This window comes from Flavobacterium sp. LM4 (assembly GCF_002017935.1).
Taxonomy (GTDB): domain Bacteria; phylum Bacteroidota; class Bacteroidia; order Flavobacteriales; family Flavobacteriaceae; genus Flavobacterium; species Flavobacterium chungangense.
Window position 1 is genome coordinate 115,344 of the sequence record NZ_MUFW01000003.1, and the last position, 115,343, is coordinate 230,686.

A 115,343-nucleotide genomic window follows, 5' to 3' on the forward strand; every position below is an offset into this window, starting at 1 on the left:
TCATAAATTTGTCTATCCGGGAAAATATCAAATAAGTTATTGGTCCCTAATGCAAACTGAATTTTTCGTGTTATTTTATATGCTGCAGTTAAATCAGTTACGACTTTTCCGTCATGTTTCTGAATTCCCCCAAACGGAAAACCATCTCTGGTTACTTCTCCAAAATAAGTATTTCTCAATAAAAAGTTCCATTTGTCTAAACCATAATTAATGGCAAAAGTACCTTTATGTTTTGGAGTATTGGTCTCAATCAAACTTCTTTCCTGCGGACCGTAGTAAACATCTTCCTGACCAACAAATAGGGATGGGATATTGTTTAACTGATCATCAACTTTGTTGTCATTGTAATTGTACAATAACGAAAGATTTAATTTTCCTTTTCCAAGGTTTAAATCATAATCAATAACAACGTCAAGACCATTTGTAGTGGTGTTAATTGCGTTGGTGAAAAAACGTCCGGTTTCAGCTCCATATTGGGCAAACAGTTTGCGAAGTTCCTCAACGGGTTCTCCATAAGCATCGTTTCCTAAATTTCCGGTTAAAATGATTCTGTTGTCGATTTTGATGTGGTAATAATCAGCCGTGATATGTAATTGTTTTGTTGGAGAATAAACAATTCCAAAACTATAATTTTTAGAGGTCTCTTCTTTTAATTTCGGAATTCCGAGTTGTTTTGCAACGTCGCTGTCATTTCTGAAAATACCAGAATTTAGAACTTCTCCATCCACCACATCTGTTGCTATATTGTTAAAATATTGTTGATGTAATGAAGGTGCTCTGAATCCTGAACCAATAGCACCGCGAACTGAAAGGTTGTCCAGAATTTTATATCGGGCAGATAATTTTCCGTTAATTGTATTTCCAAAATCGGTATACTCTTCAAAACGACCGGCAACTCCAACCAATAATTTCTCAGTAACATCAGCTTCAATGTCAGCATAAATTCCAACACTGTTTCTATTCTCGTCTACTGCATTCAAAGGAGAAAAGCCCGGAAATGATTGTGCTCCGCCATCAATGTAAGAAGCTTCTTCACCAGGAACAATTTTATATTTTTCAAAACGATATTCGGCACCAAAAGCAACATTCAATCCATTAAAAATTTCTTTATATAATCTTGATATATCTGCATTTACAGTATTTTGAAGAAAAGAATGATTTCCGGCCTCAAATTTTGTTGGACTTGCATCTCCTAAAGAAACGTTATTCGTATTCGATACTTCGTAAACAAATTTATTTTGTCCGATGGTATTGCTTAAATCCAGCTTCCACTCTCCAAATTTAAATTTGAATCCAAAAGAAGAAGAAAGATCCGTTACAACTGAGTTTAGTTCGGGCTGAAATCCAAATGGAAAAATAGAAGCGACAACATTTTCAGTTTCACTTGGTAAACGTCTGAATCCGTAACCGGTTCCTTTTCTGTGACTGACGCCCCCTGATGTATAAAATTCTATTTGTTCGTTTAATGGAATAGAAGCATTAAAGAAACCCTGAATATTTTGAATTTTAGCGTCTCCAATCTGAAAATTAAAATCATTGCGTTTCAATCCGTTTTGTGCTAATAAATCATCATCTATCTGGCGGGACTGAGCTGGATCATCTGCAAAATCATAAGCAAAAAAGTTTCCCTGAGCCGATTGATCAAAAATAATCAGGTTATGGTTTTGAGAACGGTTTGTCTTTTCACGGTTATTGAACTCTCCCGAAAGATTGATAAAACCTCCTTTGCTTCCAATTTTTGTTCCGTAATTTAGATTTAAATTTGTCGTTTGTCCGTCATTTCTTGAAGTTGAACCATAAGTTGCATTAGCTTCTAAGCCTGTATTATCCTTTAAAACTAAATTGATTACACCAGCGATGGCATCAGAACCATATTGCGCAGCTGCGCCATCACGTAAAACCTCAATTCGCTTAATTGCCGATGCCGGAATTGCGCTTAAATCTGTTCCAACAGAGCCATTTCCAACCGTGTTTTGATAATTTACAAGCGAAGTAGTATGTCTTCTTTTTCCGTTAATTAAAACTAAAACCTGATCAGGCCCTAAACCTCTTAACGAAGCCGGATCGATATGTTCTGTTCCGTCTGCCGAAGATTGTCTGTTGGAATTGAAAGAGGGGATCAAATAAGTCAATATATCGTTTGTAGTGGTTTGCGGGGTTATATTTCTAATTTTAGCTAAATTCACAACATCTACAGGTACTGCAGTTTCAAGTTTACTTTTCTTTGGATTCCGGCTTCCCACAACCACAATTTCATCCAGATTATTGCTTTCAAAGAAGAGCTGAACTTCAACAAAATGATCTCTTGCTACCACTTCTTTTGGTATATATCCAAGTAAGGAAACAATTAAGCTTGGAGAATTTGTTGAGGAAGTAATTTTAAATTTTCCAGATGTATCGGTTGTAACGCTGGTTTGAGAACCTTTAATAAGAACTGTTGCAAATTCTAAGGGATCTCCGTTTTCGTTTGTGACTGTTCCGTTGATTTCGTGATTTTGGGCGAAAAACAAACTGCACGATAAGGTGAAAATCAGTGTAATTATAAGTTTTAGTTTTTTTCTCATAAATTCGTTTGGTTTAAGTATTGTTTTGCAAAGAATAGTTATTCCCTATTAATTACATGGGATAATTAATAAAATACAAATGTAACTGTAAAACATTAAAATTGATTTATAAAATGATGCTTTTTATAAGTTTTATATGTTATTTTTTGATATTTATAAAATACCTTTGCGTAAATTCTAAAAATAAAAAAAATGAAATTACGGTTATTACTTTTTTTGTTTGTCGTTACATTTAATGGCTTTTCACAAAATAACGTATTGGTTTTTCAATCAGATTTTGGTTTGAAAGATGGAGCAGTTTCTGCTATGAAAGGAGTTGCAATGGGAGTTTCAACCGATTTGAAAATATTTGACATAACACACGAAATTCCTGCTTTTAATATTTGGGAAGCAGCATACCGCTTATCGCAAACGGCTCAGTATTATCCTGCGGGAACCGTATTTGTTTCGGTTTGTGATCCTGGTGTGGGTACAGCAAGACATTCTGTAGTATTATTGACAAAATCCGGTCATTATTTTGTAACTCCGGATAATGGAACTTTAACCTTAATCGCTGAGCAATTAGGAATTCAGGAAGTCCGTGAAATTGATGAAGTAAAAAACCGCCGTCAGAATTCAAATGAATCTTATACCTTTCACGGGCGTGATGTATATGCTTTTACCGGAGCCCGTTTAGCTTCTAAAACGATTACTTTTGAAAAAGTCGGTCCTAAACTAGCCAGCGAAGTGGTAAAAATTGATTACCAAAGGCCTGTTTTCGAAAAAGGAATTATAAAAGGAGGAATTCCGATTTTGGATATTCAATACGGAAATGTCTGGACAAATATTGATAAAAAAACATTTGCTAATCTTGGTTTAAAAGCAGGAGATTTGGTTAAAATTCAAATTTTCAACGGAACTAAAAAAGCATACGAAGGAAAATTAAAGTTTGTAAATACTTTTGGAGAAGTTTCAGTAGGAACAGATGTTTGCTATTTTAACAGTCTTTTGAATTTTTCACTAGCTGTAAATCAAGGTAGTTTTTCAGCAAAACATAAAATTTACAGTGGAGCAGACTGGAGTATCCTGCTTAGTAAATAGTCCTTACCATGAAGAAATAAAAAAAACCGCTCAATTTTTATGAGCGGTTTTTTTGTGCATAAACTTATTTGAATGGTATCAAGTGTTATAGATTTTCGAAGAAATCATTCCCTTTATCATCCGTAATGATAAATGCAGGGAAATCCTTTACAGTGATTTTTCGAACAGCTTCCATTCCTAATTCTTCAAAATCTACCACTTCTACTTTTAAGATATTGTCCTGAGCCAAAATAGCGGCCGGACCTCCGATAGAACCCAAATAGAATCCGCCGTATTTGTTGCAGGCATCCGTAACTTGTTTGGTACGGTTTCCTTTGGCCAGCATCACCATACTTCCGCCATGTTTTTGAAATTCATCCACATACACATCCATACGACCGGCTGTTGTTGGTCCAAAACTTCCTGAAGCCATTCCTTCAGGAGTTTTTGCAGGTCCTGCATAATACACAGGATGATTTTTAAAGTATTCCGGCATCGGTTTTCCGGCATCTAATAATTCCTTAATTTTTGCGTGTGCGATATCACGGGCCACAATAACAGTTCCGTTTAGTTTTAAACGGGTTTTGATAGGATATTGTGACAATTTTGCTAAAATATCCGCCATTGGCTGATCTAAGTCAATTTCAACCGGAGCTTCCAGATGAGGTGCTGTTTCCGGTAAAAATTGTTTTGGATTTACTTCTAACTGCTCAAGGAAGATTCCGTCTTTTGTAATTTTTCCTTTGATATTTCGGTCTGCAGAACAGGAAACTCCCAATCCAACCGGACAGGAAGCTGCGTGACGAGGCAAACGGATTACACGTACATCATGCGTAAAATATTTTCCTCCAAACTGAGCTCCGATTTCACTTTCCTGACAGATTTTCTGAACACGCTCTTCCCATTCCAAATCACGAAACGCCTGACCGGCCATGTTTCCTGAAGTAGGCAGATTGTCAAAATATCCTGCGGATGCTTTTTTTACAGTTGCTAAATTTGCTTCAGCAGAAGTTCCGCCAATCACTAAAGCCAAATGATAAGGTGGACAGGCAGAAGTTCCTAAATCCTTGATTTTAGCACGAATGAAAGCATCAAGGGATTTATCGTTTAGTAACGATTTTGTTTGCTGGTATAAATACGTTTTATTTGCAGATCCTCCTCCTTTTGCCATGAATAGAAATTCGTAAGAAGTTCCTTTTTTGGCGTAAATATCAATCTGTGCCGGAAGATTCGAACCTGAGTTTTTCTCTTCAAACATCGAAATTGGAACGATCTGTGAATAACGTAAATTTCGTTTTTGATAGGTATTGAAAATTCCTTTGCTCAGCCATTCAGCATCATCAGCACCGGTGAAAATGCTTTCTCCTTTTTTTGCCATAACGATTGCTGTTCCCGTATCTTGGCAGCTTGGCAATTGCCCTTCGGCAGCCACCGAAGCATTTTGAAGTAAATTGTAAGCCACAAAACGATCATTGTCTGTTGCTTCCGGATCGTCGAGAATATTTCTTAGCTTTTGTAAATGTGTTGTTCTCAACATGAAAGAAACATCTGTTAAAGCTTCTTCAGCTAATAATTCCAATCCTTTTGGATCAACGAGAAGAATTTCTTTGTCTCCAAATTTTTCAAGTTGTACAAAATCTGAAGTAATTTTTCTGTATTGTGTTTCGTCTTTTAAAATAGGATAGGGATCCTGGTATATAAAATCAATCATTTCTTTGTTTTTGGCAAAGTTAAAAATTATTTACCTAAGAAAGAATTTGAATTATAAGTGTTTCGGAGTTTATTGTTGGTTATGAAACTCATTAAAGCTCATCTTTTTTTCAAAATAAGGTTTATCTTTTGCTGAAAGAAGTTTCTTTTTCCAATGAGTTCCCTTTAGTAAAAATGAAATAGAATCAGAATAGGTTACAATTCCCGAATCTTCATTGCTATCATCTCCGGGTTCAAATGAAACTGTCTTGCAATAAAAACTTTCAGGATCTTTTCCTGATGTATTGCTTACAAATTCAGTCCACGTTCCCCAACCGCTGTCTGACATCGATTGCCATTGATGAACAAGCTGTAAATTATGGTTTTTCAGATAGTACAGATAATTTTCATGCGTATAACCGCAGGCAGGATATCCAAAACCAATTTGTATAAAAGAAGAATTTTTGCCTGATGCATTAGTCAAACCTGAGGATCCTCCCCATTCGGCACCTTTCTCGTAATTGTTAATAGTGATTCTTGAAGACGTGATTTTGGTTTTATTCTGATAAAAATCAAGTCTGAATTTCGATGTTAGGATACTGTCCTTATCAGCTTTCAGTTCTGTCAAATTTGCCATAATATGAGTGAACTCGGCATTTTTTTCATTTGAAAGGAAAATGGTATCTGTTTCTAATATATTTTCTTCTGTTTCTGCTTTATCAGTAACAGTGGGAAGTTCTTTTGCTTCAGCAGAATTTACATCTGCAATCAGACTTTTTTTCTGTTCTTTATGACAGCTTGCTAGAATCAATAAGATAAAAAGATGTTTAATTTTCATATTTAAAATCTCCAAATTTTAAAAAAACCAGGTGGCCACAAAAATAGCCGTAATCACACAAATTAAATCAACCAAAAGCATGGTGCCCAAAGCGTAACGAGTATTTTTAATATTTACCGAACCAAAGTAAACCGCAATTACATAAAACGTACTTTCGGCGCTGCACTGAAAAATACTGCTCAGTCTTGCTGTAAGGGAATCTGCTCCAAAAGTATTCATCGAATCAATCAAAAATCCTCTTGATCCCGCAGAACTAAAAGGGCGAAGCATTGCAACTGGCAGTGCATTAGTAATTTCTTTGCTCACTCCCATATTAGAAAAGATAAATCCAATAGCATCACTGATGATTTCGAATAAACCACTGTTTCTAAATAATGAAATAGCAACCAGCATTCCCAAAACATAAGGAAAAATCGTAACTCCAGTCTTAACTCCGTTATTTGCTCCCACTACAAATGTGTCAAAAACTGTCGTTTCATCTTCCTTAAATTTTTTCTCATGTATGAAAGAAAAGATTAGGGTAAAAGCAATTATCGCTACTAATATTAATCCCGAAAGGTTAGAAGTGAAATAGTTTTTCCCGATTAAATCCAAATGGTTTACATACATCAGAAGACCAACAATTGCTGCAATTAAGGTCATTAAACCAATAAGAAGTGAAGCACTTTTAAAATTGATTTTTTGTTTCACTCCCACAATCAGGAAAGCAGCAATAGTTCCGATGAAAGAAGTAATGATACAAGGCAGCATTACATCTGCCGGATTACTGGCATTGGCAGCAGCACGATAACCGATAATTGAAGTTGCAATTAAAGTTAAACCCGAAGCGTGAAGACACATAAACATAATCTGTGCATCACTGGCTTTGTCTTTTTCGGGATTTATTTCCTGTAAACTTTCCATGGCTTTTAGTCCGAACGGAGTTGCGGCGGAATCTAATCCTAAGAAATTCGCGGCAAAATTTAAGGTCATGTAGGATATCGAAGGGTGGTTTTTAGGAATACTCGGAAATACTTTTACAAAAACGGGACTCAGCACTTTGGCTAAATTTCCGGAAGCTCCTGAAATAATCAGAAGTTCCATTAATCCGCAGAAAAATGCTAAATAAGCCATAAGCGGCAGAATTAAATCAAGTAAGGTACTTTTACAAGTTGGCAGTAAACCATCTGATTTTTGAAGACCGCTGTAGATTTTTACGGTTTTGTTTTTATAAACATAGGTTGTATCGGAATTTAGCGTGTCACGATTTACAATCATGGTCTGTTCCGGCGCATTTTTAATGCTGTCTTTGATGAAAGCGGGAAGTTGTTCAACGTATTTTTCAGAAACCAAAATCGGATCATCTTTTTTTCCATTCAAAATAGAATCAATAGTATACGTGTTGGCAGTAAATAAACTCACCACAATAAACACAATCGAAGAAATAAAAATCGTTAACCAAAATCTGCTTAATACCATAATTGTAATTTTTTGTAAATGTAATAAATCAATTGCAATGACAATTACAAAAGTCAATTTCGTGGTTTAAGGCAAATTGATTTAGGTGAGTTTTTGAATTTTCATTCAATCACAATTTTAGTTTCCAGATAATTTCCGAAAGATTTGATTCCTTCAAAAAGTAACTTTTTTTTGCTCATTTCGGTTTTAACGAAAAACTCTGTTTCAATTTTGGCATGATCTTTTTTGATGGTTCTTTTCCAGGTTCCAATGACTTTTCCGTTTTCTACAATTGTGGGTTTAAAAATGCCGTTTTTGGTAAAAGCTTTTGGCTGATGTTCTAATAAAATAGAAGATTCGCGGTTTTTATACGAAATTAAATACTCGTCAAAAGCGGCAAGAAAATGTACGCTTTCGCGGAAATTATGAGGATTAGGACATGCATTACTTAACCAATATTGCTGATTATCAATAGTTATACTATTTAATTGCAATTTAATTGCATTAATTGCAGATTTGCAAATTGTTGTAGAAAAACCGGACCAGTGTGAAAAATCTGCAACTGTTGCCGGACCACGGCTTTCAAAATAACGTTGGGCAAGTTTGGCCAAAGCTTCTTCTTTGGTTAATTTGGTTTTTGGTTTAGGGACCCTTTCTTCAAGTAAGGTATATGTCATTTTTTTGCCTTTCATTTTTCCGTTGCAGACTAAACCATCTAATTCTGCATACATCATGATTAAAACAGGACTTAATTTATAATCGCCGGAAATTTTTTTGACATTAAGTTCCTGTATGATTTCTTCCCGGGTTAAATGATTGTTTCCGGCCAGTATCTTTTCTATAGCTGAGTTGATCTTGTCAAATTCCTTTTCGTCACAGCCATATTTTTTAGTTTCGGCAATAATAATACGTTTCACCTGAGGGCCGGAAACATCGAGCATCCAGTAAATATCTTCTGCTGAAACCAAATGCCAGGTTGGACGTAAAATATGGATTCGGATTATTTTTCCTGAACTAATGGCTTCTTCGATTTCCTTTTCAGTAGCATCACAACGGGAGCCAATTGCCCATTTTGCCATTTCGTAATCCTGAGCCTGCATGGCGCCAAGATGTTGTACAATTTTTTCAGGTGAATTATGACTTGTTTTATCCAGTTTTTGCGAAATGAGACGATGATTTGAAATTTCGTGATGTGTCATACTTGCTTTTTTTTAACCATATAAGTTATATAAGTCATTTAAGACTTTCCATTTCAAAATCTTAGTATGTTAGAACCTTAGCAACTAAAAATCTATACATGAATAATTTCCTCCTCAATCAATAAATCCTCACGTCTTAAACGAAGGAAAATCTGTGCTACGGCAATGGTGTCTTTTTCACAATAGGTAATAATTCTGTCAATGTCTTTCTCCACATAAAAAACATATGCTACCTGGCTTCCGTCGATATCACCTTTTGGAGAAGGGACTCCAAGAATTTTCGTCAGTAATTTTAAAGAAGTAAAATGTTTGTAATCGCCAAACTTCCATAATTCTAAAGTATCCAAATGCGGAATTTCCCATGGCTTTTTGCCGAATAAATTCAGTTTATCCGGAATCGCAATTTGGTTGATAATCATTCGGCGTGCGAGAAACGGAATATCAAATTCCTTGGCATTATGCCCGCACAAAAGATGCTGTGGCTGATTGAAATGATTGTTCAGCAGATTATTAAAGTCTTTCAGGATCTTTTTTTCTTCTCCAAAAAAAGAAGTTACCCTGAAATTTCGAATATCTCCTTTGATCGTAAAGTAACCAACCGAAATACAAATTATCTTTCCGAACTCTGCCCAGATTCCGGCACGATCGTAAAATTCTTCTGGGGTAAAATCTTCTTTTCGCTGATATTGTGTTTTCAAATCCCAAAGGGATTGCATTTCCGAATCAAGTGAATTAAAGTTTTCTTCTTCAGGAACGGTTTCTATATCAAGAAATAAAATGTTGTTGAGGTTTATTTTTTCAATCATTTTTGGAGACTTCTTAGATATTTGATGGTTAGACTTGCTTAGATTTTTTTACAAATATCTGTAAAATTCTTACTATTTTTAAATTTATTTTATGAATTTACAATTAATGCCAAGTTTGTCTGCTTCTTTCAAAAAATATTTGGCTAAGTTTTCATTATCTATTTCCAGAATTATTTGAATATCTTCCAAAAGGTTGTCGAAATTAGTTTTACCCTCTTTGAGATCTATTCCTAATATTTCTTTTTGCAGCTTTACAAACGAAACTCCCTTTATACCTTCTCTCCAGCTTTCTAAAACTATTTTAGCCATAATTTTATATATGAATGATTAATATAAGTTATGACTAAAATAAACTTTGCTGTGCAGAAGGACTTTCGTGCTCCAAAAGCCATTTTTTGCGCCATATTTCTCCTGCATAACCCGTAAGAGATCCGTTTGTACCAATAACCCGATGACACGGAACCACAATCCAAAGCGGATTTTTACCATTTGCCGATGCTACAGCCCGAATCGCTTTTACATCTCCAAGCTTTTTAGTCTGATCCATATAACTTACTGTTTTCCCATACGGAATTTCCAGTAAGGCTTTCCAGACTTTCTGCTGAAATTCTGTTCCTTGTGGATTTAGTTTTAAGTCGAAATCGGTTCTTTTACCTTCGAAATAGTCATTGAGCTGCAAAACTGCCTCCTGTAAAACTTCGGGAATAGTTTCTGAAACTTCATTTGTTCCAACATCAGAAACGGAGATTACAGCGATACCATTCTCATCTCCAACGATTTTGGTGATTCCAAGAGGGGAATTGATATAAACTGTTTCCATGATTTTTGGTTTTAACCGCAAAGACCCAAAGTTCGCAAATATTTTTGAACGATATAAAATTTAAGTTTAAGTGTTTTGCTTTACTTATATAAAATTAATGACTGGCTGAGCGGAGTCGAAGCCTTTTGTTTTCATAAGCCTTCGACTCCGCTCAGGATGACAATAGTGTTAGGAGGTAATAAAACTTAAATAATTTATATAGTTTAATAATCTTCCAGTCTAAATTTATAGTTTAAAACGGTTTCAATTTTCGCGCTTGAAATAACCTTTTTACTATTAGATTTCCCAGCACTAAACTTCGGTAAAATCAGGTTTTGTTCTTTTGCTTTTTGTGTATAATACTCCTCTCTTGTTGGATGAAATGGCGCAACAGCATTAAAAACGTCGTTCCATTTAGATTGGTTTATGATTTCTTCAATGATGCTGATGCAATCGTTTTGATGAATCAGATTTACGGGAGCATCTGCATTTGCTAAGTTTTCTTTTCCTGACAAGGAAGTCACAGGATGACGATCTTCTCCAATTAATCCGCCGAAACGCAGAATAGTAGTTTCGAAGTTTTGATTTCTCTGTAAAATTGCTTCTGATAAAAGCAATTGCTTGCCACTTTCGGTTTCGGGATTTGGATTTGTTTCTTCCGTAATCAAATTATTTTCATCGCCATAAACTGAAGTTGAACTTACAAAAAGCACTTTTTTAACGGAAGATTTTTCTATAAACGGAATCAGGTTTTTGATTTTTTCGACAAAAACTTTCTTTTCTGAATCTGGATTGGCAGCTCTCAGTTTTGGCGGAATATCAATAATCAGGATTTCGCTTTCTGCTAAAAAATCAATGATGCTTTCAGAAACGCTTTCGCTTTCAAGTGCAACTAAAAATGGATTTACCCCGGCGTCTTTTAAAATCGGAAGTTTATTTTCTGAAGTTGTGGATCCATTTACTGAATTTCCTTTTTCGATTAGTCTTTTTGCCAGTGGAAGCCCTAACCAACCGCATCCCAGTACACTTATTTTTGTCATTTTTTAAGATTCAAAATAGAAAAGCTTTTTTCTTTCTCGCAGATTTGCTTCGCCAGTTCGCTATCGCTCGAGTGGCAGATTTAGCAGATTGATTTTAAAATAATCTGCGAAAATTAGCTTAAATTTTTTTAAATCTGCGTTAAAAAAAAATACAAGATTAATATTTTACAAAGTTAAAGTAAATCGGACTTTTTCTTTTCCTTTTGCACCAATTCTGTTGTAAAATTTAATGGCCCTTGTGTTGAATTCCGGTGTTTGCCACTGCATATTGATGCAGTTATTTTTGATTCCGATTTCTTTTAGTTTTTCGATTAAAACTTCGCCAATTCCAAAACTTCTTACTTCTTCTTCCAGAAATAAACAATCCATATACAAAAAACAAGAAGCATCCCAGGTTGAAAAATCAAAAGTAAAGGATGTGTAACCCACAATTGTTTCTTTCGTGGCAACAACTAAACAAAACAATTTTGGATTTTCATTAAAAAGAGCGTTTTTCAAACCTTGTTCTTTTCCTTTCGGAGAAAATTCGGCTTTTTCAAATTCAGCATGTTTTTGGCATAAAATGACCAGTTTGGGTAAATCGGCTATTTCGCAGTTTCTTATTGAATATTCCATTGAAGATTGATTTCTGTTTGCAGAAAGCTGATAAAATGATTAAAATAATCCGGATAATTCTCATTGGCTCTTGTGGCAATAAAGTGTTTTCTCTTCAAACCATTTTTCCCAACTTTAATCGCTTTGATCTGACTGGATTTTAAATGCGGCTGAACTGCCCATTTTGCCATTGACATTACACCCATATCGGCTTTGACCATTTCCAGGGACGCTTCTGTCAAAGGCATTGGCGTTATTTTTTTCGGACTCACTTTGGCTGGAGCCAAAAGAAACTGATGAATGGTAACAGTTTCCATTGGGAGCGAATGGATAATGAGATGTTCATTGATGAAATCTTCTGCAACAACATATTTTTTATCGGCCCAGGGATGATTCTCAGAAACGACCATCATAACCTCGTCCTGAAACAGTTCTGTGTATTTGATAGTATTGTCTTTAATCGGATCGCTTATAATAGCAATATCAATGGTGTTGTCTAAAAGTTTCTGCAATGGTATATGAGTGGCTTCGATCACAATTTTAAGTTCCACATTAGGATATAAAAGATGAAACTGTTTCAAAACTGACGGAAGCCAGTGATAACTCGAAAAACATTCAGTACTGATTCTAATTTCGCCATATTCTCCAAAAACCATTTGTTTGATTTGGCTTTCGGTTTCTGACAGTTTGTTCAGGATTTCATTGGCGAGATCGTAGATTTTTTCGCCGGCTTTGGTCAAAACCAGTTTTTTATTGGTTCGTAAAAAAATGGCTGTTCCCAATTGATATTCTGCTTCTTTGAGCTGATGACTCAAAGCCGATTGTGTCAGGTGAAGTTTGTCAATCGCTTTGGTAATGCTTCCTTCTTCGACAATTGCTTTTATCAATTTTAAGTGACGTATTTCCATTTTCAGTGATTAATACACAAAGAAACAAAAAATTAGATTGGCTTTTGTATGAAAAAAAATAATGTTCTGCATGAATTCTTTTCGTTTTTATGAGAGGTAAAACCATCCTAATTTTGAAAAAATAAACTTTAAAACATTAAATATGGAAGCACAGATTAAACATTACGAAAATAAGCTGGCCTTTGAAATGGATCCGTCAGATTTATTTGAAGCGCTGAACGATGGAGAAAACATAATTGTAATAGATGCCCGAAGAGCTTTTGGCTACGACGAGGAACATATTCCAAACGCGCTTAATATTCCACACCGCGAAATGAATTTAGAAACCACACAGCATTTAGATAAAGATGTTTTGTATGTTACCTATTGTGCCGGAATTGGGTGTAATGCCTCAACAAAAGGAGCTCTAAATATGACCAGACTAGGATTTAAGGTAAAAGAATTAATTGGCGGACTGGAATGGTGGAAAATCGATGGTTATGCAACCGAAGGCGAAAAGGGAGTCAAGGAAGGATTGAAGGTTGAATGTGCTTGTTAAATATAAAAGGCAGACTTTTTCATTAAGTCTGCCTTTTGAAATTGTTCTGAACGATTTAAGAGAAATATTTATTCTATTTTAATATCGTTTTGCTCAGCAACTTTTTTGAATAGATCTTCTTTGTTTTCGCTTTTCATTTTCTGATAAATACCGCCTATAATTTGCTCTGTGTCTTTTACGTAGTCAGATTTGCCAATAGTATAAATACGATGTGCTTTAAAAATATTGTCTAAAGCTTTTTCAGAATCATTGAGGGCAAGATAATTTTTTCCTGCTCCAAAAAAGCCTTCTGCATTATTAGGGTCAGACTTTATCAGTTTTTCATAATAAGTAATAGCTGTTTTATAATCTGTTTTTAAACTGTACACAACGCCAATATTTACTAAAGCAAAATCACCTTCAGGGTAAATTTCGAGTGATTTTTTATAATATTTGATTGCATTGTCATAATCTTTTAATTGTCTGTAACACATCGCAATGTCGTCCAAAGCCAAAACAAATTTTGAATCTTTTTTTAGAGCTATTTGGAAAGATTCAATCGCCAGTTCATATTTTTGGTCACGCATAAAGTCTTTAGCAATAATATAAGAGTTTTGTGCCTGTTCGTTTTTTGAATGAGTATAAAAGGGGCTTGGATTGCTTATTACTGGTTTAGTCGTAATTTTACCGCAGGTTTTACTTAAAATCTCAGCTGTTTTTTTTAAAAGGCTCTGAATTCCTTCAACTGTATTTATGGATTCTCTAACCTTTGTGTCTTTGTCATCCATAACAACCTGAGTCATGGATTCACTTATACAGCTTGTGTAAATTTCGTCAGTTATTTCAGCTTTTTTGCTTAGACAGTCGCATGTCAGTTTCGCTATTTTTTCTTCAATCGTTTGAGAAAATCCGTTATGGGAACTTACAGAAATTACAAAAATCCAAAATAGTTTTTTCATAAATACGGTTTGAATGATTATTGATTTATGACTTCTTTTTTAACTTCCATTACTGGCGCCAGACTATCTGTTTTGACTGTAGTACTATCAATTACCGGAGCAGTTTCTATTGGTTTTACCGGCGCTGGATGTCTTTTAATTTTTTGCTGAATCAAAACAGCATCATTTAAAACAAAAGCTTTAGGCATCATCCAGTTGCTTCTTGGTTTGATATTAAACAGCGGATTGGTCATTAAATCGAAAGAGCTTTCGATCAAATCCATATCAAAAACAGAAGATTTATTAATAACGAATTCCATCACAAGAGGTTCATTAGATACAACATAGTAGCATAAAATTTTGCTGTCCTCTCTCTTTAAAAGATTTCCTTTTTGTCCGGACGTTGAAACGCCATTGGCTTTAAAGTTATAAAACGTCATTTTTGGATTTGCATAAATATCGTAGCGATTGACTTTACGGTTTGGCGTAATTTTTATTTTCAGATATCTTTTACTTCCTATAACGCTGTCTCTTACAAAGGAAATAGTTGGTTTTAGTACTTCTATATTAGGAGCAATGGCGCTATACGTAAAAGCAGAATTGTACTTGCTTGCAATTGGAAGACGGTTTAGACCTATTGCTTTTTGATTCATATTTCCCAGATATGTTTTAGTCCATTCATCCAGATTGATATCATAAGTTGTCCAGACGGCAGAATCAGTATCAGCGTTATAAACGTATAATAAACTATTTGATTTTGCCTTTCCGGGTTCATAATCTGAGTGATATCCGGCATAAACAAAAAAGCTGATCGATATGATAAGGAAAAGTATAGTCCAGGCACCTTTTCTATAAAATGATCCAAATAGCGGGAGTAATAATCCGAAAAGCAATACCGTAAGAACTGAACTTCCGTAAAGGATTTTTAAACCTAAACCAATTGGAAACGTGATGATAAACGGTGCTAGAATTGCTAATGCAGGAATGCTGAATAACAAGTTTAGACCTATGCTGTAATGTTGGGTAAGGACAAAAAATCCAAATAAAAAAATTCCAAAGTAAACAGGAATAATCAGGAATCCTGCTCCCGTTAATTGATTGGCTAAAACGATATTGATGATAATCCATAGCAATAACGGCGCTACGAAATGATTCATCGTAATTTTTGCTTCAGAAAAATGATGGTAAAAAGCAAAACAAATGGCAATACTAAGTGTTACAAAGGCGCCAATGTAGGCATGACCATTATAAGTAAAACCATTTAGCAGATCAGTGTATTGCGGATAAATTTGCAGGACGATTTTCCAGCCTAAAAAAGTGACCAAACCAGCAATAATCATGGAACCTAGCAAAGGAACAAATCCTTTAAAAATTTCCCTGAAAGAAATGAGGTGTTTTACTTTTCCAACGAAAATAAAGAAGAAAAGTAGTCCTAAAGCAATAATGCTCATTGGGAAAACCCATGAAAAAGGATAATTTATGAAGAATCCGAACGGAACACTAAAATAAACATTGTCCTGTGTAGTGTGAGTAGAGTTTAAATCAATATTAGAGAAGTATTTTAATAGCGGCATCAAATATGATCCCTGATGTGTTAATGTAGTTTTGTTTAAATGCTGAATATCATCTTGCTGGGTGTGATAATTATAATGACCATCAATAAAAGCAAAGTTGAAACCCTGAATGTTTCCCTGTTCTCTAAAAACAGTTAAATCGGTGTCATTTGGAAGCATTTTGTAAATACTGTACATTAGCGAGTTTGAAACCGGATATTTTGCTTTGGCATTCGAAAATTCTTTTACAAGAGCCTGGTTTCCTTTATTGGTTTCCATCAGCATATAGCTTGGTCCGGACGAACCTCTTGCTTCAAAATTTAAAACCAGGCCAACCTCTTTTGCCCACGGATGCTGATTCACAAACAGGGCAGCGCCGTTTAAACCCAGTTCTTCAGCATCAGAAAAAAGGATAATAATATCGTTTTTATGCTTTTCATTAGCGTATAAAAAAGCCCGTACGCCTTCAAGGATTGTGGCAACTCCTGAAGCATCATCACTTGCTCCTTTAGAAAAAGAATGCGGTGCGCTGTCATAATGTGAGAGTAATAATAGCGCTTTTGAATTATCAGTTCCTTTTATACGGGCCAGAATGTTTTTGGATTTTACCAAAAGACCTTTGTCATTCAGTGTAAAACCTTCCTGAATCGAGGTTTCGAGACCAATTCTGTTTAATTCAAGTTTAAGGTAATTAGCAACTAACTCATGATTGGTAGAACCAACAAAATGGGGCTTTTGGGCTATAATCTGAACCTGATTTAGTGCTCGTTCTGTTGAGAATTCGGCAAGAGCTTCTTCATCTTTAGAAATATACTGGGGCATCATAGAGGCAAATATGATGGACAGAATTGCTAAGACTCCTAAGAAAGCCAGAATTGAAGTAGGATTTTTTTTCATATTGTGGTATTAAATTTCTTTTTTTACGAGCATAAAATAATCATTGTCCAAAGACCGATATCCCTGATCGTACAGAAAATAGTAGGTATTCCCTGTTTTGGTCTGCAAGATATTGGTAAAGAAATCAAAATCAAAACCTTTATTGAGCATTTTATCACGTGTTGCTTTTGATTTTCCTTCCGAATTTAATTCAGACAAAATACGGTAATTTTTACGCAGTTTGTTGTTTACATTGCGCATAAAATTCGTGCTGTCTTTATTTATTTTATTGTTGTAGGCATTGCGGCAACTGTCTGAGCAAAATTTTTTATCTTCCCGGCCTACAATTTTTTCGGAGCATTCGAGGCATGTTTTCATGAATCAATTTTCTTTATTTCATATAAGTCTGTTCTTCTATCTTTCAGCGTATGTACACTTCCATGTTCATGCAGTTCTTTTAGTAAATTCAAATCAACATCAACAATAAGTGTCATTTCGGTGTTTGGAGTGGCTTCGGCTTTGATACCGTTGCTCGGAAAAGCAAAATCCGAAGGCGTAAAAACGGCTGCCTGCGCATATTGAATATCCATATTATTTACTTTCGGAAGATTCCCCACGCAACCAGCAATCGCCACATAACATTCATTTTCGATGGCACGTGCCTGCGAACAATGTTTTACACGGGTATATCCATTTTGAGTATCGGTCAAAAAGGGTACAAAAAGAATGTTCATTCCTTCATCTGCAAGTAATCGTGGGAGTTCCGGAAATTCGACATCATAACAAATCAGGATTCCTATTTTACCGCAATCGGTATCAAAAGTTTTAAATTGGGATCCGCCTTTCATTCCCCAGTGTACCACTTCGTTTGGTGTGATATGAATTTTGGTATACATTTCGGAAGTTCCGTCTCTTTTGCATAAAAAACCAACATTATACAAATTACCGTTTTCCAAATAAGGCATACTTCCGGTAATAATATTGATGTTGTAAGAAATAGCAAACTCCTGAAAACGTTTCCTGATAGGATCAGAATGTCGGGCAAGCTCCCGAATTGCATTGGCTTCAGATAAATGATTGTAATCGGCCATTAAAGGCGCAATGAAAAGTTCCGGGAAAAGGGCAAAATCACTTCCGTACCCAGAAACCACATCAATAAAAAACTCTGATTGCTCAAAAAATTCTTCCAGGTTATTCAATTGACGCATTTGCCATTGTACAAGTCCAAGGCGAATAACACTTTTTTCGAGATTAATCAGTTTGGGACTTTCATCATAATAAACATTGTTCCATTCCAGAAGAACGGCAAATTCCTTAGACTCTTCGTCACCTTCCAGATAGTTTTTGATAATCCGCAAAACGTGAAAGTCGTTACTTAGCTGAAATGAAAGTACAGGATCATGTAATTCCTTGTGCTTTACTTTGTCGATGTAGTTTTTTGGCGTCATCTTTTTAGAATGCTGCGCATAATGTGGAATTCTGCCTGCAAAAACAATTGCTTTAAGGTTCAATTGTTCGCATAATTCTTTTCGGGCATCGTACAAACGTCTTCCTAAACGAAGCCCGCGATAATTTGGATGGATAAAAACATCTATTCCGTATAAGATTTCTCCGTTTGGATTGTGAGTCGAGAAAGAGTAATCACCAATAATTTGTTTGTAGTTGTGTTTTTTGTCTACTAATTTTTCATCAAGAATTAATGATAATGCAGATCCCACTACTTTTCCATCAACTAAGATAACCAGCTGACCTTCGGGAAATATAGAAAGCAATTTTTCGATTTCATCAGCTTCCCAATATGAATTGGCCATTTCAGGATAGGATTCCACCATTGAATTCTTTAACTGTTTATAGTCATCAAATTCTAAATTTCTTAATTCTACCTTATTTATTTGAGTCTGCATGTGGTGTATTTCTCTCAAATATAGTAAAATATTTCCATTTACAAACGGTTACAAACAGTTACAACCGAAAGTAAATAGTTTGCTACCGACTAATCTTTGAAACCCGTCACATCTTTGCACTGTTGAATTTGACGAACGAATTCGATTTTATATAACCCTTAAAAATAGTATACGCCATGAAAAACAAAGTACAATTAATCGGTAATGTAGGTAATGATCCAGAAATCAAAACATTAGACAGCGGAAGAAAATTAGCGCATTTAAGTATTGCTACTAATGATAAATACACCAATGATAAAGGTGAAAAAGTAGAGCAAACCGAATGGCATCGTGTTACTGCATGGGGCAAAACTGCCGAAATTATCGAAAAATATGTTGTAAAAGGAAAAGAAATCGCCGTTGAAGGAAAACTAACCCACAGAAGCTACGATGATAAAAACGGAGAGAAACGCTACGTTACAGAAGTTGTTGTAAACGAAATTTTATTGCTTAGCAAGTAATGTTTTTATTTGTTGGTTAAACCTGACAGGCTTTAAAACCTGTCGGGTTTTTTATTATCATTAAACATAATCCTTAGAGAAGGGGCTTCGACTCCGCTCAGCCTGACAACTTTTAATTCTAATCATAAAAGATATAATTATAAAATCGAAGCGCCGTTTATGTCAGTAGTGAGTATTTCGCTCATATAATCAAAAAAGGGTCTCATATTCTGCATGGTTTCCAAAGCCTGTCCTAAAAACTGCGGACTCAAAACCTCATCATCTGTAAAACGTTTAATAATCAAAAACTGTTTAAAGCGAAGTAAATCAATAGCTTTATGATTGATGTCAAAACCTTTTGGTGCTGTTTTGAGCTGTTCTCCCTGTAAAGCTCTAAAAGTATTTCTAAAAACTTTTGAATTTAGTATTTTTTTAAATGATTCAGAATCATGGTCAAATTCGGTTCGAATGCGTTTTAAATCTGCTGCATTGGGTCCCCAAAAGCCGCCGGCAAAAAAACTGTTTCCTTTTTCAAGATGAAAATAATAACCACCACGTCTTGCCGCTGTTGCGCGTGTATAACTGCCTCCCCAAAAAGTTTTAAACGGAGTTTTGTCTTTAGAAAAACGAATATCACGATAAATTCGGTACACACTTTTTTTGCCTGAACGGGTTTCCAGAACATCTGTTTTAGAAAGTTCGTGAAGTAAAGCCTCTGCAAAAGTTTCAATATGGTTTAACTCGATTAGATATTCTTGTTTATGCGCTTCGAACCAGGATTTGTTGTTGTTTTCTTTAAGCTGCTGCAAAAAATCAAGAGCAGATTGTGGAATTATGATTTGGTTTTCCATATAAATTTTAGTCTTTAAAAATAAGAAGTTGACCGCAATTCAAAACTAAAAAACCCACCGAAAAATTGGGTGGGTTTTGTCTATATCGTTAAGCAGTCTTTTTGAATAAATCAAACATAGGACAGCGTGAGCAGCGTTTCTTTTCACTTTTTTTGTATTTCTCACAGCAAGAAGATTTACAGTTTTCAATCTTCTTAATTTTATCAAGGATATCTTTGTTTTTCTTTTTCTTCTTATCCTTTTTCTTGTCCTTGTCTTTTTCTTTCTTGCTCAATTTTCCTCTGTATTAAAAACAGTGACAAATATAAAAAGAAAATATTATTTTTATATATTCTAAATAAATTTTAACTTTTTTATTTTGGGTTAATAGCAATTGAGCTCGTAACGGTTAACTGCTGAATATCACGATCGAACAGGTAAAGTCCGCCTTTGTCTTCACCAATTAAGTTGATTTTGTCCAGAATAGATTTAGCTGTAGCTTCTTCCTCGATTTGTTCAGAAACATACCATTGTAAGAAATTATGTGTAGCATAATCTTTTTCTTCAAAAGTGATGTGTACCAATTCGTTGATAGATTGCGAAACAAAAAGTTCGTGATTATAAAGCTCCTCAAACATTTCTTTAAAAGTAGAATACGATATTCTAGGTGCTTTTAAATCTGTAATCTGAGCATGTCCGCCACGTTCGTTTACATATTTTACCAATTTAAGCATATGTGCACGCTCTTCGTCTGACTGGGTGTACATAAACTGAGCGATTCCTTCTAATCCATGTACTTCAGCCCAACAAGCCATTGAAAGGTACGTTTGAGAAGATTCTGCCTCTATACGGATTTGTTTGTTTAAAGCCGTTTCAATATTTTTTGATAACATAATAGATGTCTTTTTTGTAAAGTTAAAAAAAATAATTCAAACCATTTTTTGGATATCTGAAAAACATAAGAACATTTCGATTAATTCTTAGTCGATTTAAGGTTATCAAAAGAAATAGGCTGTGAGAAAATGGCTTTATTAATGATTGAATTTTTTTCTTCATAATAAAACCCGTCTGTAAATTTCCGCATTATGTATTGCTTTGAAGCTATATCATAATAGCTCAAAATGTAATAATCTTTTAGTTTAAGAATATTTTGCAGCGAAATATTTTTATTGATACTTAAATAATAAAAAACATTATCAATAGCCAAAGGTTCTGATTGTTTGTTTTTTACAAATTCTAAATCCGAATTAAGCATAGCATCAAAATAAGCCATTTTACTTGAATATTCAGAGTAGCCTCCAAAGTCATTATCAAAAAAATCTGCCAGTAAATTGCTCTGTATGTTATCAAAACCTGAAATCTGATATTCTACAAATCCGCCAAAAGATATTGATGTATTTTTCTTGTTTTTAAAAACTGTTATTCCTGCATTTAATGTTGAAAGCTGTTTTAAAAACTTCTCAGTAGTTTTTACCTCCTGAGGATTTTTATCGTTTATCTGTAAAAAGAAGGGTGAATTTTTAAAATTAACGGAGTCTTTTTTTGAGACAGAGAGGCTTTTAAGTGTTTTGCCTGAATCAAAATCTTTGATGTCAAACAATAGTTCTTCTTTGCCTGCCTTGATTTGCATTAATTTGTTTTCGTAAAAAAAAGAGTTGGAAGTTTTTGATGGTGTTTTAGAGACAGGCTGATTGAAATTTTTCTCGGTAACATCTACAGTGATAGTATTTAGATCTAAAACGTGGGTCTTTTTTAAACTGTAATCGAATGTCAAAAAAATATGATCGCCTGATACATACATTTTGGTTTTTTTAATCGTTTTATCTAAGGTATTAAAACTATCAGGATCTATTTTTTCAATTGGGTAATATCGGATAACGGTATTGAAAGCCAAATTCTGCTCTTTATCATTCTGAAACAGGATTCCGGATAAATCAAACATTTTTACTTCGGCCTTTCCATTATTAAATTCATAGAGTATCAGATGCTGCCTATTTGTTTCCTTACAAAGCATATAAAAATTATTGTTTTTTTGGTAAGTCGTTATTACATTTTCGTTGTTTGGTGACAAATCAAAATTTAAAGCTTTTGAAGTTTTTGTTTCCAGATAATATTTAATAATTCGGATGTTTCTTAAATTATTTGTGGCCCAATAAAGCAGAGGATTTCCGTCATCCCCAATACTATGACCAATTAAAGACCTGTCTTTTTCCATTTTTATAGAATCGGTAAATTGATTTTTGAGGAAAAGAGATTTATTGTATTTTAAGATATTAATGTATTTATCATCTGCTGCAAAAACATAAATGTCATTAGTTTTTACATCTTCAATATTGAGTATCTGACCATTTTCTAAAGGCCTGTTTAGGTTTAATGAAAAAGAATTTAATACTGTCTGGCTGAATGAGACAGCATTATAAAAGACGTATAAAATAAGGAATAGTTTTTTCATATCGTTTTACGCTCAAATATTGTTCCGTTTTTTATCTTCTTATTGATTCATAAGCTCTTGAAAAAAATCTACAAACCGACCTACATGCAATCCATCCATCAATCCGTGATGAACATGTACAGACACAGGCATCGATTTTTTCCCGTTTTCTAAGGTAATCATTTTTCCAAAAGAAATTTTAGGGCAGCTATCCGGATAAGTGTAACTGCGTGCGTGAGAAAGTGAAGTGAAATTTATCCACGGAATCGCCGAAAAGTGAATCAGATTATCATCATCAAACGATCTTGTAAAAAGTCCGGGAGTGTTTTGGATACGCTCAATTTCTGTATAAGCATTCTTTTCAAAAATTCTGAAAGCCGGATTGTATTCTATTAATGAAAAGCCGAAAGTATCGTCTTTGCGGCCAATTGTTGCAGAAACATCTACACGATCATTAATGTAGATTTGATTTTCAGAAATGCGATATTTAAAATTTTCAATCGAGTTTACCGCAACCAAAGTTTTATGCAGATAAAAGATAAAAAAAGAAGTCTTTAGTTTTTTAGCGGTTTGATAGGCTTTGGTACAATCAATTTCTACGGTAGCGCCAAAAAAAGGCTCTTCCATCTTACTGAAATGTTCAAAATGCTCTTTTCTGTTCCAGTTTTCTAAATCTAAAAGTGTTTTCATTACAGTAAATTATGAACAACTTCGGTAATTTTTTCGAATGAACTAAAATGTTCGTGTTCCACTTTATGATTGATTTTTTCATGTTCCCAGGTGGTATGAAACGGAATGTGAACGGCATATCCGCCAATTCCTAAAACCGGAAGCACATCTGATTTTAACGAGTTCCCGATCATCAGAAATTCATGCGCCTGAATATCCAGACGGCCTAACAATTTTTGATAATCAATTTCCTGTTTGTCTGACATGACTTCAATATGGTGAAAATAATGCCCCAAACCGGAGCGATGCAATTTGCTGTGCTGATCTTTTAAGTCGCCTTTTGTAGCTACGACCAGTTTGTATTTCCCGTGTAATGACTGAAGGGTTTCTTCGATTCCGTCAAGCAATTCTATTGGTTTTTCCAGTAATTCTTTTCCGTATTGAATGATTTTTTCAATGACTTCAACCGGAATGGTATTATTCGAAATATTCATTGCCGCTTCGATCATCGATAAAATATATCCTTTAATTCCGTAACCGTATAAAGGAAGATTCTCAATTTCGATTTTAAATAGTTCCTGAGAAATTCCCTGATGCGAAAGATAATCTTCCATTAAGGCACAAAATTTATTTTCGGTTTCCTGAAAGTAAGGTTCGTTTACAAATAAAGTATCATCGGCATCAAATGCGATTACTTTTAAGTTGGGTATTTTGTTTTTATGTAACATGGTATATTTTGTTTCAAGTTTGAAGTTTTCTTTGTTTCAGGTTTTTTTGCTGCGAATTACACGAATGTCCTCTAATTTGCAGAACAAATTAAAATAATTTTAAAAAATCTGTTCAATGTGTCGAATCTGCGTGAAACCTTTAATCAGTCTTAGAAGAAAGCTTTTTTAACGAAATAGTCTTATCGTAAAAAGTAATCCGGATTCCGAAAAGCAAAATGATTCCGCCAATAACCATTTGTAAAGTTATTTTTTCTTCTAAAAACAACCAAGCTAATATTGAAGTAATTACAGCCTGACTTAATAAACTTAGCGAAACTCTCGTAGCACGCATGTGCTGGGTTGCATAACTTACCGAAAGCCACGCACACAATTGACAAATTACCGCCTGCAATATCAATACAAACCAGCCTTTATCTGAAAATCCGGTAAAAGGTTCGTTTAGTAAATAACAAAGTATCCCTAAATAAATACTGGAAGCGAATAAACTAATAGTCATAAACGATAAAACATCCACCTTTGAAAGAACATTTTTGCTGATCAAAAGATAAATTGAATATAAAATACCGGATAAAACAGCAAACAGAAATGCCTGATTGAAATTCAATTCCACAAAAAAGGCAAAGCCAACCAAAGTCACCATTCCAAATAAGGATACCAATGTTCCAATCCAAAAGTTAGTAGCAGGTTTTGATTTCAGGAATAAAAAAGAACCAATTCCTACCCAAACCGGAGACAGATTGGTCAGTAACGAAGCCTGAGTAGCACTCGAGTCCTGAATGGCGATATTCCAAACGGCAACATCTGAAGCAAACAGAATACCGCAAAGTGCAGCTAAGAGAGTAAATTTTAATGTTGGCAGTTTAAAGTTTTTGCTCAAAAGCACATAAGGCAAAAGTAATGTCACCGCAAAAAACATTCTGTAAAATGCCGAAATTAATCCTGGCGTTAATTTGAGTTTTACCAAGATAGGAAAGATGGAAATACAAAGTATGCCGCAGATTAAGGCTAATCTTGGTTTGGTGAGTTTCATTTTTGGTTTTATTAAGCGAAAATGCAAAATTAGCATTTTGAAAGCGTTCTTTCAGAAAAAAACTCCCGATTCATAAAATCAGGAGTTTTGTATTAATCTTCAAATTTTCTAAAGATATATTCTTTTGTTTTATTATCGTAATATCCCAGATAGTAAGCATCTAATTTGAATAATGTTTGTGCTGAAATAGTATTATTTTTATCAAAAAAAGTACTGATTTTATCAGATGCCAATGGCACTAATTTTCCTTTAATACGATTTCCTGCAGTATCAAACAATCCTTCTGTTTTAACTACTCTTCTGTTAGAACTGGAATCGAAATCTTCCATTGATGTACTAAATACAATATCTTCAGTAAGCCCAAATTGATTTATTGTAGTTTGATCGGCTGATTGTTTTAACTCTGATACACCTCCGAAAGTAATGAATGTGTTTAGACCCGTCTGATAACAGGAAAGTCCAAGAAATAAATTGTTTGATTTAAGAATAAACAGCGGACTGCTTGCTAAAGTTCTTTTAGCTCTTAAACTGCCACCCTGTTCATGAAATTCTGAATTTTTAAAGGCAATTGGTTTCGTTGAATTGGCAAAATATTCTTTTAGTACGTTATCCTCTAAATCTTTTATAGTGAAATAAATGATGCCTGATGAGGTTTTTAGCTGATATAGTTTATTGTCAAAATAAAAGGAATTTGAATTTAAAAATTTTCGATCGCCAACCAAATATTGTTTTTTTATCATCTTTTCGGTAGCAGTAAAACTTTGTAAATCAATTAAAATCATCTGAGTAAAATCGATGTTGGTATCAAGGGTGATTACAAGTTGTTTATTGTTAAAATAGCATTTTCTTTTTTTGGCAGCGTCTATTAATGATGTTTGATTTTCAACAGTGATGTTTTGTAAAGAGAAAGGTGCTTCAAAAGGCAATAAACTTTCGGAAAAGGCGGTATATAGATCTGATTTTTTATAGTCTGATGTGAAAAAGTGAAATCCTTCTGTGGTAATCATTTTTTCTGTATAATTGCCTTCGCTGTCAAAAATATACAGTTTGAAGATATCACTGTTTTTTAAAACTGTCAGGATGTAAAAGTTTTCGTCCTGACTGAATTTTTGTATAACTTTTTCGTTTTTTAAAACCAGTTTGTATTCCTTGGTTATGGTTTCACGACTATTAGTATTAAACAATTGGGCAAAAATGGCTTCATAATTAGTAGACGACCAAAATAATCTTGTGTTGCCATTACTTTTATTATAACCAATTATATTAGTGTACGTTTTAAGATTTGGCCTTTTAGCAGAGATACTGTCCGCAATTTGCATCTTTTCATTCAGATTAATTGCTTTTATTTTTAGTGAGTCTCTTACAAACAATGTAACTGTTTTTTTTTCAGGGTTAGCAATTTGAAAAACAGCACTACTTTTTTTTGGTTCCAGAGGTATTGAATTTACAATTTCCTGTGCGAAAGCGGTTAGATTGCTTAGGAATAAAAAGATTAAAAAAGTTCTTTTTTTATAGATTGGAGTGTGGTGCTGTATCAATTTGCGAATATTTTATTTTTTGCAAAGATAGTTTACAAAGCAAATACTATGAAAGTAAAAAGCGTAAATCAATTAAAAATGTTAATTGGTTTACGCTTTTTGTTGTTTTTAATATCTTGCCAATTCGCTGTAGGCCTTTTGAATTTGTTTATCTGAAAATGGTTTCTGTGTTTTGGCTAACATTTTACTGGTTCTGATACAGCTCATCATTATTAAATTCTTAATGGCTTTAACGTTTAACTTATAGTTTCCATTTCTGCAAATTGGTATCAGGATTTTTAATAACTATCGATTATTTTACTTTTCTGCTCTTAATATCCTGACGGTTATCCCAAAACGATACTATTTGGATTTGATTTTCGTTTATTTCATAGAATATTAGATAAACTTTCATAGAAATAACACGGGTAATTTTGTTTGAAGTAAGTCTTCCAATCAGTTCTGAATTTGAAAGTGTGTCTAATAAATCTTCGACTTCATTTAGCAGTTTTAAGCTGTAAGTTGGACTTTCATTTCTAATTAAATAATATTCAATAACATTTTGTAGCTGAAGTTTAGCAAAAGAAGACCAAACTATTTCTTTTTTAGCCATTCTCGCATTTCTGAGATTACTTCTTTATTTTTATGAAAATTTCCATTTTCGATCTCCGAACGACTACTCTCAATTGCCTTTTTTTGATCATTTGACAATTCATAAAGCTCTTGTTCAGATGAATCAAAAATAGTTTGAAGTGCATTTAGAAAATTCAAATCTTTAGAATCTTTGATTCTCGATATTAAATTCTTTTTTATTTGTGCAGTCAAGTCCATAATGTTTTCTTTATATACTCAAAATTAGAGATTTATTCTTAGAAAGTATAATCTATTGCGATTATTTGTACAAATGTGTCTAAATAAAGAAAATTATCTGCCAGATGTTTAGGCAGATAACTTCCCTTGTAAGTTTTATCGAAATAAAATTAATTTTTTAATTTACCGTCTCCCCATTTGGAGCATCAGCATCTGGATTTATAAAAACCAGTTTACCTTCGGCATTTGTTGTCATCAGGATCATTCCCTGGCTTTCAACACCACGTAATGCTCTTGGTGCCAGATTAGCTAATACAGAAACACGTTTCCCGATTATTTCTTCAGGTGAAAAACTCTCTGCAATTCCTGAAACAATCGTACGAACATCGATTCCTGTATCTACTTTAAGCACTAAAAGTTTGTTTGCTTTTGGCATTTTTTCGGCTTCCAGAATAGTTCCTACACGAATATCCATTTTAGCGAAATCTTCAAACTGAATCAAATCTTTTTGAGGTTCCGGCTGTTTGCTTTCAGCAAGATTAGCTGTTTTTGTAGCTTCCAATTTATCTATTTGTTTTTGTATTTCTTCATCTTCAATTTTTGCGAATAATAATTCTGCCTCGCCAATTTGGTGTCCGTCCGGAATCAATTCTGAATTTTCAGTAACATCATTCCATTTCAGTTTTCCTTGGTTTTTTAGAATATTTGACAATTTATAAGCAGTAAAGGGTAAAAACGGTTCAGCCAAAACGCTCAAAGCAGCCGCAATTTGAAGTGCTACATACATTTGGGTTTTTACACGCTCCGGATTGTCTTTCATTACTTTCCAAGGCTCTTCATCGGCAAGATATTTATTTCCTAAACGGGCAACATTCATCAATTCGCCTAAAGCTTCACGGAATCTGTAACGCTCTACCGAACTTGAAATCACAGCCGGATATGCTTTTAATTCGGCTAAAGTATTCTCGTCAACTTCAGATAATTCATTTGGAGTTGGAACAAATCCGTCGTAATATTTGTTGGTTAAAACCACAACACGATTAATAAAGTTCCCGAAAATAGCAACCAGTTCATTGTTATTTCTCGCCTGAAAATCTTTCCATGTAAAATCATTATCTTTAGTTTCAGGAGCATTTGAGGTTAAGGCATAGCGCAAAACATCCTGTTTTTCCGGAAATTCTTCTAAATATTCGTGCAACCAAACTGCCCAGTTTTTTGAAGTCGAAAGTTTGTTTCCTTCTAAATTCAAAAACTCATTTGCAGGAACATTGTCTGGTAAAATATAGCTTCCTTCGGCTTTTAGCATTGCCGGGAAAATGATACAGTGAAAAACAATATTGTCTTTCCCGATAAAGTGAACCAGTTTCGTGTCTTCATCTTTCCAGTACGGTTCCCAGTCTTTTCCTTCACGGGCTGCCCATTCTTTTGTTGATGAAATATAGCCAATTGGCGCATCAAACCAAACGTAAAGTTTTTTTCCTTCAGCACCTTCAACCGGAACATCAATTCCCCAGTCAAGATCACGTGTTACCGCACGAGGTTCTAATCCTCCATCGATCCATGATTTTACCTGTCCGTAAACATTCGATTTCCAGTCATTTTTGTGACCTTTTATAATCCACTCGTTTAGGAAATCAGTATATCGGTCCAAAGGTAAAAACCAGTGTTTGGTCGATTTCAAAATTGGAGTTTCACCTGTAATTGTTGATTTTGGGTTGATCAAATCGGTAGCATTCAAAGTCGATCCGCATTTTTCGCACTGATCTCCGTAAGCTTCCGGATTGTCACATTTTGGACAGGTTCCTACAACAAAACGATCTGCCAAAAACTGATCTGCTTTTGCATCGTACAACTGCTCCGTCACTTCTTCAATAAAATCGCCTTTATCATACAATGTTCTAAAGAATTCCTGAGCGGTATCATGGTGAATTTTAGCCGAAGTTCTGGAGTAATTATCAAACGAAATTCCAAAATCAGCAAACGATTTTCTAATAATTCCGTCATATTTATCAATAACTTCCTGTGGCGTAACTCCTTCTTTTTTTGCTTTCATCGAAATGGCAACACCGTGTTCATCGCTTCCGCAAATAAATGCAACGTCTTTTCCCTGCAAACGCAGGTATCTCGAATAGATATCTGCAGGCACGTAAACCCCCGCCAAATGCCCAATGTGGATTGGTCCATTGGTATAAGGCAATGCTGCTGTAATCGTATATCTTTTAGGATTCTGTATCATATGTTGATATTATTGTTTTTTATTTGTCGTCTGTAATTCGCTCATTAAATTTTGGTGTGTAAGGCCAATTTTGGTTTTGCTCATTTCATCTTTCAAATTTATTGAGTGCAAAAATAAGCAATAGAATTGAGATTTTGTTATTTCACAGAGATTCACAAAGAAAAAGCGCAGAGATTCGCTAAGGTTTTTTATTTTTTTCAATCTCGCAAAGTCGCAAAGCCTCAAAGTTTTGTTGCACACAGATTGAGCAGATTTAAGTAAAAATCATTTAAATCTTTTTTATAATCTATGGTTAAAATAAAACTTTGCATATCGGCGAGACTATTTTAGTACAACAATTAAATCCCTTTGTGAACCTCCGTGAAAACTTTGTGTATCTCTGTGGTAAAAACACTCATAAAATAGAACCAGTTTAAACTAACACGACAAGTAAAATCTTCAAAATATATTTCGCAATCTTTGCGGTCGAAAAAACAAATTTTATGAGCAAGACAAAACTAATTATCAATAAAAACGGATCAATCAAAATTGAAGGAGATTTTGAAATCATGGATCCGGAAGGAACAGTTTACGGATTACAAGGAAGAGCAGCATTAGGGCTTTGCCGTTGCGGATTATCTGCAAACAAACCTTTTTGCGATGGCGGTCACAGAAACAACTTCGAACATGATTCTGTTGCATTTGATTTACCGCCTATGAAAACGAATTAAGAAATTGTATTTTTGAACGATAAAAAAAGCTGCACTTTAATGCAGCTTTTTTTATGATTCGTGTTCTTTGACTATAAATTCAAGTACGTCTTTAAAGTATTCATTCAAATTTCCGAAAGGATGTTCACCTGGATACCAATTAGCAAATTTCCAGTATTTCCATTCTTCGTTTTCTGGTTCGGGAGGGATGAGTAAAAAATATTGTTCTTCTTCTATTCCTGCAATAAGAATGGCATTTTTTAATTCTGGTAAATAAGAATAAGCTTCAATTGTAAAGGGTTCAATATTTTTTAAGAAATCAATATTTGAGATATTTTCAAAACTTGGTTCTATATCATTTGGTGCAGAAAAACCATTAGTTATTTTTATAAACTCAATGTAATCCTTAGGTAATTTTACACCGAGTCTATTTTCAGTATTGCTTATTTGTTTTTCAGTTGCAGGAATAGTTCCTAGCCAATTATTTTCAATTTGTTCTGATGTGAAATTGAAATCTTCATTTTTAATTGCTTTTTCAGAAATAGTAGTTAATAATTTTTTCATCATTATTTTTATATATAAAGCTCACCCTTCATCGTAATAATCGAAGAACCTCCAACCAAAATATCATTTTCTCTTATCATGACTTCAATAATAGAAGGCTGATTTAGTTTTACACCCTGCAAAATTTTATATTCAGTATTCAGTTTTGCCTGTTTTTTTGAAGTTAAAAAACCAATTAATGGACCGGCAGCTGTTCCCGTAGCAGGATCTTCATAAATTCCGATTACGGGATTGAAAAATCTGGCTTCGGCAATGTTGTCTTCCTTTTGATTTGAAATGGTAAAACAATAAAATCCTTCTGATTGGTATTCTTTTGAAATTTCAATTAGAAGCTTGTGATCAGGAACGATGCTGTTTAAAATTTGACTGTTTTTGATGGGCACCATAGTATGAGCGACTTCGGTTTTTACAATTGTTGGGACAAAATCATTACTATCTAAATCTTCAATTTTTAAACCAAGCGCCACAGCAAGTTTATAAGTAGGTATTTCCTTTTTGATAACAGCCAATTTTTGATGCATTTGTACAACAGGATATTGTGTAACCGAGTCAAAACTTACCGTTAATGAAATCGAAGATTTTTTCATGATTACAAATCGGTTGTTTTCTGATTGTTCGTCAAATATTGGTATTTTTTTAAGCAAAGTCCCGCAGACTGCACCCAGTAAATTATGACCTGCACCGTCAATTTCGATTCCGGTTGGAGTAAACGAACGAACATTTAATGCTTTTTGTCCCTTTGAATAGTAGACGAAAGAAGTTTCGGAATAACCAAATTCTTTAGAAATATCCTGATACGTTTTCAGTGCTAAATTTCCGGTAGTAAAAACAACAGAGAGCGGATTTCCCTTATAACTTTCATTCGAGAATACGTCTAAAACATAATATTCTAATGCTTTTCTTTCTGTCATACCTTCCTGTTTTTAGTGCTTGAAACCTTTTTAGAGGGAATAAAATTACGTTTTATTCTTGTATTTCAATTATAGCATTAACCTTCCATACGTTATTTTAGTATTACTTTATGATTAAAATTTGTTTTCTCTGTTATACTAAGATGGTCTTCATTATTTTCTAATCATTTAATCCTTTTCCGTTAAAAACTTATGATTTAGCTTTAGTAAGCAGATAGTCAGGTACGGAGAAAACGTCCTAAGAATTTATTACAGTTTACGTTTCTTATATTTGCGGTCACATAAAGTTTTATACTATGGCTAAAGGACCCGAAAAAAACACTAAAAATAAGGCTTTGCATACCAAATTGTTAAATCGGAAAAACGCTAAGCTTCAGGAGGAAAAAAAAGAACGTGCATTGCGATTGAAAGCTTTAGTTGCAAAAATGAATGAAAAAAAGAGTAATAACGATGATGGCATATAAAACAATCCCAAAACAAAAATAAAAATGGAGGAATTCGGAAGAATAATAATTTCAGAAACAGCAATAAACAGCGAATATCCTCAGGATGTTGTTAATTCAAATATTTCGGTAATCAATTTAATGCGCGAAGAAAAAATCGATGATGATTTAATACATGAAGATGCTTTATTGAGTTATTATTTAGATTATTATACTTCAAAATATACCGAAGGTAATTTCGCAAAGTTTGTATATGATTCCGGATGGAATAAAGAACTGAACGAATTGATTGAAGAAGGTTTGACCATAATTGGTGCCGAAAAGCATTTAGCCTTATTTCAGGAGCAAAGCAGGAAACTGCGATTACAAAGCAATATCAAACTTGGTAAATTTTTAAAGGGAAAATTAGAAGGGCCAAATCCGTTTCGGGATCTTTTAAATAATGATTTGTTTTTTGAACTGGAGGAAAATATAACCGTATTAAATGCTGCATTCCTCAAATCACATCCTGATACCGAAGTACTTTCTGTAGATGATATGTTTGAGGTTTTGGAGAAATTTGTAGGCCATGAGATTAAGAGAGCATAAAACAGGAAACAAAGGTTCAGTCTTTAAAGGTTTTTTCAAAGTCTGAAATAAAAAATTTTAAAATTCTGTCTTTTCTAAATTTGTTAATTTTTTAAAAAATCTCTGCAAATTTTTGGATATCTCTGTAAAATGATTTTAAATTTTTGATTTTATTTAAAAAGCTTATTAAGAATATTTTATATTTGAAAGCCCCAATACTAAAATCAAAACCAATGAAAATCAAAACCTACTTAATTCTCATCGGCACTTTTTTATTTTTAAGCTCCTGCGAAAAAAACAAAAAACAAGCCATTGAAGATAATGACACTGCTTTAGCCTTACACGCTCAGCCCGAAAATGTGAAACAAAAACTTATTGAAAAACTTATTTTTAAAGATAATGATGCTATAATAGTGTCTAAAGAACTCGATTTGGCTCTTTTGAAAAAAGTAACCACAAATTTAAACATAAGGTATGCTGATTTAAAAATCAATGAAACAACTTCTATAAGTTACAACGATAAAATCGCCTTTTTTGTAATTACTTATTTTGTTAAAACAGAAGAATCCGAAAAAGAAAATACAGGAGAGGATGACCCGGGAGATTTTTTTGAAAGAAAATATCTTTTTGTTAATAAAGCTGATGGAAAAATCATTGATCAGGAAACAGATTTTAATTTGAGTTATAATGAAAATGAAGGAATGAAGTTTTCGAAAACATATATTCTTAATAATCTGTTTCAGCTCAACGAAAATACAACAGCAGTTGCATTTTATACAGAAGAAAGCTCAGGAAGTCGTGTTGCTTTATATTCTCAGCAAAAATTTACGATTATTGCATTGGTAAATAATAAAATTAAAAAACTTTTATACGAATACCCAATTAGAAAAACGCAGGGAGATTCTAATGACAGAGGCTCTTTTGAATTGGAAACTTTAGAGACAGGTTTGATAATTTCTGATACAGAAACAAATGGTTTTTTGGATTTAATTGTTTCAAAAAATTTTTTATACGAAGTTGCAGTTGAAGAAGACCGGGAAAATGGGACCAAAGAACAAAGTAATATGAAAGTTAAAAAAGAATCTGAAAGGATAAAGTATAACGGAAATACTTATGAGTTTAAAAAAGATGAAAGATACAGATTTCTGGATAATTAAAACTGTAAGTTCAAAACGATAACCTATAAATTATGTATAAAAAAATAGTATTTGCCTTTATGCTTTTCCCTGCTTTTTTATTGGCTCAGGGTTACAATAAATCTAATAGAGTTACCCGTTATTTTTATGATGATCAGGTACCTTCAATAGAGATTTGGTATGGTACGGATAACATTAAAGACAGCATTAAAACATATTATCCAAACGGAAATTTGAACGAGGTTTTTTATCATGATGAAAAGGGCAGGAAGAATTCGAATTGTTTTCAATATAACAGACAAGGGGAGAAACTCGTTACCTGGAATTTTTTGCACGGAAAACTGCTCAGCAGAATCGATCATAAACTGCCTTTTAATAAAGATAGTGAAGAGGCAACAGAAAAAATGCTCAAATCACTTACAGAACTGAATCTAAAAACGAATTATAACCCGACAAATATCAAAGATATTACAACAAGGGGCTATCTAAGAGCCCGCCTTGGAAATAAAACTTTAGCGCTCGAGGATTTAAAAAGAGCCGAATTTCTGATAAATAAAAAACCTAAAGATACCACTAAAGTGGTTTCAGAATCTATAAAGGCAAGCAGAGAAAAATTCAAAAGCTCCCTTTATGATGTACTGGCAAATACTTATATGAGCCTTGAAATGGAAAATCCTGCATTTCAGTATTTTTACAAAGCAATGATTTGTGCTCCGGGTGATTCTCGAATTTTATACAATTTTGCTAATTATTTACAACTAAGAAAATCCAATGATCTGGCACGATATTATTTAGAAAAAATTATAAAAGAAAAGCCGGAACATGGTCATGCCAGATGGGGGATTGCCAAATTATATTCGGATTTAGGAGAGTATGATAAGGCAATGGAAAATATTGAAATTGCTTTTAAGAAAGAAAAAACAATAATAGATCATTCATCAGATTACGGCGGAAGGGATTTAAAAACGACAAGAGGTTTACTTTATCATAAATTAGGGGAATCTGAAAAAGGGATTAAAGATCTTAAAGAAGCTTTGGAAATGGATAAAAACAATTCCTATGCAATGAAAAATCTTGGAATTATTTATTTGGAACAGAATAAATATGACGAAGCATGTCAGTTATTTACAAAAGCAAAAGAGCTGAATTATACCTTAATGTTTGATGAAAATGATTTGGATGCTCTATTAGAAAGCGCCTGCAATAATATTCAGAGCGAAATAGTTCAAAAACAAGCGGCGTATGTTTTTCCTAATCCTGCAGTTTCTGTGATTTCAATTGAGAATTTTAATTCTAAAAACTTTGATTATTCATTCTTTGATTTCGAATCTAATCCAATCCTGAACGGAAAAAGTACAAATGGATCAATTGATGTTTCGGGGTTATCTTCAGGGTTTTATATTCTTAAAATTTCGAACAGAGAATCTTCAGAAACATTTAAAGTGATTAAGGAATAACATTTTCTAAAATCAGACTTAACTAAAATCGATTTTACAATTGAAAAAATAGGTAATACCGAGTATAAAAACATACAAAAGCGTTATCAGCAAATTAACCGTATGAAAAATAAAAATGCTGTTTTTCGTCTTTGGGAAAATTCATTTTGATCTTCTTTAATAAAAAACCTGACAAATCTCTGTCTAACCTTGGTAAAACTTTGCGAAACAACCTTTATAATGCATTTTTCCCTTAAAAGTTTGTCGTAATCTTAGGAAACATTTCCTTAAATTTGCTTCCGTTATAAAAAATACAATAGTTATAAAAACCAAGCTATGTTACAAATCGCATTTATTAGAGAAAATCAGGAGAAAGTAATCAAGGCTTTAGCAAAACGAAATATCGATGCTAAAAGCGTTGTGGAAGAGGTGGTGCAATTAGACGAAAATCGTCGCGCAACACAGGCAGAATTAGACAATACTTTAGCTGAATCTAATAAATTATCCAAGGATATTGGTGAATTAATGAAAGCGGGAGAGAAATCAAAAGCCGCAATCTTAAAAGAGAAAACAGTTTCATTAAAAGAAAAAAGTAAAGAATTAGGCGAAAAAGCAGAAGCTTTAGCTACCGAATTAACGAATAAATTATATACATTACCTAATCTTCCTGCTGATATTGTTCCAGAAGGGAAAACGCCCGAAGAAAATCTAAATGTTTTTGAAGAAGGTGATATTCCGGTTTTACATGAAGGCGCACAACCTCACTGGGAACTGGTAAAAAAATATGATATTATCGATTTTGAATTGGGTGTAAAAATTACTGGTGCAGGTTTTCCGGTTTACAAAGGAAAAGGTGCTCGTTTACAGCGTGCTTTAATCAATTATTTTTTAGATAAAAATACGGCTGCAGGTTACAACGAAGTTCAGGTGCCTCATTTGGTAAACGAAGCTTCTGGTTATGGAACCGGACAACTACCGGACAAAGAAGGACAAATGTATCATTCAACGATTGATGATTTATACTTGATTCCAACGGCTGAGGTTCCGGTTACAAATTTGTTCCGCGACGTACTTTTAACAGAAACGGAATTACCGGTTTTATATACAGCTTACACCCCATGTTTTCGTCGTGAGGCAGGTTCTTATGGAGCGCATGTACGCGGATTAAATCGTTTGCACCAATTTGATAAAGTTGAAATTGTACGCGTTGAACATCCGGATAAGTCTTACGAAGCACTTGACGGAATGGTAGAACATGTAAAAAATATTTTAAAAGAGTTAAAATTACCATACAGAATTTTACGCTTGTGTGGCGGTGATATGGGTTTCACTTCGGCTTTGACATATGATTTCGAAGTATTTTCTACCGCACAGGATCGCTGGTTAGAGATTAGCTCTGTATCTAACTTTGAGACTTTCCAGGCAAATCGTTTGAAATTACGTTTCAAAGATAAAGACGGAAAAAACCAATTGGCTCATACGCTTAATGGAAGTTCATTAGCTTTACCAAGAGTTTTGGCCGGTATTTTAGAAAATTACCAAACTCCGGAAGGAATTGTAATCCCTGAAGTTTTACGTCCTTACTGCGGATTTGATATTATAAATTAATTATATAGTAATTAGCTAAACCTAACAGGTTTCCAAAACCTGTTAGGTTTTCTTTTTTACAATAAACAATGGAAAAATGAGCGGAATATTAAACTGGAATGTCGATCCTGTTATTTTTTGGATAACAGATACTTTTCCTCTAAAATATTATGGAGCATTTTTTGCTGCCGGACTCCTGCTTGGTTTTTATATTGTTAGAAATATTTATAAAAAAGAAAATGTATCTTTAGAAAGTCTGGATAGTTTGCTGATTTATGTTATTGTTGGTACAGTACTTGGAGCCAGGCTTGGACATTGTTTTTTTTATGAACTGTCTTATTTTATTCAACATCCGATAGAAATACTTTTGCCAATTCAAAAAATTAAAGGCTCGTATGAATTTGTTGGTTTTCAGGGTTTGGCAAGTCACGGTGGAACTATTGGCGTTTTAATTGCGATACTGTTATACTGCAAAAAACATAAAGTACAGCTGCTGTGGATCTTAGACAGAATGGCTGTTGCCGTTCCTATTACAGCTGCTTTTATCAGGTTTGGTAATTTCATGAATTCAGAAATTTACGGGAAACCAACTAATGGAAAGTGGGGAGTAGTATTTCAAAGAGATGATTTGATTCCCAGACATCCAACGCAGTTATATGAGGCATTCTCGTATTTGTTTATTTTTGGTTTCTTGTTTTTTATGTTCCGATCACAAAAAATAAAAGAACGAGAGGGACTGATTTTTGGTTTTTTCCTCACGTTATTGTTTCTGGCTCGTTTTATAATTGAATTCTTCAAAGAAAATCAGGAAGTTTTTGAAAATAATATGCCAATTAATATGGGACAGATTTTAAGCATTCCCTTTATTTTAATTGGATTAACTTTGATAATCTGGAAATCAAAGCAAAAAAGGAATACATTGAAATTTTATAATGCTTAAAGTTAGCTTCTAAAAACCGAAATATGAAAAACATCTGTATCTATATCGTTTTGTTGTGGTCTACTTTTGTATTCTCCCAAAATGAGCAGCTCGCTCAATATTATTATGATAAAGGTGATTTCGAAAAAGCAAAAATCAGTTATGAAGAGCTTTTAAAAAGTGTACCATCCAATACGCAGTATTTTTTAAGAACAGTTGAATGTTATCAGCAGCTGCAGCAATTTACCAATGCTGATAAAGCTATTCAGGAAAGGTATAATAGATATAAACAGGGTGTTTTTTTAGTCGAATTAGGATATAATTTTCAATTACAGAAAAACGAATCTAAAGCTAAAAATTATTATGATCAGGCTGTCGAAAAAATAAAAACGAATCCGAATGATGTTTACGGAGTTGCGAATTCTTTCGAGAAAAAAGTATTGCTTGAATATGCTTTGAAATCCTACCAAACCGCAATGCAGGTGCAGCCCAATTACAATTTTAATTTCCAGATTGGAATGTTGTACGGGCAATTAGGGAAAACCGATTTAATGATAGATCTTTTACTGACAGAATCATTTCAAAATCCACAAAATTCAAATCTGATACAGGCACAATTATCCCGTTTTATGAACGGTGAAAATGATAATACGGCTTTTAAAGATGCTATGCGTAAGGCTTTAATCCTGAAAACACAACAAAATCAGGATGTATTTTGGAACCATTATCTAAGTTGGTTTTATGTACAGCAGAAAGAATTTGGAAAAGCTTTTATTCAGGAAAAGGCCATTTATAAACGTGAACCGGAATCGTTGACAAGTATAGTTAATCTAAGTCAGTTTGCACTGAATGAAAATGATACTGAAACGGCTACTGAAATTTTGAATTTTATTTTACTGAATACCAAAGATTTAAATTTACTGATTCAGACCAATGCTAATTTGATGCAAATTAAAATTGATAAGGCGCAGGAAAAGGATTACCCGGGCATCACTATCGAATTGGAACATTTGCTTGCAACTTACGGAATAACTCCTTTTACCTTATCTTTGCAAATAATTCAGGGTCATTTCCTGGCTTTTAATTTAAAAAAGGCAGAAGAAGGCAAGGCAGTTGTGAAAAAAGCCTTAGAGCTTAATTTGAATGAGTATCAAAAAGCAGATGCCAAAATGGAATTGGGTGATATTTTGCTTTTGGAAGAAAAATACAATCAGGCATTGATTTATTATTCACAAATTCAATTGGATTTGAAGAATGATGTGATGTCTCACGAAGCAAGTTTAAAAGCAGCAAAAGCAAGTTATTTTAAAACAGATTTTGAATGGGCTTTAAAACAATTCAAGGAATTAAAGTCGGCCAATACACAATTAATTGCAAATGATGCCCTGGAATATTTTTTGCTGATCAATGACAATACAGTTGCTGATTCGACACAAACGGCTTTGAAGCAATTTGCAAAAGGTGATTTTTTAATTTATCAAAATAAACAACAAGATGCAATTATACAGTTTCAGAATATTTTGAAGTCTTTCAAGGGACAGGAAATTGAAGCTGTAACAATGTTGCGTTTAGGTAAAATATATGAAAGTCTGAAAGATTATAATTCGGCTTTAAGCCAATACCAGCAAATCATTGATCATCATAGCGACGGAATTTATGTAGATGAAGCGCTGTTTTTTTCGGCAGAAATTTACAACGATGAATTAAAAGATACAGAAAAAGCAAAACCTTTGTATGAAAAGGTGATTTTTAACCATCAGGATAGTATTTACTTTGTTGATGCCAGAAAAAAATACCGCGAGTTAAGAGGAGACAAGAATTTATAAAAATAGATTTTTGGATTATTAGAAAGTTAGATCATTAGATGTCTAACAATCTAAGATGTCTAACAATCTAATAATCTAAGAAAAAAATGATTATTTACAACGTTACCACCAATATACACGAAAGCGTTCATGACCAATGGTTAAAATGGATGCAGGAAAAACATATACCGGAAATTCTGGCTACAAACAAGTTTTCTTCAGCACGAATCGTAAAAGTTTTGATTGAAGAAGAAATGGGGGGAATTACATATTCTGTTCAGTATTTTACAGACAGCAAAGCAACTTTAGAGAAATATTATCTTGAAGATGCACCAAAATTTCGTCAGGAAGCCCAGGAATTGTTTGCCGATAAAATGCTTTCTTTCAGAACCGAATTAGAAGTGATCTCGGAACATTAAAAAAGATAGTTAGATCGTTGACTTTTTAGACAGTTAGAAGCTTTTTCTAAAAATCTAATAAGTCTAACGATCTAATAAGTCTAACAATCTAAAAGAAATAATGGAAAAAGTAAAAGCCAAAAAACATTTAGGACAACACTTCCTGAAAGACGAAAGTATCGCCAAAGCAATTGCAGATACTTTGAGTTTACAGGGATATGATGAGGTTTTAGAAATAGGGCCGGGAATGGGTGTGCTGACTAAATATTTGCTTGACAAACCAATTAACACACACGTAATCGAGATTGATACGGAATCTGTAGTGTATTTGAGTGAAAATTATCCAAAATTAAAAGACAAGATTATCTCTCAGGATTTCCTGAAATACAATATTAATGAGGTTTACGAAAACAAGCAATTTGCCATTATCGGAAACTTCCCTTATAATATTTCGACACAGATCGTTTTTAGGACTTTAGAATTTAAACATCAGATTCCGGAATTTTCGGGGATGTTTCAAAAAGAAGTTGCTGAGCGAATCTGCGAGAAAAAGGGCTCTAAAGCTTACGGAATCTTGTCCGTTTTAGCACAGGCTTTCTATGATACTGAGTATCTGTTCACTGTTGACGAAAATGTTTTTATTCCTCCGCCCAAGGTAAAATCGGGTGTGATGAAAATGACCCGAAAGGAAGATTATAGCCTTCCTTGTGGTGAGAAGTTGTTCTTTACGGTAGTGAAAACTGCTTTTCAGCAAAGACGAAAAACATTACGTAACAGTTTGAAAACATTAAATTTAACTGATAATTTGCGATTAGACACTATCTTTGATAAACGTCCCGAGCAACTAAGTGTAGATGAATTTATTGAACTGACTCAAAAGATAGAAGCCGATGGAGTTCAAAGTTAGCAAAGAATTAATACATCAATTAGAAGAGCACATTGTTCACAAAAACGACAAAGAACTTGAAGTTTTACTTAACGATCTGCACCATGCCGATATTGCCGAAATCCTCGATGAACTGGATTTTGACGAGGCAACCTATATTTTTAAGGTTTTAGACAGTGATAAAACCGCTGAAATTCTTCTTGAGCTGGAAGATGATTTGCGGGAGAATATCTTAAGCCGACTTTCGCCAAAAGAGATTGCAGAAGAGCTTGATGAACTCGAAACTAATGATGCGGCAGATATTATTGCCGAACTTTCGCAGGAAATTAAAGCCGAAGTAATCTCGGAGCTAATTGATGTTGAACACGCAAAAGACATTGTTGATTTATTGCGTTACGACGAAAACTCTGCCGGAGGTTTGATGGGAAAGGAGCTGGTAAAAGTCAATGAGAATTGGAATGTACTGACTTGTGTGAAAGAAATGCGTATTCAGGCCGAAAATGTGTCCAGAGTACATTCAATTTATGTGGTTGATGATGAAAATCGCTTAAAAGGAAGATTATCACTAAAAGACTTATTGACAACTTCGACCAAAACACAAATTGGAGATATTTATATTCGGAAATTAAATTTTGTAAACGTAGATACTGAAGATGTTGAGGTAGCGCGTATCATGCAAAAATACGATTTGGAAGCTATTCCGGTTGTAGATGAATTGGGTCGTCTTGTTGGTAGAATTACAATTGATGATATCGTAGACGTAATCAAGGACGAAGCTGATAAAGATTACCAGTTAGCGGCGGGTATTACGCAGGACGTTGAATCAAATGACAGTGTTTTAGAATTAACAAAAGCACGTTTACCCTGGCTTTTAATTGGAATGGTAATCGAAATTGTAGCTTCTTTTGTTTTAAAAGGAAACGAAGAAACATTTCAAACCTATTCAACCTTAATTATTTTTGTGCCTTTACTTTCGGCAACTGCAGGAAACATAGGCGTTCAGGCATCAGCAATTGTAGTTCAGGGGCTTGCAAACGGAACGTTGAAAGAATTTAGCCGAGGTTATTTTACCAAAGAAATTACCGTTTCGATGATTTCCGGAAGTATCATTTCATTGCTTTTACTTGGATATCATTCAATTATGTATCAACAGTATTTAGTAGGTCTGGCAATTTCAATTTCGATGATTGTAGTGATTTTATTTGCTGCAACTTTGGGGACTCTGGTGCCGCTTTTCCTTCATAAAAACAAAATAGACCCCGCTATTGCAACAGGTCCTTTTATCACAACAACCAATGATGTTTTTGGAATTATGCTCTATTTTGGAGTTGCCAAACTGATTCTTGGATTTTAAATGTTGAATTATACAAAACAGCTATTAACCAATTAGAATATAAATTAACAATCAGAATGAAAGTACATATCATAGGAGGAGGAAATCTTGGTGTTTCTATTGCCTTGGGAATTGCGAAATTTTCACAAAGTCACAAAGTCACCGTAACCAGAAGAAATACCGCCAGTATTCAATATTTAACCGAATTAGGAATTACGGTTTCTTCAGATAATAAACATAACATTCAGGAAGCTGATGTTATAATTTTAACTATTAAACCCTATCAGGTAGATACAGTTCTGACAGAGATTTTGCCAATTATTCAGGGCAAAACCATTGCATCTGCAGTAAGTGGTTTGTCTTTGGAAATGCTTCAGTCAAAAACGAATAATGAATATCCGGTAGTGAGAATCATGCCGAACATCGCTGCACAATTTGGAGAATCTGCAACTTGTATTTCTTTTCCTGAAAAAGACAGGGAAAAAGCATTGCCAATCGTAGATTTATTTCAGGATTTGGGAACTGCACCGGTTATTGATGAGAAATTAATGGATGCGGCCACTGTTTTAGGAGCTTGTGGAACCGCTTATGCTTTAAGATATATTCGTGCTTCAATGCAGGCCGGTATCGAAATTGGATTTGATTCTCAGACAGCTTTGGCAATTGCGGCACAAACTGTAAAAGGAGCAGCAAAAATGTTGTTGGAAGAGAAAGTACATCCGGAACAATTAATCGACCGTGTAACAACTCCTCAGGGCTGTACAATTGTAGGTTTAAATGAAATGGAACATAATGGTTTCAGTTCATCTTTAATAAAAGGAATCAAAACTTCTTTGAAACAAATCAAGGGATAGTTTTTAAAAGAAATTCCAAGATAAAAAATTCCAAATATCAATTATTATTGAGTTTGGAATTTTTTGCTTTTAGAGTTTAATATTGTGTTTTTGAACAATAATTTATTAGGAAAGTAAGATTTTCTTGACTGAGAACATCTTTAAACATTGTTCGATGATAATCGATTCCTAAGTTTTCAATTTTGTTACTGTCGATTCTGTGATTTTTTATGAGCATCCATTTTACAAAAACTAAAGAATCAATATTACGAAGTGCTGGTCCAGTACTCTTGGCATCTAGTTTGTGGCAGGCAGCACATGGAGTTAAAAATCCCTTTTCCTTTGTATTGGCTTCCTGTTAATTCAAAAGATTGAGTTCCACAAAAAGGAACGGGAATTTGACAATTCAGATCAGGATCTGTAGAATTATATTTTATTTGATAAAGTATTACCCCTACCAGTAATATTATAAGAGATAGTGATACAGTAAGGATTTGTCTGGTTCTTTTCATTTTTCTCAATTACAAGTTCTGGTTTTTTATTAGTACAGGCATAAATTGCAGGAATATGTCGAAAAATTAAATGGATTTCATATTAAGCTCTTTTCTTTGATAAAATAAACTTCAAATAAACAAATCCGAAAATACCCGAAAGCACAGAAGCAATCAGAATCGCAATTTTAGAAAAAACAATGATTTCAGGATCTTTAAAGGCTAAAACAGTAATAAAGATTGACATCGTAAAACCAATTCCGCCAAGCATTCCGGCACCTAATATGTGGGACCATTTTAACTTTTTCGGTAAAGCACAAAAACCGGCGTTTACTCCAATAAAGGAAAAAAGTAAAATTCCTAAAGGTTTCCCGACAACTAATCCTAAAACAATTCCGAATGTGTTTGTATGGTTTAAACCTTCATGCCAATCTGATTCTATGGCGATGCATGTATTTGCAATAGCAAATAATGGCAAAATCAGAAACGCTACAGGTTTGTGTAAAAAGTGCTGTAGTTTATAGGATGATGATTTTTTACCGCCATCTCCAAACGGAATTACAAATGCTAATATAACTCCCGTAATAGTGGCATGAACCCCGGAGTTTAGCATGAAATACCACATGGCAACACCACCAATCAAATACGGAATCAGGTTATTAATTTTCATTCTGTTCAAAACAAATAAAAGTCCCCATATTCCTAAGGCAATAGCAAGATTTATAAAAGCAATTGAAGACGTATAAAAAATAGCAATTACGATAATAGCACCTAAATCATCAATAACTGCCAATGCTGTTAGAAATACTTTTAGTGATACTGGCACTTTATTTCCCAAAAGGGATAAAATTCCAATAGCAAATGCAATATCAGTTGCCATTGGTATTCCGGCTCCGTTTTGAGTAGCAGTTCCGTAATTTAGTGCTAAAAATAATGCTGCAGGGACCAACATTCCGCCCAATGCAGCGATCATTGGTAAAGATGCATTTTTGATACTTGACAATTCACCATGATAAATTTCCCGCTCCAGTTCTAATCCAATCAGTAAAAAGAAAATTGTCATCAAACCATCATTAATCCAGTGATTGATAGAGTGTCCGCCCCAATCTTTTTCCCACAACGTAATATAATCTGTCTGAAATGATGAATTGGCCAGTGTAAGCGAAAGAATAGTAACAAAAAGCAATAAGAGTCCTCCCGATTTTTCGTTTTCAAAAAAGGCTTTAAATGTTTTGGTCAATTTCATTTGAGAGGTATTATATTGTGGTAAGGTGTTATTTTCAAAGTTAAAAAAAATAGGTCAATAAAAACCTGCGTTTATCAGTTTGAAACAATCTCAATTAAGAAATAAAGAATAAACTGTATTTTTGTTTTATCTAAATTTAAAAATAATGAGCATAAAAATTCTACATATCGATAGCAATCATCCCACTCTCTGGAAGCAATTAGAAGAGGCCGGTTTTGAAAATCATTCTGATTTTACATCTTCAAAAGAAGAAATTGAAGCCAAAATTCAGGATTATAACGGAATCGTAATCCGAAGCCGTTTTAAAATTGACAAACAATTTATCGATAAAGCTGTTAACCTTCAGTTTATTGCCAGGGTAGGAGCAGGACTAGAAAGTATTGATTGCGATTACGCATTAGATAAGGATATTCATTTGATTGCTGCTCCCGAAGGTAATTGCAACGCTGTTGCAGAACATACTTTAGGGATGATTTTGTCACTTTTTAATAAACTAAATCAGGCAGACAGCGAAATCCGATCTGGTGCATGGAATCGTGAAAGTAACCGCGGATATGAACTAGACGGAAAAACAGTCGGAATTATTGGATATGGTAATATGGGGAAAGCCTTTGCCAAAAAACTCCGTGGTTTTGATGTAGAGGTATTGTGTTATGATATTGTGGATAACATGGGAGATGAAAATGCAAAACAGGTTTCATTACAGGAATTACAGAAAAAAACCGATGTTTTAAGTCTGCATATTCCATGGACACCGGACACAGACAAAATGATCGATCTGAATTTTATTAATGCATTTGCAAAGCCGTTCTGGATTATTAATACATCTCGTGGTAAAAATATAGTGACGGCAGATTTAGTTGAAGCCATGAAATCTGAAAAAGTTTTAGGAGCTGGTTTAGATGTATTGGAATATGAGAAATTATCTTTTGAGACCCTTTTTCAGGATAAAAATACTCCTGAAGCTTTTCAGTATCTCTTAGATGGTAAAAAAGTGATTCTGACTCCTCATATTGCCGGATGGACATTCGAAAGCCATGAACGTTTAGCACAGGTAATTGTAGATAAAATAAAAGCTCTGTATGTAAAATAACAGCCCAGTTGAGTTTTAGGTTTTAATAACAGGTTTTTTCTGTAAAATATATTTTGCAGAATTAGTTTTTGAAGTTATTTTTTTTTAATATTGTTGCTAAATTTAACAAAATTTTAAATTAAGGAGGAACTGAAAATCCTAAAAAGAGTAAGTATTAACTAATTAAATTTTATTAATTATGATTGAATGGTACAAAAAAGTGGTTTTTGAAAATTATGCAAATTTTAATGGTCGTGCAAGAAGAAGTGAATATTGGTACTTTGCTTTGTTAAATGGTATTATTAGTATCGCTTTGAGCTTTGTTCTGGGCTTTATTTCACCAAGTTTAGGGCTTGCAGCCAACCTTTATAGCTTAGCTGTATTAATCCCTTCGATAGCGGTTGGTGTTAGAAGAATGCACGATGTTGGAAAAAGCGGATGGTTTATCATTATTCCAATCTACAATTTAATCCTTGCATGTACTGAGGGTGAAAAAGGAACAAACGAATATGGTCCGGATCCTAAAAACAATTTTGACGAAATCAATGAAATCGGAAAGGCTGAGGCATAATCACATAATGGAATAATATGGAAACTACAAAGCCAGAAGAATGGAATAATTCAAATCCTGAAATACCGGTATTTAAGGTTGACCCAATTATGGTATTAGTCTTTGGATTTTTAACTTGCGGATTATATTTGATTTACTGGAATATTAAAGTTGCAGAAGTTTTTAATGCAGTGGCTAAAAGAGAAGTTATTTCTCAGCCAATTGCAATTTTTGCCGGATGTTGTATGCCTATAAATATTTACTTCTATTATTTAGCAGGTAAAGAGGCTTTGCCAAAAGTATACGAACAAACAGGTGAACTTCAAAAAGATCAATCAACTTTATTAATCCTTTTAGGTTTCTTTTTTCCTATAGCCGCAGCAATGATCGTACAAGGTGACATCAACAGATTGTATAAATAATAATAGAATAAAACGTAAAATTTACGGAATTATCGGTGCATTAATAACACTGATAGTTCCGTTTTTTTTAATGTTGCAAAATCATAATAATCATTTAGAATCAGATCAGTCTTTATGTCCTTTTAAAATGCTTACCGGATTTCCTTGTCCGGGTTGCGGTATAACTAAATCGTTGGTATACTTTTATCAGGGAGATATTTATAAAAGTATTAGCTATCATATTTTAGGCCCGTTTGTAATTCTTTTTTGCTGCCTGACAATTATTGTGTTAACAGTAGAGATAATTAATAAAAAAGAATATTTTACCACTCTTTTATACAATAAAAAATTAGCTTATAATCTGGCTTATTTTCTGGCTATTTATCACTTTGTAAGATTGATAGTTTTTATTGCAAACCATTCTTTTGATGCTATTTTGCATCAGTCTGTCTGGTTTTAAAATATAAAAAAATCCTAACCTTGTGGTTGGGATTTTTTTATATTTTTCTTTATTAATTAATGTCCTCTTTCTCAGCTAATTTACGCTCCAGTTCAATCTGAAACTCTTCTATTACAGGTTTCATCGTACTTTCAGGAATATCTGCAATCCTGATGTACATTAAACCATCGACTGCATTGTTAAACAACGGATCAACATTAAAAGCTACTACTCGCGCATTTTGTTTGATATATTTTTTGATTAATACCGGCAAACGCAAGTTCCCTGGTTCCAGTTCATCAATAATTTTATCAAATTTGTTAAGGTCTGATTCTGCTTCGTCAAAAATAAAATCTTTGTCAGCGTCTTTCAGTTTTACCTTATAAGCCTTTTTCGGATGAATATACTGAGCGATATAAGGATCATAATAGTTTGACTTCATAAATTCAATCATCAGCGATTTTGAGAAGTCAGAGAACTGGTTACTGATGCTTACGCCACCCAATAAATATTTATGTTCCGGATAACGCAAAGTCGTATGAATAATTCCTTTCCATAGTAAGAACAATGGCATAGGTTTTTGCTGGTATTCTTTGACGATAAACGCACGACCCATTTCTATTGATTTATGCATCATATCATGCAACTCCGGTTCAAATCTAAAAAGATCGTTCAGGTAGAAGCCTTCAATGCCGTATTTTGGGTAAATTTCAGAGCCTAATCCCATACGGTAAGCACCGGCAATTTTTTTAGTATCCTCATCCCACAAAAACATATGATGGTAATACTGGTCAAACTGGTCTAAATCTATTGATTCATTGGTTCCTTCACCTACTTCACGAAAAGTAATTTCGCGTAAACGGCCAATTTCATGCAAAATATTCGGTATCGATTTTGCTCTTGCAAAAAAGACTTCATAATTTTTACTTTGCAATAAACGACAGTCACTGTTTCGTAAAGCATCTACTTCAGCAATCATTTTTGCTTCATTTGCAGGAGTAGCAATTTTTTTAGGTGCTTTCGTAATTTTTAAATTAGCCGTATCCAGTAACTTATGATCTTTTTCAAAAGGATTGGCCAGCATATAGGTTTTCTTTCTTAAAAACTCAGAGTATTCTTCAAACGATTCAATTTCGTTTTGTTCGTTTACCGAAATTGGTTTGCCGATACGAACCTTAATAACACGGTCTTTTTGAGTAAGCAATTCCGATGGTAATTTTGCAGTACGCAAAGTATCATCAATTTTAGAAAGCCAATAGAACAATCTGCTGTTTTTGGCATGAAAATAAATCGGGACAACCGGAACTTTAGCTTTTCTAATTAGTTTTAAAGCTCCTTCTTCCCAAGGTTTGTCAACTACCAGTTTTCCATCTCTGTAAGTCGACACTTCCCCGGCAGGGAAAATACCCAAAGGTTTTCCATCACTTAAATGACGTAAGGTTTCCTTAATTCCAACCACGCTGGATTTAGCATCCCTATGATTTTCAAAAGGATTAACCGGCATGATATATTTTTTAAGCGGAACAATTCGGTGTAATAAAAAGTTGGCAATAATCTTGAAATTAGGTTCTCTTTCAAGCATTAATTTCAATAATAAAATACCATCAATTCCTCCAAGCGGATGATTTGAAATAGTGATATAAGCACCATCTTTAGGCAAACGTTTTAAGTCTTCTTCCGGAATTTCAAACTTAATTTGTAATTCATCCAATACTCCGTTCAAAAAAGGAACGTCTTCTAAATGTTTATTATGATCGTATATTTTATTAAGGGTTGATATCTTAAGAACCTTCATAAGAATCCAGCCTGAAAAAGTACCGAAAACCCCGTACTTCTCAACATTTATCGCCTTTGCAACTTCTTTCGCGGTAACTAAACCCATCTACTATTTTTAATTTATTAGAACAGCGAACAAAGATAACAAAAAACTCTACTTTTAGTGTTTGTTATGTAAACTTTCCGCTTTTTTATTACTTTTGAAATTCTAAAAAAATCGAATGAAAATTATTTCTTATAACGTAAACGGAATACGCGCTGCTATTTCAAAAGGCTTTATCAACTGGCTTCAACAGGCTAATCCTGATGTTATTTGTCTTCAGGAAATTAAGGCTACTCAGGAGCAGATTCCTACAGAAGATATTACTGCTGCGGGTTATCCGTACCAATATTATTATCCGGCAACCAAAAAAGGATACAGCGGTGTAGCTATTTTATCTAAAACAGAACCTAATCAGGTTGTTTATGGAACAGGAATACACCATATGGATTTTGAAGGACGAAATCTTCGTGCTGATTTTGATGATGTATCTGTAATGAGTTTGTACCTTCCTTCAGGAACAAACATAGAAAGGTTAGACCATAAATTTATGTTTATGGATGATTTTCAAGTCTATGTAAACGAATTAAGGACTACAATCCCTAATATAATTATTTGTGGCGATTACAATATTTGCCACGAAGCAATCGATATTCACGATCCGGTCCGCAACAAAACAGTATCGGGATTTTTGCCTCAGGAACGTGCCTGGCTGGACGGATTTATGAAGTCCGGTTTTATCGACAGTTTCCGTCATTTCAACAAAGATCCGCATCATTATACATGGTGGAGTTACCGCGCTGGAGCAAGAGGAAACAACAAAGGCTGGCGTATCGATTACAATTTGGTAAGCGAACCTTTAGAGCATAGATTAAAACGTGCCGTAATCCTTCCGGATGCCATACATTCAGACCATTGCCCGGTTTTAGTCGAAATTGAGTAATTTTGGTATTGTTATTGTTAGAAAAAGGTCAGTTTTAAGTCAAAACAATTGTCATCCTGAGCAGAGTCGAAGCTTTAAGATTAAAAGTAAGGAGCTAATTCCTGCTTTTCACTGCAATCTTTTTGTTTTTAAAGAAAAAACTAAAAGGATTTCCGTTTCAATCAGGGCTAGGGCTCCACGGTAATAAGAATTTCAAGAAAGAATAATAACCTAATTTATTAAATACCATAAACAAAAATGATTAAAAAAGCCTCACTGGGATTGCTTGTTATAGCTCTTTCGACGTCTTGTGTTTCCAAAAAAATATACAACGATCTGGAAACAAAATATTCAGATTTAAAAAAAGAAAACCGTTCTATTGCTGATGAAAACGCAGATCTAAAAACGGCAAAAAACCAATTAGAATTAGATCGTGATAAATTAGCCAAAGATTTAGCAAGTACAAAAGATGATTTAGCCAAACAAAAAGCTGATTTAGCTGCTGCACAAAGTAAATACAAGGTTTTACAGGATTCGTACAATGCTCTTGAAAAGAACAGTAATGACGCTTTAGAGAAAAACATGAGTAAAAACCGTGATTTATTGGCTGAATTAGAAGCAAAATCAAAAAAATTAGCTGAAGAACAGGCTCGTTTGGATAAAACAGCAAGCCGTCTGAACGAACTTGAAGCTATGATTGCTGCAAAAGAAGAAGCTATGAGAAAGCTGAAAGAAACGTTGTCTAAAGCTTTAAATGGTTTCGAAGGAAAAGGACTTACTGTAGAACAGAAAAACGGAAAAGTATACGTTTCTATGGAAAACAAATTACTTTTTAATTCAGGGAGCTGGGCAGTGGGTTCAGAAGGTAGAAAAGCGGTTGTAGAATTAGGAAAAGTTTTAGGAGACAACCCGGATCTTTCTGTCCTAATTGAAGGACATACAGATGATGATCCATACGCAGGTTCAGGACCAATTGCAAATAACTGGGATTTATCTACCAAAAGAGCGACTGCAATTGTGGCTATTTTAAGTGAAAATACTAAAATCAACAAACAAAAATTAACAGCTGCCGGTCGTAGCGAGTTTTCTCCTTTGGCAAGCAACGCAACTCCTGAAGGAAAAGCTAAAAATCGCAGAATCGAAATCATCTTAACACCAAGATTAGATGAAATCGCTGATATGTTAAACAGCATCAACTAAGCTGATTTTTATAACATTTAAAAGGCTCAGAGTTTTTTAATACTTTGAGCCTTTTTTTATTGATATGATTTTATAAATTATGCTTTTTCAATTAAAATACTCACGGCATTTCCTCCAAAACCTACTGCATTAATGAGTACTTTTTTTATGGTTTTCGTCTGATTTTGAGCTTTCGCAAAGGGAACATTGATAAACTTATCGTGCTGTATCATCAAAAGCGCTAATTCTAAACTTAAAATTCCTGAAGCTCCAAAAGTGTGACCGATTTTCCATTTATTTGTAGTAAGTAATGGTAAGTTTTCTCCAAAAACTTTTTCAATCGCACGTAGTTCCGTTAAATCGCCTTTTATGGTTCCGGGAGCGTGCATAACGATTACGTCTACATCTTTTAAATTGGTTTTTTTTAAAGCCATTTTCATAGATTTCTGAAAGCAGTCCGCTTCTGCAGAAATCGAAATATTATGTTCCAGAATCTCAGTTGCATATCCAACTCCGGTAATATACGCAATTGCATTATCTGCTTTGCCAGCTTCCAGACAGCAAACGCCCGATGCTTCACCTAAAATCATCGTATTTTGCGTTTTCTCAAAATCAAAAGCGAGATTTGGCCATGCTTCCTCTGTTTGATTAATACGTGAATATATTTTTAAAGCTCTCATTTGAGCAATCGTAAAATCGGTTAAGGGAGCTTCACTTCCGCCAACTAAAAATTTATCTGCCATTCCTGATTTTAGCCATGCTACGCCATTTAGTATTGCATGAAGAGCGGTAGAACAGGTAATCGAATGCGAAATTTCAGGACCGGTGCTTTGTAAATCGTGGGCAATCCAGGAAGAAATATTTCCTAAAGTGGTGGTAGGAGAGGCAAGAGTCTGCGCTTTTCCGGTATCGATGTATTCCTTGTAATGTTTTTCGAATAAATCAGTTGCGCCACGTGAAGAACCTATGTTGATCCCGAATGTATCTCCTGATTTCCAGCCTGCGTGTTCAACCGCTTTTCGCGAAGCTGCCAATGCAAACAAAACAGAATCATCCAAAAATTTATATTTAGGATCCGATTCTCTTACTTCAGCTATAATTTGTTTGGTGTCAGCTTCAAGTACCGCTACAGAAGTTTCCTGCTGATCTAAGAACTGCTGCGAAAAGCAATGTTGATCGTTAAGGTATTTTTTCCAGACTTCTTCATGATTATTTCCTAATGGAGAAATAGACGAAAATGCTGTTATGGAGATTTTAGTATTCAATTTTTTTTATTTAACCGCAAAGTTCGCAAAAGTTTACGCAAAGTTTGCAGGGTTTTAAATAAAAATTAAACCATATAAGTGATTTAATTTTGAGTGTTTTACTTTTCTTATATACCATTCAATTTCTGGCTTATGGAGTCGAGCCTTTGTTTTCATAAGCCTTCGACTCCGCTCAGGATGACAGTAAGGTATGCGAGGCAAAGTTAAATGAACTTATATCTCTTATATGGTTTTTAGTAGCTAGACCATTTCAATAGCTTCTTCAATGGTTTTGTAAACTTTTTGAAGCTGTTCGTTTGTCATGATATATGGAGGTAAAATATAAACTATGTTTCCAACCGGACGTAAAACAACACCATTTTCAATAAAAAAATTATACAATTTGGTGCGCATAGAACCGTAATAGCTTTCCTTAGAATCGGATTTTATTTCAACGGCAAAAATAACTCCTAATATTCTGGCTGTAATTACTTTTGGATGACTTTCGATTTTCTTTTGGAACTCTAAATGATTTTTATTGATTCTCTCAATATTAGTCTGCATTTCATCGGTTTGCAGTAAATCGATACTTGCCAAAGCTGCTGCACAACCTGTTGGATTTGCAGTAAAAGTATGGCCGTGAAATAATGCTTTATTAATATCATCGTCATAAAAAGCATCAAAAACCTTCTGGGTAAAAGTCGTAATTGCCATCGGAATTGTTCCGCCGGTTAAAGCTTTAGACAAACAAATCATGTCTGGATCTGCATCAACATAGTCCATTGCAAAGGTTTTTCCGGTTTTACCAAAACCTGTCATTACTTCATCAGCAATGGTTAAAACCTTATTTTCTTTACAAATTTCGATTAGTTTTGCTAATGCTTCGGGTTCGTACATTACCATTCCGGCTGCTCCCTGAACGAGAGGTTCAAAAATAAATCCGGCACAATTATTTCGCTGAATTACATTTTCCAGGGCCTCAAAACTCACTTGTTCCTGACCTTTCACCGGAACCGGAATTCGAACAACATCTATAAACATTCCCTGAAAAGCCTGAGTGTAGAAAGAGATTCCGCTTGCTGCCATCGCTGCAAAAGTATCTCCGTGAAACGCATTTTCAAAAGCAATTATGGTTGTTCGTTTTTCTCCTTTATTGAAAAAATACTGTAATGCGACTTTTATGGCAACTTCGACTGCAGTTGAACCATTATCAGAAAAGAAAATTTTCTGCTGGTTCTTGGGCAAAATTTCCATCAATTTTTCAGCAACTTTTATGGCTGGTTCGTGAGTAAAACCGCCAAATAAAACGTGTTCTAAAGTTGTGAGCTGTTTGTAAATAGCATCGGCAATAAATTTATTACTGTGTCCAAATGGATTTACCCACCAGGAAGCGATCGCATCAATATATTCTTTATTGTTTTCATCCCAAAGCAAGGCGCCTTCGCCTCTCGAAATAGCAATTGGTGTTTGAGAAGTTTTGTGCTGGGTATAAGGATGCCAAAGATATCGGCTGTCTTTTTCCTGTAAAGTCATGCGATTGATGATTTTAGATTTTTGATTAACGATTTCAGATTTGAAATTGATTTTTGAAATTGATTTTTGAAGTTGTTATTGAAGTTGTAAAAGGTTCTCCCGAAACAAATCGGCATATTCTTTAATTATATTTTGGTCAAAATACGGTTCTTCATCAATTCTTCCAATCCATTTAATTCCGGTTTTATTCAGAATCAAACTTTCGGTTGATTTGTTTTCGCTTCCGCTAAAGATGATTCCTGCGACTTTAAAACCTCGATTCTGAATAGCTTCAATGGTCAATAAGGTATGATTAATACTTCCCAGATAATGTCTTGAAACTATAATCACTTTGTAATCAGGTTTAATTAAATCAATAATGGTATCTTTTTCGTTTAACGGAACAAAAATACCACCAGCACCTTCAATAACCAGATGATTTTTAGTTTCCGGTTGCTGGATTTCTTTTAAATCAATTATAATTCCATCAATTTCAGCAGCTAAATGTGGACTCGCCGGGGTATTTAATTGATAAGAGTTGGAATGGAATTGAGATTTAGAATTTGAAATTCGGGATTTTACTTTATGGGTATCTGAATTGTCAAGATCGCCTGCCTGAATTGGTTTCCAATAATCTGCTTCTAAAGCTTCAACAATGATAGAAGAAGCAATTGTTTTGCCTACATCTGTGGAAATCCCGGTTACGAATAGTTTCATTTCTTTGTTTTTAATGGAGTACAAAAATACCAATAAAAATAAAGCCCATCATTACGATAGGCCTGTGTTTTATTCTTCTTTTAATTCATCTATTACTTTTCTTATTTCTTTTGCATATTTACCATAAAAACGATGTACCCACCATTCTAAAGCCAGTCCCATGCATATAATGGAAAAAAATACAAGTACTATAAAACCTATTAACTGCGAATTACTGATTTGATTTATTTGAAAATCGGATGATTTTGTCAGTACATAATATTGAAATCCAATTAAACCTAACACAACAAAAGGAGTTAATGCAAAACCAAATGTTTTGTATAGTTCCATGTTTAATTTTATATCAAAATAAGTTTCATATAAACTGTCTTTTGTTTTAAGTGTAATGTTGTTTAGCCTTTTGTGAAAAAAGTAAAGTTTAGCAAGATAATAAACACATACAGCAGTAAACATGCTGAATATTAAGTAAAAAAACATAGAAATTCTATCTGGGAATTGGTAAAAAATAGGAGCAAATCCGATTATAATGATGGAAATGATTTGGTAATAAAACTCATTTTTAAGGTTTTTTCTAATTTTGTCCAAAGGTGTATTTGCCGATTGTATTTTTTCTAAGTTATCCGGAAGAACGACATTTTCTGTCTTTTCGTTATTCCATGCGTTTTGTATGTCGTTAAGATCCATAACCTTGATTTTTTATAATTTCTTTTAATTTTTCTTTTGCTCTGTTTAATTTTACTCTGGCATTTCCTTCAGAAATTCCGAGGTTTTCACCTATTTCTTTATGAGAGAATCCTTCTAATTGATAGAAAATAATTGCTTTGTCAATTTTTTCGAGTTTCTGAACTGCTTTGTAAAAATGATCTAATTGACTTTCTTTTATATGAGAATCTCCCTCATCATCTTTGATATTTTCTGAAGCAATTTCATATTTGTCTACTTTTCGTTTTTCCTTTCTAAGGAAGACAATCGCCGTATTTACAGCTACCCGATACATCCAGGTCGAAAATTGACTTTCATTTCGAAAAGTATCATATGATTTCCAAAGTTGACAAACAATCTCCTGAAGCAAATCCTGCTGATCGTCATGATTGTCCATGTACATCTTGGAAACTTTGTACAGAATTCCTTTGTGATTTTCTATCCGGGTTAAAAATTCTTTCTCTTTTTCTTTCAAAATAATGCTATTTCAATACAGGTTTAACGGTATATCCCGCTTTTCTTAATAAATTGATTATTCCTAAATCTCCAGCCAAATGCGCTGATCCTACAGCGATAAATGTACTTTCATTTTTGATTAGCTCAGGGATTGTTTTTAGCCAATTTTGATTTCTGTTGTCCAGAATCGTTTTTTTGGTTTCTTCGCTTATTATTTTTTTATCAGTAGTAATATCATATAAGGCAGTTATGTTTTCCTCTTTGTATTGTGCAACTAATTTATCGGTTTCTTCCTTGTTTAATTCTTCCAGCATTTTAATCATTTCCGTATCAGAATAGGCATTCTCAAACATATTCATTTGCTCTTTTACTGTTTCTAATCCGGCAATCTTAAGTTTTCGTTGTTTAGCTGTTTCAATAAAACTCATTTCGTAAAATTTCAGGTCATTACAACCAAAACTTTTCATACTTATTAAACTCATTACGGTAAATAAACTAAAACTATCAACTTGCTGAATGCTCATTCCGGCTTTTTTCTGCAGAATATTATCTAATTTTAATAAGTCTTGCGCATTTAGTGTTTTGCTAAGCGGTTGTTTACCTATTGCCATTTGCTGCAAATCTGTCATTTGTTTTGGATCAGATAGGTCGATTTCCAAAATTAATTTACTCGAAGATTCAAAGGCTTTTTTTGCTTTTTCAGAAAGAAAATAATCTGTTGAGCAAATCATATGGATAGTGCCGTATAAATAGGAAGGATTTGATAATCCGTTTCCTGAAACTTCCCATAAAAGTGAATTTTCTAATTTTGGAGATTTTGTCTGTGCGTGAGTTGCAGTACTAAAAATAATTGTGATTGCTATTACTGCTGATTTGATTAAATTTTTCATGATGTTGATTGATTAAAGTTAGGATTAATTGATGATTGAAACTCCTTTTTGTTATTTACCCGCTTTCTTTTTCTGTGAGGAAGATATATAATTTAGGAATAAAAATCCTATGATAAACAATAGCAGAAGGCTAAGAAGTTTTATGAAAAAATGAGTTATGATACCAATTGCAAGTCCTATTGAAGCAAACAGGATACAATTTAAAATATTTTCTTTTAATGAAGTAAATTGTGATTTCATAATTGTTTTGATTTATTTGATTACGACTCGTAAGTAATCGAATGTTCAAAACGTTACAAAAGTTTTTAATTTTTTTTAAAAGTGACTAATAATGGATTATGGATGTCTTTTTAAATTTCACAGAGATACAAAGTAAAACGCAGATACTCACGAAATTATTCTTTGTTGAGCTTTTTAAGGTTTTGAGGAATGAAACTAAAACACTAGATCCCTTAATAATTCTAAAATCTGATTGATTTCTTTTTCTGAATTATAGCTGTGAATACAAAAGCGAAGGCGTTCCTGGCCTTCCGGAACAGTTGGAGAAAGTATTGCTTTTACATCAAATCCTTTATCCTGTAGTTGCTGTGCTATACGCTTTACATTTTCATTACCTGGAACAATAGCAGATTGAATAGCCGATTTACTTCGTACAAAAATTGGTTTTAAACCTAATAAATTTTTCTGCTGATTAAAGCATATGATATTATGACGTAGGTTTTCAATCTTTTTCTTCTCGAATTCTAAATGTTGATAAGCCACCAGAATGGTTGCAACAGAATGCGGAGATAAGCCTGTTGTATAAATAAAACTTCGGGCGAAGTTTACAAGATATTCCTTAAGTTCATTACTTCCTAAAACCACTGCACCGTGACATCCTAATCCTTTTCCAAAAGTTATGATTCGGACAAAAATTCTATTATGTAAATTCAAATATTGTGATAAGCCTTCTCCTTTTTCGCCAAAAACGCCAAGAGTGTGTGCTTCGTCAAGAACCAAATAGCAATTATGCTTTTCTGAAAGTTCAACTAATTCTTCCAGATTTGGGCTGTCACCATCCATAGAAAAAACAGTTTCAGTAACTATATAAATATTGGTATTGGGAAATTTTAGGATAAGTCGCTCTAAATCTTCAAAATCGTTATGGTTAAATTTATATGATTTGGCATTTGACATTGATATACCGTCTCGAATAGACGCATGACTTAATTCATCATACAAAATAACGTCGTTTCGTTGCGGTACAGCGCTAAAGAAACCAACATTGGCATCGTAGCCTGAATTGAAAATTAAAGCCGATTCTGCTTCGTGGAATTCAGCAATAAAAGATTCTGTAATTTGATAGAGGGAATAATTGCCGGAAATTAAGCGGGAACCTGTTGCGCCATTTTGAATAATCCCATTTTCGATTAAATAATCATGAGTCAATTTAAAAATACTTTCAGATTTAGAAAATCCAATATAATCGTTTGAAGAGAAATCCACAAGATTACTAAAACTTGGTAATTGTCTTAACGAATTATTGTGTTTCCGTTTTTCAAGTTTCTGAATAAGATTTTCGGGTATTTTCATAAAACAAAGTTATGAAATAATAGCTAAATAGAATTTGAGTTCTCCTTCTCAATCCATTTAAAGTTTCCTCTTTCAGTTGCATCCAATAAATCAATTTTTAATTTGGTTGAAAGGTCCAAAGAAAATTGATAGGCACGCTCTTTAGTTTCAAATTCATACATCTCAAAATGGCGGTTTTTTACATACCATAGATTAGTTCCAAAACATGTATTGTTTACTTTAAAAAATGAAACGTATTCGAATTCTGTTACTTTAGACTCTGTCTTATATGAAAAAGGGCCGACAACATATCTTGTTATAATTAAATTCTTACGAAAATCAATTTGTAAATTTCTTACTTGAGAAAACTTCAATCCTGCAACAAAAGACATTACACCAATTAGTGCTAAGATACGCATACTGGTAATAAATGTTAAAAGGGAATGGATTTTGTAATTTATAAATATTACAAAAATTACTACAGCTATGGTAACACTAAAAAATACTGCTGCTATAACTAATTCATACCAACTCCTTTTTGCTTCAAAAACTGAAACGATTGATTCTTCTTTATTATTCATATTCAAAAATGAAAAAAGCCAAACATCTCTGCTTGGCTTCTTTGTTAATTGAAAATTATTTTAGTCAACTAAAATAATTACTTTATTGTCTTTCATTTCGATAGTGCCTGACGTAATTTCTAATATGTAAGTCTGGTCATTTACTTTCGTGAATTTATTCGCTACATCTTTAGAAAAATTGAAACTTTTAGCTGCAATTTTAATAGTTCCTTTCTCTAAGATAGAAACAATAGGAGCGTGATTATTCAAAATTTGAAAGCTTCCATCAACCCCAGGCAATGTAATCGATGTTACTTCTCCTGAAAATAATTTTGCTTCTGGTGATACTATTTCTAAAATCATATTTTTTTAGTTAATAGTTGGTCGTTGATGGTTGATTGTTGTTTTCTAACAACTGACAACTAACAACTAACAACCAATTACGCTTCAGCTAACATTTTTTCTCCAGCTTCGATCGCATCCTGAATAGAACCTTTCAAGTTGAAAGCTGCTTCTGGAAGGTGATCTAATTCACCGTCGATAATCATGTTGAAACCTTTGATAGTATCTTTAATATCTACTAATACACCTGGGATACCTGTAAACTGCTCCGCTACGTGGAATGGCTGAGACAAGAAACGTTGTACACGACGTGCTCTTGATACAGAAAGTTTATCTTCTTCAGATAACTCTTCCATACCTAAGATCGCGATGATATCCTGAAGTTGTTTGTATTTTTGAAGAATCTCTTTTACTCTTTGTGCACAGTCATAGTGCTCATTTCCTAAAATTTGTGGAGTTAAGATTCTTGAAGTAGAATCTAACGGGTCAACAGCTGGATAAATACCTAACTCAGCAATTTTACGAGACAATACCGTTGTTGCATCTAAGTGAGCAAATGTTGTAGCCGGAGCCGGGTCAGTTAAGTCATCCGCAGGAACGTAAACCGCTTGTACAGATGTAATAGATCCTTTGTTTGTAGATGTAATACGCTCTTGCATAGCTCCCATCTCTGTTGCCAAAGTTGGCTGGTATCCTACTGCAGAAGGCATACGGCCTAAAAGCGCTGATACCTCAGAACCTGCTTGTGTAAAACGGAAGATGTTATCAACGAAAAACAATACGTCTTTACCCTGATCAGTTCCTGCTCCATCACGGAAATACTCAGCGATAGATAATCCTGAAAGTGCAACACGTGCACGAGCTCCAGGTGGCTCATTCATTTGTCCGAAAACGAAAGTAGCTTTAGACTCTCTCATTCCTGGCATATCTACTTTAGATAAATCCCATCCTCCATTTTCCATAGAGTGCATGAAATCATCACCATATTTTATAATTCCTGACTCAAGCATCTCACGAAGCAAGTCATTTCCTTCACGTGTTCTTTCACCTACTCCTGCGAATACTGAAAGTCCACCGTGACCTTTTGCAATATTGTTGATCAATTCCTGAATCAATACTGTTTTACCAACACCTGCACCTCCAAACAATCCAATTTTCCCCCCTTTTGCGTAAGGCTCAATCAAATCGATTACTTTAATACCTGTGAATAAAACTTCAGATGAAGTTGATAAATCTTCGAATCTTGGAGCTGGTCTATGTATAGATAATCCATTATCGCCATCTTTTGGTAAGTTTCCTAAACCATCGATAGCATCACCAATTACGTTAAACAAACGCCCGTAAACATCTGCTCCAACTGGCATTTTGATTGGATTTCCAGTACCAACCACTTCATAACCTCTGCTCAAACCGTCAGTTGAGTCCATCGAAATGGTACGCACCGTGTTTTCACCAATGTGAGATTGTACTTCAAGAACTAACAATGTTCCGTCTTTTTTTGTGATTTCTAATGAATCATAAATTTTTGGAAGTTCAACATCCTTACCGTTGAAAACTACGTCAACTACTGGTCCAATGATTTGAGCAACTTTTCCTATTACTTTTGACATTACTTATGTGTTTATTAAATAGCTATTTAGGTTTATCGAAAATACCTCTTTTTTCAGAGCGCAAAGATAAATTTTTAATATATAAAATCAATATTTTTTTTAATAAAAAATACTTAGTTTTTGTTATAATTCATAAAACTGATTCTTCAAATACCTAAATTATATAAAATTTGGTATAAATAAAAAAAACCACTGCGTTATAAACGAGCGGCTTTCTACTAAAAAAAATTGGCTTTATTGTAAGCTGCCGGGATATTGAATTGGATATGTAGCCAAGTCAACATGACGCAATGTTGAACCGTATTTTACATTAATTGCATCTATAAATATGTTTGCAATGAGTGCGTAACCTCTTGGACTTGGATGTACACCATCAAGTGAAAAAGCACCTCCTGTTGCATAAGCTGAAGTTATTGTGAAATTTCCAAAACGGATACCTCCACTAGATAGTTTAGTCATTACATCTTTAGTATCTACAAAAGCTAATCCTTTTGACTCTGCAGCGGCGGCTATTATTGTGTTATAGGCATCCGTGGCCGTTCTAATTTCTTCAATTTCAGTCGGAATCAATACATGTTTGTCCTGTAGCGGGAATGATATTCCAAATGCATTTAACGGATAGGCAGGGGCAATTCCAATACCAGAATCTACAGCATTTGGTGCAGCACCAATAGCAGCCCTTGTCGTTAACAGTAATAAATCTGTAGCTTTAGCTTGTCTGGCCTGACCAAATACTGCGCCATAAAAAGCCGCAGTCTGTGCTCCTAGTGTTGGAGTAAATATAGTGGCTAGTTGAGCAGCCAGATTAGGTAATGTTTCGTCTTTCATTAATACTGGGCTAGTAGATGTTTCTGATAACAAATTAATTCTGTCTCCCGCGCCAAGAGCTGTTAAAGCTTGTTTAAGCGGTCCATATAATTGTGTATTAAGCAATTTGATAGTTGCCAAACCAACTGCTTCATTATCTTTTCCAATTGATTTTGCAGTAAGGGGATTATAAGGGACAGTTGTAAAATGAGGCAACGTTGTAATGTATGGTAAATTTGCAACCACACCTTTTGCGCCATTAGCAGTCAGGGTATTAACAAGTGTATTGTATGCAAAATTAAATGTTGCTGTTGGAGTTATATCATCTCCTAAGGCAGCATCCTGAGAAGTTGGTACGCCTCCATTTGTTGCATAACCCAAAACATCATTGCCACCTATAAATAAAGAAAAGAATGTAGGTGACTGAGCCATAGCGTCAGCAAGAATAGTTGTAGTAGGCGAAGAAGAAAAACGAGCAAAATATGGATTTGCTGTAGCCGGAGTTGCAAAAACACCTGCAAGATTACCATATCCTGGAGCTAGTAAATGAAAACTTTTTGCCCCCGGAATTCCTAAATTGCTAAAAGATCCTGTTAAACGTGCGGTTATCGATGTACTGGATACGCCCGGGACATTTACAGGACTTCTTGTAACAGGATCGAAGATAAATCTGGTTGGGAATTTAGCTACCTGAACTCCTCCAGAAGAGAATCCCCCAATATTATCCAGCATAAAAGGAGTCGTAAAATCGCCTCCTCCAGCTGCCGAAAATTGCTGAGATAATATATTCGTATATGAATTACTCTGGCCTTTTGCAAACAATGCACCATCGCTATATCCCGCAGCAAAGGAATCTCCAAGTGCGACATATTTTGTAAACACTGCTGAACCCGGTGTTACAGGAACTTCTTCTGTAGTGTTATTGTTCTCGTCATTATTACACGCCATCATGGTTAAAGAAACCAACAACAGCCATTTTATATTTTTTTTCATGTTATAACTTTTAAAATTATTAGCTCTTTGTTCTTTTTTTTAAAAACAACTGAGAGAAGACAAATAGTTGATCAAATAATTATTTCTAATTAAGGATTAATTGTCCAGGAAGCAAACACCATCTTTCCAATCATACCAGCACCAACTACCTGAAGATAATCTTTTCCAAAAAGGTTTGTTCCTCCAACCTTTATAACAGATTTTAATTTTGGAATACCATAATTAATCTGAGCGTCAAGAACTGTATTTTCAGGAATCATACCGTCTCCAAAAGATGATTGCCACAGATATTCAGTATTCCATCTTACATTAAGATTAAAGCCTAAATTTTTAGTCACTTTGGCATTTCCAAACGAACCTTTAATTCTGTGTTTAGGTGTGTTAAATCCGGCAACAAAACTTGGATCTTCTGATTGGTCAAAATCAAACTGAGCATAATTATAATTAACTCCTAATTCAAAATCTTTATAGACTTTTTTGGATAAACCTACTCCAAAACCTAAAGATGTAATTTGTGCTGTAGTGTTTGTATAAACCTGATACACTCTTCTGTCTCCAAATGTTAATGCCTGATGACTTAACAGAACTTCTGAAGGGGGAGTGGTACCTGATACTGTTGTTCCTACTGTTCCATAATAAGGCGAAATTACTCGGGAAGTATTCATGAAATCATTATAAATATTGTAGTATCCATTAATATCTATTGACAAATCATTTTGAACAACTGTACGATATCCGGCTTCAACAGCTTGTACTTGTTCCGGTTTGACCAATTGAACATTGGCTACTTTAAGATCTGTTGCATTTCCTGAAGCAGCAAATGCCTGAACAGATGCTAATGTATACGCATTCTCGTATGCATTACGACCGGACATTGTAAGAGTTGCAGGCTGTACGGCATTAGTTTGGCCTGAAGCACTTACATTTACTGTTTCCTGAAAACGATCTAAGTTTTCGGCTGCGGAACCTATTAATGCAAATGGTCCTAAATCTAAACCAATATATTGATCTTGTGTAGTAGGATTACGGAAACCTGTTTGGTACGAAACTCTAAAATTATGTCTTTTAGATTTACCGGCAGAATATACAAATGATACTCTTGGAGAAAGATTGCCGTCAAAGTTTTGACTTTTATCGTAACGTAAAGATCCTGTAAACTTTAACCTGTCGTCTAACCATTTTTTTTGCAATTGTGCGTAAGCGCCATATTCTTTATATTCAATTGGACCATCATAATCTGTGAAGATTGTTCCTTCAGAATCCATAACATATTTTCTCCAGGAACCACCGACCTGAATTTCAGCGAATTTGATTAAATCTTTGAAATTATAATTGACATCTGAATGATATAATTTTGAATGATCAATAAATTTAGCTCCTTGAGTAAGATCAGGATTGCTGGTTACTGTTGCAAGTGCATTGATGAATTGTGTAGATCCGGGTTCAAATCTTGCAGATCTTGGAGCGCTTGGATTCGCCGGATCTGTATTTGGGACTAATGGTAGACCAGGTGAAACATTATAATCAGCAAAATTTCTTGCATAAACAGCAGCGTCATTGGCATTAAGACCAAGTGCCGCAGAAGATAACTGAAAAGCTGTTCCGTAATCTGTAAACCAGTTTTTATCTGATTTAGCCATTCTGTTTATATTCCAGCCAGCAAATCTCATGTCATATGAGTCTCCGGCATCTTCACTCGTAAAATAAACTCTTGCAAAAAAGTTTTTACCTTTTACCTCAAATTTACCTTGCTGCATTAGGAAATTTTTCAAAGCATATCTATTCGCACCTTGGTAAATAGTGTTTCCTGTACCTATCTTATATTGCAATATAATTTCAGTATCGTCTGCCCAGGGTTTAAAATGCATGCCGAAATCTGCTTTCATACTTTTAACCTTATTATCAGTTAAATCTTGTTCACGATATCCAGTTCTGCTTACTTGTCCAACATTCGGAATAGAAGTTGTAACTTCATCTCCATAAATATTCAAACCATCATAATTTTGATTCATTGCGTGTCCTATTGAGCCACCTGTCATGCTTCTCGTATCGGCAGCAATCCATTCTGATGCTTCCATATACGTGAAGTTTGCTTTCATTGCAAAATGTTTGGTAAATGCTTTCGCTGCTCTTATCCCAAAATCATTATAGTCGTTTGTCCCTGCAGCTTTCTGACTAGTCTGTCCGTATTTATAGTAAACACTAATTCCTTCATTTGTAAATGGGCTTTTACTATTCATAAACATGATTCCGTTAAAGGCGTTTGCTCCATAAAGTGCAGATGATGCGCCTGGCAAAAGTTCAACACTCGCCACATCGATATCAGAAATACCAATTAAATTTCCTAATACAAAATTTAAAGCGGGTGAAGAATTATCCATTCCATCTACTAATTGCATAAAACGGGTATTTGCAACAGTTGCAAAACCTCTTGTGTTTACAGATTTAAAAGAAATACTGCTTGTGTTAAAATTTACTTCTTTTAAGTTTTCTAAACCATCATAAAAGGTTGCGGCGGTTGTATTTTTGATTTCTTGTATTCCCATTCTTTCAATAGTAACAGGAGATTCGATGACTCTTTCCGGAGTTCTTGATGCCGAAACAACTATTTCATCCAATTTGGTTTCTTCATCTTTTAAAATCACATCTGCTTTTTGATTCAACGAAGTAATGTTGATTGTTTTAGATTCAAAACCAACTGCCGATATTTTGATTGTAAAGGGAGGTTTTGATGGAGTATTTAACTTAAATGTACCGTCAAAATCGGTAGAAGTTCCACTTGAGCTTCCAACAACGGTAATATTAGCTCCTGGAATTGATTGTTTGTTGGTATCTGTAACAGTACCACTAATTGTATTCTGCGAAAAAGATAATCCGCTGATAAACAACATTATTAGTAAATATGCTCTCATTGGTTAGTTATTTGTTAGTTTATATAGCCAAAATACGAATAATTTTAATATTAATAAAAAAATGTTAAAAAAAATTAATATTTATCATAATATTGATAGTTATTTTAACTATTTGATATGGTCATTTATTAAATTTAAATCAAGAAACTAACTCGAATAAAACAAAATAGTATGCATACATAATAATTTTAAGAAAAAAAATGCATTTATCTTAAAAATTCAAGGAAGGATAAAAAAATTGTCAATAAAAAAAGCGAGATGTAAATCTCGCTTTAATATTTGTTTGCTTTATTAAAAATTACTCTACGGTAACTGACTTGGCAAGGTTACGGGGCTGATCAACATTGCATCCTCTCATAACAGCAATGTGATACGATAAAAGTTGTAAAGGGATTGTCGTAATTAACGGTGATAATGCATCAGAAGTTTCTGGAATTTCAATTACATAATCTGCTAATTCACGAACCTGAGTGTCGCCTTTAGTAACTACGGCAATGATTTTGCCGCTTCTGGATTTGATTTCCTGAATGTTGCTTACAATTTTATCATAATGACCTTGTTTAGGCGCAATTACAATAACTGGCATTTGTTCATCTATTAAAGCAATTGGTCCGTGTTTCATTTCTGCTGCGGGATATCCTTCAGCATGAATATAGGATATCTCTTTAAGTTTCAATGCTCCTTCAAGGGCGACTGGAAAATTATAGCCACGTCCTAAATACAAACAGTTTGGTGCATCTTTAAAAGCTGCTGCAATTTCTTTAGCTCTTTCGTTAGTTTCTAATGCTTCAGCTACTTTTTCAGGAATAATTTCTAATTCTTGTAAATAAGTATGGAAATCGGTATTTGATAAAGTTCCTTTGGCTTTTCCTAATCTTAAGGCAATCATAGTTAAAACTGTGATTTGAGTAGTAAAGGCTTTAGTTGAAGCGACTCCAATTTCAGGTCCGGCATGTGTGTAAGCTCCTGCATGGCTCTCTCTGGAAATTGAGGATCCCACAACATTACAAACACCAAATACAAAAGCGCCATTTTCTTTTGCTAATTTAATAGCTGCCATTGTATCTGCAGTTTCTCCCGATTGAGAAATAGCAATGACAACGTCATTTTTATTGATAATTGGATTTCTGTATCTAAATTCAGAAGCGTATTCTACTTCTACCGGAATACGGGAGAATTCTTCAAAGATATATTCTGCAACTAAACCTGCATGCCATGAAGTTCCACATGCTACAATAAGGATACGATTTGCATTTAAGAATTTCTCGATATTGTCTTCAACACCTGCTAATTGAACAATTCCTTTATTTGCATTAAGTCTGCCTCTGTAAGTGTCTTTAATTACGCTTGGCTGTTCGTATATTTCTTTTAGCATAAAATGATCGTATCCGCCTTTTTCAATTTGCTCCAAATTCATTTGAAGTTCCTGGATGTAAGGGTCTACTAAAGAATCATCTTTTATTTTTCTGATCTTAAGTGGTTTGTGTAATCTGATATTTGCCATTTCGCCATCTTCTAAATATACTGCATTTGCAGTATATTCTATAAATGGTGAAGCATCAGATGCAATAAAATATTCGCCTTCTCCAACACCAATTGCTAATGGGCTTCCAAGCCTGGCGGCAACAATCTCATCAGGATTTTTTTTATCAAAAACAGCGATAGCATATGCACCTACAACCTGATTCAGAGCAATTTGAACTGCTTTTCCTAATTTTATCTTTTCGTTTTTCTGAACCTCTTCAATTAAGTTAACCAAAACTTCGGTATCTGTATCAGAGTGAAATATATAACCTCTTTTTTTTAATTCTTCTTTTAAAGGAGCGTAATTTTCGATTATTCCATTATGGATAATGGCCAATTCTCCTGAATTAGACAAATGGGGGTGTGAATTTACATCATTAGGAACTCCATGAGTTGCCCAGCGTGTATGACCAATTCCGATAGTTCCGTTGGTTGTGAAATCTGCTTTTGCTTTTTCCTCAAGATCTGAAACTTTTCCTTTTGTTTTACAAAGTTTGATATCTGATTCCTGGTCGTATAACATTACACCAGCACTATCATATCCTCTGTATTCGAGGCGCTTTAATCCTTTGATGACAATAGGATAAGCCTCTCTGTGACCTATATATCCAACAATTCCACACATATGTTATTTTTTAATTTGGTTTCGTGTAGTAAATTTTAAGTTTTACTCTTTTGGCATCATCCTCAGGAAGATTGCTTCCGTACAATACTGTCCCTAAAGGGCTCATTACTGATGCTGTCGGAATTTCTGAAATAGTACTTGGCACCGTTTTATCTAACTTACTTGATGCAGTTATATCTATACTTTCAGTAACTACTAAGCCTAATTTTACGTTAGTAACATCAGTATTTTTAATCAAATTTCGAATATGGTTTGTAATTCTTATTTTGTAGGTACCTATCTTAGTTGTTGGATCTATATTAAGCAAGCCATTAAAAACGGTCCTGCTTTTTTTAGCGTCACCATTGAGGCTTGTGCTACGATCTGCAGAATAATCTGAAAGGATAGTATTGTTTGTTAAATCATATAGATAGATTCTGCCTGGCTGTCTTGCTGCTGTTGTTGGGTCGGTTCCAATTAGACTTGCCATTTTTTGCGAATCAATAGTAAATACTAAATTAGCTTCATTAGCCAGCCATCTTTTAGAGGTAACATTGTTTCTAATTTCGTCTAATTCATCATATACGCCATTTGGAGTTGTTTCCCAAGTTCCATCGTCTTTGTATCTTCCTAAGTCAGTTTTGTCAAAAAGTTCAATAACTGCCATTGATCCCTGACCTCCTTTTAAATATAATTTCTCGTCTGGAGTAACATCGTTTGTAGCAGCACTTGTGTAATAATCATCTGATGTGGGACTGCTGCTTTCTTCTTTTAAAAGACTTACGGTATTACCGGTTAAATTTATAACCAGTGTTTTTGATTCCATTACAGTTTCTGCATCAGTGGTAATAGCTGTTTTTGCTTTGTAAAAAATATTGATTTTTCCCTCACTAAACTTCATCATAGCCATTGTGCCTGAAATTGGTTTTCCTTCTGTATTTATTGCAGTAGTTTTTTCTACTTTAAAATACAGCCCTCTAAAATAATTTTTAAAAACATCATCAGAAGCTAATTTACTGGCAGGTGCATCAAATATTTTGGCTTTAAAAAAGTCTTTATTTAGATGCAGGCGCATTTCAGGTTTAATTCTTTTAATAACTTCAGCAGCAGTTTCAGTTTTTGGAGTTGTTTCTTTTATCTCTTTTGAGTTAAAAAAGAATTCATCATTTTCTGAAGCATCATTTGAAACACTACCATCTTTCTCTATTTTAGTGGTTCTATCATTTAATCTCACTCCTAAAGCCTGAGCTTTAGCTTGAAAATCGTCATTTCTGTCAGTATTGTAAAATTTACTGATATCATAACTATTGGCATTATAATTATTTAAATAAATACCTGATTCGTAAACGCTTAATTTTATTAATCCGGATTTAGGACCATAAATAGAGTCTAAAATGTAAGCAGTACTTCCGGTAGTTGATGTTTGTTCAGGATCAAGATGATGAAAATAAGGAACATTTAAAGTTACACTATCAATAACAGCTCCTTCTCCTAATGTAGGGCCATATGATGCTAATGCAACCTGAGTATTAAAATTGGCTGTAGTTAATCCAAAAACAGGATTATCATAAATACCTAATGCATTTATGGGTAAGTTATTGGATGCTGTTGGAGTTACTTTTTGATTATAAGCTGTAACATTATAGTCTTCCGCTTCCAGTTCAAAATTACTGTCACCAATTATATCATCACCTATGGAATTAAATTCTTTATCGCAAGAATAAAATAGAGCAACTGTTGCTATTAATAGAATTTTCTTAAAAAAAGAAGTGTTATGCATGTTTAATAATAATGTTAAAATTTAAAGTCCCATTGTTCTGTAGAAATTTGTATACGCTTCTGCGAATGCATCTTTCGTGGCGAAAGGTAAAAAAGGTTTTCCTGAAGATTCTATAAATTTTGTTAAACTTGGAGATACGTTTTCAGAAGCAATGATAACTGCATCAGAATGTAAAATGCTTGCTTTTAGGATATTTTCGTAGTTTGGAGTTTCTAAATCTGCAACGGATTCGTGTGGTACCCCGTCAAATTTTACCTTATTAATCATTTCCAGATCCAGATTTTCATCAAAGGATTGTCCGTAAACTGAAGTTACAATTTTAGTTTCAGAAAATAAAGCTTCATTTTTATAATAATGTTTCATATATATGGGCAGCATAGCAGCCAGCCAGCCATGTACGTGAATGATATCCGGGACCCAGTTTAATTTTTTTACTGTTTCAACCACACCTTTTGCAAAGAATATTGCTCTTTCATCATTGTCAGGGTACAAAACACCTTCTTCATCAGCAAAAGTTGCTTTTCTTTTAAAATATTCATCGTTATCAATAAAATAAACCTGAATCCTTTCTTTTGGGATTGAAGCTACTTTGATAATCAGTGGCATGTCTAAGTCATTCACTACCAAATTCATCCCTGAAAGCCTGATTACTTCGTGTAATTGATGTCTTCTTTCGTTAATGTTTCCATATCTTGGCATGAAAATTCTTATTTGTCCGCCCTGATCATTAATCATTTTAGGTACGTCATAAGACATTAATGAAACCTCATTTTCAGCCAAATAAGGCACGACTTCAGATGATACATATAATATCCTCTTATCTTTCATAATAGTATTTTACTTAATTTTTGGTAATAAAAACGTTGCAAAATTACAAAAATTTATGCAGTTTATAACTAATATATTATGTTTGCACAAATTTTAATAATACCGCCATGCATATCTTCTACGGCAAAGTAGCCCTGATAGCTTATTTAAAAACTATCAAATCCACAAATTCTACTTTAGGATTTGTACCAACTATGGGCGCTTTGCACCAAGGGCATTTGGCTTTAATGCAACGTTCTCTTAAAGAAAACAATGATACTGTTGTAAGTATTTTTGTAAATCCTACACAATTTAACAATCTTGAAGATCTTGAAAAATATCCCCGTACGCTTGAAGAAGATGTAAAAAAAATGCGTGGGTTAAGTGATAAAATTATTTTATACGCGCCTTCTGTAGATGATATTTATGAAGGAAATACAATGTCACAATCCTTTGATTTTGATGGCTTAGAAAATCAGATGGAAGGGAAATTCAGACCAGGACATTTTAACGGTGTGGGAACTATCGTTAAACGTCTGTTTGAAATTGTTTCGCCAACGAATGCTTATTTCGGCGAGAAAGATTTTCAGCAATTGCAGATTGTAAAAAAAATGGTTGAAAAACATAATTTGTCTGTCAATGTAGTAGGCTGCCCTATTTTTAGAGAAGAAAACCAATTGGCCATGAGTTCTCGTAATGAAAGATTAACTCCGGCAGAACGAAAAGAAGCAGCTATTATTTATAAAACTTTAACTGAAGCAAAAGAAGTATTCAAAGTAAAAAGCCCTCAGGAAACAATTGAATTTGTCGAGAATTCTTTTAGAAACAATGAAAGATTTGAACTGGAATATTTTGTAATTGCTGACGAATCGACATTATTACCTGTCGAAGATAAAATTAAAGATAAAAATTACCGCGCATTTATAGCGGTATTTGTTAATTCTATAAGACTGATTGACACCATTTCATTAAATTAATTTACCTTTGCAACATGCAAATTCAAGTTATAAAATCAAAAATTCATCGTGTTAAAGTAACCGGCGCCGATTTAAATTATATTGGCAGTATTACTATCGATGAAACTTTACTGGATGCCTCAAATATTATTGAAGGTGAAAAAGTATCTATTGTAAACATTAATAATGGAGAACGTTTTGAAACTTATGCTATAAAAGGCGAGAGAAACTCAGGTGAAATTACACTGAATGGCCCTGCTGCCAGAAAAGTTCAAAAAGACGATATCATCATTATTATTTCATACGCAACCCTGGAATTTGAAGAAGCAAAAACCTTCAAACCATGGATTGTTTTTCCGAATGAAAATGACAATTCGCTAACCTAAAACCTTTTCGTTTTACTATTTTTTTATTTGTCAAATTTATTTTGAACAAAGCAGATTTCTTTTGTCTTAAATTTCTTTTCTTTTTAAAATCACAGTTTACAAAAAAAGCAAATAAAGTATTATATTGCCACCTTATTTTAATACTTTTTAATTATCCCAAATCATGAAAAAAGTTCACTTATTTTTTATTTTAATCTCTATTTCTGCTTTTTCACAAAAAACATTCGATAATATTAAATCGGAAAAACTGGGTACAGAGAGAAGAATAACTATAGGACTTCCTGCCTCCTATGAAACAAGTCCTTCAAAAAAATACCCTGTTTTATATTTACTGGACGGAGATTATTTATTCGATCCTTTTTTGGGAGCAATAAATTACGGAGTTTATTGGGATGATTTACCGGAAATGATTGTTATCGGGATTCATCAGAATCATGATGGAGAACGCTTTGATGATTCTACTATAGACCAAAATGTAGGGGTACCATTTGAAAAAGGGGCAGAGTTTTATGAATTTGTGGGAGGAGAATTACTTCCATATATTGAAAAAAAATACCGTACTGCACCTTTCAAAATTATTGCCGGTCATGATATAACGGCAAGTTATATAAACTTTTTTTTATACAAAGACAGACCGCTTTTTAACGGATATATTTGTTTAAGCCCTGAGCTTGCACCAAAAATGGAGGTTCGTATAGCAGAGAAATTTGCTCAGGTAAAAGAACCATTTTTTTATTATTTGTCAGCAGGCGAAGGAGATATAAAAAAGATAAAAGAGCCAATTGAAAAATTAGACAGCAATATTAAAGTTGCCAATAATCCGTTGGTAAGCTACAAATATGATTTGTTTAAAAATGCGACACACTATACAGAAGTTTTACATTCGATTCCAAGTGCCTTATATCATATTTTTGAAGTTTACAGGCCTATTAATTCTGCTGAATTTAAAGATAAAATTGCTGTACTGAAGTCGGGTTATGCGGATTATCTGGATAATAAGTACAATACAATGTCAGAAGTTTTAGGAGTTGATATTCCGGTTAGGATGAACGACTTTAAGGTTATTGAGAATCTTATTCTGAAAAACAATGCTTACGATGAATTAGGAAAAATGGCAGAAATTGCCAACGTTGATTACCCAAGGGCAATGTTGGGTGAATATGAATTAGGCTTGATGCATGAAAAAATGGGTGAACCAAAAAGAGCCTCAAAAAGATATCAAAATGCTTCGCAAATGGAGCCGATTGGCGAGTTGACCAGAGATATGATGTATCAGAAAATTGATGAAATGAATACGCTTGCAAAAAAAACAAAATAATGTCTAAAGTTAAAACTTCCTTCTTTTGTCAAAATTGCGGAACACAATATGCTAAATGGCAAGGACAGTGTAATGCTTGTAAAGAATGGAATACAATTGCAGAGGAAATTATTCAGAAGCAGGAAAAAGTAGCCTGGAAAAGTGAACCAACTTCGACCGGAAAAGCACCACGGCCTTTAAAAATCACCGAAATTGATTCGGCTCAGGAAATTCGAATGGATACTACTGACGGCGAATTGAACCGTGTTCTTGGAGGCGGAATCGTTCCTGGATCTTTAACGCTTTTAGGGGGTGAACCCGGAATTGGTAAAAGTACACTTTTGCTGCAGATTTCATTGAAATTGCCTTATAAAACCCTTTATGTTTCCGGTGAAGAAAGTCAGAAACAAATAAAGATGCGTGCCGAACGAATCACACCGGACAGCGATAATTGTTATATCCTCACGGAAACTAAAACACAAAATATTTTCAAACAGATTGAAGCGATTCAGCCTGAAATTGTCATTATTGACTCTATTCAGACTCTTCATACTGATTATATCGAATCTACGGCAGGAAGTATTTCCCAAATCAGGGAAACTACTGCCGAGCTGATCAAGTTTGCTAAAGAAACCAACATTCCGGTTATTCTGATCGGACATATCACCAAAGACGGAAATATAGCCGGGCCAAAAATTCTGGAGCATATGGTCGATACTGTTTTACAGTTTGAAGGCGATCGAAATCATGTTTACCGAATTTTACGTTCGTTAAAAAACCGTTTTGGCTCAACTGCCGAATTAGGAATTTACGAAATGCTCGGAAGCGGTTTGCGTGAAGTAAGCAACCCGTCTGAAATATTGATTTCGCATAAAGACGAAGAAATGTCCGGAACCGCAATTGCTACAACCATGGAAGGCATGCGTCCTTTGATGATTGAAATACAATCATTAGTAAGTACGGCTGTTTACGGAACTCCACAACGAAGTACAACTGGTTACAATGCTAAAAGACTGAATATGATTTTGGCTGTTCTTGAAAAAAGAGCCGGATTTCGTTTAGGAGCCAAAGACGTTTTTCTAAATGTTACCGGTGGAATTTCAGTAGATGATCCTGCAATTGATCTGGCTGTTGTGGCTGCAATTTTATCATCCAACGAAGATATTCCGGTTACAAAAGGTTTTTGTTTTGCGGGAGAAGTTGGCCTTTCCGGAGAAATTCGCCCTGTTAATCGTGTAGATCAGCGTATTCAGGAAGCTGAAAAATTAGGCTTCAATACTATCTTTGTATCCAAATACAACAAAATTGCCTTGAAAAATACAGGAATCAAAATTGAACTCGTAGCTAAAATTGAAGATGTGGCTAGTTTTCTGTTTGGTTAATTTTTATAAAACCTACTTATGCAATTTCCAAAACAAAAAATATTTAAAGCCTTAAAAATACTTACCGTAGTATTTATACTGCTCTGTATTGCCCTTTACTCTTTTCGTAATTCGCTTTTAAAACAAGCCATTGCGAAAGTAACTCATAAAATGGCGGTTGATTACAATAGCGATTTTTCGATAAAAGAAGCTTCTTTTGATGGTCTGTCAGGAGTTAAATTAACCGATATTGTTTTGGTTCCGAAAAATGCCGACACTCTTTTCAATATTAAAAAAATAGAAACTACTATCAGTCTGAGTAATCTGCTGATTGGTGATGTACAGCTTGGAACTTTAAAAATCAATGATGGCTACATCCAATTAGTTAAAAAAGGGAAAATCAGAAATTTTGATGCCTTTTTAAAAAAGAAGGATACTGAAGAAAAATCAGATGAAAAACGAAAATACGCAGACGTTGCTTATAACATCATTACAAAACTATTGAATTTGGTTCCGACTGATATGAAATTGGAAAATCTGAATTTCAAAATTGACGACAATGGAAAAAAAGCCACTATTGCTATTGATAAATTAGTTTTAAATAACAAACAGCTTACAACAAATCTACATGTACAAAGCAAAAATTTTGACCAACGCTGGAATATAAAAGGTTTTGCTGATCCAAGAAATAAAAAAGCTGACATTCGGTTTTTTAATCTGGATACCGGAGCAATCAAAGTTCCTTATTTAGACGAACGGTATAATTTAAAAGCAAGCTTTGATTCGATACGTTTAAATGTTGCTAATATTGATAAAGACGGAAGCGAATTGCATATTGATGGTTATACATCTATCGCCAATTTAAAAATTAATCATCCCAAAATTGCCAGTAAAGACGTCGTAATAAAAAATGCCCGATTTGATTATCGCTTTTTATTAGGCTCCGATTTTATTTCGATTGACAGTACTTCAACAATGCAGCTCAACAAAATAAAAGTAAAGCCGTATGTTTCATACAATACGGAATCGGATACGATTTATACCTTAAAAGTTGATATTCCAAAAATGAAAGCGCAGGATTTTATCGTTTCATTGCCTGATGGATTGTTCACGCATTTTCAGGGAATGGAAGCGACCGGAAACTTCGATTATAAACTGGATTTTAAATTCAATAAAAACAAACCAAATACTTTAGTTTTTGATAGTAAACTCAATAAAGAAAACCTGAGGATTACTAAATACGGAGAAGCAAACCTGAACAAACTAAATGGAGAGTTTGTGTATCGTGCCATTATTCAAAATGTTTTACAGCGTCCTGTATTGGTTGGAAGTGGGAATCTGAATTACACACCTTTGGATCAGATTTCGCCTTATTTGCAAAAATGTGTATTGACTACAGAAGATCCGTCTTTCTTTTCGCATCGCGGATTCATCAATGAAGCTTTCAAACAATCGATTCTTAAGAATATTAGAACGAAAAAATTCTCGCGCGGCGCCAGTACGATTAGCATGCAATTGATTAAAAATGTTTTCCTGACACGTGAGAAGACGCTTTCGCGAAAGCTGGAAGAAATTTTGTTGGTTTATATTTTAGAAAACAACCGAATTGTAAGCAAAGAAAGAATGCTGGAAGTGTATTTCAATATTATTGAATGGGGACCAAATGTTTACGGAATTGGAGAAGCAAGCCAGTTTTATTTCCAAAAAAGGCCTTCAGACCTAAGTGTAGATGAATGTTTGTATCTGGCAACGATTATTCCGAAGCCGAGAAAATTTATGTATCAGTTTAACGATCAGGGAAATCTGAAAGATTATGCCTTGCAAAATCAAAAATTCTTAAAGAGTTTAATGTTCCGTCGTGGTCTTTTGATTCCGGAAGATACGCTTGGGCAATTGCCGGTGTACATTTCAGGAAATGCGCGTTCATTGATCAAAATCAAAGTCCCGGATTCAATTGCGGCTCCAGTTGATTCTTTATCTATAAGTGATGAGTTTGATCTTTAATTTATTTCATAGGTTTAAATAAATGAAAAAAAAATTATTTCGTTTCACCCCATTACTCATTGTAATTGTAGGAGTTATTACACTTGTTCTTTACAATAATAAACTTAATCGAAAATTTGTAAACTTAGAGGTTGAAAGTGTTATTATAAAAAGAAATAATTGGCAATTAAGGACAACAGAATTTTATTTAGAAAATGGTTTGAGAATCGATTCAACTTATCTAAATAATTTTGATTTAAAAATTGGAGATTCCATATCAAAAAAATCAAATACAGGTGAATTCAAAGTTTATAGAAAGAACCAATTTGGCAAATATCAGTTTTTCGAAAATAATAAAGCAGAATAGTTTAAATTTCAATAAACTTTGGAAATTTCATATTTCAGAAATGACAATATTAGGTTTAAAACTTCATGCTTTTGAAGTAAAAATTATTTAAAATTTTTCAAAAATTCTTCTTTGTAAGTTGGAGAAACCTCAATTTCAGAATCATCATTAAGGGTAATAATACCCCCTTTGTTGTACGACTTCACACAATTCATATTGATGATATGCGATTTGTGAACGCGAATAAAAGGCAATGGCAAAATTTCTGAAAAGTGTTTTAAAAATCGGCAGACCATTTTTTTGTTTCCGTTGTTCAAATACAAATCAGTGAAATTTCCGTTTCCACGAAGGCGAACGATCTCTTCCATTTTTACGACTTCAAATCCTTCCAGTGTGGGCAGGATTACCTGTTGCTTTTCAGGTTTGGATTCATGGAAATTCTCGACAATAATTTTATTTCGGTTAAAGATTTCCTGATTCATGATTTGGTGATGAACCTTGTTAACTGCCACAATCAATTCTTCAATAGATATAGGCTTTAGTAAATAATAAGCCGCACTTTGGTTCAGGGCTTTTAAAGAATATTCAGAAAAAGCGGTTACAAATATGGTTTCGAATTGTAAATCTTTACAGGCTTCCAGAACATCAAAAGCATTTCCGAAAGGCATTTCGACATCCAGAAAAACCAATTGTGGCTGTATTTCGTGTAAAAGAGGTACAGCTTCTTTTATATTCTGTGCTTCCCCGACCACTTCTACCTGCGGACAATATTTGCTCAGATAATTTTTAAGAACTTCCCGCGCTGCTAGTTCATCTTCGACAATTACACTCTTTATCTTTTGAAAAGTCATCATATGGAATCGATTAAAGGGAAGATAATTTCAACTACAGTACCTGATTCCGGAAATTCTTTTTCTTTGATTGTAAAAGAAATATTCTTTTTATACAATTCATTCAGTAAACCAATTCGTTCTTTAGTATTGTTGAGGCCTCGTGATTCATGTACTTTCTGATTACTGGTTTTGAGTTCCTGACTTTTGGTTAAACCAATTCCGTTATCTTCAATAACTACAATTACTTTTTCGTTGTAATACTGAAATTGAAGATGTAAAAATCCTTTTTTATCTAAGTAACGCAAGCCATGCCAAATCGCATTTTCTAAATGCGGCTGAATAATCATATTGGGTACAAAAACACTTTCGGTATCCAGATCTTTATCAACCGTAATTTTAAAATCAAATTTATCCTGAAAACGCAAATGTTCCAGGTCTAAGTATTTTTTTAATTGCTCGACTTCTTTATCCAGTATAATAAAATCCTTATTGGAGTTTTCCATCATATCACGCATCAAAGTAGAGTAGGAAGTAAGGTATTTGTTGGCTTCGAGTTCTTTGTTTTCAGAAATAAACTGATTGACGCTGTTGAGACTATTAAAAATAAAGTGCGGATTCATTTCACGGCGCAATGACTGCAAAGCGATTTCTTTGTTCTTAGTTTTGATGGAATAAAGTGATTTTACAATAAAAACAAACAAGACCAAAAGCAACATAACAGATCCTATTAAAAAATAATTGAAGGTGTTTTTCTTTGTGATTAATTCATCTTTAAGAGACTTTTCTTTCTCGAGCTGGCGAATTTTACCTTCTGTAATCTGGAATTTTTTAGTATTAATTAATGTCGTATCAGATTGAATTAATTGCTCGAAGTTTTTAATAAACCCTTCATAAAGCGCCATGCTTTCTTTTTCATTTCCTTCGGCTTTATAATATTGTACCAATTCTGATAACGTTTTTTTTGCTTCGGCTGAATTTCCTTTTCGGGAGGCAAGATCATAAGCTTCTTTCAATGATAAAACGGCTTTGTTTGGTTCTTCTTTTTTAAAATAAAGAGAAGCCAGCGATTGTAATTGTTTTATTTGGGTATTAAAATCCTCTTTCGTTACGGCTTCTGCCAAAAGCTTTTCGTTGATGCCAATTGCTTTTTCAAACTGATTGTCTGAGGCATATACATTTGCTATTTCATTTTTAAGATTGATAACAGCTTCGGGTTTGTCTTTTGCATAAGCAATTGCTTTTTTGTAGCTTTCTATGGCAACCTTTTTATCTTTTAATTCTAATGAATTTTGGGCTTTCTGAACATAAGCTTCTGTAACTTCCTTGCTTTTATTTTCCTTTTTCAGCAATTCAATATTGGAATCGACATAATCTTTTTGACTGGCCGGATTTGACTTGTTTTTAAGTCGGTTAGCATCATTTAAATTGATTTTTTCTTCAGAAACATCTTTTGCCAATGAACCGGCGACTTCATAATTTTTAATTGCCGAATCAAAGTTTTTCTGGTTTTCCTGAGTTTTGGCTAAACTTCGTGTTACACGGGTTTTATCTTCGGTGAGTTTTAGTTTGGTATAACTGTTTAATGCCCTTTTAAAATATTCCTCGGCTTTGGCATTGTCCCCTTTATTTAAAAATTCGTTGGCCAGATTTTCGTAATTCCGTGCAATTTGACCTTCATCATTTGCATCCAGAGATTTTTCCAGATTCTTCGCAGCTTTACTCATTTTACTCAATGGAACTGCTTTCTTTTTAGCAAGGGAATCCTGTGCGGTTACTCCAATAGGAATCAGCAGTATTGTGTATAAGATGATACTAATTATTCGTTGCATTCGTTGCTTTTCAACAAAACCGGAAAAGTTTCAGTTAATATTGTAAAGTAAAGTATTTTAAACTCCTTTTACAACTTGTTTCACCAAGTCAAAATACCGTTTCACCATTTCTTCAAAAAATGAGGATTTTAAGTTTTTAAGTTTGAACTGTAATCAACCAACTAAAAACTAGAAATTATGAAATCTCAATTTTTTATCCCCGCTCTTTTTGCTGTTATAGTTTCTTTAGTAAGCTGCAATTCATCCCATGCAAATCCAAAAAAAGATACTGGAATTAAAAAAACAATTACAGCCGAAAGTACTAAAATACAAGTGGCCCTTTTATTGGATACCTCCAGCAGTATGGACGGATTAATTGATCAGGCAAAATCAAGGCTTTGGAATATCGTCAATACATTAACAACATTAAAATATGATGGAAAAACTCCTGATATCGAAATTGCTTTATATGAATACGGAAATGACGGATTATCGAAGCAATCCAATTATATCCGACAGATAACACCGCTTTCGACAGATTTGGATTTGATTTCAGAAAAGTTATTTGCCTTAAGAACCAATGGAGGAAATGAATATTGCGGAGCCGTTATTCAGGATGCAACAAAACAATTAAAGTGGGCGAGAGAAAAGAGCAATATGAAACTCATTTACATTGCCGGAAATGAAGATTTTAACCAGGGCGAAATAAATTATAAGGAAGCGATTAGTGACGCTTTGAAGAATGATATTTATGTGAACACTATTTTTTGCGGCAATAAAACCGAAGGTATAAATATTCTCTGGAAAGATGGTGCCGATTATGGCAAAGGAAAATATTTTAATATCGATTCAAATCAGACTGTACAATATATCGCTACTCCGTATGATGATGAAATTTCAAAATGCGACGAAAAACTAAATAAAACGTATATCAATTATGGTTCAAAAGGATATGAGAAAAAAATGAACCAAAATGTGCAGGATCAAAATGCAAAAAAAGTTTCGGCATCTAATTATACAGAACGCGCTGTAAGCAAATCAAAAACAGTTTATAAAAACGAAAGCTGGGATCTGGTGGACAAAGTAAAAGAAGACGCGGCGGCAATTTCTAAAATTAAAAGGGAAGAATTGCCGGTTGAGCTTCAAAATAAATCGACAGAGGATATAAAAACTTTTGTAACTCAAAAATCAAAAGAAAGAGAAACAATTCAAAAAGAAATTGCTGTCTTAGCTAAAAAGCGTCAGGAATATATAGATACAGAGTCTAAGAAAAATAAAAAACAGGATGATTTAGGTAATGCTATTAATACTTCAATACTGGGTTTTGCACAAGTGAAAGGTTATAAGGTTGAAAAATAGCAAAGTATCCAATCTGTAATATGAGAAAGAATATTTTAATCTTGCTTTTAATTGGAATTTTTGGCGCAAGTTTTGCATGCAGAAATGACAAGGGGAAGGATTTGAAAACTATAAATGTAAAACCGGTTTATTCTTATGAAGAGAATCTAAAAAAGGAGGTAGCTGTTATAAAGAGATTTTTGGGGGAATCTCCTAAATATAATTCAGATGTTGCCTTCTTTTTAGATATGAAGATAGAATCAGGAAAAAACCGGTTTTTTATTTACGATTTAAAACATGACAAATTACTCGGCAAAGGATTAGTAGGACATGGTTCTGGGTCAGAAACGGGTATTACCGGGAAACTAAAGTTTAGCAACGTAAAAAATTCCAATTGTAGTTCTTTAGGAAAATATGCAATTGGCGGTTCTTACACCGGAAGATTTGGCAAATGTTATAAATTATATGGTTTAGACGAAACAAATAGTAATGCTTTTGACCGGAATATAGTACTTCATAAATATTACGATGTCCCTTTTGAACAACAGCCTTATCCTATTTGCAACAGTCTTGGCTGTCCAATGGTGAATGAAAAGTTTTTTGTAGTTATCGAAAAATTCATTGATAGTTCAAAAAAGAAAATCATTCTGGTTATGTACTATTAAGTCAATTCTAAAAATAAATCCCGATAGCTGGAAGGCTTTCGGGATTTTGTATTTAATGATTCGAATTTAAGGAGCCGGATCCGGAATAATAGTCTGAACGTTATCAATCTCAGCCAGGATTTCTTTTGAAAGCGTTACATCAACAGTTGCAATGTTTTCTTTTAACTGATCTAATGTTGTAGCCCCAATAATAGCGCTTGTTAAAAAGGGCTGTTGCAATACAAAGCATAAAGCCAGCTCGGTCAAAGTCAATCCGTGTTTGTGGGCAATTTCCTGATATAAACGAGTTGCCTGAGTGCTTTGCTCGCTGTTGTAACGTTTGTATTGAGGAAAAAGATTGATTCTGGCATTTGGGTGAGGTTCTCCGGTTAAGAACTTACCAGATAAAACTCCAAAAGCTAACGGAGAATAAGCCAGCAATCCTACATTTTCATGAATGGAAACTTCGGCAGAACCAACTTCGAAAAGGCGATTCAATAAATTATACGGATTTTGAATTGTTTTGATTCTTGGAAGATTTTGGTATTTGCTTTCTTCAAGAAAACGCATCATTCCCCACGCATTTTCGTTTGAAACGCCCAGATGTTTTATTTTGCCTTCTTTAATCAAACCCTCAAAAGTTTCAAGAACCTCCCGGAAATTATCTTCCCAGGCTTCATCCTGAACTTTAAATCCGCGCTGTCCAAAACAATTGGTTTTGCGTTCCGGCCAATGCAGTTGGTACAAATCAATATAATCTGTCTGCAGGCGTTTTAAGCTATTTTCTAAAGCATATTTAATACTCGCAGGAGAGAAATCTAAGTTCTCACGCATATATCCAAAATTAGGATTTGGTCCGGCAATTTTAGAAGCTAAAATAACTTTATCACGATTTCCTGTTTTTTTAAACCAGGTACCGATAATTTTCTCAGTACTTCCATAAGTTTCTTCACGACCCGGAACTGAATACATTTCGGCTGTATCAAAAAAGTTGACACCATTTTCAAATGCATAATCCATTTGCTGATGTCCTTCAGATTCTGTGTTTTGTTCACCAAAGGTCATAGTGCCCAGACAAATTTTACTCACTTTTATATCGGTATTGGGCAGGGTAGTATATTTCATATTTTGTGGTATTGCAATATTTTCTCAAAGATACAACCGTATTTTTTAAATGAAAAAGTTACAAGAGTTAAAAAACGCTTAAGCATTTTTATGAAAACTCAATGGTTTGATTTATAGGAATCTAACTTTTTTGCTTCTTTTTTTTATAAAAAGTCATTGAGGATTGAAAATCAGATGTTTTGTGTTTTTTTATGTAGTAATAAGATTACTTAATCTTGTAGCTAACGTAATTTTTATTGTAGGTAAATACTTCTTATTCTTACTTTTTTTATTTCAAAACAGGTCGCTCATCGACTAATAATGTCTTTCATCTAAAAGGTCTGAAATTTCATAAAAAACCTGATTTTACGAGCTAATTTTGTTTCATAATCTAAGTCAAAATTGATTACAAAAATAAATCCCTCCTACGGGTTTTTACGTAGGTATAAGGAAATACAAATTTTTTGAAGAATTCGATTTTTGATGTTCCTGAAGTCAGGTAGTAATGTTAGAAATAATCAACAAAATCTAATTGTTATAACATTCTTTAAAAAGAATTAATAATATTTATTATGAAAAAAACTTTACTTAAATCTAGAGTTTTAGCAACCGTTTTATTTTTTACAGTTTTTTTGTTTGGGAACACAGTTTTTGGACAAACGACAGGAGATTATCGCTCTGTTGGGACTGGTAACTGGACTACTCTTTCAAGTTGGCAATATTATAACGGTACTAGCTGGGTTGCAGCAACAAGTTATCCTGGTCAGAGTGCAGGAACAACTAAAACAGTAACAATCCGTGATACACATAGCATCACATTAAACACTAACATAACTAATAGTTTCACCTCTTTGGTAATTGGAAATGGGTCGAGTGGGAAATTAATTGTAAATGGCACTATCACAGTTAATACTAAAAGAGTTACAATCAATTCAAATGGTCTTATGTCATTTGTAGGTAGTAGTACAATAACTTTTCCAGCCAACACTTCATTTGTAGTTAATGGAGGAAGATTAGTTTCTGAAAGTAATCCTTGTAGCAACAATACTGCCCTTTATATAGGCAGTACTAAGGTATCTGCCTGTAACGGCAATGGTGGTGGCGCTCTTTCTGATTTTGATACATTTAATGCCAGAGGCGGAACAGGAAGCGTCACGTCAAACAGTCCTGTCTGTAATGGTAATACGTTGACATTTACAGCTACACCTCCAACTGCAACTTCTGGTTCTTACACATATGAATATAAATGGTCAGGTAATGGAATTTCTACTGGTTATAGTTCTAGTCCTACTTATTCTACTACTGCTAACTATTACAACCACGGGGGAACTTATACTGTGGATATTAGAAGAAACGATGGTATTGTTTCGACAGTATCAACAGATGTTGTAGTAAATCCAACTCCGGTTGGTGGAGGAGTTTACGATGGGAATTCACCTATATGTTTAAATTCCTCTACAGGAAATATGACGTTAAGAGGTGGTTATGTAGGTAATATAGTGAGATGGGAAAAGAAGTTAAGCACTGATTCTTCATGGACTCCAATTTCAAATACTTCAGCTGTATATTCTGAAAATCCTTCTGTAGCTGGTACTTGGCAGTATAGAGCAGTTGTAGGTAGTGGAGCCTGTCCGGTTGTTTATTCAAGTCCATTTTCAGTTGTTGTTAATCCTGAGTTGACAATTACGTTGGTAAGTAATAATTCAATAGGTTGTCAGAATAATAGTAATAGTACACTTTCCTATACTTCAATAACGGGAAATGCTAATTTAGTTTACCTGGATTTTACTTCTTCAGCAGTTTTTGGGTCTAATATGCATCAAGTTATTGGAGTATCAGCAGGTCCTGGTACAATAACTATTCAATATAATTGGGGTGCGGCTCCAGGTACTTATAATGGAGTATTAACGGTTGTTAAAGATACTCAGACTCCAAATTGTACAAGTTCAATAACATACCCGATTAGTCTTACGATAAATCCGGCGGGAACTGTCCCACCATCAATATCTTCTCAACCAGTTGCTCCACCTGCAGTATGTTCTGGAAGCGGTACGCAAACAATCTCTGTTGCAGCAACAGGAACAGGTTTAACTTATCAATGGAGAAGAAATTCTTCGCCATTAACAAACGGTGGTGTTATAAGCGGAGCAACAACATCAACTCTTACTTTAACAAATCCAACAACAGCTAATGCAGGAACTTATGATGTAGTTGTTACAGGTACTTGTTCTTCAGGAGTACCTTCTAATCAGGTAACCGTAACTGTAAATGCGAATTTATCAGCTGTTGCAGTGACACCTAATACAGCTCAGAATGTTTGTATTACGGGTTCGGGTTCAGCTTTAACAGCTTCTCCAACAGGAGGAGGAACAGTAACTTACCAATGGGGTAAACGCTCTGTTTCGGGAGGAGCAATAACGGCCATAGGAGGTCAAACATCAGCTTCATATACCCCAACAGGAGCGGGATTAACATTGGGTACATGGTATATTGTATGTACCGGTACTCCAACATGTGGCAGTCCGATAATTTCAAATGAAGTAACAGTAACGGTAAATCAAGCTTTATCGGCTGCACCAATAACCCCAAATACGGCTCAAAATATTTGTGTTTCAGCTTCAGGTACAACTTTGACAGTTACTCCGACAGGAGGAGGAACAGTAACTTATCAATGGGGTAAACGCTCTGTTTCGGGAGGAGCAATAACAGCTATTGGTGGTCAAACTGCTTCATCATATACTCCAACAGGTGCCAGTTTAACAGCGGGTACATGGTTAGTAGTTTGTACCTCTACTCCATCATGTGGCAGTCCGATAATATCAAATGAAGTAACAGTAACGGTGAATACAGCTCCGGTAACTCCAGGAACGATAACTCAACCAACGAATATATGTGCAGGTACAACAGGAAATATATACAGTATTGCTTCTGTAAATGGAGCAACTTCTTATAACTGGTCAGTTACCGGAGCCGGTTGGGCAGTGACAGCAGGAGGAACAACTGCATCAGCAACCATTACAATCGGTTCAGGTGCAGGAACAGTTTCTGTTACTGCGACCAATGCTTGTGGTACTAGTTCTGCTTCTACAACAGGTAGTGTCACTCCAACTACTGCCCCTTCTACTCCAGGAACGATAACCCAACCAACTAATAAATGTGCAGGTTCAACAGGAAATACATATAGTATTGCTGCTGTAAGCGCTGCAACTTCTTATACTTGGTCTGTAACAGGAACAGGGTGGTCAGTAACAGCAGGAGGCAATACAACTTCAGCGACTATAACAATTGGATCGGGTGTAGGAACAGTTTCTGTTACGGCGACTAATGGTTGTGGTACCAGTTCTGCATCTACGACAGGGAGTATTACTCCAACGACTGCTCCAACAACTCCAGGAACCATAACGCAACCAGTAAATAAATACACTAATACTACTGGAAATATTTTTGCTATAGCTGCTGTAAGTGGCGCAACTTCTTATACGTGGTCAGTTACAGGAACAGGATGGTCTATAACATCAGGAGGCAATACAACTTCAGCGAATATAACAATTGGTTCAGGAGTAGGAACAGTTTCTGTTACGGCTAGCAATGCTTGTGGAACAAGTTCTGCTTCTATTACAGGTAATGTTACTCCAGATACTGTATGTACCGCAACAACTGAAACCCCAGGCAATAATTATTGGAAGGGTTATGTATACACATACAATGGAACTCCTACGGCGACAACCTATATTGGTTCTGTAGCAGAGAAACCTGTTTTTGATAGAAATGTTGCTACAGGAACAATTACAGGAGACTCAAGTGTTGAGGCGAATAATTTTTGTGGGCCAGCACCTAGCGACAATTTTTTTGTTAGATATTTAATGAACGTTACTCTTGCCGAAGCAGGAAACTATGTCATAACTGTTGGTGGTGATGACGGATATCGTTTGTATATTGATAATGTTTTAGTTACGTCATTGAGTAATTGGGGAGATCATTCGTATACATATAATTTTACCACTCAAACATTAACTGCGGGGAGTCATATATTTAAACTAGAATACTATGAAAAAGGAGGGGATTCAAGGGTTAGTTTTTCTTATGGTTTACCAAAAGGAGATCCCAATTTGCCTTTTGGAGATAAAGTCTGGAATGTTTATGGATTTATAAAAGCAAATTTAGATTTTACAAATACTGAATTAAGAGATAGCTATGCAGGTTATTACATCGACCCAAATATAAATATTCAATCACAAACTTTTTGGAATAAAACACAATCACCATCAGTAAATAATAGTGCATGGAATGGTGCTCCAATTCAAGTTGATTATTTTACAATGACCTATAAGCGTAAAGGATTTCCTTGTGGGCGCTACCAGATACAGCTAGTAAATTGTGACGATGTCGCTCAGATTTATATAGACGGAAGTTTAATTTTTACTCAGGCCTACACAACAACAGGCACCATCATTAACAGCGGAGCTTATTATACCTTAAATAAAAATTCAGAAGTTGAAATACGCCTGAGAGAGGATGCAGGAGATGCTAATGTTGCTTTTAATTTTATAGATGTTCCTTTTGCTTACGATGGCTCAACAGCGCCACCGTCCGGAACTTCTATAGCAGTGAGTCAGGATTCTATTTTAGCTAATAGTGCAGAGGTATGCTCATGTTATATTAGTAGTGGAAAAACTTTAACAGTTCCCGCAGATGTTACATTAAGCGTAATTGAAACTATTGATGTTAAAACGGATGGTAAATTAGTTATAAAAAATAATGGCTCTCTACTACAGGATACTAATGGCTTATACATTGGTGCGGCTAATTCGTTTATAATGGAACGTACTTCATTTCCGATGAAGAATTTCGATGCTACTTATTGGTCATCACCTGTAGTTGGACAAACCTTGGTTGGTTTATCTCCTAACACTTTGTCAGATAAGTATATTGCCTATTACGACAGTGCCTGGAAAACAGAAGCCCGTACCAATGTAATGAAACCAGGAATTGGTTACGCTATCAGGGTTCCTAAACCTAATTATTGGCCTATACCAACGGCTCCTACTTATGCCCAGCCTGTTGAGTTTAAAGGAGTACCTAATAATGGGAATATTACCAGCAGTCAGGCTGTTACAGCAGGGAAATATTACCTGATCGGAAACCCATATCCTTCAGCACTTGATGCAAGGGAGTTTTTATATTCTAATGCCAATAACAATGCAGTTTTAAACGGGACTATCTACTTTTGGACACATAATACGGGTATTTCACCAAGTGGAGGCAAATATGTATACAGTTCAAATGATTATGCTTCGTTTAATGCAACAGGAGGTACTGCTACCACAGGTGCGAACAATGCCATCCCTTCTGGTTACATAGCAGCGGGACAATCGTTTATGGCAAGTGCAAAAGCAAATGGAACTGTTCAGTTTGATAATTCAATGCGAGTTGGGGGAGCTGATAATGCACAATTCTTCAAACCCGGTAAAAGTTCAAAATCAACAGGCTTCGAGAGCCACCGTTTGTGGCTTAATATGACCAATTCAGGCGGAGCTTTTAAACAAACCCTGATAGGCTATGTTGAGGGTGCAACCAATAGTTATGATGTTAATTTTGATGGAGAGACTTTTGATGGCAATACGTATATCGATTTCTACAGTGTCAATACAACCAATAAGCTGACTATCCAGGGTCGTGCCTTGCCCTTTACCAATACAGATTTGGTTCCTTTAGGATATCGCTCTACCATTGCGGGGGACTTTACCATTTCAATTGATAAGGCCGATGGCAATTTAGCATCCCAAAGGGTTTACCTTGAAGATAAGCAAACCGGTACGATAAACGAATTAACGGCAGGAAATTATGTCTTTACTACAAAAGCAGGAACCTTCAATGATCGGTTTGTATTGCGTTATAGTGCCAATACACTGGGTACGGGTGATTTTGAAGTGGCAGATGATGCAGTTTGGGTTAAGATTGCCAACAAAACCGTTAGTGTAAATTCAACATCAGAAAACATAGATAAGGTATTTATCTATGATCTTTCAGGCAAACAATTGTATGTGAAAAAGGATGTAAATAATCTGCAGTTGCTTATTGAGAATTTGCCATCTGCCCAACAGGTTTTATTGGTAAAGGTGGTTTTGGACAATGGTTACCAGACTACAAAAAAGGTAGTCTTTAATTAAGATAACAGAGTAATAAAATTAAAATCCGATAGCGAAAGTTATCGGATTTTTTTTGATATTGATTAGAGCAGGAAAATATCAGTCAGTAAATAACCTTACAATAGTTCAAGTTCTTTCATTTTATCATAAACTAAATTGCTCTCATATCCTCTTCTAAGCATATAATCGCAAAATTTTTTTCGTCTTTTTAAAGAATTAGTTTCGGTTAAGTTTTTCCAAAATCTCTCAGAAACCTGATTAAATGTTGCTTCGTATTCGTCTGGTGTGATTTCTTTTAAAGCCAGATTAATATTTGTTGTAGATATGTGTCTGATTTTTAATTCATTTACAATTCTAATTTTTCCCCAATTTTTGATTCGATGTTTACCGCGCGCAAAGCTACACGCAAAGCGTGTTTCGTTTAAAAAATTATCTTCAATGAGTTTTACGATAATAATGTCTGTTTCGTCTGAAGACATTTTCAAAGAATGGAGTTTTGTAACTACTTCATCATGACAGCGGTCCTGATAAGCACAAAAATGTTCTAGTTTTTGTAATGCTTCTTTGATGGTCATATTTAAAAATGAAATATAATTTAACTGAAAACAAAATTAACTGATTTAATATAATTGTGATAAAACTTTTCTCCGACAATTAAAAAGTAGGAAAATTTAATATTTTGAATTGTTTTTTTTTATACATTTGAAATACCCCCATTATAAGCAACTTAAATTCAGTTGTTTAGTAAATATGTTTTTTTTGAGAAAAAGTAGCTGTTCCAGACAAACCCCAAAGTTCTGACAGTATTTTCTTTTTCAATACCACTCATAAATATTTCTAAGAATTAATTGATTTTTTTAATCTTTAAACTCTATTGTTATGAGACTAAAACTACCTTTTCTGTTATTTTTTGTTTATTCTTTTACGTGGTCTCAAATCACTTTTTCGCCACCATCTACAACTGCAGGTACTTTTAAAGTACCTGCAGGGGTTACTTCATTGAGTGTAGAATGTTGGGGTGCCGGAGGCGGAGGCGGAGGTGTTACTTCGACACTGGCTTCTCTTTGGGCAGGAGGCGGAGGCGGAGGTGGAGCTTATAGTAAAGTTATTGCATTAACTGTAACTCCTGCAAGTACTCTAAATTATAAAGTGGGAGATGGAGGAACTGGCTTTAGTGGAGCAAATAATGGTGCTGATGGTGAGCAAACTTTTTTTTCAACTGTGGTTGCAAATGGAGGAGCTGGAGGTAAATTTGGTAATCCTACTCTAGGAGCCGGAGGAGCCGGAGGGGCAGCTTCAGGAACTGGTATAAAATATTCAGGAGGAAACGGGGCAACAGCTGCTCTTTTAAGTGTTGTTTCTATAAACTCCGGTGGTGGAGGTGGTGGAGCGGGTACAACTGCTAACGGAGGTAATACTAATAATGCAACTGGTGGGACTGCTGGAGTTTCTGGTGGTGGAGCAGGTGCAGATGGTGTATTAGCGGTTGGCGATGGAAAAGATGGTGCAACGCCAGGAGGAGGAGGTAGTGGTGCCGCATCTTTATTATCGCTTGGTGCAACAAGAAAAGGAGGAAATGGAGGGAATGGGAAGCTAAATGTTGTTTATACCTGTCCAACTTATGGACTAACATCAGCAACTACTGCAGACGATTTATGTTTAACAGCAGGGACAACCACATTAGTAAGATTAACAGGTGGAGCATCTTTGCCCAACGGAGACTATGTGGTGACTTACAGTCGTACTAATCCTAATGCAGCCGGGTTAACAGCCACAATGTCTGTTACCGGAGGAACCGGAACAGGAACCTTTACAGCAGTTGGATTAAATATAGCAGGGACAAGTACCATAACCGTGACCAATCTTACTTCAGAAGCTTGTACTAATACAACAGGTACATTTAATACTGTAACAATCAACGTTTATGCTGCAAGTATTGGAGGCACAATTAATACACCTGCAGCAATTTGTAGTGGTAATACAAGTGGTTTATTGACATTATCTGATCATACGGGATCTGTAGTAAAATGGCAATATGCTGTAAGTCCTTTTTCTACGTGGACAGATATACTGACAGCTACGACTAACACTTTCACATCTGATGCATTAACTCAAACAACTCAGTTTAGAGCAGTTGTTAAAAATGGCGTTTGTGATGCTTTAAATTCTGCTGCTACAACTGTCACTGTAAATCCTTCACCCACAATTGCTACAACAGGAATAGCCAATACGATTTGTTACAATGTGGGCGCTCAAACTGCTACATTACCTTACACAGCAACAACGAATACGCCGATTAATTATAGTATTACATGGAATGCAGCAGCCAATACAGCCGGATTGGTAAACCAGGGGGTTACTGCATTTGGATTTTCTTCTGGTGGAGGAAATTTGAATACGATTGTCATTCCGGCAGGAGTAGCGGCCAATACTTATTCAGGTAACATGACTATTTTAAATGCTAATTGTTCAGTAACGCAACCTATACAAATTACGATTAATGCTCTAAGTGTTGGAGGCACAATTGATACCCCTGCAGCAATTTGTAGTGGTAATACAAGTGGTTTATTGACTTTGTCTGACTACACAGGAACGATTACAGGCTGGGAATCTTCGGTAGCCCCTTTTTCTTCCTGGACACCTATTGCTAATACAATTAATACTTATACTTCAGGGACATTAACACAAACTACACAGTTTAGGGCAATTGTTAAAAATGGAGTTTGCGATGCTGTGAATTCTGCAACTACAACTGTAACAGTAAATCCTTTACCTACTATTGCTACAACTGGAACACTAGATAATATTTGTTTTAATACGGGCGTTCAAACTGCTACATTACCTTACAGTGCAACAACTAACACACCCCTTAATTATAGTATCATATGGAATGTCGCTGCAAATACTGCTGGGTTAGTAAACCAGGGTGTTACTGCATTTGCTTTTTCTTCGGGCGTAGGAAATCTAAATACAATAGAGATTCCGGCTGGTGTAGCTGCTAATACTTATTCGGGGGTAATGACCATTCAGAATGTTAATTGTTCAGTTACTCAGCCTATACAGCTTACTATTGTACCAAAGCCTTCTGAGCCAATACCTGGAACAGTTACCGAACCTACATGTGTTACATCTACAGGCAGTGTAACTTTAAGCGGATTACCAGCCTCAGTTACCTGGTTAATTAAACAAACAGGTACAGTATCAACAACATATACCGGTACAGGAACTACCTATAACGTCTCGAATCTTATTCCGGGAAGTTATGCATTTACTGTTGAATATGTAGGAAGCTGTATATCGCCTTCTTCTGCAAGTGTAATTGTCAACAATCTTGTTACCAATTCCTATACTAACACTGGGTGGTCAAACGGAAGTCCTACAATCAATCAAAATTTGATTTTTGCTTCAAATTACACTACAACAGGGGGAGGATTAGAAAATATTAATGGTTGCACTTGTGTGGTAAATTCAGGAATTAATGTTGTAATAAGTAGTGATGATACATTAACTATAAACAAAGCAATTGTTAACAATGGAGGGACATTGACTTTTGAAAATAATGCCAGTTTAGTACAAGTAGCTAATGTTGCTAATACAGGTAATATTATATACAAGCGAATATCTAAACCAATGAAAAATTTTGATTTTACATGTTGGGCATCACCTGTAACAGGACAGACATTGTTTAATTTATCTCCAAATACCTTATCAGATAAATATCTTTCTTATACAGCAACCGGATGGAAAACCGAACCACCAATAACTACAGTAATGATTCCCGGAAAAGGATATGGGATAAGAACTCCAAAAGCCAAACTTTGGCCAAATGGTGAGAATGTAGTTTTTCCTTATTCACAACCCGTTCAGTTTATAGGTGTTCCTAATAATGGTAATATTTCGGGAGGTGCAGTAGTGGCTGGAATTACTTATTTAATAGGTAATCCTTATCCTTCTGCAATTGATGCAGATGCTTTTTTGTTTGAAAATCCTAACAACAGTGCTATTCTGGAGGGTATTATTTATTTCTGGACTCATAATACTGATATTTCTCTAAATGGAGGAAAATATTCATCTGCTGATTATGCTTCTTATAATGGAATAGGCGGTACAATGACATTACCTGCTGCTTCAGGAGGAAGTGTTCCAAACGGTAAAATAGCTGCAGGACAATCTTTCTTTGCCAAGGCTACTAATAATGGATCTGTTGTATTTAATAATGAGATGAGAATTTCTGGGGATAATCATCATTTTTTTAAACCAGCCAAGTCCTCAAAATCAAATGCGTTTGAACGACATCGTCTATGGCTTAATATGACTAATACAGGCGGAGCATTTAAGCAGCTGCTAATTGGTTATATTCAGGGAGCCACGAATGGATTTGACAGCGATTTTGATGGAGTATCTTTAAATGCAAATCTGTTTATTGATTTTTACAGTATCAACTTAGGTAGTAATCTCGTTATTCAGGGACGTGCCCTGCCTTTTACAGATTCTGATCTAGTCCCGCTAGGATATTCAACAATCATAGAAGGAGAATTTACTATTTCTATAGGTCAGGCTGATGGAAAGCTGGGTAATCAGCCTGTTTATCTTGAAGACAAGCTAACAAATACAATTAATGATCTAAGAGAAAGTGATTATACGTTTAAAACCAAAACAGGTATTTTTAACAATAGATTTGTTCTAAGATATACTAATAAAACGTTAGGTATTGATGATTTTGAATCGGATAATAATGTTTTGGTTTGGATTGATAATAAAAACATAAGGCTTCATTCTGCAAAAGAAAACATTAATAAAGTATTTATTTATGATGTTTTGGGAAGGTTAATTTATAATGATTCAGCAATTTCTGCACCCGAGGTAATTATAAGCAATCTCAAATTTAAGGATGAGGTTTTATTAGCTAAAATTGTATTAATGAATAATCACATTATAACTAAAAAGATTATTACAACTTCAAAATAATTTCACAGTTGTTTGATAAAAATACAAAATAAGTTGTTTTTTTATGCATTTGGTCGATTTTATTTGCCTTTTGTCTATTTTTTGAAAACATAATGTTAACTTAATAATGTTCTTTGATAAAATTAAAAAACGTTATGTTCTTTTTTTCGTTAAATCCGAAGTATTAACTTAATCTCAAATTAAGATGAAAAAGATGTTTATTGCAACGGGCATGTTTATGATTTTTATGTGCTCATTTGGACAATCAAAAAGTAATGTGTTTAATAATGCAATGGGGGTTTCGGGAAATGACAACCAGTCTTTTGAATCAGAAAAAACGTCAAAATCAAATGCGTTTGAACGACATCGTCTATGGCTTAATATGACTAATACAGGAGGGGCATTTAAGCAGCTGCTAGTTGGTTATATTCAGGGAGCAACTGATGGGTATGACAGCGATTTTGACGGAGTATCTATTAATGGTCATGCGTTTATCGATTTTTACAGTATCAATCTGGGGAGAAATCTCGTTATTCAGGGGCGTGCTTTACCTTTTAAAGAATCTGATGTAGTGCCTTTGGGATTTAGTACAAACATAGCAGGCGAATTTACTATTGCTATAGGACAGGCAGATGGTGTGCTTCTCAATCAGCCTGTCTATTTAGAAGACAAACTCACTAAAAAAATTCATAATCTAAGAGAACAGGGATATACTTTTACTACAAAAACAGGTGTTTTTAACGATAGATTTGTGTTAAGATATGCCAATACTAATACATTAGCTACTGATGATTTTGAAGCTGAAAAGACAAAAGTTTCAATTGGAGTTAACAATGAGATGATTACAATAAGTTCAACTGTGGGCAATATTGATAAAATCCTTGTTTATGATATGCTTGGTCAGCAAGTATCAAATCATGAAAACATTAGGGATACTCAGTTAATAATTCAGAATTTACCTTCTACCCTACAGATTTTATTAGTGAAAGTATTTTTAGAAAATGGAAAAGCCATTACTAAAAAGGCACTGTTTAAATAAAATAATAGAACGTCTCAAAAAAAAACAATTAAAGTTTTGGGATTTTTTTGTAAGTTTAAATAAGTAATAGTTTTTATCTAAATAAAGTTAAATTATTGATTATCATAAATTTTGTATTTTTTTTAATTAATTTTTATGTAAGGTATTTTAGATAACATTTTTACAATGTCTTTTTAGAAATGAAAAATACATAAATAGATTTTTTGACAGTTTTTTATTATACAGAAATACTTAACCTAAATATTAAATTAGAAATGAAAAAAATATACACTATAGTAGCTCTCTTTTTAGTTTTTGCATATTCATCTGGACAATCAGCAAGTAATTATACATTTACGGCAGTTCAGGGAAATTATATTCCGCTTACAGGTGTTGCCGGAGTAACCGATACCTCAATAGGAGCAACTGCCGACGAAGGAATTTCTAATGCAATTACGATCCCTTTTACCTTTACTTTTGCAGGAACAGCTTATACTTCTATAAAAGTGTCTCCAAACGGGTGGATATATTTAGGATCAGGAACTCCTGCTGAATCTAATGATAATACTCAGGCAAATGCAGAAACGAGAAAACCGATTTTATTTCCTTTATGGGATAATTTGAAATGTAATGTCGCACCCAGATATGTAACAACCGGAATTGCTCCGCACAGAAGGTTTAAGGTAGAGTGGATTCAACAAAGTTGGGATAATGGAGCAGCTGGAGATGTCATTTCGTTTCAGGTATGGTTGTTTGAAACCACAAATGTTGTTGAATTTTTATACAATCAGGGAGCCGTGGCTGCAAATAATGCTTCAAGTGGTGCGTCAATAGGAATATATGATGCAGGGAGTAAATATTTAACGCTAAATAATTCTAGTGGAACTCCCTTGGCACAATCAGATGTTTTTACAAGTAATATCAATACAAAACCGGCTACTGGACAAATTTATAGATTTAGCCCTCCGTTAGCAGCAGGTTTAGAGGCAAATAAATATTGTTTTTCAGCAAGTTCAAGGACATACGATAATTTATTGTCTACTACAGATGTACCGAACCTAGCGGCAAGTTCAGATGATGCACTTTCGAGTACGGTTGCCTTACCATTTACCTTTAACTTTGCAGGAGTTTTTTATTCGAATATTAGGGTTTCCAGTAATGGATGGATCACATTTGCATCTCCTAATCCAACAGCATCACAAAATTATACCAATAATGTTTCCAATGCCAACATTATAAAGCCTGCATTGTTTGCGCTGTGGGATGATATTGAACTTACCGTAATTCCAAAATATGTAACTTCGGGTACTGCACCGAACCGGATTTTTAAGATTGAATTTTCAAAGCAAAAATGGGATTATGCCGGTCCAACTGATGCTATTTCTTTTCAGATATGGATGTATGAGAAAAGTAATACTATAGAATACATTTATAAACAAGGCTCGGGCGCATTAAGAAATCCTTCGGCTACTATAGGGATATATGATGCAAATGGAAAATATTTGCTTCTTAGGGACGTAACCGCAAGTCCGATAACAACCTCTAGTTCTTTTATATTTTCGCTTAATGCAAAACCGGCTACAGGACAGGTCTATAAATTTACCCCACCTCCATTAATTTCTTATCCTGGAAATGCATTTATTGCAACCGGTAATGTTGGGGTCACACAAACGGGAGCAACTGGTGGTACATATTCGGCAACTCCGCCAGGATTAAGTTTTGTAAGTACAGCTACCGGTGAAGTAAATCTAACTTCAAGTTTAGGAGGAACCTATACTATAACCTATACTGTGGCAGGATGTGCAAGTGCAACTACTGAAATGACAATTTTTCCTTTATTGCCACAGCCTGTTGGAACTGTAGGTGAAGCTTCTTGTGCCAGTGGTAATGATGGTAGTATAACTATAACCAACATGAACAATAGCGTGAGATTTGTAGCTGCCGATAATGATTATATAGACTTAGGAAGTCAGATGCTTTCAGGAAGAGGAGCCTTTACGATGGGGGGCTGGATAAAATTTAAAGCTTCAGATATAACAGGAAGGATGAGTTTGTTTGGTCAAAATGATGCCCTTGAATTTGGCTTTGCATCTTCATCAACTTTAGAATTTTCGAGTGTCGCAACGGGTGCTGTAACGGCGTCATTTACTCCGGCTACACTAGGAAATGAGGCGTGGCATCACGTTGCAGTAACAGGTGATGGTACCCTTATAAGAATTTATATTGATGGAGTCAGTGTTCCGGTAACAGGGGGGGTAGTGAATACAACAAATTATGGTTCATCAACATTTACTACAAAAATAGGAAGTCGTGTTTTTTCTAATACAAATGGAGAAACTTTTACGGGCAGTATTTTAAAAGCAGCGTTTTACAGCACTGCTCTTTCTGCATCACGAATCCAAAGCCTTGCTTTTGGACCTACAGTTTATTCAGGCTTTGAAGAAGGAATAATTGCCGGATATAACTTTTATGATGGTTCAGGGATAACTTTAACTTCTATTCCTGCCGGATTCAACGGTACGTTTGTTAATACTCCGGAATGGGTTGATCCTTACACGTATGCCTGGCAAAGATTGGGTAACAATACAGTTATTGCTACTACAAAAAACATAACAGGATTGACTCCGGGAGATTACAGGGTTACAGTAGCACTGACTGGCGTGAGTAGCCCAAACGCTAAAGTTTTTACGGTTGGTTCAGCAACCAATGTTGTGGCAACTGACGGAACAGATGCAGCTTGTAACACTACCATTACTGCTAATTGGGGAGCAGTTGCGGGAACTACAAGTTATGTATTGGATGTAGCTACAGATGCTGCTTTTACCAGTTTTGTTTCAGGCTATAATGGTTTAAATGTTGGAACTGTAACAACTTATAGTGTTACCAATGTTCCCCCAGGACCTATATATTACAGAGTGCGCAGAAATACCAGTTGTGGTGTAAGTGCCAATTCTAATGTTATTCAATATCAAACTTTACAAGTTAAAACTCCGGTTGCGACAGCTGCTGCCATTTTATCATGTAATAGTTTTACTGCCAATTGGGATGCGGTCGTTGGGGCTAATGCTTATTATTTAGATGTAGCTACAGATTCTGGTTTTACGGCAATGGTTACAGGCTATAATGGTTTAAATGTAGGGAGCGTAACAAGTTATGCTGTTACAGGATTGACTTCCGGTACTACTTATTATTACAGATTGCGTTCAGCAAATGCTTCTTGCGGTATGATGACTACTTCATCCAATACTACTTCAATATTAATAAATATAGGTCCTACAGCTCCTATTGTAGGTGCGATTACACAGGCAACATGTGCTAAGCCACTTGGGAGTGTTGCGTTAAGCGGTCTTCCTGCAGGCGACTGGACATTACAATTCTCAACTGGTCAAACTTATTCAGGAAGCGGAACAAGTGCAACCATATCAGATCTTGCACCAAATAACACATATAATATTGCTGTTAAGACAGATGCTTGTTTTTCAGCCTATTCGTCTAATATTGTGATTAATCCTTTAGTGATTACAACAGCAACGTGGAATGGTTCGTGGACACCAGGTCCGCCAACCATTAATGATTATGTTGTTTTTGCCAGCACTTATAATTCAACTGGAGATTTAAGTGGCTGTACCTGTACAGTAAATTCAGGTGTTGCAGTTACGGTAAACTCAGGTCATACTTTTACTATTACCAATGCAGTTACAACAACAGGCGGAACATTAACTTTTGAAAATAATGCGAGTCTGGTACAAACAAATGACATAAGTAATACGGGAAATATAATCTACAAGAGAATTTCTCAGCCTATGAAAAATTTTGATTTTACCTTGTGGTCATCTCCAGTTCCTACTCAGGTTCTTAAGGTGTTTTCACCCAATACATTAGCCGATAAATATCTGTCCTATAATTCTACATTGAATAAATGGAAAACGGAAGTTCCAACCTCTACCATGACAGTTGGAAAAGGATATGGCATTAGAACACCTAAAGAGAGGCTTTGGCCAAATGGAGAGAATGTAGTTTTTCCTTATTCTCAGCAGGTTCAGTTTACAGGAGTTCCAAATAATGGAAATATATTTGGAGAGGAGATAACAGCAGTTTCTTCAACCCATAATTTTTTAATTGGTAACCCTTATCCTTCGGCTTTAGATGCAGATTTATTTTTATTAGCCAATAATACAATATTGCAAGGCACCATATATTTCTGGACGCACAATACAGCAATTGCACCAAGTGGAAATAAATTTGTTTATACAGCAAATGATTATGCTTCTTATAATGCAACTGGAGGAGTATCTGCAGTAAGTGATCCGCTTCATAATAATAATCCATCTCTTGATTTGGGTAAAAAGCCTACTGGTAAAATTGCTGCAGGACAATCATTTTTTGCAACCGCAAAAGCACAAGGGACAATAGCATTTACAAATGGTATGCGTGTTCCCGGAAATAATAATCAGTTTTTTAAGCCTGGAAAAGCTGCAGGACTGGAAAAAAATCGTTTATGGCTGGATTTGAGTAATGCCGGAGGTGCCTATAAACAAACATTAGTTGGCTATATTGAAGGGGCAACCAATACTTATGAAGATCAATTTGATGGTATTAGCTTTGATGGTAATGTATATGTAGATTTTTACAGTATCAATGATGATAATAATCTGGTGATACAGGGACGTGCTCTGCCCTTTGACAATAGAGATAGTGTTCCTTTGGGATATAAAACTACAATTGCAGGTAATTTTACAATTGGTATAAATCAGGCAGATGGAGTTTTGGAAAATCAGGCAATATATCTTGAAGATAAATTAATTCAGACAATCCACGATTTGAGAATAGCAGATTATACTTTTTCTACAGAAATTGGAACTTTCAATGATCGTTTTGTTTTAAGATATACGAATAGTAATTTGGGTACAGGCGATTTTGAATTAAATAAGAATGGGTTGAATGTAGCTGTTAAAAATAAAGCTATTGCAATCAGTTCCGTCGATGATACCATTAATGCAGTTTTTGTATATGATATTTCAGGTAAATTAATTTATAAAAAAGATAAAATAAACAGCAATCAATTTTCGATTACACAGTTAAATAGTGCAGAGCAGGTTTTGTTGGTCAAAATAGTTTTGGAAAATGATCATATTGAAACACGAAAAATTATATTTAGGTAAGTAATTAATTTAGTTTTATTAAAAAAATCCGGTAGATTTCTACCGGATTTTTTTTTAATTATTTATTTGATTTTAAGATAGTTATTGTGTGTTCCAGTGTGCTTTTAAGAAAATTAAGCCGAATTTGACGTAATATGCCTAAAACATAAGTAGGATTTTACATTTTAAATTGTTTTTTTTGCAATCCCAAATGGCAATACATCGGATAAATATGTTTTTAATCGAATTTAAATTTTTTCACATATAAAGAAATTGCAGAAGACTTATTTTTGTCCTTTATTATGCAACTTTTTTATGATGATTTTTTGACATTTTAACCATTATAAATTATTAATAATTGCAATCGACGTCCCAAACAAATCTAAAATAAATACCACCTACTGTATGATTCAAAAATTACTTTTGTTCGTTATTTATCTGTTTTATAAGCCTTTTTCAACTCTCAATAAATCTTTAAGTAAAACTATATGTTTTTGTTTTGCTTTTTTTGTGTTTCAAATGAGTTTTGGACAATCAGGGTGTAACGTTGTTAAAGGAGGCGATTTTTCCGGAAATGCTTCTGGTTGGACATTAAAAGGAGATGCTTCTGGCTGGTATTATTCACCTTGGGCTTTAAATGAGATTTACATTGATGCCGATGGTGTTGTTGATGAGCCTTTATCACAAAATATTACGGCATTGTTTGGTAACACATTAACGGTTTCTTTTAACATTAAAGGACAAAATGCAAATAGAACAGCTTGTAATACTACTGCAACATTGAAAGTACGAATTGGTGGCACGCTATATATGACGATTAATAATCCGGCAAATAATAATAATATAACTACAGCTAATATTACTCCCTCCAATGGTGCTGTATTAACCTCAACAGCAGGATTTCCGATCAGCTCAATAGGCACCCTTGGTCAAGGTACAATAGTGTTTACGATTCCATGGTCATCAGGAACAGCAGCAAATCTTGAGTTTCTGGCGACTACCTCAAATACTCCTGCTGGAAGTGGATTGTGTCTTACTACATCAGGTGGTGATGACTGGATTCTTGATAACATTAGTGTTATTGCAAGTGATCCAACAGATTTTGTTATGACTGGATCTAATGGATGTGCAGGAACTAATACTGCAATGGGTCTTAATAATTCTCAAGTAGGAGTTAGTTATCAATTACAGCGTGATGGAGTAAACGTAGGTAGCATTGTTGCGGGTACAGGAGCTGCTATTAGTTTAGGAACTCAGTCTGTAGCAGGTACATATAAAGTGATGGCTATAGTTGGATCTGCGAATTGTAAAACGATGACCGGAAGTGTAGTAATTAATTCAGTGCCAACAGTTTCAAATGCAGGTCCAGATCAAACGAGTGCGGCTACGTGTGGATTGACTTCAGTAACATTAGCTGGTAATAATCCTACATCTGGAACAGGTATATGGTCTATTTTTAGTGGTGCTGGTGGTACTGTTACAACTCCAACAAGTCCGACTAGTACATTTACGGGGATAGTAGGAACAAGTTATACATTGAGATGGACAATTTCTAATTCGCCTTGTACAGCTTCTACAGATGATGTAGTAATTAGGATTAACCAAAGTCCTACAGTAAGTATTACCGGCAATAATTATATTTGTGCAGGATCTACAACAACTTTGTCTCCAACAACTGGTGGTACATGGACTAGTAGTAATGATTTGGTTGCAACAGTAAATAATGCGGGTCTTGTAACGGGGGTAGCGACCGGAAGTGCTACATTTACCTTTACCAGTAGTGTTGCGCCTGGTTGTACAGCAACTACACCAGCAGTAACAGTTTCAACAGGGTTATCTACTATTTATAACGCATCAGGTTCTTTTACTGTTCCTGCTGGAGTTACCAGTTTACAGGTTGAATGTTGGGGCGGCGGTGGTGCTGGAGGAGGGTCATCTGCCACTAATGTAAAAGGTGGAGGAGGAGGTGCTGGAGGAGCTTATATAATGGGGACAATTCCAGTTAGTGCTGGAAGTTACACTGTAACTGTTGGAGCAGTGAGACCTGGTACAGCGGCAGCCGGAGCACAGGGAAATCCTTCTTGGTTTGGGTCGACAAGTACAATATATGCTGAAGGTGGTGCGGGTGGTTCTGCACCTAATAATACAACTGTTAGTGGAGGAACGGGATCTAGTGCGAGTACTATTACTAATGGTACGCTTATAACAAAATCTCCAGGTTCAAATGGCGCAAATGGAACTACAACAATTGGTGGAGCTGGAGGTAATGGTGCAAATACTACTAGTCCTGAAGGTTTGGGAGGGGCACAGAGAACTACAAATGAGAATGATGGAAATGCGGGAGTTGCTCCAGGTGGCGGAGGCGGAGGTGCATTTCTTACAGATGGTACAGACCATATTGGTGGTGCAGGAGGCGCAGGTAGAGTAAGAATTACGATTGCCAGTCCAACAGCAAGTGCTGGAGGTAGCCAGACAATATGCCAAACAGGAACAGCTACAGTAAGCGGTGCAAGTGCAGCGAATGGAGCAATCTTATGGACCCATAACGGTGCGGGTTCATTAAGCAACGCAACAACATTAACACCAACTTATACAGCAGCAACAGGAGATGCAGGTAATACTGTTACTTTAACAATGACCGTATCAAATGGACCTTGTGTGACACCAGCTACTGCCACTTACACGGTAACAGTTCGTCCTACGATAACAGCTTCAATAAGCGGAACTACTTCGGTTTGTCAGGGAGGCAGTACGCCAAATGTAACTTTTACCAATCCACTTAGTGAAGCGATTACGGTAACATATAATATCAATGGCGGAACAAGCGGCACTGTAAATGTAGGGGCAAATACTACAGCAACAGTAGCAGCACCAACAGGAACATCTGGAACATTTGTTTATAATCTGGTTAGTGCAGTATATCAAGCAGCACCAACGTGTTCTGCATCTTTAACAGGTTCAGCTACCGTAACGGTTCGTCCTACGGTAATAGCTTCCATAAGCGGTACTACTTCGGTTTGCCAGGGAGGCAGTACGCCAAATGTAACTTTTACCAATTCACTTAGTGAAGCGATTACAGTAACGTATAACATCAATGGTGGAACAAGCGCCACAGTAAATGTAGGAGCAAATGCTACAGCAACAGTAGCAGTGCCAACAGGAACATCTGGAACATTTGTTTATAATCTGGTTAGTGCAGTATATCAAGCGGCACCAACCTGTTCTGCATCTTTAACAGGTTCAGCTACCGTAACGGTTCGTCCCACCGTAACAGCTTCAATAAGCGGAACTACTTCGGTTTGTCAGGGAGGCAGTACGCCAAATGTAACTTTTACCAATTCACTTAGTGAAGCGATTACAGTAACGTATAACATCAATGGTGGAACAAGCGCCACAGTAAATGTAGGAGCAAATACTACAGCAACAGTAGCAGTGCCAACAGGAACATCTGGAACATTTGTTTATAATCTGGTTAGTGCAGTATATCAAGCGGCACCAACCTGTTCTGCATCTTTAACAGGTTCAGCTACCGTAACGGTTCGTCCCACCGTAACAGCTTCAATAAGCGGAACTACTTCGGTTTGTCAGGGAGGCAGTACGCCAAATGTAACTTTTACCAACCCACTTAATGAAGCCATCACTGTAACGTATAACATCAATGGCGGAACAAGTGCTACTGTCAATGTAGGAGCAAATACTACAGCAATACTAGCGGCACCAACAGGAACATCTGGAACATTTGTTTATAATCTGGTTAGTGCAGTGTATCAAACGACACCAACGTGTTCTGCGCCTCTAACAGGTTCAGCTACCATAACGGTTCGTCCTACGGTAACAGCTTCAATAAGCGGTACTACTTCGGTTTGTCAGGGAGGCAGTACGCCAAATGTAACTTTTACCAATCCACTTAGTGAAGCGATTACGTTAACGTATAACATCAATGGCGGAACAAGCACCACTGTAAATGTAGGAGCAAATACTACAGCAACAGTAGCAGTGTCAACAGGAACATCTGGAACATTTGTTTATAATCTGGTTAGTGCAGTATATCAAGTAGCACCAACCTGTTCTGAACCTTTAACAGGATCAGCTACCATAACGGTTCGTCCCACCGTAACAGCTTCAATAAGCGGAACTACTTCGGTTTGTCAGGGAGGCAGTACGCCAAATGTAACTTTTACCAACCCACTTAATGAAGCCATCACTGTAACGTATAACATCAATGGCGGAACAAGTGCTACTGTCAATGTAGGAGCAAATACTACAGCAATACTAGCGGCACCAACAGGAACATCTGGAACATTTGTTTATAATCTGGTTAGTGCAGTATACCAAACGGCACCAACGTGTTCTGCGCCTTTAACAGGTTCATGTACTGTAACAATTCAACCAACCCCATCAACTCCAACAGTAGGTGCCACAACAAATATCAGTTGTACAACAAATACAGGTAGTGTTATTTTGAGTGATTTGCCATCTTCGGGAAGTTGGACAATAACAAGTACTCCGGCAACAGTAATTACAACAGGTTCAGGAACAAGTACGACTATCTCAGGTTTAGCAATAGGTAGTTATACTTTCACAGTAACTAATGATGGCGGATGTCCTTCTGCAGCATCATCTACAGTTGATATTTTTGATCATACCTCTACTACATGGAACGGATCAGGATGGAGTAATGGAGTTCCAAATGCATCAAAAAATATTATCATCGATTCTGTAACTCCAAATTCTCCTTTTACAGCAGATTTACAGGGTTGCGCGTTGACTATTAACAATGGTGTAATTGCTACAGTGCCATCAGGAGTAACCTTAACTATTACCAATGCAGTAACTACTAATGGACAGTTAATTTTTGAGAATAATGCAAGTTTGGTGCAAATTAATAATGTAGCTAATTCAGGATCTATTGTTTACAAGCGAATTTCTTATCCGATGAAGAATTTCGATGCTACTTATTGGTCATCTCCTGTAGCTGGACAAACCTTAGTTGATTTATCTCCTAATACCTTGTCAGATAAGTATATTGGCTATAACAACAGCGTCTGGAAAACAGAAGCCCGTACCAATGTAATGAAACCAGGTATTGGTTATGCCATCAGGGTTCCTAAACCTAATTATTGGCCTATACCTACGGCCACTACTTATGCGCAGCCTGTTGAGTTTAAAGGAGTACCTAATAATGGGAATATTACCAGCAGTCAGGCTGTTACAGCAGGGAAATATTACCTGATCGGAAACCCATATCCTTCAGCACTTGATGCAAGGGAGTTTTTATATTCTAATGCCAATAACAATGCAGTTTTAAACGGGACTATCTACTTTTGGACACATAATACGGGTATTTCACCAAGTGGAGGCAAATATGTATACAGTTCAAATGATTATGCTTCGTTTAATGCAACAGGAGGTACTGCTACCACAGGTGCGAACAATGCCATCCCTTCTGGTTACATAGCAGCGGGACAATCGTTTATGGCAAGTGCAAAAGCAAATGGAACTGTTCAGTTTGATAATTCAATGCGAGTTGGGGGAGCTGATAATGCACAATTCTTCAAACCCGGTAAAAGTTCAAAATCAACAGGCTTCGAGAGCCACCGTTTGTGGCTTAATATGACCAATTCAGGCGGAGCTTTTAAACAAACCCTGATAGGCTATGTTGAGGGTGCAACCAATAGTTATGATGATAATTTTGATGGAGAGACTTTTGATGGCAATACGTATATCGATTTCTACAGTGTCAATACAACCAATAAGCTGACTATCCAGGGTCGTGCCTTGCCCTTTACCAATACAGATTTGGTTCCTTTAGGATATCGCTCTACCATTGCGGGGGACTTTACCATTTCAATTGATAAGGCCGATGGCAATTTAGCATCCCAAAGGGTTTACCTTGAAGATAAGCAAACCGGTACGATAAACGAATTAACGGCAGGAAATTATGTCTTTACTACAAAAGCAGGAACCTTCAATGATCGGTTTGTATTGCGTTATAGTGCCAATACACTGGGTACGGGTGATTTTGAAGTGGCAGATGATGCAGTTTGGGTTAAGATTGCCAACAAAACCGTTAATGTAAATTCAACATCAGAAAACATAGATAAGGTATTTATCTATGATATTTCAGGCAAACAATTGTATGTGAAAAAGGATGTAAATAATCTGCAGTTGCTTATTGAGAATTTGCCATCTGCCCAACAGGTTTTATTGGTAAAGGTGATTTTGGACAATGGTTACCAGACTACAAAAAAGGTAGTCTTTAATTAAGATAACAGGGTAATAAAATTAAAAAATCCGATAGCGAAAGCTGTCGGATTTTTTTGATTCGTTCCTAAGAACCTGAGTTCGATTATTCAATAATTTGTTATTTATTAGATATTCTGCAAGTTTTTTTAACCTTGTAGGTATAAATACTGATGAAGATACCTACAAGGTCTCCAAAAAGACCTTGCAGGAACATTAACTGATATAATTTATTTGTAAACAAATTTTGTGCTGTCTTAATCGAACTCAGGTTAAGAGTATTAATCCAAAACAAAGTTTATTAAGGTGCTTTTGCCAGATTACTAGACTTTTATAAGTATAAATAAGTTTTTACTTACAAATTTTTAATTCTCTAAGACTAGAGAAAAGTATTACATCGAGTATTTATGCCTTTAATCGGATTTGCTTTTTTTGAGGTAAAAAAAATACAACAGAACTGCTATTTTTGCCCATTATTATACTTAATCTCAAGAATGTAAGGTTGATTTTCTTATGTATTTAATAGATAAGAGTTGAAAAATTAATCTTTTAATTCAAAACGGAAAGAATAAATTAATTGCCAAACAACAAATTTAACTAAAATAACCTGCTACATGATTCAAAAATCACTTTTGATTCTGCGTCCTTTGTTATTAAAGACCGCTCTCTTGTTTTTTTTATTTATTACTTCTAAATGTTTAAGTCAGACTACAGTTAACCGAATTTATACTGATTGGAATGGATACTGGACCTCTAATGCTGCTACGGGAGTAAATAATCAGCCCAATACTGAAAACAATCTTCTGGCATTTCAATGGAACGGGAAAACGTATGCAACCGGTGCTAATAATGCGGCTTTAACAGCTCATTCTGTTGTTTTTGAAAACTCTCTTTTTAGAGCTTTAAAAATTCAGTCTTTAGAATATACCTCCGCGACTTATTTTTTGCAAGGTTCTATGATTGATGGCTCTTTAACAAACAGGGTTTTAACTCCTCCGCTTTCGGGTCCTGCCTCTGTTCCTGCCGAGCTGGCTTCAAGACTTACTGACGGTATTAATGGTCTCGCTTTAGGAACCGGAATTGCCAATATAAAAGCAGCTTCTGCTTCATTTAAAGTGGGTACAAATAATGTTTTATTGAGTGCTATTGGAGATAATATACCGGATATTATTGTTACTCAGGTGGCTCAGCCAAATTCAAATGTAGATAAATTTAGATTTGTAGACAGCAATGATGTTACGGTTGGAATTCCCGTAAACGTTAACTTTGCTTCTATTTCGGTAATGGGAAGTTACCGATTAGATTTGTTTAATGCGAATAATGGAACACCTGCTTCTGGTTTTCCTGCAAATGATGTCCGTGATATCAGAGTATTGGCTATTGACTTAACTTCTTTTGGTATTACATCAGCGAATGTTGGTCTGATTGATAAGTTTGTCGTTGATTTTTCGGGAGATTCAGATTGTGCTTTTATTGCGTTTAACAAAAATTCATTAAAAACAGCTGAAGTTTCTTTGGTAAAAAAAGCCTCTATGACAGGATGTGGTGTAGTGGGAAGTGTAATTCAGTATACTTTTGAAGTTACCAATACAGGAGAAGTTCCTTTAACAAACTTAAGTGTTACCGATCCGAAGATAGGAACAATATCAGGATCGCCAATAGCTTCTTTGGCTGTGGGTGCCACTGCTATTTTAACCGCAAATTATACAGTTACAGCGGCAGATGTTAGTTTAGGAAGAGTTATTAATACTGCAAAAGTTATTGCAATCGATCCATCATTAAATACAGTTGAAGATATCTCAGGTCAGACCAATGGTGATGATATCCCCACTTCTATTAATTTATTAAATCCACCTATCATTGGCACGGTAAAAAATATTACCTGTAATTCATTAGGAACTATTAATTTAAGTGATTTACCTTCTACAGGTAGCTGGACATTAGAGAGAAATCCCGGAGGTATTACTTCAACAGGTACAGGATCTACAACCACAGTATCTGGTTTGGCGATAGGAACGTATAGTTTTAGGGTAACGAATAGTACAGGATGTAAATCTCCTTCCACAGCTACTATTTCAATTTCAGGTCAGACTACAAATACGTGGGATGGAAGCACCTGGTCAACAGGCTCAGTACCGACTTTAGATCAAAATATTGTTTTTACCGGAAATTATCCTCCGGCTGTAGATCCTAATGTTGATTTAAATGGTTGTACTTGTCTGGTTTCGGGTAGCAGTACTAAAGTTACCATAAAATCAGGTCGTACTTTGACTGTTACAAATTGGGTAAATGTAGCTACTAATGAAAATTTAATTTTTGAAAACAATGCGAGTTTAATGCAAACGACCAATGCTGTGAATTCAGGAGCTATTGTTTACAAACGTACTTCATTTCCGATGAAGAATTTCGATGCTACTTATTGGTCATCACCTGTAGTTGGACAAACCTTGGTTGGTTTATCTCCTAACACTTTGTCAGATAAGTATATTGCCTATTACGACAGTGCCTGGAAAACAGAAGCCCGTACCAATGTAATGAAACCAGGAATTGGTTACGCTATCAGGGTTCCTAAACCTAATTATTGGCCTATACCAACGGCTCCTACTTATGCCCAGCCTGTTGAGTTTAAAGGAGTACCTAATAATGGGAATATTACCAGCAGTCAGGCTGTTACAGCAGGGAAATATTACCTGATCGGAAACCCATATCCTTCAGCACTTGATGCAAGGGAGTTTTTATATTCTAATGCCAATAACAATGCAGTTTTAAACGGGACTATCTACTTTTGGACACATAATACGGGTATTTCACCAAGTGGAGGCAAATATGTATACAGTTCAAATGATTATGCTTCGTTTAATGCAACAGGAGGTACTGCTACCACAGGTGCGAACAATGCCATCCCTTCTGGTTACATAGCAGCGGGACAATCGTTTATGGCAAGTGCAAAAGCAAATGGAATTGTTGAGTTTGATAATTCAATGCGAGTTGGGGGAGCTGATAATGCACAATTCTTCAAACCCGGTAAAAGTTCAAAATCAACAGGCTTCGAGAGCCACCGTTTGTGGCTTAATATGACCAATTCAGGCGGAGCTTTTAAACAAACCCTGATAGGCTATGTTGAGGGTGCAACCAATAGTTATGATGATAATTTTGATGGAGAGACTTTTGATGGCAATACGTATATCGATTTCTACAGTGTCAATACAACCAATAAGCTGACTATCCAGGGTCGTGCCTTGCCCTTTACCAATACAGATTTGGTTCCTTTAGGATATCGCTCTACCATTGCGGGGGACTTTACCATTTCAATTGATAAGGCCGATGGCAATTTAGCATCCCAAAGGGTTTACCTTGAAGATAAGCAAACCGGTACGATAAACGAATTAACGGCAGGAAATTATGTCTTTACTACAAAAGCAGGAACCTTCAATGATCGGTTTGTATTGCGTTATAGTGCCAATACACTGGGTACGGGTGATTTTGAAGTGGCAGATGATGCAGTTTGGGTTAAGATTGCCAACAAAACCGTTAGTGTAAATTCAACATCAGAAAACATAGATAAGGTATTTATCTATGATCTTTCAGGCAAACAATTGTATGTGAAAAAGGATGTAAATAATCTGCAGTTGCTTATTGAGAATTTGCCATCTGCCCAACAGGTTTTATTGGTAAAGGTGGTTTTGGACAATGGTTACCAGACTACAAAAAAGGTAGTCTTTAATTAAGATAACAGGGTAATAAAATTAAAAAATCCGATAGCGAAAGTTATCGGATTTTTTTGGTTTTGAAAGAAAGTTTGATCATGTACATAAATCACTAAATGTGGGTATTGTGGCAAGTTAAGGATAAATATAAATTGCGTGTAAATTCTTATTAATTGTAAAAAAATATCCTCTAACTAAATTGTTTTTATTTTGAAATTAAAATTATATTATCTGCCTATAATTCTATTCTTCTTTTTATTAAATAATAGTAATGCCCAACAGGGAAAATTAGATACAACGTTTAACAGTTATGATAATGGCACCAATGGAGATGGGTTTGATAATGCCATAAGAACCACATCTATGCAAACGGATGGCAATTTAATTGTAGGAGGTGATTTTTTAAATTTTAATGGAAAACCACTTTCTTATTTGACACGATTAAAAACAGACGGGTCTGTAGATACCGATTTTGACACAGGTTCGGGCTTTAATGGGAAAATATATTCATCTTATATTCAGTCTGATGGAAAAATCATTATTGGAGGGAATTTTACCAGTTATAATGGAGAAAATGCAGGTAGATTGATTCGTTTAAATAGTGACGGCTCTCACGATACTACTTTTAATACATCATTAGGCGCAAGTTCAGGTATAATAAATCAGATTGTAACACAGTCAGATGGGAAAATTATTATTGTTGGAAGTTTTACAAAATATAATGGCATTACAGTAAACAGGATTGCCCGAATTTTGCCTGATGGAAATTTAGATGCCGGATTTTTAACCGGTTCCGGAGCTCCTTCAAATATCAATTGTATTGAAATTCAATCAGATGGTAAAATTATTTTAGCAGGCAATTTTATTAAGTTTAATGGTGTTGATGTGAACCGAATTACCCGTTTAAATCCTGATGGAAGTACAGATATTACTTTTAATGTTGGAAGTGGTTTTGATAACGATATTCATGCAATGTCTTTGCAGCCGAATGGTAAAATTATTCTGGGTGGAGAATTTACAGGTTATAATGGAAACACAGCAAACAGAATTATCCGATTACATCCGGATGGAACTCCAGATACGACTTTTTTGTCAGGAACAGGTTTGAATAATGGTATTGTATATGTTATAAAAACTGATACTTCAGGAAATATAATGTTGGGAGGTTCTTTTACAGATTTATATAATGGATTAGATGTAAACAGATTAATGCTCTTAAATCCTGACGGAATCATTAAACCTGATTTTGATATAGGCAATGGTCCAGGTTCTGCATCGGTATACAGTTTGGCTAATTCTTCTGAAGGAGGGTGGTATATCGGTGGTTCATTTTCAGTTTTTGATTCTCAAAATCAGGGTAAGTTAGCTAAAATTGATGCAAATGGAATCCATGACATTAGTTATTTATCGGCAGGAGTTGGGTTTGATAATTCCGTTTTAAAAGTATTGCCATTATCAGATAACAGAACAATGGTTTTTGGTAATTTTTCCAGATTTAACGGTGTTCCTTCTTCAAGAATTGCCCGCATTCTGCCAGATGGAAATTTGGATATTACCTTTAATTCTGCTCAGACAAATGCTAATAATAGTATAAAAACAGCAGCACAGCAACCAGATGGTAAAATAATCATTGGCGGAAATTTTACAAGTTACAACAGTACAACATCCAACCGTATTGCCCGCATTTTACCTGATGGAAGTTTAGACAACAGTTTTGTTTCCGGGATTGGTTTCAATGGTCAGGTAGTATCAGTAGCAATTCAATCAGATCAAAAAATATTGGTAGCGGGAAATTTCACGAAATACAACGGTGTTACATTTGGCCGGGTCGTAAGACTTATGCCGGACGGAACAATTGATGGTAGCTTTAATACTGTTGTTGGTGCAAATGGAGCTATTGACATAATATTAGTTCAGCCTGACGGAAAAATTATCTTAGGAGGAAGATTTGATATGTTTAACGGAACAGGATATTCCAGATTAGTACGATTAAATACTGATGGAAGTATAGACAGTAGTTTTTCTGTAGGTGCCGGATTCGATAAAAATGTATATGCACTTAATCTCCAATCTGATGGTAAAATTATTGTAGGCGGCTCTTTCTTAAACTATAATGGTATTTCAAAAAGACGAATCCTGCGACTCAATTCAAACGGAACGTTAGACACAACTTTTGATTCAGGAACTGGTTTTAGTAATGGTGATGTGCGAAGTATTTTGATACAGTCCGATGACAGAATTTTAGCAGGAGGAGCTTTTTCTGGAAATTATAACGGAATAGCTTCTTTACGCTTATTACGTTTATCTTCAAATGGTATTTATGACTCTTCATTTTCAGTAAGTCTTAATAGTACCTTATATACAATGGAAATTACCGCAGATAGCAAACTGATAATAGGAGGGAACTTTAATTCGGTTTCAGGAGTTGCCAAACATCGGGTTGCTCGTTTAAAATTGTGCACTGATAGTTCAAGATGGAATGGTTCCTGGTCTAATGGATCTCCATCTGAGGGAAAAGAACTAGTTTTTGAAGAAGATTATTTGTTTTCAGCTTCGGTAAATGCATGTAGTTGCAGTATCAATTCGGCTAAGACAGTGACAATTTCAAGCGGAAAAACTTTGGGATTGAGTTTCAATTATTCAGGAAACGGAATTTTAGTTTTAGAAGATACTGCTTCGTTGTATCAATCAGATGATGAAATGGTTAATACAGGAATTATTCATCTTAAGCGAAAAACGACTCCTATTCGAAAATTTGATTACACTTGTTGGTCTTCTCCTGTTGAAAATCATAGATTGATAGATGTTTCTCCGCATACATTATCAGATAAATTTTTCTCTTTTGATGCTATTTTAAGAAAATGGGCAGGAGAAGTTCCGACAAACATAATGACAGTTGGCAAAGGGTATATTATTCGGGGACCACAAAATTTCTCTTCTACAGTTCCTGAAAAATATGAAGCTATTTTTAAAGGCATACCGGTCAACGGAAAAATTACAATTCCGCTTGGCACTCCCGGTAACTCAAATTTAATTGGCAATCCATATCCTTCTGCAATTAATGCAGATTCTTTTTTAATAGATAATGCAGAAAATATAGAAGGATCACTTTATTTCTGGACGCACAATACAGCGCTTACCAATAATAAATACAATACAAACGATTATGCGGTTTATAATTTATTGGGAGGTGTAGGGACAAGATCTTCGGTATCTTCGGGACAAAATGAAACTGAACCGAACGGTAAAATTGCTTCGGGACAATCTTTTTTTGTAACAGGCTTAGTTGAGGGAGAAAAAGTGAAATTTGATGATAACATGCGAATCATAGAACAAAATTCCTCTTTTTTTAAACCGGCTAAAACTATTGAAAAAAAGAAAATAATAGAAAAAAACAGAATCTGGCTCAATCTGACCAGTGAAGAAAATGTTTTTAAACAGCTTTTAGTCGGTTATATTGAGGGTGCTACCAATAGTTATGATTTGTTTTTTGACGGAGAGTCTTTGGATGAAAATAGATATATTAATTTTTATAGCTATAACGAAGGTAAAAATTGGGTTATTCAGGGCAGACAATTTCCTTTTCATTCAGATGAAGTTACTTTGGGGTACAAAACAGAAATCAATGGAAATTTTACAATAAGTATTGATCATTTAGATGAAAGTTTTATTGGGCAATCAGTTTATCTGGAAGATAAAGAAAAAAAGATTCTGCATAATTTAAATGATGGATCCTATAGCTTTTCAACAGACAAAGGAATTTTTAATAGTCGTTTTGTTTTAAAATTTTCAGATAACACATTGCAGACCAAGGAATTTTCGATAAATAAAAAAGGTCTCGTTATTTACCAAAAGAAGGGACAATTAGTTATAGAATCAGAAGGCTCAAATATTCAAAAAATTGAAGCTTTTGATATTTTGGGGAAATTGATTTTAGAGCAAAACACCAATCAAAATTCCATAATAATTTCTAATCTGAAGCCCAAAAATCAGATTCTGATTTTTAAAATTAAAACTGAAAATAAGCTGGAAACTAAAAAGATAATCTATTAATTTCATTACGCAAATTTTCATTTGTGTTTTGAATTGCTTTTTCATTTTTATAATCTATCCATTTTTGACCTTTGAATTTTCGCATCAAAATATCAAAATGGCGCATGATCAAAACATTGTAAGCCGCTTTTGATAAATGGGTAATGTTTTTAGGAAATGAGCGTAAACTCATAGAAAATCCTGGAGTTAAATATTTCATATAGTGCCAGTAACCTTCCGGCATATATAACATTTGACCATGTTTTAGATTTGTGATGTAACCTTCGGCATTTTTCAAAGCGGGAAATTTATCATAATCCGGATTGTCAAAATCAATGTCTTCTCTCGAAATTAAAGCGTGAGGAACTTTATACATGTATTTTGACTGATCCGGAGGAAAAATCATGCACTGCTTTTCTCCATGAAAATGGAAATGCAGGATGTTAGAGTAATCAATGTCATAATGCATAAACACTTTAGAGTTTTCTCCGCCAAAAAACACCATAGGCAATTGTTTAACTAATTTTAGTCCAATATCAGGCCATAAAAAGTCATTTTTCAGAGCAGGTACATCTTTCATTAAGTTGTAAAGAAAAATTCGATAATTGGTAGGTTTTTCTTCCAGAAGATTAATGTAGTCACTCATTTTCATTGTGGTATGAGCTTCGTTAAATCCTTCTTCGTGATTAACGGGTCTGTCATCATACAAGGGTACGGTTTTGTCACCCGCTATTTCTTTAATATAGGACAATTTCCATTTATGGTAAGCAGGCCAGTCTTCTGTCAGTTCTTCAACAACAACCGGAATTTGTTTTTTTACATATTGGGAAATAAAATCAGATTTTGAGATTTTCTTAACCCTTTCGATTTGTTTTAGTTTCATGTCTTATAAAAATTGTGTCTGACACTTGGCCAGACAGCAATTTAGAAATAGTATTGTACCTGAATTAACTCAATTGCTTAAATTTTTAACTTAATCGAAACTTAAAGATTTAATAAATTAATCCTGTTGGATGAAATTGAAAAATTGGCAATCTGAGTGGAGTAGAAGTCTTTTTAAGCCAAAAAGCCTTTGACGAAGTTTATTCTGAATAAAGTCTAATTGTTTTAGGATGAAACAATTACTTGAATTATTAAATGATGTTTACTGCCAATTTTACAAATCGGATCTGTTTTTTCATCAAATCAATTTTAATCAATTTCACTAATGAGTAAAGCTGAATGTTTCTGGTTGTAGAGTTCTGTAATAAAAAAGTTACACAGTTTTCTGCGCATCCGTTGTTTAAGTAATTTAAAATTCTATTTTTACAAAAAAATCTTACTTAATAATTAATGTAAAAATAGTTATGGGACATTTTTCAGAACAGGTACATATCAGCATAGGGAGCTTTACCCAAAATGTTGTTTATCATAATTTAGAACTGTCACAAAAGATGGCCGATCACCATCATTTTTCTTTTGTATGGCAATATACAGGCAAGGCGATCATAAATCCGGCAGATCAGGCAAAGGCATTGCGAACGTATCTTGGAGATGAAGTTATCTTTACCTTTAAAAGCCTTACCGGAATCCGGTTGATGAGCAAAGGAATCATAACAGAACTATCTTCTATAGATCTTCATGGCAGCGCCGAAGGATTACATGTAAAAGGTATCAGCCATACTATCGTTCTGGATGACATGAAAAAATCAAGAACCTACCAGCAAAGAGGTTTGGATAATATAGTATTGGATATTTTAGCAGAAGGCCCAGGAGAATTCTATGAAAGAGATGCTATAAAATCTACCTATCTTCAGGAATTCAAATATATGGCACAGTACAATGAAACCAATTTTGATTTCTTAAAAAGATTGGCCAGTCGTTACGGGCAATGGTTTTATTTTGACGGAATGCGAATGCAGTTCGGACAAACCAAAACCAGTAAAATAAAACTCATCAACGGATCTTCGCTGCATGGTTTTAAAA

General features: G+C 34.8%; 88 protein-coding genes (2 of these 88 cut by a window edge). 37 read left to right on the top strand and 51 right to left on the bottom strand.

Features of this window, described 5'->3' with window-relative positions:
• Positions 1–2,564: the 5' portion of a TonB-dependent receptor gene (locus BXU10_RS17955; protein WP_078228935.1), read on the bottom strand. Its footprint begins 91 nt before the window's first position; the window shows 2,564 of its 2,655 coding nt (coding positions 1–2,564); its start codon is at positions 2,562–2,564; its stop codon lies beyond the left edge, outside the window.
• A 192-nt stretch (positions 2,565–2,756) separates the two neighbouring features.
• Between BXU10_RS17955 and BXU10_RS17960 the strand changes: the two genes are divergently transcribed.
• Positions 2,757–3,644, top strand: a complete 888-nt coding sequence (locus tag BXU10_RS17960; RefSeq protein ID WP_078228936.1) for an S-adenosyl-l-methionine hydroxide adenosyltransferase family protein — start codon at positions 2,757–2,759, stop codon at positions 3,642–3,644.
• 85 nt (positions 3,645–3,729) lie between these two features.
• Here the strand turns inward: BXU10_RS17960 and BXU10_RS17965 are convergent, their stop codons facing one another.
• The 10 genes from BXU10_RS17965 to BXU10_RS18010 all read right to left on the bottom strand — a co-directional run bounded on the left by BXU10_RS17965 (position 3,730) and on the right by BXU10_RS18010 (position 12,933).
• Positions 3,730–5,334 carry a fumarate hydratase gene (locus BXU10_RS17965; RefSeq protein ID WP_078228937.1) on the bottom strand — a complete coding sequence of 535 codons (1,605 nt, stop codon included), beginning with the start codon at positions 5,332–5,334 and terminating at the stop codon, positions 3,730–3,732.
• A 69-nt stretch (positions 5,335–5,403) separates the two neighbouring features.
• Positions 5,404–6,150, bottom strand: coding sequence for a hypothetical protein (locus tag BXU10_RS17970; RefSeq protein WP_078228938.1), 747 nt, complete (start codon positions 6,148–6,150; stop codon positions 5,404–5,406).
• 18 nt (positions 6,151–6,168) lie between these two features.
• Positions 6,169–7,608 carry a nucleoside recognition domain-containing protein gene (locus BXU10_RS17975; RefSeq protein WP_078229256.1) on the bottom strand — a complete coding sequence of 480 codons (1,440 nt, stop codon included), beginning with the start codon at positions 7,606–7,608 and terminating at the stop codon, positions 6,169–6,171.
• Positions 7,609–7,709: 101 nt separating this feature from the next.
• A complete protein-coding gene (locus tag BXU10_RS17980) occupies positions 7,710–8,786 on the bottom strand; it encodes a winged helix DNA-binding domain-containing protein (RefSeq protein ID WP_078228939.1) in 1,077 nt (358 codons plus the stop codon).
• A gap of 92 nt (positions 8,787–8,878) precedes the next feature.
• Positions 8,879–9,592, bottom strand: coding sequence for a 3'-5' exonuclease (locus BXU10_RS17985; protein ID WP_078228940.1), 714 nt, complete (start codon positions 9,590–9,592; stop codon positions 8,879–8,881).
• 84 nt (positions 9,593–9,676) lie between these two features.
• Positions 9,677–9,901 carry a hypothetical protein gene (locus tag BXU10_RS17990; RefSeq protein WP_031456681.1) on the bottom strand — a complete coding sequence of 75 codons (225 nt, stop codon included), beginning with the start codon at positions 9,899–9,901 and terminating at the stop codon, positions 9,677–9,679.
• Between the two features lie 34 nt (positions 9,902–9,935).
• On the bottom strand, positions 9,936–10,412 hold the full coding sequence (locus BXU10_RS17995) for a methylated-DNA--[protein]-cysteine S-methyltransferase (protein WP_078228941.1): 477 nt from the start codon (positions 10,410–10,412) through the stop codon (positions 9,936–9,938).
• Positions 10,413–10,615: 203 nt separating this feature from the next.
• The gene (locus BXU10_RS18000) at positions 10,616–11,431 is read right to left on the bottom strand and encodes an NAD(P)H-binding protein (protein ID WP_078228942.1); all 816 of its coding nucleotides are present in this window, start codon (positions 11,429–11,431) and stop codon (positions 10,616–10,618) included.
• Positions 11,432–11,596: 165 nt separating this feature from the next.
• Positions 11,597–12,046: a GNAT family N-acetyltransferase gene (locus BXU10_RS18005; RefSeq protein WP_078228943.1), complete on the bottom strand. Its 450-nt coding sequence runs from the start codon at positions 12,044–12,046 to the stop codon at positions 11,597–11,599.
• The gene (locus BXU10_RS18010; RefSeq protein ID WP_078228944.1) at positions 12,031–12,933 is read right to left on the bottom strand and encodes a LysR family transcriptional regulator; all 903 of its coding nucleotides are present in this window, start codon (positions 12,931–12,933) and stop codon (positions 12,031–12,033) included. Before BXU10_RS18010 ends, BXU10_RS18005 begins: the two co-directional genes overlap by 16 nt.
• A 142-nt stretch (positions 12,934–13,075) precedes the next feature.
• Between BXU10_RS18010 and BXU10_RS18015 the strand changes: the two genes are divergently transcribed.
• A complete protein-coding gene (locus BXU10_RS18015; protein ID WP_078228945.1) occupies positions 13,076–13,471 on the top strand; it encodes a rhodanese-like domain-containing protein in 396 nt (131 codons plus the stop codon).
• A 68-nt stretch (positions 13,472–13,539) separates the two neighbouring features.
• Here the strand turns inward: BXU10_RS18015 and BXU10_RS18020 are convergent, their stop codons facing one another.
• Genes BXU10_RS18020 through BXU10_RS18035 form a run of 4 tightly spaced genes read right to left on the bottom strand, consistent with a single transcriptional unit; the run spans position 13,540 to position 18,721 of the window.
• Complete coding sequence (locus BXU10_RS18020; protein ID WP_078228946.1) at positions 13,540–14,409, bottom strand: tetratricopeptide repeat protein; 870 nt, start codon at positions 14,407–14,409, stop codon at positions 13,540–13,542.
• Between the two features lie 17 nt (positions 14,410–14,426).
• On the bottom strand, positions 14,427–16,838 hold the full coding sequence (locus tag BXU10_RS18025; protein WP_078228947.1) for a M28 family peptidase: 2,412 nt from the start codon (positions 16,836–16,838) through the stop codon (positions 14,427–14,429).
• Positions 16,839–16,847: 9 nt separating this feature from the next.
• Positions 16,848–17,195 (bottom strand): hypothetical protein, encoded by a 348-nt coding sequence (locus BXU10_RS18030; protein WP_031456673.1) that lies wholly within the window; start codon positions 17,193–17,195, stop codon positions 16,848–16,850.
• Positions 17,192–18,721, bottom strand: coding sequence for a bifunctional GNAT family N-acetyltransferase/carbon-nitrogen hydrolase family protein (locus BXU10_RS18035; RefSeq protein WP_078228948.1), 1,530 nt, complete (start codon positions 18,719–18,721; stop codon positions 17,192–17,194). Before BXU10_RS18035 ends, BXU10_RS18030 begins: the two co-directional genes overlap by 4 nt.
• A 176-nt stretch (positions 18,722–18,897) precedes the next feature.
• Between BXU10_RS18035 and BXU10_RS18040 the strand changes: the two genes are divergently transcribed.
• On the top strand, positions 18,898–19,221 hold the full coding sequence (locus BXU10_RS18040; RefSeq protein ID WP_031456671.1) for a single-stranded DNA-binding protein: 324 nt from the start codon (positions 18,898–18,900) through the stop codon (positions 19,219–19,221).
• Between the two features lie 137 nt (positions 19,222–19,358).
• On the opposite strand, the gene BXU10_RS18045 is transcribed toward BXU10_RS18040, so the two are convergent.
• The 11 genes from BXU10_RS18045 to metG form a co-directional block, all read right to left on the bottom strand.
• Entirely contained in the window at positions 19,359–20,051 is a 693-nt protein-coding gene (locus tag BXU10_RS18045; RefSeq protein ID WP_078228949.1) for a DUF2461 domain-containing protein, read from the bottom strand.
• A gap of 88 nt (positions 20,052–20,139) precedes the next feature.
• Entirely contained in the window at positions 20,140–20,325 is a 186-nt protein-coding gene (locus tag BXU10_RS18050) for a hypothetical protein (protein WP_029271150.1), read from the bottom strand.
• Between the two features lie 79 nt (positions 20,326–20,404).
• Positions 20,405–20,923 (bottom strand): ferritin, encoded by a 519-nt coding sequence (locus BXU10_RS18055; RefSeq protein ID WP_031456669.1) that lies wholly within the window; start codon positions 20,921–20,923, stop codon positions 20,405–20,407.
• Between the two features lie 80 nt (positions 20,924–21,003).
• Positions 21,004–22,482, bottom strand: a complete 1,479-nt coding sequence (locus BXU10_RS18060; protein WP_078228950.1) for a hypothetical protein — start codon at positions 22,480–22,482, stop codon at positions 21,004–21,006.
• 39 nt (positions 22,483–22,521) lie between these two features.
• Complete coding sequence (locus BXU10_RS18065) at positions 22,522–23,151, bottom strand: chloramphenicol acetyltransferase (RefSeq protein ID WP_078228951.1); 630 nt, start codon at positions 23,149–23,151, stop codon at positions 22,522–22,524.
• Complete coding sequence (locus BXU10_RS18070) at positions 23,151–23,858, bottom strand: HAD family hydrolase (RefSeq protein WP_031456666.1); 708 nt, start codon at positions 23,856–23,858, stop codon at positions 23,151–23,153. Before BXU10_RS18070 ends, BXU10_RS18065 begins: the two co-directional genes overlap by 1 nt.
• Before the next feature lie 139 nt (positions 23,859–23,997).
• Positions 23,998–24,888 carry a DMT family transporter gene (locus tag BXU10_RS18075; protein WP_078228952.1) on the bottom strand — a complete coding sequence of 297 codons (891 nt, stop codon included), beginning with the start codon at positions 24,886–24,888 and terminating at the stop codon, positions 23,998–24,000.
• Positions 24,889–24,980: 92 nt separating this feature from the next.
• A complete protein-coding gene (locus BXU10_RS18080; RefSeq protein WP_078228953.1) occupies positions 24,981–26,426 on the bottom strand; it encodes a hypothetical protein in 1,446 nt (481 codons plus the stop codon).
• 292 nt (positions 26,427–26,718) lie between these two features.
• The gene (locus BXU10_RS18085; RefSeq protein WP_078228954.1) at positions 26,719–27,018 is read right to left on the bottom strand and encodes a type II toxin-antitoxin system RelE/ParE family toxin; all 300 of its coding nucleotides are present in this window, start codon (positions 27,016–27,018) and stop codon (positions 26,719–26,721) included.
• A complete protein-coding gene (locus BXU10_RS18090; RefSeq protein ID WP_078228955.1) occupies positions 27,000–27,236 on the bottom strand; it encodes a hypothetical protein in 237 nt (78 codons plus the stop codon). The genes BXU10_RS18085 and BXU10_RS18090 overlap by 19 nt, the downstream gene beginning before the upstream one ends.
• Before the next feature lie 157 nt (positions 27,237–27,393).
• The gene (gene metG, locus BXU10_RS18095) at positions 27,394–29,451 is read right to left on the bottom strand and encodes a methionine--tRNA ligase (RefSeq protein WP_078228956.1); all 2,058 of its coding nucleotides are present in this window, start codon (positions 29,449–29,451) and stop codon (positions 27,394–27,396) included.
• Between the two features lie 482 nt (positions 29,452–29,933).
• Here metG and BXU10_RS18100 point away from each other — a divergent pair, with 482 nt between their 5' ends.
• Positions 29,934–30,161 (top strand): CDGSH iron-sulfur domain-containing protein, encoded by a 228-nt coding sequence (locus BXU10_RS18100; RefSeq protein WP_031456662.1) that lies wholly within the window; start codon positions 29,934–29,936, stop codon positions 30,159–30,161.
• 51 nt (positions 30,162–30,212) lie between these two features.
• Here BXU10_RS18100 and BXU10_RS18105 read toward each other — a convergent pair whose 3' ends face one another.
• Positions 30,213–30,707 (bottom strand): SMI1/KNR4 family protein, encoded by a 495-nt coding sequence (locus BXU10_RS18105; RefSeq protein WP_223255507.1) that lies wholly within the window; start codon positions 30,705–30,707, stop codon positions 30,213–30,215.
• 5 nt (positions 30,708–30,712) lie between these two features.
• The gene (locus BXU10_RS18110) at positions 30,713–31,615 is read right to left on the bottom strand and encodes a PhzF family phenazine biosynthesis protein (protein WP_078228958.1); all 903 of its coding nucleotides are present in this window, start codon (positions 31,613–31,615) and stop codon (positions 30,713–30,715) included.
• Between the two features lie 296 nt (positions 31,616–31,911).
• Here BXU10_RS18110 and BXU10_RS25060 point away from each other — a divergent pair, with 296 nt between their 5' ends.
• The 11 genes from BXU10_RS25060 to proC all read left to right on the top strand — a co-directional run bounded on the left by BXU10_RS25060 (position 31,912) and on the right by proC (position 42,979).
• Entirely contained in the window at positions 31,912–32,079 is a 168-nt protein-coding gene (locus BXU10_RS25060; protein WP_180907764.1) for a hypothetical protein, read from the top strand.
• Positions 32,080–32,103: 24 nt separating this feature from the next.
• Complete coding sequence (locus BXU10_RS18115) at positions 32,104–32,646, top strand: hypothetical protein (RefSeq protein WP_078228959.1); 543 nt, start codon at positions 32,104–32,106, stop codon at positions 32,644–32,646.
• A gap of 212 nt (positions 32,647–32,858) precedes the next feature.
• A complete protein-coding gene (locus tag BXU10_RS18120; protein WP_078228960.1) occupies positions 32,859–33,782 on the top strand; it encodes a hypothetical protein in 924 nt (307 codons plus the stop codon).
• 32 nt (positions 33,783–33,814) lie between these two features.
• Positions 33,815–35,218, top strand: coding sequence for a tetratricopeptide repeat protein (locus tag BXU10_RS18125; RefSeq protein WP_078228961.1), 1,404 nt, complete (start codon positions 33,815–33,817; stop codon positions 35,216–35,218).
• 315 nt (positions 35,219–35,533) lie between these two features.
• Positions 35,534–36,805: a serine--tRNA ligase gene (gene serS, locus BXU10_RS18130; RefSeq protein WP_031456654.1), complete on the top strand. Its 1,272-nt coding sequence runs from the start codon at positions 35,534–35,536 to the stop codon at positions 36,803–36,805.
• A 76-nt stretch (positions 36,806–36,881) separates the two neighbouring features.
• Entirely contained in the window at positions 36,882–37,724 is an 843-nt protein-coding gene (gene lgt / locus BXU10_RS18135; protein WP_078228962.1) for a prolipoprotein diacylglyceryl transferase, read from the top strand.
• Between the two features lie 23 nt (positions 37,725–37,747).
• Entirely contained in the window at positions 37,748–39,529 is a 1,782-nt protein-coding gene (locus BXU10_RS18140; RefSeq protein WP_078228963.1) for a tetratricopeptide repeat protein, read from the top strand.
• Positions 39,530–39,615: 86 nt separating this feature from the next.
• Positions 39,616–39,927, top strand: a complete 312-nt coding sequence (locus tag BXU10_RS18145; protein ID WP_078228964.1) for a DUF4286 family protein — start codon at positions 39,616–39,618, stop codon at positions 39,925–39,927.
• 100 nt (positions 39,928–40,027) lie between these two features.
• Positions 40,028–40,813, top strand: a complete 786-nt coding sequence (gene rsmA / locus BXU10_RS18150; RefSeq protein ID WP_078228965.1) for a 16S rRNA (adenine(1518)-N(6)/adenine(1519)-N(6))-dimethyltransferase RsmA — start codon at positions 40,028–40,030, stop codon at positions 40,811–40,813.
• The gene (mgtE, locus tag BXU10_RS18155; protein ID WP_031456649.1) at positions 40,797–42,146 is read left to right on the top strand and encodes a magnesium transporter; all 1,350 of its coding nucleotides are present in this window, start codon (positions 40,797–40,799) and stop codon (positions 42,144–42,146) included. Before rsmA ends, mgtE begins: the two co-directional genes overlap by 17 nt.
• Before the next feature lie 56 nt (positions 42,147–42,202).
• Positions 42,203–42,979, top strand: coding sequence for a pyrroline-5-carboxylate reductase (proC, locus tag BXU10_RS18160; protein WP_078228966.1), 777 nt, complete (start codon positions 42,203–42,205; stop codon positions 42,977–42,979).
• Positions 42,980–43,224: 245 nt separating this feature from the next.
• On the opposite strand, the gene BXU10_RS25810 is transcribed toward proC, so the two are convergent.
• Both BXU10_RS25810 and nhaA read right to left on the bottom strand, forming a co-directional pair.
• The gene (locus BXU10_RS25810) at positions 43,225–43,470 is read right to left on the bottom strand and encodes a hypothetical protein (protein ID WP_369803419.1); all 246 of its coding nucleotides are present in this window, start codon (positions 43,468–43,470) and stop codon (positions 43,225–43,227) included.
• An 82-nt stretch (positions 43,471–43,552) separates the two neighbouring features.
• Entirely contained in the window at positions 43,553–44,695 is a 1,143-nt protein-coding gene (nhaA, locus tag BXU10_RS18165) for a Na+/H+ antiporter NhaA (RefSeq protein ID WP_078228967.1), read from the bottom strand.
• 145 nt (positions 44,696–44,840) lie between these two features.
• On the opposite strand from nhaA, the gene BXU10_RS18170 reads away from it, so the two are divergent.
• The 4 genes from BXU10_RS18170 (at position 44,841) to BXU10_RS18185 (ending at position 47,178) form a co-directional block, all read left to right on the top strand.
• Positions 44,841–45,788, top strand: a complete 948-nt coding sequence (locus BXU10_RS18170) for a 2-hydroxyacid dehydrogenase (protein WP_078228968.1) — start codon at positions 44,841–44,843, stop codon at positions 45,786–45,788.
• Positions 45,789–45,966: 178 nt separating this feature from the next.
• Positions 45,967–46,338, top strand: a complete 372-nt coding sequence (locus tag BXU10_RS18175; RefSeq protein ID WP_078228969.1) for a DUF805 domain-containing protein — start codon at positions 45,967–45,969, stop codon at positions 46,336–46,338.
• Between the two features lie 17 nt (positions 46,339–46,355).
• Positions 46,356–46,739, top strand: a complete 384-nt coding sequence (locus BXU10_RS18180) for a DUF4234 domain-containing protein (protein ID WP_078228970.1) — start codon at positions 46,356–46,358, stop codon at positions 46,737–46,739.
• Complete coding sequence (locus BXU10_RS18185) at positions 46,714–47,178, top strand: DUF2752 domain-containing protein (protein WP_031456642.1); 465 nt, start codon at positions 46,714–46,716, stop codon at positions 47,176–47,178. The genes BXU10_RS18180 and BXU10_RS18185 overlap by 26 nt, the downstream gene beginning before the upstream one ends.
• A gap of 52 nt (positions 47,179–47,230) precedes the next feature.
• Here the strand turns inward: BXU10_RS18185 and BXU10_RS18190 are convergent, their stop codons facing one another.
• A complete protein-coding gene (locus tag BXU10_RS18190; protein ID WP_078228971.1) occupies positions 47,231–49,039 on the bottom strand; it encodes a lysophospholipid acyltransferase family protein in 1,809 nt (602 codons plus the stop codon).
• A 115-nt stretch (positions 49,040–49,154) separates the two neighbouring features.
• Between BXU10_RS18190 and BXU10_RS18195 the strand changes: the two genes are divergently transcribed.
• Both BXU10_RS18195 and BXU10_RS18200 read left to right on the top strand, forming a co-directional pair.
• A complete protein-coding gene (locus BXU10_RS18195; RefSeq protein WP_031456640.1) occupies positions 49,155–49,916 on the top strand; it encodes an exodeoxyribonuclease III in 762 nt (253 codons plus the stop codon).
• Positions 49,917–50,153: 237 nt separating this feature from the next.
• Entirely contained in the window at positions 50,154–51,095 is a 942-nt protein-coding gene (locus tag BXU10_RS18200; RefSeq protein ID WP_078228972.1) for an OmpA family protein, read from the top strand.
• Positions 51,096–51,172: 77 nt separating this feature from the next.
• Here BXU10_RS18200 and BXU10_RS18205 read toward each other — a convergent pair whose 3' ends face one another.
• The 15 genes from BXU10_RS18205 to BXU10_RS18275 form a co-directional block, all read right to left on the bottom strand.
• A complete protein-coding gene (locus BXU10_RS18205; protein ID WP_078228973.1) occupies positions 51,173–52,339 on the bottom strand; it encodes a beta-ketoacyl synthase N-terminal-like domain-containing protein in 1,167 nt (388 codons plus the stop codon).
• Positions 52,340–52,579: 240 nt separating this feature from the next.
• Positions 52,580–53,851, bottom strand: a complete 1,272-nt coding sequence (gene bioA / locus BXU10_RS18210) for an adenosylmethionine--8-amino-7-oxononanoate transaminase (protein WP_078228974.1) — start codon at positions 53,849–53,851, stop codon at positions 52,580–52,582.
• Positions 53,852–53,926: 75 nt separating this feature from the next.
• Complete coding sequence (gene bioD / locus BXU10_RS18215; protein ID WP_078228975.1) at positions 53,927–54,547, bottom strand: dethiobiotin synthase; 621 nt, start codon at positions 54,545–54,547, stop codon at positions 53,927–53,929.
• 69 nt (positions 54,548–54,616) lie between these two features.
• Complete coding sequence (locus BXU10_RS18220; protein ID WP_078228976.1) at positions 54,617–55,231, bottom strand: hypothetical protein; 615 nt, start codon at positions 55,229–55,231, stop codon at positions 54,617–54,619.
• Positions 55,221–55,724 carry an RNA polymerase sigma factor gene (locus BXU10_RS18225; protein ID WP_078228977.1) on the bottom strand — a complete coding sequence of 168 codons (504 nt, stop codon included), beginning with the start codon at positions 55,722–55,724 and terminating at the stop codon, positions 55,221–55,223. The genes BXU10_RS18220 and BXU10_RS18225 overlap by 11 nt, the downstream gene beginning before the upstream one ends.
• 7 nt (positions 55,725–55,731) lie before the next feature.
• Positions 55,732–56,595, bottom strand: a complete 864-nt coding sequence (locus tag BXU10_RS18230) for a TraB/GumN family protein (RefSeq protein ID WP_078228978.1) — start codon at positions 56,593–56,595, stop codon at positions 55,732–55,734.
• Positions 56,596–57,030: 435 nt separating this feature from the next.
• Positions 57,031–58,167 (bottom strand): pyridoxal phosphate-dependent aminotransferase family protein, encoded by a 1,137-nt coding sequence (locus BXU10_RS18235; protein ID WP_078228979.1) that lies wholly within the window; start codon positions 58,165–58,167, stop codon positions 57,031–57,033.
• Between the two features lie 23 nt (positions 58,168–58,190).
• Complete coding sequence (locus BXU10_RS18240; RefSeq protein WP_078228980.1) at positions 58,191–58,727, bottom strand: hypothetical protein; 537 nt, start codon at positions 58,725–58,727, stop codon at positions 58,191–58,193.
• Between the two features lie 60 nt (positions 58,728–58,787).
• Positions 58,788–59,069, bottom strand: a complete 282-nt coding sequence (locus BXU10_RS18245) for a F0F1 ATP synthase subunit epsilon (RefSeq protein WP_078228981.1) — start codon at positions 59,067–59,069, stop codon at positions 58,788–58,790.
• A gap of 77 nt (positions 59,070–59,146) precedes the next feature.
• Positions 59,147–60,658 carry a F0F1 ATP synthase subunit beta gene (gene atpD / locus BXU10_RS18250; protein ID WP_041520300.1) on the bottom strand — a complete coding sequence of 504 codons (1,512 nt, stop codon included), beginning with the start codon at positions 60,656–60,658 and terminating at the stop codon, positions 59,147–59,149.
• A 234-nt stretch (positions 60,659–60,892) separates the two neighbouring features.
• Complete coding sequence (locus BXU10_RS18255) at positions 60,893–62,458, bottom strand: SGNH/GDSL hydrolase family protein (protein ID WP_078228982.1); 1,566 nt, start codon at positions 62,456–62,458, stop codon at positions 60,893–60,895.
• 89 nt (positions 62,459–62,547) lie between these two features.
• The gene (locus BXU10_RS18260; protein ID WP_078228983.1) at positions 62,548–65,370 is read right to left on the bottom strand and encodes a carboxypeptidase-like regulatory domain-containing protein; all 2,823 of its coding nucleotides are present in this window, start codon (positions 65,368–65,370) and stop codon (positions 62,548–62,550) included.
• 298 nt (positions 65,371–65,668) lie between these two features.
• A complete protein-coding gene (gene glmS / locus BXU10_RS18265) occupies positions 65,669–67,519 on the bottom strand; it encodes a glutamine--fructose-6-phosphate transaminase (isomerizing) (protein ID WP_078228984.1) in 1,851 nt (616 codons plus the stop codon).
• 10 nt (positions 67,520–67,529) lie between these two features.
• A complete protein-coding gene (locus tag BXU10_RS18270; RefSeq protein ID WP_078228985.1) occupies positions 67,530–69,278 on the bottom strand; it encodes a DUF4270 domain-containing protein in 1,749 nt (582 codons plus the stop codon).
• Positions 69,279–69,299: 21 nt separating this feature from the next.
• The gene (locus BXU10_RS18275) at positions 69,300–70,106 is read right to left on the bottom strand and encodes a glycogen/starch synthase (RefSeq protein ID WP_078228986.1); all 807 of its coding nucleotides are present in this window, start codon (positions 70,104–70,106) and stop codon (positions 69,300–69,302) included.
• A 107-nt stretch (positions 70,107–70,213) separates the two neighbouring features.
• On the opposite strand from BXU10_RS18275, the gene panC reads away from it, so the two are divergent.
• The 6 genes from panC to BXU10_RS18305 all read left to right on the top strand — a co-directional run bounded on the left by panC (position 70,214) and on the right by BXU10_RS18305 (position 76,435).
• Positions 70,214–71,062 carry a pantoate--beta-alanine ligase gene (gene panC, locus BXU10_RS18280; RefSeq protein ID WP_078228987.1) on the top strand — a complete coding sequence of 283 codons (849 nt, stop codon included), beginning with the start codon at positions 70,214–70,216 and terminating at the stop codon, positions 71,060–71,062.
• 14 nt (positions 71,063–71,076) lie between these two features.
• Positions 71,077–71,427 (top strand): aspartate 1-decarboxylase, encoded by a 351-nt coding sequence (panD, locus tag BXU10_RS18285; RefSeq protein WP_031456621.1) that lies wholly within the window; start codon positions 71,077–71,079, stop codon positions 71,425–71,427.
• 163 nt (positions 71,428–71,590) lie between these two features.
• Positions 71,591–72,745, top strand: a complete 1,155-nt coding sequence (locus BXU10_RS18290) for an alpha/beta hydrolase (protein WP_078228988.1) — start codon at positions 71,591–71,593, stop codon at positions 72,743–72,745.
• Positions 72,745–74,106, top strand: a complete 1,362-nt coding sequence (radA, locus tag BXU10_RS18295; RefSeq protein ID WP_078228989.1) for a DNA repair protein RadA — start codon at positions 72,745–72,747, stop codon at positions 74,104–74,106. The genes BXU10_RS18290 and radA overlap by 1 nt, the downstream gene beginning before the upstream one ends.
• A gap of 18 nt (positions 74,107–74,124) precedes the next feature.
• Positions 74,125–76,089 (top strand): transglycosylase domain-containing protein, encoded by a 1,965-nt coding sequence (locus BXU10_RS18300; protein WP_078228990.1) that lies wholly within the window; start codon positions 74,125–74,127, stop codon positions 76,087–76,089.
• Between the two features lie 22 nt (positions 76,090–76,111).
• The gene (locus BXU10_RS18305; RefSeq protein ID WP_078228991.1) at positions 76,112–76,435 is read left to right on the top strand and encodes a hypothetical protein; all 324 of its coding nucleotides are present in this window, start codon (positions 76,112–76,114) and stop codon (positions 76,433–76,435) included.
• Positions 76,436–76,518: 83 nt separating this feature from the next.
• Here the strand turns inward: BXU10_RS18305 and BXU10_RS18310 are convergent, their stop codons facing one another.
• Both BXU10_RS18310 and BXU10_RS18315 read right to left on the bottom strand, forming a co-directional pair.
• Positions 76,519–77,268, bottom strand: coding sequence for a LytTR family DNA-binding domain-containing protein (locus BXU10_RS18310; protein ID WP_078228992.1), 750 nt, complete (start codon positions 77,266–77,268; stop codon positions 76,519–76,521).
• Positions 77,265–79,076 (bottom strand): histidine kinase, encoded by a 1,812-nt coding sequence (locus tag BXU10_RS18315; RefSeq protein ID WP_078228993.1) that lies wholly within the window; start codon positions 79,074–79,076, stop codon positions 77,265–77,267. The genes BXU10_RS18310 and BXU10_RS18315 overlap by 4 nt, the downstream gene beginning before the upstream one ends.
• Positions 79,077–79,253: 177 nt before the next feature.
• Here BXU10_RS18315 and BXU10_RS18320 point away from each other — a divergent pair, with 177 nt between their 5' ends.
• Together BXU10_RS18320 and BXU10_RS18325 are read left to right on the top strand one after the other, a co-directional pair.
• Positions 79,254–80,414, top strand: coding sequence for a vWA domain-containing protein (locus tag BXU10_RS18320; protein ID WP_078228994.1), 1,161 nt, complete (start codon positions 79,254–79,256; stop codon positions 80,412–80,414).
• A gap of 20 nt (positions 80,415–80,434) precedes the next feature.
• Positions 80,435–81,058, top strand: coding sequence for a murein L,D-transpeptidase catalytic domain-containing protein (locus BXU10_RS18325; protein WP_078228995.1), 624 nt, complete (start codon positions 80,435–80,437; stop codon positions 81,056–81,058).
• A gap of 66 nt (positions 81,059–81,124) precedes the next feature.
• Here the strand turns inward: BXU10_RS18325 and BXU10_RS18330 are convergent, their stop codons facing one another.
• Positions 81,125–82,162 (bottom strand): aldo/keto reductase, encoded by a 1,038-nt coding sequence (locus BXU10_RS18330; protein WP_078228996.1) that lies wholly within the window; start codon positions 82,160–82,162, stop codon positions 81,125–81,127.
• A 551-nt stretch (positions 82,163–82,713) separates the two neighbouring features.
• On the opposite strand from BXU10_RS18330, the gene BXU10_RS18335 reads away from it, so the two are divergent.
• A complete protein-coding gene (locus tag BXU10_RS18335; RefSeq protein ID WP_078228997.1) occupies positions 82,714–88,311 on the top strand; it encodes a T9SS sorting signal type C domain-containing protein in 5,598 nt (1,865 codons plus the stop codon).
• Between the two features lie 95 nt (positions 88,312–88,406).
• Here the strand turns inward: BXU10_RS18335 and BXU10_RS18340 are convergent, their stop codons facing one another.
• The gene (locus BXU10_RS18340) at positions 88,407–88,865 is read right to left on the bottom strand and encodes a regulatory protein RecX (RefSeq protein WP_078228998.1); all 459 of its coding nucleotides are present in this window, start codon (positions 88,863–88,865) and stop codon (positions 88,407–88,409) included.
• 304 nt (positions 88,866–89,169) lie between these two features.
• Here BXU10_RS18340 and BXU10_RS18345 point away from each other — a divergent pair, with 304 nt between their 5' ends.
• The 6 genes from BXU10_RS18345 to BXU10_RS18370 all read left to right on the top strand — a co-directional run bounded on the left by BXU10_RS18345 (position 89,170) and on the right by BXU10_RS18370 (position 113,399).
• Positions 89,170–93,258, top strand: coding sequence for a T9SS sorting signal type C domain-containing protein (locus BXU10_RS18345; RefSeq protein WP_078228999.1), 4,089 nt, complete (start codon positions 89,170–89,172; stop codon positions 93,256–93,258).
• Positions 93,259–93,442: 184 nt separating this feature from the next.
• Positions 93,443–94,276 carry a T9SS sorting signal type C domain-containing protein gene (locus BXU10_RS18350; protein WP_123922047.1) on the top strand — a complete coding sequence of 278 codons (834 nt, stop codon included), beginning with the start codon at positions 93,443–93,445 and terminating at the stop codon, positions 94,274–94,276.
• 254 nt (positions 94,277–94,530) lie between these two features.
• The gene (locus tag BXU10_RS18355; protein WP_123922048.1) at positions 94,531–99,417 is read left to right on the top strand and encodes a LamG-like jellyroll fold domain-containing protein; all 4,887 of its coding nucleotides are present in this window, start codon (positions 94,531–94,533) and stop codon (positions 99,415–99,417) included.
• 498 nt (positions 99,418–99,915) lie between these two features.
• Positions 99,916–105,663: a T9SS sorting signal type C domain-containing protein gene (locus tag BXU10_RS18360; protein WP_189328109.1), complete on the top strand. Its 5,748-nt coding sequence runs from the start codon at positions 99,916–99,918 to the stop codon at positions 105,661–105,663.
• Positions 105,664–106,253: 590 nt separating this feature from the next.
• Positions 106,254–109,367, top strand: coding sequence for a T9SS sorting signal type C domain-containing protein (locus BXU10_RS18365; protein ID WP_078229003.1), 3,114 nt, complete (start codon positions 106,254–106,256; stop codon positions 109,365–109,367).
• Between the two features lie 189 nt (positions 109,368–109,556).
• Entirely contained in the window at positions 109,557–113,399 is a 3,843-nt protein-coding gene (locus tag BXU10_RS18370) for a calcium-binding protein (RefSeq protein WP_078229004.1), read from the top strand.
• Here the strand turns inward: BXU10_RS18370 and BXU10_RS18375 are convergent.
• The gene (locus BXU10_RS18375) at positions 113,380–114,261 is read right to left on the bottom strand and encodes a cupin-like domain-containing protein (RefSeq protein WP_078229005.1); all 882 of its coding nucleotides are present in this window, start codon (positions 114,259–114,261) and stop codon (positions 113,380–113,382) included. The two genes, BXU10_RS18370 and BXU10_RS18375, sit on opposite strands and share 20 nt — an antisense overlap.
• Before the next feature lie 463 nt (positions 114,262–114,724).
• Between BXU10_RS18375 and BXU10_RS18380 the strand changes: the two genes are divergently transcribed.
• Positions 114,725–115,343, top strand: partial view of a type VI secretion system Vgr family protein gene (locus tag BXU10_RS18380; protein ID WP_078229006.1) — the 5' portion only. 1,184 nt of this gene lie beyond the right edge of the window; the window shows 619 of its 1,803 coding nt (coding positions 1–619); it begins with the start codon at positions 114,725–114,727; the stop codon falls past the right edge of the window.

Coding starts and splice junctions, on each gene's coding strand:
- BXU10_RS17960 (WP_078228936.1), top strand. CDS start 2,757: ATGAAATTACGGTTATTACTTTTTTTGTTTGTCGTTACATTTAATGGC.
- BXU10_RS17965 (WP_078228937.1), bottom strand. CDS start 5,334: ATGATTGATTTTATATACCAGGATCCCTATCCTATTTTAAAAGACGAA.
- BXU10_RS17970 (WP_078228938.1), bottom strand. CDS start 6,150: ATGAAAATTAAACATCTTTTTATCTTATTGATTCTAGCAAGCTGTCAT.
- BXU10_RS17975 (WP_078229256.1), bottom strand. CDS start 7,608: ATGGTATTAAGCAGATTTTGGTTAACGATTTTTATTTCTTCGATTGTG.
- BXU10_RS17980 (WP_078228939.1), bottom strand. CDS start 8,786: ATGACACATCACGAAATTTCAAATCATCGTCTCATTTCGCAAAAACTG.
- BXU10_RS17985 (WP_078228940.1), bottom strand. CDS start 9,592: ATGATTGAAAAAATAAACCTCAACAACATTTTATTTCTTGATATAGAA.
- BXU10_RS17990 (WP_031456681.1), bottom strand. CDS start 9,901: ATGGCTAAAATAGTTTTAGAAAGCTGGAGAGAAGGTATAAAGGGAGTT.
- BXU10_RS17995 (WP_078228941.1), bottom strand. CDS start 10,412: ATGGAAACAGTTTATATCAATTCCCCTCTTGGAATCACCAAAATCGTT.
- BXU10_RS18000 (WP_078228942.1), bottom strand. CDS start 11,431: ATGACAAAAATAAGTGTACTGGGATGCGGTTGGTTAGGGCTTCCACTG.
- BXU10_RS18005 (WP_078228943.1), bottom strand. CDS start 12,046: ATGGAATATTCAATAAGAAACTGCGAAATAGCCGATTTACCCAAACTG.
- BXU10_RS18010 (WP_078228944.1), bottom strand. CDS start 12,933: ATGGAAATACGTCACTTAAAATTGATAAAAGCAATTGTCGAAGAAGGA.
- BXU10_RS18015 (WP_078228945.1), top strand. CDS start 13,076: ATGGAAGCACAGATTAAACATTACGAAAATAAGCTGGCCTTTGAAATG.
- BXU10_RS18020 (WP_078228946.1), bottom strand. CDS start 14,409: ATGAAAAAACTATTTTGGATTTTTGTAATTTCTGTAAGTTCCCATAAC.
- BXU10_RS18025 (WP_078228947.1), bottom strand. CDS start 16,838: ATGAAAAAAAATCCTACTTCAATTCTGGCTTTCTTAGGAGTCTTAGCA.
- BXU10_RS18030 (WP_031456673.1), bottom strand. CDS start 17,195: ATGAAAACATGCCTCGAATGCTCCGAAAAAATTGTAGGCCGGGAAGAT.
- BXU10_RS18035 (WP_078228948.1), bottom strand. CDS start 18,721: ATGCAGACTCAAATAAATAAGGTAGAATTAAGAAATTTAGAATTTGAT.
- BXU10_RS18040 (WP_031456671.1), top strand. CDS start 18,898: ATGAAAAACAAAGTACAATTAATCGGTAATGTAGGTAATGATCCAGAA.
- BXU10_RS18045 (WP_078228949.1), bottom strand. CDS start 20,051: ATGGAAAACCAAATCATAATTCCACAATCTGCTCTTGATTTTTTGCAG.
- BXU10_RS18055 (WP_031456669.1), bottom strand. CDS start 20,923: ATGTTATCAAAAAATATTGAAACGGCTTTAAACAAACAAATCCGTATA.
- BXU10_RS18060 (WP_078228950.1), bottom strand. CDS start 22,482: ATGAAAAAACTATTCCTTATTTTATACGTCTTTTATAATGCTGTCTCA.
- BXU10_RS18065 (WP_078228951.1), bottom strand. CDS start 23,151: ATGAAAACACTTTTAGATTTAGAAAACTGGAACAGAAAAGAGCATTTT.
- BXU10_RS18070 (WP_031456666.1), bottom strand. CDS start 23,858: ATGTTACATAAAAACAAAATACCCAACTTAAAAGTAATCGCATTTGAT.
- BXU10_RS18075 (WP_078228952.1), bottom strand. CDS start 24,888: ATGAAACTCACCAAACCAAGATTAGCCTTAATCTGCGGCATACTTTGT.
- BXU10_RS18085 (WP_078228954.1), bottom strand. CDS start 27,018: ATGGCTAAAAAAGAAATAGTTTGGTCTTCTTTTGCTAAACTTCAGCTA.
- BXU10_RS18090 (WP_078228955.1), bottom strand. CDS start 27,236: ATGGACTTGACTGCACAAATAAAAAAGAATTTAATATCGAGAATCAAA.
- metG (WP_078228956.1), bottom strand. CDS start 29,451: ATGATACAGAATCCTAAAAGATATACGATTACAGCAGCATTGCCTTAT.
- BXU10_RS18100 (WP_031456662.1), top strand. CDS start 29,934: ATGAGCAAGACAAAACTAATTATCAATAAAAACGGATCAATCAAAATT.
- BXU10_RS18105 (WP_223255507.1), bottom strand. CDS start 30,707: ATGATGAAAAAATTATTAACTACTATTTCTGAAAAAGCAATTAAAAAT.
- BXU10_RS18110 (WP_078228958.1), bottom strand. CDS start 31,615: ATGACAGAAAGAAAAGCATTAGAATATTATGTTTTAGACGTATTCTCG.
- BXU10_RS25060 (WP_180907764.1), top strand. CDS start 31,912: ATGGCTAAAGGACCCGAAAAAAACACTAAAAATAAGGCTTTGCATACC.
- BXU10_RS18115 (WP_078228959.1), top strand. CDS start 32,104: ATGGAGGAATTCGGAAGAATAATAATTTCAGAAACAGCAATAAACAGC.
- BXU10_RS18120 (WP_078228960.1), top strand. CDS start 32,859: ATGAAAATCAAAACCTACTTAATTCTCATCGGCACTTTTTTATTTTTA.
- BXU10_RS18125 (WP_078228961.1), top strand. CDS start 33,815: ATGTATAAAAAAATAGTATTTGCCTTTATGCTTTTCCCTGCTTTTTTA.
- serS (WP_031456654.1), top strand. CDS start 35,534: ATGTTACAAATCGCATTTATTAGAGAAAATCAGGAGAAAGTAATCAAG.
- lgt (WP_078228962.1), top strand. CDS start 36,882: ATGAGCGGAATATTAAACTGGAATGTCGATCCTGTTATTTTTTGGATA.
- BXU10_RS18140 (WP_078228963.1), top strand. CDS start 37,748: ATGAAAAACATCTGTATCTATATCGTTTTGTTGTGGTCTACTTTTGTA.
- BXU10_RS18145 (WP_078228964.1), top strand. CDS start 39,616: ATGATTATTTACAACGTTACCACCAATATACACGAAAGCGTTCATGAC.
- rsmA (WP_078228965.1), top strand. CDS start 40,028: ATGGAAAAAGTAAAAGCCAAAAAACATTTAGGACAACACTTCCTGAAA.
- mgtE (WP_031456649.1), top strand. CDS start 40,797: ATGGAGTTCAAAGTTAGCAAAGAATTAATACATCAATTAGAAGAGCAC.
- proC (WP_078228966.1), top strand. CDS start 42,203: ATGAAAGTACATATCATAGGAGGAGGAAATCTTGGTGTTTCTATTGCC.
- BXU10_RS25810 (WP_369803419.1), bottom strand. CDS start 43,470: ATGAAAAGAACCAGACAAATCCTTACTGTATCACTATCTCTTATAATA.
- nhaA (WP_078228967.1), bottom strand. CDS start 44,695: ATGAAATTGACCAAAACATTTAAAGCCTTTTTTGAAAACGAAAAATCG.
- BXU10_RS18170 (WP_078228968.1), top strand. CDS start 44,841: ATGAGCATAAAAATTCTACATATCGATAGCAATCATCCCACTCTCTGG.
- BXU10_RS18175 (WP_078228969.1), top strand. CDS start 45,967: ATGATTGAATGGTACAAAAAAGTGGTTTTTGAAAATTATGCAAATTTT.
- BXU10_RS18180 (WP_078228970.1), top strand. CDS start 46,356: ATGGAAACTACAAAGCCAGAAGAATGGAATAATTCAAATCCTGAAATA.
- BXU10_RS18190 (WP_078228971.1), bottom strand. CDS start 49,039: ATGGGTTTAGTTACCGCGAAAGAAGTTGCAAAGGCGATAAATGTTGAG.
- BXU10_RS18195 (WP_031456640.1), top strand. CDS start 49,155: ATGAAAATTATTTCTTATAACGTAAACGGAATACGCGCTGCTATTTCA.
- BXU10_RS18200 (WP_078228972.1), top strand. CDS start 50,154: ATGATTAAAAAAGCCTCACTGGGATTGCTTGTTATAGCTCTTTCGACG.
- bioA (WP_078228974.1), bottom strand. CDS start 53,851: ATGACTTTACAGGAAAAAGACAGCCGATATCTTTGGCATCCTTATACC.
- bioD (WP_078228975.1), bottom strand. CDS start 54,547: ATGAAACTATTCGTAACCGGGATTTCCACAGATGTAGGCAAAACAATT.
- BXU10_RS18220 (WP_078228976.1), bottom strand. CDS start 55,231: ATGGATCTTAACGACATACAAAACGCATGGAATAACGAAAAGACAGAA.
- BXU10_RS18230 (WP_078228978.1), bottom strand. CDS start 56,595: ATGAAAAATTTAATCAAATCAGCAGTAATAGCAATCACAATTATTTTT.
- BXU10_RS18235 (WP_078228979.1), bottom strand. CDS start 58,167: ATGAAAATACCCGAAAATCTTATTCAGAAACTTGAAAAACGGAAACAC.
- BXU10_RS18240 (WP_078228980.1), bottom strand. CDS start 58,727: ATGAATAATAAAGAAGAATCAATCGTTTCAGTTTTTGAAGCAAAAAGG.
- BXU10_RS18245 (WP_078228981.1), bottom strand. CDS start 59,069: ATGATTTTAGAAATAGTATCACCAGAAGCAAAATTATTTTCAGGAGAA.
- atpD (WP_041520300.1), bottom strand. CDS start 60,658: ATGTCAAAAGTAATAGGAAAAGTTGCTCAAATCATTGGACCAGTAGTT.
- BXU10_RS18255 (WP_078228982.1), bottom strand. CDS start 62,458: ATGAAAAAAAATATAAAATGGCTGTTGTTGGTTTCTTTAACCATGATG.
- BXU10_RS18260 (WP_078228983.1), bottom strand. CDS start 65,370: ATGAGAGCATATTTACTAATAATGTTGTTTATCAGCGGATTATCTTTT.
- glmS (WP_078228984.1), bottom strand. CDS start 67,519: ATGTGTGGAATTGTTGGATATATAGGTCACAGAGAGGCTTATCCTATT.
- BXU10_RS18270 (WP_078228985.1), bottom strand. CDS start 69,278: ATGCATAACACTTCTTTTTTTAAGAAAATTCTATTAATAGCAACAGTT.
- BXU10_RS18275 (WP_078228986.1), bottom strand. CDS start 70,106: ATGAAAGATAAGAGGATATTATATGTATCATCTGAAGTCGTGCCTTAT.
- panC (WP_078228987.1), top strand. CDS start 70,214: ATGCATATCTTCTACGGCAAAGTAGCCCTGATAGCTTATTTAAAAACT.
- panD (WP_031456621.1), top strand. CDS start 71,077: ATGCAAATTCAAGTTATAAAATCAAAAATTCATCGTGTTAAAGTAACC.
- BXU10_RS18290 (WP_078228988.1), top strand. CDS start 71,591: ATGAAAAAAGTTCACTTATTTTTTATTTTAATCTCTATTTCTGCTTTT.
- radA (WP_078228989.1), top strand. CDS start 72,745: ATGTCTAAAGTTAAAACTTCCTTCTTTTGTCAAAATTGCGGAACACAA.
- BXU10_RS18300 (WP_078228990.1), top strand. CDS start 74,125: ATGCAATTTCCAAAACAAAAAATATTTAAAGCCTTAAAAATACTTACC.
- BXU10_RS18305 (WP_078228991.1), top strand. CDS start 76,112: ATGAAAAAAAAATTATTTCGTTTCACCCCATTACTCATTGTAATTGTA.
- BXU10_RS18310 (WP_078228992.1), bottom strand. CDS start 77,268: ATGATGACTTTTCAAAAGATAAAGAGTGTAATTGTCGAAGATGAACTA.
- BXU10_RS18315 (WP_078228993.1), bottom strand. CDS start 79,076: ATGCAACGAATAATTAGTATCATCTTATACACAATACTGCTGATTCCT.
- BXU10_RS18320 (WP_078228994.1), top strand. CDS start 79,254: ATGAAATCTCAATTTTTTATCCCCGCTCTTTTTGCTGTTATAGTTTCT.
- BXU10_RS18325 (WP_078228995.1), top strand. CDS start 80,435: ATGAGAAAGAATATTTTAATCTTGCTTTTAATTGGAATTTTTGGCGCA.
- BXU10_RS18330 (WP_078228996.1), bottom strand. CDS start 82,162: ATGAAATATACTACCCTGCCCAATACCGATATAAAAGTGAGTAAAATT.
- BXU10_RS18335 (WP_078228997.1), top strand. CDS start 82,714: ATGAAAAAAACTTTACTTAAATCTAGAGTTTTAGCAACCGTTTTATTT.
- BXU10_RS18340 (WP_078228998.1), bottom strand. CDS start 88,865: ATGACCATCAAAGAAGCATTACAAAAACTAGAACATTTTTGTGCTTAT.
- BXU10_RS18345 (WP_078228999.1), top strand. CDS start 89,170: ATGAGACTAAAACTACCTTTTCTGTTATTTTTTGTTTATTCTTTTACG.
- BXU10_RS18350 (WP_123922047.1), top strand. CDS start 93,443: ATGAAAAAGATGTTTATTGCAACGGGCATGTTTATGATTTTTATGTGC.
- BXU10_RS18355 (WP_123922048.1), top strand. CDS start 94,531: ATGAAAAAAATATACACTATAGTAGCTCTCTTTTTAGTTTTTGCATAT.
- BXU10_RS18360 (WP_189328109.1), top strand. CDS start 99,916: ATGAGTTTTGGACAATCAGGGTGTAACGTTGTTAAAGGAGGCGATTTT.
- BXU10_RS18365 (WP_078229003.1), top strand. CDS start 106,254: ATGATTCAAAAATCACTTTTGATTCTGCGTCCTTTGTTATTAAAGACC.
- BXU10_RS18375 (WP_078229005.1), bottom strand. CDS start 114,261: ATGAAACTAAAACAAATCGAAAGGGTTAAGAAAATCTCAAAATCTGAT.